The sequence below is a fragment of the Pseudomonas sp. ES3-33 genome (genome assembly GCF_000952175.1).
In the GTDB taxonomy this organism is placed as follows: domain Bacteria; phylum Pseudomonadota; class Gammaproteobacteria; order Pseudomonadales; family Pseudomonadaceae; genus Aquipseudomonas; species Aquipseudomonas gregormendelii.
This window is the reverse complement of record NZ_JZRI01000044.1, coordinates 115,343-230,265: the sequence shown is the minus strand read 5'-3', so window position 1 is coordinate 230,265 and position 114,923 is coordinate 115,343. Positions and strand designations below refer to the sequence as shown.

The following is a 114,923-nucleotide window of genomic DNA, read 5'->3' as shown; positions in this document are numbered from 1 at the left end:
CAATGGTACTGCGCAGGCCTTGCGTGATCTGGGGTGCCGGGTGCTCGTCGTGCCGATGGATTTGCTCGACAGCGCCTCGGCCCTGGCCGCCTGCCAGGCGGTGCTGGCCGAGTACGGGCGCATCGACGTGCTGATCAATAACGCGATCTACCAGGGCAGTGACCTTAATGCCGGATTCATGGACCTGCAGGCCCAGACCCTGGAACGGATGTTCCAGGGCTACATTCTCACCCCGTTCCTGCTGACCAAGGCGGTTGCCGAGCACATGGTGGCGCGCGGGGGCGGGGTGGTGATCAACGTCACTTCCGGTGCCGGCGAAAGCGACCCACCGGTAGCTGCGGGCAAGGGCGGCTGGGGTTATGCGTACGGGGCCGGCAAGGCGGCAGTGTCGCGATTGTCCGGGGTGTTGACCACTGAACTGGGGGAGGCTGGCGTGCGCGCCTATACGCTCAATCCTGGCGTAGTCACCACAGAGGCACTCAAGGCGACCATCGGCGACAAAGGCCTGATCGCCCTGCGTGCCGGCAGCGCTCCACCCCACGTGCCGGCGGCGGTGATGCTGTGGCTGGCCACGGCGGAACAGGCATCCGGGTTTCAACGGCGGACCATTGCTGCGCAGCCGTTTGCGCTGGAGCACGGCATCGTCGCCGATTGGCGTTGACAGAAACTGCTTGTGAAAGCGGTGGGCCAGTTGGCATAGAGGGCGACGGGCATGGCCTCATCGCGGGCAAGCCCGCTCCCACAGTTTCGGTGTCGTACACAAAACCTGCGTACATCACTTAACCTGTGGGAGCGGGCTTGCCCGCGAAAGCGTCGGAGCGGGCTGTGGGATCTTTACGCCTGCCGCCGCTGGCGGGCGAGGGTCATGGCGGTGTCTTCGATCATGTCTTCCTGGCCGCCGACCATGCCGCGGCGACCCATTTCGACCAGGATTTCCCGGGCCGACACGCCATATTTTTTCTCGGCGCGCTTGGCGAACAACAGGAAGGAACCATAGACCCCGGCGTAGCCCATGGTCAGGGCATCACGGTCGCTGCGGATCGGGAAGTCCATGATCGGCACCACCAGGTCTTCGGCCACGTCCTGGATCCCGAATACGCTGACACCCGTGTCGATCCCCATGCGATCACACACTGCCACCAGCACCTCCATCGGCGTGTTACCTGCGCCAGCACCGAGGCCCGCGCAGGCAGCGTCGATGCGGTTGGCCCCGGCGGCAATCGCGGCAATGGAGTTGGACACACCCATCGACAGATTGTGATGGCCATGAAAACCGATCTCGGTCCCTGGCTTGAGGGCTGCCCGCATCGCCGCCACACGTGCACTGACTTCATGGGGCAGCAGGTAGCCCGCCGAGTCGGTCAGGTAGATGCAGTTGGCGCCGTAGCTTTCCATGAGCAAACCTTGCTTGACCAGGCCCTCGGGGCTGTTCATGTGAGCCATCATCAGGAAACCGACGGTGTCCATGCCCAGGCCGCGGGCGTGGGAGATGTGCTGCTCGCTGACATCGGCCTCGGTGCAATGGGTGGCCACCCGGATGGTGTTGACGCCCAGTTCATGGGCCATTTTCAGATGATCGACTGTACCGATGCCCGGTAGCAGCAGCGCAGAAACCTTGGCCTTTTTCATCAGCGGAATTACCGCCGACAGGTATTCTTCGTCGGTGTGGGCCGGGAAGCCGTAGTTCACCGAACTGCCGCCGAGCCCGTCACCGTGGGTGACTTCGATCAGCGGCACGCCGGCCGCGTCAAGGCCGCAGGCGATGTCCTTCATCTGTTGCAGGCTGATCTGGTGACGCTTGGGGTGCATGCCATCGCGCAGGCACATGTCGTGGACGGTAATGCTTTTGCCGCGAAGATCCATGGTCTTTTCCTTATGCGTTGGCGGTTAAGCCGGTGGCTTGCAGAACGAGTTCGCCCTTGAGGATTTCCTCGGCGAACATCTCGGCCGTGCGTGCCGCCGCAGCCGTCATGATGTCGAGGTTGCCGGCGTACTTGGGCAGGTAGTCGCCCAGGCCTTCGACCTCCATGAAAATCGACACCCGATTGCCGTCGAACACCGGGCCATTAACCAGCTTGTAGCCGGGCACATAGCGCTGCACTTGCTCGATCATGGCCTCGATAGCGGCCGTGATCGCCGGCTGGTCGGGCTCAGTGACTGTCAGGCAATGCACGGTATCGCGCATGATCAGCGGCGGCTCGGCGGGGTTGATGATGATGATTGCCTTGCCTTCCTTCGCGCCGCCGACTTTTTCCACTGCCCTGGAGGTGGTACGGGTGAATTCGTCGATGTTTTTTCGGGTGCCGGGCCCGACTGATTTCGAAGCGGCGGTGGCGATGATTTCGGCATATTCCACCGGCTGTACGCTGGACACCGCTGCCACCAGCGGAATGGTGGCCTGGCCGCCGCAAGTGACCATGTTGACGTTCATGACGCCCAGGCCCAGTTGAGCCTTGAGGTTGACCGGCGGTACGCAATACGGGCCGATGGCTGCTGGCGTGAGGTCGATCATCAACACGCCCAAGGCATTGAGTTTGCGCGAATTTTGCGCGTGCACGTAGGCCGAAGTGGCATCGAAGGCAATCTGGATCTGGTCTTCCAGCACATGAGGCAGCAATCCGTCGACACCCTCGGCCGTGGTCTTCAGGCCCAGCTCGCGAGCCCGCGCGAGGCCTTCGGAGGTGGCGTCGATGCCCACCATCCACACCGGTTCCAGCACGTCACTGCGCATCAATTTGTACAACAGGTCGGTTCCGATGTTGCCCGGCCCGATCAGCGCGCATTTGATCTTTTTGTTCATGGTCTTTGGCTCCAGGAAGGGAGAAAGGGAAGGGCGTGCAGGGTGATCAAGGGACAAAGCGCAGGCTGGCTTCGCCCAGGCCACTCATGGAAAGACTGATGTGGTCACCGGCGACTACGGGCACCAGCGGCGCCAGGGCACCGGAGAGAATGATCTCGCCGCGGCGGAACGGAATGCCCAGCTCGCCCAGGGTATTGGCCAGCCAGGCCACGGCTGCGCAGGGGTGGCCTTGTACCGCCGAGCCCAGTCCCGAGCCTGCCGGCTGGCCGTTTTTAAGCATTTGCATGTGCACCGCGGCAAGGTCCAGCGAGCGCGGGTCGGTGCGCTGGGCGCCAAGGGCAAACACGCCGCAGGAAGCGTTGTCGGCCACGGTGTCCTGGATACGGATCTGCCAGTCATCGATTCTTGAGTCGACAATCTCGAAACAGGGGACGACCCATTGACTGGCAGCGAGTACGTCCTCGGCGCTGATGCCGGGGCCTTGTAAATCTTCGCCGAGAATAAAGGCGATCTCGCCCTCGGCCCTCGGCTGGATCAGGTTGTAACGGGCGAGGCTGACTTCGCAGCCATCCTCGACCTGCATGGCATTGGTGAGGAAACCGAAGTCTGGCTGGTGCACGTCCAGCATTTCCTGTACGGCGCGGCTGGTCACCCCGATTTTCTTGCCAATCACCTGCTCGCCAAGTGCCTCGCGACGTTGCAGGAAGTGCAAGGAAATCCGGTAGGCCTGTTCCAGGGTGATCTGAGGGTAGCGCCGGGTCAGGGGCGCCAGGGTCTGACGGCTGCGCAAGGCGTTGAACAATTCGTCGCCCAGCGTGTTGATCAAATGAGCGTCCATGGCAGGGTTCCAGTCATGTGGAAAAAAAACCCGCCCCGGCGTCATCAGGGGCGGGCCAAAAACAGCTGCTTAGCCGGGCCAGACCGACGAGTCTGCGCCGCCATCGACGTCGATAACCTTGCCAGTCACCCAGGCCGAGGCCGGGCTGGCCAGATACAGCGCGGCGGCAGCAATATCTTGCGGGGTACCCAGGCACTTGAGTGGAGTGTTGCTTTCCATGACTTGGCGCATGGCACTCGGCATCACGCCATTGAGCGCTTCAGTGAGGGTAGGGCCGGGTGCGACAGCGTTGACCCGGACCTGCGGTGCGAAGTCCTGGGCCAGCAGGCGGGTCAGATGGCTGAGGGCAGCCTTGGCGGTGCCGTAGGCACTGAAATGGCGCTGCGCATAGCGTGCCGCTACCGAGCTGATATTGATGATGTTGCCGCCGCCTGCCTCGCGCATCAGCGGCACACACAATTGGCAGAAGGCGTAGCTGGTGGCGACGTTGAAGTTCAGCACCTGAGCGAACTGCTCGGGCGACATCGCCAGCGGATCATTCGGACCGCCACCGCCGACATTGTTCACCAGGTGAGTGATACGACCCATTTGCTCCACGCTCTGACGCACCAGCGCATGGCGTTGCTCGGCGTCGTTGACGTCACACGCGACCGCCAGGGCGCGTCGTCCAAGGCCGCGAACTTCTTCGGCCACGGCCTGAACTTCGTCCAGTGACCGCGCCGAGCACACCACATCTGCGCCGGCTTCGGCGTACGCCAAGGCAATCGCCCGACCGATTCCCCGGCCGCTGCCGGTGACGATGGCGACGCTGCCGTGCATCTGGAAACGCTGCAAAATACTCATGGCCCTTGCTCCGTGGGGTCGATGGTTGATGGGTTGACTATCGTCGCAACGACCGTAGCCAGCATCGTCTCAATGGACTATCAATCAGGGCACATACACCGTAGGAGCTGCCGCAGGCTGCGATCTTTTGATCCGGTTCTTTAGAAGCAGGATCAAAAGATCGCAGCCTGCGGCAGCTCCTACCCAGGAAGAACCCGGCTCTCGCAACCGGCGCAAGCGGTACTCCCCCTAGTCCGCTTTGACGATGAATGATCGCGCGCTCGATCCGATGATTGATCACAACTGGCGCAGTGGCGCAGTGAGATCGGGAGAGTTGAGTGATGCACAGCATGCGAGAAAAGACCCAGGACGAACGTGATCTGATTGAGCGTGCGCGCAGCATGGTGCCCGCCCTCAAGGCGCGCACGGCGCAGGCCGACAAGGACTTGAAGATACCGGTGGAGACCGTGCTCGAGTTGCAGTCCACCGGGCTGCTACGGGCCATGCAGCCCAGGGCGTTTGGTGGATATGAAGTGGACCCGCGTACCTTCTTCGAAATCCAGACCATCCTTGCCGAAGGTTGCATGTCCACTGCCTGGATATACGGCGTGATGGGGGTTCACCCCTGGCAACTGGCCCGCTACCCGATCGAAACCCAGCGCGAAGTCTGGGCGCATGACCACAACGCATTGATCTGCTCGACCTACATGCCGGCGGCCAGGGTCACGGTGGTGGAGGGCGGTTACCGCATCAGCGGGCGCTGGGGGTTCTCCAGCGGCAGTGAGCACTGCCAATGGGTGCTTCTGGGAGGAATACTGCCGCCCGATGGCGAACAGGCCGCCGAGCACGGCACCTTCCTGTTGCCGCGCAAGGACTACCAGATTGAACGCAATTGGGACGTCATGGGCCTGCGCGGCACCGGAAGCCATGACATCACGGTTGAGGATGTATTCGTCCCCGCCCATCGCGTGCAGCGCACCAATAACTGGACGCTCGATGCAACGCCCGGGCGCCAGGTCAACACCAACCCGATCTACGCGATTCCGTTTGCCCAAGTGTTCTCCCGCGCCGTCTCCACATCGGCCATTGGCGCCCTGCAGGGTGCGATCAACGAGTTCCGTGACAATGCCGCCAAACATATCGGCAAGCACGGTGCCCGTACCGCAGACGATCCTGTGGCGCAAACCGCCATTGCCGAAGCGATGATCACCGTCGACAGCCTGCGCCTGGTGCTGGAACGCAACTACGAGCACCTCATGAGCCTGGCCCGCGCCGGCGAATACCCGGATACCGAAACCCGGCTGTTGTATCGCTACCAGTCGGCCTACGTGACCAATATTTGCGCCGAACGGGCCAACGACCTGCTGCGCAGCATGGCCGCTTCAGGCTTGTACAACACCAACCCGGTGGCGCGACTGTTCCGCGACCTGCACCAGGCACGTGGACACATTGCCAACAATTACATGGCTTACGGGCGCAGTTACGGCGCGGTGATGCTGGGTTTGCCCAATCCGGACCCTTACGTCTGAAGCCATGGCGCCCGTTTTGACTCCTTGGGTCTACACCCGCCCGTAATACACGGGCAGGTGGTCATGAGTAGCTGATCTATGAACAATTATCTTGCCCTGCGTGTGGCACGAGTGATCGAGGAAACCGCCGATGCGCGCTCCCTGGTTTTCGACGTGCCGGAGCATCTGGGTGAACGCTTCCACTATCAACCCGGCCAGTTCCTGACCTTGCGAGTGCCCTTCGAGGACGGTTGGTTGCCCCGTTGCTACTCATTGTCGAGCACGCCATTGCTGGATGAGCCCTTGCGGGTAACGGTCAAACGTGTGCACGAGGGCCGCGCTTCGAACTGGCTGTGCAGCGAGTTGCAGGCCGGCCAGACCCTGGAGGTACTGCCACCTGCCGGGGTATTTGTGCCGCGTAGCCTCGACGGCGATTTACTGCTGTTCGGCGGCGGCAGTGGCGTGACCCCGGTGCTGTCGATCCTGCGTTCGGCGTTGCTCGCCGGAACCGGCCGGGTCCTGCTGATCTACGCCAACCGCGATGAATCCTCAGTGATTTTCCGCGATGAACTCCGGCACCTGGCCAGCGCCCACCCGCAACGCTTGCAAATCGTCCACTGGCTCGATTCGGTACAGGGCATCCCAAGCGTCGGACAGCTGGCCGAACTGGCGCGGCCGTTTATCGATGCGCAGGCGTTCATTTGTGGACCGGGCCCGTTCATGGACGCCGCCGTCAATGCGTTAAAGGACCTGGGCATGCCGGAGCGCCGAGTGCATGTCGAACGGTTCGTGTCGCTGCCCGGCGAAGGCGAGCTGCCACAGGTGGCAAGCATCGAGGCTGCGGTGGCCGCCCAACTCGCCGTGCGCCTGGATGGCGAGGACCACCACTTGGCCTGCGACACCGGCGAGACCTTGCTGGCTGCGATGGAACGTGCCGGTCTCAAGCCTCCCAGCGCCTGCCGCGTGGGTGGCTGCGCTTCGTGCATGTGCACGCTGGTAAGCGGCGATGTCGAGCTGCTGCACAACGATGCCCTGGATGCGGGTGACCTGGCCGAAGGCTGGATTCTTGCCTGTCAGGCAGTGCCCACCAGCGCGCAATTGCGTATCCGCTTTCCAGAGTGAAGCCTCCAATGATGCCAAGCCCGAGCCCACGATGAATCAGAGCCTGAATCTTGCCGCGCCCCTGAGCGCCGCCCCCGTCAACTTTGCCCAGTTGGTCTTCAGCAGCGCCGAACGTCACGCCGGTCGCACTGCCATTGAGGACAACGGCCACTGCATCGACTACGCCCAACTGCCCGAGCGCGTCATGAGCTTTGCCCGGGGCCTGATGGCTGTGGGTATCCAGCCCGGTGACAGGGTCGGTATCTGGGCCCCGAACAGCGGTGACTGGATCCTCGCCGCGCTGGGCATTCAGTGTGCAGGTGCGGTGCTGGTGCCGATTAACACGCGCATGAAGGGGCTTGAGGCCGCCGATGTGCTGGAACGCAGCGGCTGCCGGCTGTTGTTTGTCCAGCAGCGATTTCTCGATGTGGATTACCCGGCGCTCCTCGCACCCCATCGACCGGCCAGCCTCCAGCATCTGGTGATACTCGATGGCGATACGCCCGAATCGCCTGCGGACCTGACGCTTCAACAGTTTCTGTGTGGTGCGGTAACCGTCGATGCCGACAGCGCCAGGCAACGCGCATTAGCGGTCGACCCCCAAGCCATGTGCGACCTGTTGTTCACGTCCGGCACCACCGGCAAACCCAAAGGTGTGATGAGCGGGCATGGCCAGAACCTGCGGGCTTTTACCGAATACGTCAAGGTCATCGGCCTGGTGCCGGGTGACCGTTACCTGATCGTAAACCCGTTCTTTCATGCCTTCGGCTATAAAGCCGGCTGGCTGACTTGCCTGATTGGCGGAGCGACCATCCTGCCCCACGCGGTGTTCGACGCCGAACAAGTGTTCCAGCGCATCGCCCGCGAGCGCATCAGCGTCTTGCCCGGCGCGCCGACCCTGTACCTCTCGCTGCTTGCGCATCCGCAGCTCAAGCAGACCGACCTGTCGAGCTTGCGCATCGCGGTGACCGGTTCAGCGAGTATTCCGCCGAGCCTGATAGAACGCATGCGCAACGAGTTGGGGTTTGCCGTGGTGACCACTGCCTACGGCCTGACCGAATGCGGGGGGCTTGCGACTATCTGCGACCCACAAGACTCGGCGCAGGTGATCGCCGGCACCAGCGGACGGCCTATTGCCGGCACTGAAGCAAGTATCCGCGATCCGCATAACCAGGCGCTGGATCCAGGGCAAACCGGTGAGATCTGCCTGCGTGGCTTTCACATCATGCAGGGCTATTTCCAGGACCCCGAAGCGACCCGCGAAGTCATCGACGCCGATGGCTGGCTCCACACCGGCGATGTCGGGCGCCTGGATAAAGCGGGCAACCTGATCATCACCGACCGACTCAAGGACATGTTCATCGTCGGTGGCTTCAACTGCTACCCGGCGGAAATCGAAGCGGCATTGATCCGGCATCCGGCGATTGCCCAGGTGGCGGTGATTGGCATTGCCGATGAGCGCATGGGCGAAGTTGGCTGTGCCTGCGTTGTGCTGCGCGAGGGCGCAGAGCTCGACGAGGCACAACTGATTGCCTGGAGTCGTGAGCAAATGGCCAATTACAAGGTGCCGCGCCAGGTGCGTTTTTTCCGCGCCTTGCCGCTCAATCCGTCGAGCAAGGTTGTGAAGAGCGAACTGCGCGCGATGGTGGCCAATGGCGTGCTGGCGTAACAAACGCTCATCTCACCAAACGGACGATGTGCGCGAAAGTGGTTTTTTTCATGCTGTGAGGACACAAGCCAGAACAACAAAAAAGGAGATGAGCATGTTTACCCGAAACCTTGTTGCGCGCCGTCCGGGGAGAACGATCGATGGACGCTGCCTGTTGGCGACAGCCATCACGGTGGCCAGTGCCACGGCCAGCGCCGCGCCGACCGTCGAATTGGGGGAAAACACCACCCTGGATTCGTCGCTGACGGTCAACTACACCGCCTCCATGCGTACCGCCAAGCAGGCCAGTCAATACCTCAATGACCCGAACAACGACGACGGCACGCGAAATTTCAAGCGCGGCTCATTGATCAATAACCGCCTGAGTCTGTTCGGCGAACTGCAACTCAAACATGACAACCTCGGTGCGGTAGTGCGCGGGAGTCAGTTCTATGACGATGTCTACAACCAGAAAAACGCCAACGACTCGGCGCAGACGGTGAACAAGACCGGACACAACGACGGCTTCAGTGACGAAACCCGCCGGCTGAGCGGCAGCACCGCGCGGCTGCTCGATGCCTATGTGTATGGCAACTTCGACGTCGGCGAGACCCAGTATCTGTCGCTCAAAGCCGGGCGGCACCTGGTGGCATGGGGCGAGAGCCTGTTCTGGGCCAACATCAGCCAGGGGCAGGCCCCGGTGGATGCCACCAAATTCAATGTGCCGGGTACCGAGGCCAAGGACTCGTACCTGCCGGTGGGGCAGGTGTCCGGGTCGTGGTCGCTGAACGAAGACCTGGCGCTGGTCGGCTATTACCAGTACGAATGGGAAAAAACCCAGCTCAACCCTGTGGGCGATTATTTCGGCAGCGACACCTTCGGACCCGGTGCCGAGTTCTATCGTCTGGGCGCTGGGGTAGTCGACAGCCTGCCAAACGGCCTGGCGGTCGGTTATGCCGGTGAAAAAGACGCCAGAGACAGCGGCCAATGGGGGGTGGGGGTACGCTACCGAATCACCGAAAACACCGAAGTGGGGCTGTTCCACTACCGCTATCACGAGCGGGTGGGCTCATTATTCTTCGACTTTACGGGTAACACCCAATACTCATCGCTCAAGGGCATCGGTCATGATTCCAGCGCACCGACCTATCGCCTGGGGTACTTCGAAGACGTAGAACTGACCGGGATCAGCTTCAGCTCCAAGGTCGGCGACTCGGTGCAGTACGCCGGTGACCTGAGCTACCGTGATGGCGCCTCGGTCTACCTCAACAACGGTGCGCCGACTACCGGGCAGATCTGGCAGGGCAACCTCAACGCCTCGTACATCCTCGGCCCAAGCATGCTGGCCCAACAGACCACCGTGATGGGCGAAGTGGTGCATCAACACATCGACGGGGTGGACAGCCTGACCATCACCGGTGGCGGAGCTGGCGTTGACGGCACCTTTGACCAGTTCGAGTCGCAGACCCAGACCCGTGGCTCGACCCTGCTGGGCGTGGGCGTCTACATGGACTACCCGTCCATCGCCAACGGCCTGGACCTGAGCACCAAGGTGGTATGGACACAGAACCTCGACGGTAGCGCCTACCAGGGCCTGGGGCGCGACGAGAAGCGCCTGACTGTGGGGGGAGACTTCAAGTATCTGGGTAACTTTCAGGTTGGCATGACCTATATCGCCTACTTGAGTTCTCCGGATGTCGCCCAGGGGCGGTTCCTGGCTGACCGGGATTACCTGTCGTTGAACGCCAAATACACCTTCTGAAGATTATCGCTGCGTCGCGACGTGGCGACGCAGCGCTTCGTTTTTAGCCTGATAAAAATAAAGAGGCCTGCCATGAACCCTCGTTCAATCCCATCTGCGTTCAGCCCCGTCAAGATCGGACCGCTGATCCTGAAGAACCGCTTTATCAAGGCCGCCACCAATGAGGGCATGAGCGCCCAGGGTGTGCCTTCCAAACAACTGGTCAAGCTGCACTCGTCCCTCGCCGCTGGCGGAATCGCCCTGACCACCGTGGCTTACTGCGCAGTGAGCACTGATGGCCGCACCTTGCCCAACCAGTTGATCCTCGCTCAATCCAGCGTGCCGCACTTCAAGGCCCTGACCGACGCCGTGCACGAGTCCGGTGGCCTGGCCAGCGCGCAGATCACCCATGGTGGCTGCTTCACCTTTATTCGCGAGCGCTCAACCAAACGTCCGCTTTCAGCCAGCGGAGGCTTCAACAAGATAGGCCTGATGAGTGGCATGTTTCTCAAGCAGGCGATGAACGAAGCCGATATGCAGCAAGTGGTGCACGATTTCGTCCAAGGCGCGCGGCTGGCGCGCCAGGCAGGTTTTGACGCAGTGGAAATCCACATGGGTCATGGCTACTTGTTGAGCCAGTTCATTTCGCCAATGTACAACAAGCGCCGCGACCAGTACGGCGGCAGTCTGGAAAACCGCCTGCGCTTTCCGCGACGGGTGCTGCGCGCGGTGCTCGATGAGGTCGGCCAGGAGATGGCGGTGATCTGCAAATACAGCATCACCGAAGGCGTCCGCGCCGGTAACAGTGCCGAAGACGGAGCCCAGATCGCCCGCATGCTGGAGGATGAAGGCGCGCACTTGCTGGTGCTCAGCGCCGGGATGAACGCGGAATCGATCACCACCATGTTCGGCTCTTCCTTTCCCAAGGAAAACCGCGTGCAGCAGAAAAACAAGATCATCGCCCTGGCCATGGCCATTCAGCGCCGTAAAGAGCCGACGGTAGAGTTCCGCGAACTGTATCTGTTGGAACACGCGCGCAAAGTACGCGCGGCGGTCAAGATGCCCCTGGCTTACCTGGGCGGAGCCAAGAGCCTGTCGAGCATTGAACAGGTCATGGCCGAGGGCTTTGACCTGGTCGCCATGGGGCGGGTGTTGCTGGCCGAACAAGACTACGTCAATAAACTTGCCAGCGGCGTCAGTCGCGATTCGATTTGCACGGCCTGCAACCGCTGCGTGGCAATGATGTACACCCCCGGCGGCACGTCCTGCGTACTGGGCAAGCCCGGCGACGCCGAGTTGAACCGTCAGCCAGCAGCGGGGTAACGGATATACGTCAAGGCCCGGCTCCGGGGGAACGAGGCTTGCCGACGAAGAGAGATAACGCGGTGCAGCACGTACACCGCGCCGCCCGGATCAGCCGTGTTGCAGGAAGTCGATGCAGCTGCGGTTGAACAATTCCCGGTGTTCCACCTGGACCCAATGCCCGCAACGGTTGAGCACGATAAACCGGGCATTGGCCGCACCGTCAATGATGCGCTGGGCACCACTGACAGGGTTGAAGTGATCGTTGGTACCCCAGAAGCCCAGGATCGGGCATTGGATCTCACCCAGGCGCGCCTGCATGTTCTGAACCATCATGGTGCTGAACAGGTTTTTGGGCTGGGTCGCTGCCACCGCTACGCGTTCCTGTAGCAGGCTTTCCGGCAGAATCGAATCGTCGAACAGCTGCAGGCGCATCATGCTGCGCATCTCTTCCATTCCGATGGGACCAGCGCTGAACAGGCTGACCATGCGTACGATGCCTTCCATCTTGAAGTAGGTCTCGCGTTCTTCGACACCGCCCGGAGCCAGCAGGATCAGGCTCTGTGGCAGTTGCGGCAGGCGCAGGGCCAGGCCCAGGGCGATCGCGCCCCCCAACGAATTACCCAGCAGCGTGCAACGCCGCACGCCGATGCACTCCAGGAACGCGACCACGCAGTCGACGAAAAAATCGAGGTTGTACTGGACGTCCTCGGGCTTGTCCGATCGGCCGAAACCCGGGAGGTCAAGCACGATGTTGCGATAGCCCGCGGCTGCCAATTGCGGGTAGTTGCCTTTGAAGTTGCTGAAGCCACTGGCGCCCGGCCCGCTGCCGTGCAGCCACAGCACCACGGGGCCTGCTCCCTCATCCAGATAGTGCAGACACAGGCCGTTTGGCAGGTTTGCGTAATGGCCGACGGGCAGGGGCAAGTCTACGGATTGGTTCATGGGGTTCTCCATTGTCTGCGGATTCATGACGCGCAGCCATGCCAGGCACTGCAGCCGATTGAATGCAGCGAGTTGAAGGGGAACGCGAAGACTGACGTGGTGCGCGCAATGCTAATGCTGGGGGCTGACAGCGCTGCACACATCGTCCGTTCAGACCACTCAGGCGCTAGTCCCATCGGACGATGTATGCCCAGGCGCTTACCGCTAATCATGCAGGGGACGGCTCCATTGCAAGGGCAGCGGGCCGCAGCGTATTTGCACATTCGGAGATTGCTATGAAGTTACTCAACAAAGTGGCGTTCGTGACCGGTGCCGCCCAGGGCATGGGCCAGGCCATCGTGCGTGGTTTTGTCGCCGAAGGCGCCAAGGTGGTGGCCGTGGACCTCAATCAGGCGGCCCTGGCCGAGAGCCTGGCGGATCTGGGTGACCAGGTACTGGCCCTGGCCTGTAACGTCGGTGACGGTGCGTCCGTGGCGGACGCCATGGGCCAGGCGGAGCAGCACTTTGGCGGCCTCGACATCCTGGTCAATAATGCCGGCGTGGGCGCGCTGGACAGCTTCCTCGATACCCCGGACGAGAGCTGGGCGCGCGTGATCGGGGTCAACCTGGGTGGAACCTTCCTGTGCTGCCGTGAAGGCGCCAGGCTGATGGTCAAGGGTGGCCGCAAGGGCGCAATCATCAACCTCTCCAGCACTGCCGCGCTGACCGGTGATGGCCCAAGCCACTACTGTGCCTCGAAAGCCGGCGTGATGGGCCTGACCCGCTCAATTGCCCGTGAACTGGCAGCCAGTGGCATACGCGTCAACACCCTGGTGCCGGGCCCCACCAACACCCCAATGATGGCGGGCATCCCCGATGACTACATGCAGGCGCTGCTGAAAAACGTGCCCCTGGGCCGCATGTGCGAAACCGACGAGATCGCCAGGGTCGCGGTGTTCCTGGCCAGCGAAGACGCCAGCTTCATGACCGGGCAGAACATCGCCGTCAACGGTGGCATGGCCTTTATCTAATCAGGGAGACACTCATGAGCAAGCGTTTACAAGGAAAAATCGCCTTCGTTACCGGCGCCGGTTCCGGCATTGGCGAAGCCACCGCGCTGCGATTCGCCGAAGAAGGCGCCACTGTGGTGTTGTGCGGTCGTCGCATCGAACCGTTGCAAGGTGTGCAGGAGAAAATCCTGGCCCAGGGTGGGCAGGCCGACATCGCCGTGGCCGATGTCAGCAATGAGCAGGCCTACGTCGACGCGCTTCAAGCGACTGCACAACGACACGGGCGTCTGGACATTCTGGTCAACAACGCCATGGCTTACACGTGGGGTGGTATCGACACAATGACCACCGCAGACTGGCACGCCAACTTTGCGACCACCGTGGACGGCACCTTCTGGGGCACCCGTACCGCGATGCAGTTGATGAAAGAGCAGGGCGGTGGTTCGATCGTCAATATCGCGTCTATCTGCGGCCTGTTCGGCACCGCCTGGATGGCCGGCTACTCCGCGGCCAAGGCGGCGGTCATCAACTTCAGCCGTGCGGCGGCCAGCGAAGGCGCACCGCACAACATTCGCTGCAACGTGATTATCCCGGGCGTGGTCGATACCCCGGCCACAGCCGGCATGCTGGGTGACGCCAAGACCCGTACCAACACTGAAAAAGTGATCCCGATGAAACGGGTCGGCCTGCCGGTGGAGCTGGCCAACGCGATTCTGTTTCTGGCCAGCGACGAGGCTTCGTACGTCACCGGCGCCAGCCTGGCGGTCGACGGCGGGCGCGGTTCGGACCTGTACACGGTGCTCGACTGATGAGCCAGGACTCGAGCGCATTGCTTGCGCGCATCGATCGACTGGAGTCGCTGGACGCGATTCGCCAACTGGCCGGCAAATATGCCCTGGCGCTGGACATGCGTGATATGGATGCCATGGCCAACTGCTTCGCCCCGGACGTGCGCGTGGGGCGCGACAAGAGCGGCCGGGCGCACCTGAAGGTGTGGCTGGACGAAACCATGCGCAAGCAATTTCACGGCACTTCACATCACTTGGGCCAACACATCATTGAGTTCAGCGATGCCGATCACGCCACCGGCGTGGTGTATTCGAAGAACGAACATGAGACCGGTCCCGAGTGGGTCATCATGCAGATGCTGTACTGGGACGACTATGAGCGAATCGACGGGCGCTGGTGTTTCCGTCGCCGCTTGCCATGCTACTGGTATGCGACCGACCTGAACAAACCACCCATCGGCGGTTTGAAAATGCGCTGGCCCGGGCGCGAACCGTACGCCGGCTCCTTCCACGAACTTTTCCCTTCCTGGGAGGATTTCTGGACACAGCGCCCGGACAAGGACGCCTTGCCGCAGATCGCCGAGCCGGCACCGCTGGAAGGCTTTCTCAAAGCGCTGCGTCGCGGGGCCGATGACCCCAGGATTCGTGTGCGCTGAAGGGCCGATCGTTCCCACGCAGGGAGCGTTACCAGTGAAATCAGAAGGGGGAGCTTGCTCCCCCTTGCTGTGTCTGCATCTCACGTAAGCATCAATCTTTTCAGGCGCTGTTGTTAATGAGGGCCTCGTGGTTCACGTGGCATGCCCAATGCCCGTTCGGCAATCACGTTGCGCTGAATCTCATTGCTGCCGCCATAGATGGTGTCGGAGCGGGTAAACAGGAACAGCGACTGCAGGCGACTGAGCTGGTAAGGCGCGCCGTCGAGGATTTCCCCGTCATCGCCCAGTACGTCCATCGCCAGTTTGCCCAGGTCGCTGTGCCAGGTGGACCAGGCCAGTTTGTAGATCATCGCTTCGCGACTGAGGCTACCGTCTTGAGGGCCTGAGAGCATGCGCAAAGAGTTGTAGCGCAATACCTTGAGCCCGCTCCAGGCCTGAGCGATGCGCTGACGCAGCAGCGGGTCGCGTGCGGCGCCGTTGGCGCGGGCGATGCGGATGATCTCATCGAGTTCGTTGTGAAACTGCATCTGCTGACCCAGGGTGGATACGCCGCGCTCAAAACCCAGGAGCGCCATGGCGATCTTCCAGCCATCGCCTGGTTGTCCGATCAGGTTATCGGCATTCGTGATGGCCTGGTCGAAGAACACCTCGTTGAATTCACTGGTGCCGGTCAGTTGCTGGATCGGTTGTACGCGGATGCTGTCCTGGGCCATCGGCACCAACAGGAATGACAAGCCGTGATGCCCTTGGCTGCTAGCCTCGGTGCGCGCCAGCACGAAACACCAATCGGCTTCGTGGGCCAGGGAGGTCCAGACCTTCTGCCCGCTGATCAGCCAGTGTTCACCCGTGGCATCCAGTTTCGCCCGGGTCTGTACGTTGGCAAGGTCCGAACCGGCTCCGGGTTCCGAATAGCCCTGGCACCAGAATTGGCGGCCCTCGAGGATCCCGGGCAGCAAGCGCTTTTGCTGCGCCGGGGTACCGAAGGCGGCGAGTGTCGGGCCGACCAGGCCTTCGCCGATATGCCCCATGCGCCCGGGGCCACCGGCGCGGGCATACTCCTCATGGAAGATCACCTGCTGGCTGATGGAAAGTCCTCGTCCGCCGTGCTCCCTGGCCCAGCCGACGCCGATCCAGGCACCTGCGGCAAGCCGGCGCTCCCAGGCCTTGCGCTCCTCAGGAAAGCTGTGTTCATCCCCCGGACCGCCGCGAAAGCGCAGTGGGGCAAATTCCCCGCTCAGGTGCTCGGCCAGCCACCGGGAAACTTCTTCACGGAACATTTCGTCTGCACGACTGAATCCGATTCTCATGGTTGTTCTCCCAACAGGTGCTTGGCCAGGCGCTCGCGGTGCAACGCCGGGCTGCCTAGCAGGTGCTCGCTGGCGCGGGCTCGTTTGAAATACAGGTGTGGGTCGTATTCCCAGGTGAACCCGACGCCGCCATGCAGCTGGATCGACTCGGCGGCGCAGTTGAAAAACGCCTCGCTGGCATGGATTTTTGCCGTGGCGGCGGCCTGCTCAAGCTCCTGGGCCACGGCGGCATCGCCTTGGGGGGCCAGGCATTCCTGGGCCACGCAGGCGGCATAGTAGGCTGCCGACCGGGCGCACTCGACTTGCAGCATCATGTCGGCACAGCGGTGCTTGATTGCCTGAAAGCTGGCGATAGTGCGCTTGAATTGCCGGCGTTCAGCAATGTAGGCCAGGGTCAGGTCCAGGGCCTGCTGCGCGCCCCCGGTTTGTTCGGCGGCAAGGCCGGCAGTGGCAATCAGCAGGGTGCTACGCAGCACCGCCCAGCCTTGGTCTGGACCGCACAGTTGTTGTGACTCGCTGACCTGCACTTCATGCAGTTCAATGCGGGCAAGGCGACGGGTCTGGTCCAGGGTTGCCAGGGGGGTACGTACGACGCCAGGCGTATTGCCAGGCAAGACGAACAGGCTGATGCCTCGTTCGCCCTGAGTGCCTGGGGCGCGAGCGGCGACGATCAGCAGGTCGGCGCAGGCGCCGTCGATGACCTGTGCGTAGTGGCCGTCAAGGGTCCAACCTCCAGGGCGCGTTGCGGCCACGGCTTGCACACTGCCAGGCTCCAGTCCCGGAAGGCTGGCGAAGGCCAGGGTGGCACGTGTTTCACCGGCGGCAATCGCCCCCAGCCAGTGCTCCTTTACGGGTTCGTTGTGCCCCAGCAGCAGTGCCGGGGTGGCCAGGCAGGCAGTGGCGAACAGCGGCGAACCCAGCAGATAGCGACCGCTTTGTTCCAGCAGAATGGCCAGCTCTACAAAGCCCAGGCCCATGCCGCCAAAGCGTTCCGGCACCATCAGCGCCGGCCAGTACAGTTCCTGGCCGATCCGTTGCCAGACCTCGGGATCATGAGCGTCAGGCCGGTTCATGGCGGCGCGCACGGCATGCGAGTCGCTGGCCTGGGCGAGGAAACGCTCGGCGCTATCGCGAATCATCAGGTGTTCTTCGGTAAAAGCGAACTCCATGGGGCGGTCTCTGCAATGCGAATGGATGCGCGAGTCTGTGGCGTTGAGGGAGGTGTTCGAATCACTAAAACGGACTAGTACTGACCCGCTGCGCGTCGTTGTGCCGAGCTCTGCTTAGTCTCAACGGACGATGAAGCCTTGGGCGGCGCTTTGCACAATGCCAACCACGAAAGCCCATTCAGCCAACGAGGACCAAGGCATGATCGACATTCGCGGTTTGAGCTATTTCGTCTCGCAGATCGAAAACCTCAGTCATTGGCAGCGTTACGCCGAAGACGTGCTGGGCATGCAAGTGCAGGCGGCCCCAGGTGGTGGCCTGTACGTGAAGATGGACGAGCGTCCGTTTCGTATGCTGATCGTCGAAGGGAGCGAGGCGCGTTATCTGGCTTCCGGATGGGAGTTGGCCAACGAGTCGGCCTTCAAGTCTGCACTCGAGCACCTGAGCGCCGCCGGCATCGAATGGCAGCCGGGCTCTGCGATCGAGGTCGAGCAGCGCGGTGTACAGGCGCTGATCAAGGTCACCGACCCGTCGGGCAACTGTCATGAGCTGGGCTGGGGTCATCGCTCCGATTGCCTGCCGTTTGTGTCGCCCCAAGGGGTGCCGCGGTTCATCACCGGCGACATGGGCCTGGGTCATACCGTGCTGCCAGCACCAAACTTCGACGCCACCCTGGCGTTCGCCAAGGATGTGCTGGGTTTTGAGCTCTCGGATATTTTCAACTTTCGTCCCGACCCATCGGTGCCGGCGGTTCGCATTCACTTTCTGCATTGTCAAAACGCCCGCCACCACAGCCTGGCACTCGCCGAGTACCCGGTGCCGTCAGGTTGCGTGCATGTGATGGTCGAGGTCGATTCGATGACCGAGGTCGGCCGGGCGCACGATCGTCTGCACGCCCATGACGTGTCCCTGTCCGCGACCCTAGGCCAGCACCTCAACGATCGCATGACCAGTTTCTACATGAAGACGCCGTCCGGTTTTGATCTGGAGTACGGCTTTGGCGGTTTGCAAGTCGACTGGGCCGAGCATTCGGCGTTCGAGTTCACCCGTGTGAGCATTTGGGGGCACGACTTTTCGGTCGGCCATCAGTAAGGAATGATCCTGATGAACAAACAACTGACAGCGGCCGATGCGGTCGCTCAATTACGCGATGGCATGACCATCGGTTTCGGTGGCTGGGGCCCGCGGCGCAAGCCGATGGCTATCGTGCGCGAGATCCTGCGCTCACCGGTCAAGGATCTCACGGTGGTTGCCTATGGCGGCCCGGAAGTGGGCATGCTTTGCGCTGCCGGCAAGGTCAAGAAGCTGGTGTTCGGCTTCGCTACCCTCGATGCCATCCCGCTGGAACCCTACTACCGCAAAGCTCGCGAGGCTGGCGAGCTGGAACTGATGGAGCTGGACGAAGGTATGTTCCAGTGGGGGCTGCGCGCCGCTGGCATGCGCTTGCCATTCCTGCCGACCCGCTGCGGCCTGGCCACCGATGTCACGCGCTTGAATTCGCAGCTTAAAACGATCCAGTCGCCCTATGCCGATGGCGAGGTGTTGCTGGCGATGCCGGCGCTCAACCTCGACGTGGCGTTCCTGCACGTCAATGTCGCCGACCGCTTGGGTAACTGCCTGGTGACAGGTCCGGACCCGTATTTCGATCACCTGTTCGCCCGCGCTGCCAAGCAGTGTTTCGTGTCGTGCGAACGCTTGGAAGAGCGCTTGGAGCTGAGCGCCGATCAAGCCCGTTTTAACACCTTTGAACGTTACCTGGTGAGCGGTGTGGTGCATGCACCTCTGGGTGCGCACCCGACGCTGTGCGCACCTGATTACGGATGGGACATCAAACACCTCAAGGGTTATGTCGCCAGCAGCCAGGCGGAGAACGGCTGGCAGGACTATGTGCAGACCTACATTGCCGGTGGCGAGCTGGCTTATCAGGCACAGAACGGCGGTGCCGATTCCATGGGCGTCTTGCCCCTTCCCGTGTTCTGAGGATTAGCGACCATGTCTGCAACCTGTGATTTTACCCTCGCTGAACTGATGATCGTCGCGGCCTCCGAGGCCTGGCGCGGTAATGGCGAGGTGATTGCCTCTGGCCTTGGCGTGATTCCGCGCCTGGGCGCGAGCCTGGCCAAACTGACTCACAGCCCCGAGCTGCTGATGACCGACAGCGAGGCGTTTCTGGTAGAAGAACCGATCCCGCTGGGCCCAAGAGGTGACTACGTGCCACGGTACTCGGGTTACATGTCGTTCGAGCGGGTTTTCGAATGCGTGTGGGGTGGCCGCCGCCACGCGATGATCGGGCCGACCCAGATCGACCGCTGGGGCCAGACCAACCTGTCCTGCGTCGGCGACTATCAAAAGCCCAAGACCGCGATCCTCGGCGTGCGCGGCTTGCCAGGTAACAGCATCAACCACCTGAATTCGTTCTTCGTACCCAGTCATAACACCCGGGTGTTCGTCAGCGGCGAAGTCGACATGGTCTCCGGCGTGGGCTTCAAGGCCGAGCGCTGGCCCGAAGGTGCGCGTCGCGACTTGATGGACATTGACTGCGTAGTCAGCGACTTGTGCGTGTTGGATTTCAATGGACCGCAGCGTGCAGTGCAGGTCCGCTCGCTGCACCCCGGCGTGAGTTTCGATCAGGTCCAGGAGAACACCGGCTTCCCGTTGCTCAAGTCGGCGCAGTTGCACGAAACCGTGCATCCCACCCCTGAGCAGTTGGCCGTGATCCGTCGACTCGACCCCCACGATTACCGCGCCACGGCGATCAAGGGCAATCCGCCCGGCATCCGTACGGCCTGAGGCAAGGACACGACCATGCACAGCAGCGACAGTGAATTCATCGTCCGCCAGGACAACGCCGTTTACGAGACGGACACCCCGGTGCTGTACAGCGTGGCCGAGGGTATCGCCACGCTGACGCTGAATCGGCCGACCTTCAACAACGCGCAAAACTCGCAGATGACTTATGCCCTGGATGCCTGCTTTCGCCAGGCGGTGAACGACGACAGCGTCAAGGTCATCGTCCTGCGCGGCAACGGCAAACACTTTTCCGCAGGCCACGATATCGGCTCGCCCGGCCGGGATATCGACAAACCGTTCGAGCGCGCGCACCTGTGGTGGGACCACACCAACAAACCCGGTGGCGAGCAACTGTATGCCCGCGAGCAGGAAGTGTACCTGGGCATGTGCCGGCGCTGGCGCGAACTGCCCAAGCCAACCATCGCCATGGTCCAGGGCGCGTGCGTAGCAGGTGGGCTGATGCTGGCCTGGGTCTGCGATTTGATCGTTGCCAGCGACGACGCATTTTTCCAGGACCCGGTGGTGCGTATGGGCATTCCAGGGGTGGAGTATTTTGCTCACCCCTACGAAATGAATCCGCGTATCGCCAAGGAATTTCTCTTCACTGGTGACCGCATGAGCGCCACAAGGGCCTGGCAAGTGGGCATGGTCAATCGCCTGGTGCCGCGTGAAGAGCTTGAACAGGCGACCTACGCCCTGGCCGCAGGCATCGCCCGCCAGCCACGCATGGGCCTGGCCCTGACCAAACAGGCGGTCAACCACGTCGAAGACCTGCAAGGTAAACGCACGGCGATGGATGCGGTATTTGCCTGGCACCACTTTGCCCATGCCCATAACGAGTTGCTGTCCGGCGACAAACTGGGCGGTTTCGATGCCAAGGGGATGGCCCGCGCCAACAAGCAGGCCGAGGACGAAAACCAATGAACCGCTGGTTGGAAACACCGCTGACCGAAGCCCTCGGGTGCCGTTACCCGATCGTGCAGACCGCCATGGGCTGGGTCGCTGATGCCAACCTGGTGATCGCCACGACTCAGGCCGGGGGCTTCGGTTTCCTGGCCGGGGCGACCATCCCGGCTGATGAGCTGGAAGGCGAAATCCGCAAGGTAATCGATGCCACCGGCGGCAGCAATTTTGGGCTCAATTTCCATATGTTCCAGGACAACGCTGCGCAGTGTGTCGACCTGGCGATTCAGTACCGCTTGCGCGCCGTGAGCTACGGGCGTGGTCCGGACAAACAGACCATCGCTCGCTTCAAGGCGGCCAAGGTGCTGTGTATTCCCACCGTGGGCGCCTTGAAGCATGCGCTCAAGGCCGTGGAGCTGGGCGCCGACCTGATCACTGTCCAGGGCGGCGAGGGCGGCGGCCATACCGGCGGCGTACCCAGTTCGATCCTGCTGCCCCAGGTACTGGCGGCGGTCAGGGTGCCGGTGATCGCGGCGGGTGGGTTCGCCACTGGCCGTGGGCTGGCTTCGGTCCTGGCTGCCGGTGGCGCGGGAATCGCCATGGGCACACGGTTTCTCATGACCCGCGAATCGCCGACTCCGGCCGCGACACTAGAGCGCTACCTGAAGGTCAAGGATCCGCAGCAGGTGCGTGTGACCACTGCGGTCGATGGCATGCGCCACCGAATGATCGAAAACCGCTTCATCAATCACCTCGAACAAGCGGGCCCCTTCGGTCGCCTGCGCATCGCCCTGGGCAGTGCGTGGCAGTGGAAGCAGCAAACCGGCATGAGCCTGGCGCACATGGCCTCGGTGTTCGTCCGTGCACTACGCGAAGACCCATCGCAGCTGTCGCAGGTGGTGATGGCTGCCAACCAGCCGGTGCTGTTGCAGCGCTCCATGGTCGATGGCGCACCGGACGAGGGCATCCTGCCCAGTGGACAGGTCGCCGCTGCGATTGGTGAATTGCTCAGTTGCCGCGAGGTGATCGAAGGCATCGCCGGTGAGGCACAGCACTGCCTGGATACGCTCCTGGCACGCAGCCAGCACCTCCCATCGAATCGTCCCGCCAGTATCGGAGAACACCTGTGACCCAGGCATTTAGCACACAACTCAATCAGGGCATCGCTGAACTGGTGATCGCCAAGCCCCCGGTCAACGCCCTCGACAGCCAGGAGTGGCAGGCCCTGGCGCAGCACATCGAAGCCCTTGGGGCTAATCCCGAAGTGCGGGTGATCGTGATTCGCGCCGAGGGCCGGGGCTTTTGCGCCGGAGTCGACATCAAGGAGCTGGACAAGTACCCGGAGCGGATCGTCGAGGTCAATGCCGGTAACTACGCCACCTTCAAGGCCGTGCATCGCAACCCGGTGCCGGTGATTGTCGCGGTCCATGGTTTTGTCCTGGGCGGCGGCATTGGTATCACCGGTGCGGCGGACATTGTTGTCGCCTCCGACTGCGCGACCTTTGCCCTGCCGGAAGTCGACCGCGGTGCCATGGGCGGCGGTGCACATCTGCAGCGCCTGTTCCCGGTGCAAAAAGTCCGTTACCTGTTTTTCACCGGCGACAGCATCAGCGCCCCCGAAGCGCTGCAATACGGCTTCATCGAGCGGATTGTCAGCAAGGATCAATTACGCGAAACCGCCCTGGGCATTGCGACGAAAATTGCCGAAAAAAGCCCGGGCATGATCCGCATCGCCAAGGAAGCCTTGAACGGTATTGAAGACGGCAACCTGGAAGACAAATACCGCTGGGAACAGGGCTTCACCATGCAGGCCTATAGCAGCCCGGACTCCGCGGAAACGCGCCGGGCCTTCGTTGAAAAACGCGACGCCAAGTTCTGAGATAAACGCCATGGACCTGACTTACACCCCCAAGCAAATCGCTTTCCGCGCCGAAGTGCGGGCCTGGCTGGCAGCCAACCTGCCACGCGAGCCGCTGGCCAGCTACGACACTCGCGAAGGTTTTGAACAGCACCGCTCGTGGGAGGCCAAGCTGTTCGAGAGCCGCTGGTCGATGGTGATGTGGCCAGCCGATCTGGGCGGACGCGGTAGCGACCTGATCGAGTGGCTGATCTTCGAGGAAGAGTATTACGGCGCCGGAGCCCCCATGCGTGTCAATCAGAACGGCCAGCTGTTGCTGGGGCCGACCCTGATGGAATTCGGCACGCCGGAGCAGAAGCAGCGTTTCCTGCCGCGTATGGCCGCCAGCCTGGACATGTGGGCGCAAGGCTGGTCGGAGCCCAACGCGGGGTCCGACATGGCGGCAATCACCAGCAAGGCCCTGATCGACGGTGACCACTACGTGATCAATGGGCAGAAAACCTGGTCAACCCGGGCGACCTACGCCGACTGGCTGTTCGGGCTGTTCCGCAGCGAGCCAGGATCGAGCCGGCACCACGGGCTTTCGTTCATCATGGTGCCGCTGGACGCACCGGGAGTGAGCATTCGCCCGATCAAGGCGCTCAACGGCAAGGACGCCTTCGCCGAGGTGTTTTTCGATGACGTGCGGGTGCCGGTGGCTAACCGTATCGGTACCGAGGGGCAGGGCTGGCACGTGGCAATGGCCACCGCCGGTTTCGAGCGCGGCCTGTTGCTGCGCTCACCGGCGCGCTTCCAGGCCACGGCACGCAAGCTCGTGGCCCTGTACAAGGCACACCGCGCCAGCGCCGACCGCGACCCAAGCCTGCGCGATGCCGTGCTGGAGACCTGGATGGGCGCTGAAGCCTACGCGCTGTCGGCCTATCACACCGTGGGCCGCCTGAGCCGAGGCGAGCAGATCGGCGCTGAGTCGAGCATCAACAAAATCATCTGGTCAGAGCTGGATCTGAAGATGCACGAGACTGCCATGCGCATTCTCGGTGGGCGCGGCGAGCTGGTGGGCAAGGCCTCCCAGGCCGGCGATGCGGCCGGCTGGCTGGAGGGTTTCCTGTTCGCCCAGTCGGGGCCGATCTACGCCGGCACCAACGAAATCCAGCGCAACATCATTGCCGAGCGCATGCTCGGCTTGCCGAAATAAGGAACCGCCATGGACTTCACTTTTAACGATGACCAGTTGGCGTTTCACGAGGCCATCAGTCGTTTCCTGATGACCGAAGCCGCCCCGGAAATGCTTCGGGAAATCTGGGAAACCGATGCCGGCCGCTCGCGGGACCTGCGCAACAAGATCGCCGGCCAGGGCCTGACTGCCTTGTCAGTGCCCGAGGCCGAAGGCGGCCTGGGCATGGATGATGTGACCTGGGCACTGATGACCCAGGAACTGGGTTACTACGCCATTCCCGATTCATTGGCCGACACCGCTTATGTTGCCAGTGGCTTACTTGCCGGCCTGCCCGCAGGCCACCCGGCCCGCGCCGAACTGCTGCCCCGGATCGCCGATGGGAGCTTGCGCATGGCGATCAGTCATCCGGTCAATTTGCTGGTCAGCGATGCGCAATTGGCAGAAGTACTGCTGCTCACCCATGGCGATGAGATCCACGTGGTGCCTCGCTCTCAGGTTGAGGTAGAAAACCATCCGAGCATCGACGCTTCGCGCCGCCTGGGTGAGGTGAAGTGGATCCCAACGCCGGCGACCTGTGTGGCCAGTGGCGAGCAGGGGCGTGCTTTGCAGGACCGTCTGCTGGACCGTGGCGCGCTGTCGGTGGCCGGGCAACTGCTGGGATTGGCGCAACGCATGCTGGACCTGTCCGTGGACTACGTGGCCCAGCGTAAACAGTTCGGCAAGCCGATCGGCAGCTTCCAGGCAGTCAAGCATCACCTGGCCGATGTCGCCCGTTACATCGAACAGGCCAAACCCGTGCTGTACCGCGCCGCACATGCCCTGGCCCGGTGCGACGTCAACGCGGGCGTATGGGTCTCCCAGGCCCGCCTCGCGGCGAATGAGGCGAGCTGGATCGCTGCCCGCAAAGGCATCCAGGTTCACGGCGCAATGGGATACACCTGGGAAGTCGATTTGCAGATGTTCATGAAGCGCGCCTGGGCCCTGGATGCATCCTGGGGCGACCGCGGCTTTCACAAAAACCGCGTCAGCGACTACTTGTTCGCCGACACTACTGGCCTGGGGCCTGGACACACTTTCGAGGAATGAGTCATGGCACAGGCTTACATTGTTGATGCACTGCGCAGCCCCACCGGCAAGCGCAAGGGCTCGTTGAGCGAGATCCACGCGATTGACCTGGGCGCCCATGTGCTCAAGGCACTGGTGGAGCGTAACGTGATCCCCGCGCAAGACTACGACGACGTGATATTCGGGTGCGTCGACACCATCGGCTCCCAGGCCGGCGATATAGCGCGCACCAGCTGGCTGGCCGCAGGCCTGCCAATGACGGTCCCCGGCACCACCGTGGATCGCCAATGCGGTTCATCGCAACAGGCGCTGCATTTTGCCGCGCAGGCGGTGATGAGCGGCACCCAGGATGTGGTCGCGGTGGGCGGCGTGCAAACCATGACCCAAATCCCGATTTCCTCCGCGATGCTGGCCGGCCAGCCCCTGGGCTTTGCCGATCCATTCTCGGGCAGCGTTGGCTGGCGTGCGCGCTTTGGTCAGCAACCGGTGAACCAGTTCTACGCCGCGCAACGGATTGCCGATCATTGGCAGATCAGTCGCGAGCAAATGGAAGCCTTTGCCCTGCAAAGTCACGAACGCGCATTGGCGGCCATTGCCAACGGGCGATTTGCTCGGGAAATCGTCGCGTGCCAGGGCCTCGCGGTGGATGAAACCCCGCGGCACAGCAGCCTGGTAAAGATGGCTGAACTGCAGCCGGTGGACCCTCAGTACCCATCGATCACCGCCGCCGTGTCCAGCCAGACCTGCGACGCCTCAGCTGCGCTTTTGGTGGTGTCGGAGGCGGCACTCAAACGCTACGACTTGACGCCACGGGCGCGGATTCATCACCTGACGGTGCTGGGTGACGATCCAATCTGGCATCTCACTGCACCGATTGCGGCGACACGCCGGGCTTTGGCCAAAAGCGGGCTGAGCATGGCTGACATCGACCGGGTAGAGATCAACGAGGCCTTTGCCTCTGTGGTCATGGCCTGGGCCAAAGAGCTGGATTACGACCCGGCACGCACCAATGTCAATGGCGGGGCAATTGCCTTGGGGCACCCGCTGGGCGCAACCGGAGCAAGGCTGATGACCACGCTGCTCAACGAACTGGAATGCAGCGGTGGGCGCTATGGCTTGCAAACCATGTGTGAAGGCGGCGGCCAGGCCAACGTGACCATCATCGAACGGCTGTAATTCTTTTACGTGGGCCGCCGCTTCGGCTGCGTGTCCACCCAAATCCAGAGGAGTTAAACATGGCTATTTGTGCAGACCGCACCGTGATCATCACCGGGGCCGGAGGCGGGCTCGGTCGCGCCTATGCCCTGGCGTTCGCCGCGCAAGGGGCCAATGTCGTGGTCAACGATATTCGCGCCAATGCCGCAGAAGATGTGGCAGGTGAAATTCGCGCGAGCGGCGGCCAGGCCATTGCCAGCAGCGACGACATCACCACGCTGGCCACTGCGCAGCGCATCGTCGATGCGGCGTTGGCCGCGTTTGGTGAAGTACATGTGCTGATCAATAACGCTGGCGTCTTGCGCGACCGCATGTTCATCAGCCTCAGTGAAGAAGACTGGGACATGGTCATGCGCGTCCACCTCAAGGGTCATTACTGCCTGGCCAACATTCTCGGTCGGCGCTGGCGCGACCTTGCCAAGGCCGGCAAACCGGTCGACGCCCGGATCATCAACACCAGCTCCGGCGCCGGCCTGCAAGGCTCGGTGGGACAGTCCAATTATTCGGCGGCCAAGGGCGGCATTGCTTCGCTGACCCTGGTGCAAGCGGCGGAGCTGGCGCGCTACGGTGTCACCGCCAACGCGTTGGCCCCGGCGGCACGTACCTCGATGACCGAGAGTGCCATGCCCGACGTGGTGAAAAAGCCTGAGGACGACAGCTTCGATGCCTGGGCACCGGAAAATGTCGCGCCGCTGGTGGTGTGGCTTGGCAGCCCGGCGTCGGCTCATGTCAGCGGCCAGGTCTTCGAAAGCCAGGGCGGGCGGATCTCCCTGGGAGACGGCTGGCGCACGGGCGTCACCCGCGATAAAGGCGCGTTGTGGCAGGTCGAAGAGATTGGTGCGGCCGTGGACTCGATTCTCGCTGAAGCGCCCAAGGCACAGAACGTCTGGGGCAGCTGAAGCCCCGACCCTTTGTTCACGTCAACGTTCTCGACCTTCATACCCCATTTTGACGATGTGCTCGCTTGGCCCGCTCCGTAAAACTGCAGCGTATTGATTTCTTCGGAGGTAGACGCTGTGAAACAAGCTCCCCCTTATGTTCCCGGTCACCAATTACTGGCCGGCAAGTCGGTATTGATCACCGCCGCGGCCGGTGCCGGTATCGGTTACTCAGCGGCCCGACGCAGTGCCGAGGAAGGTTGTCGGGCGCTGATGATTTCCGACGTTCACCCGCGGCGCCTGGAAGAGGCGGTAGCGCGCCTCAAGGGCGAGACCGGCCTGCAGGCGATCTACGGCCAGCTGTGCAATGTCACGATAGAAGACGAAGTCCAGGCCTTGGTGGCGGCGGCTGAAGAGGCTCTGGGCGGGGTCGATGTGCTGATCAACAATGCGGGGCTGGGTGGCCAGAAGCGTGTGGTAGAGATGAGCGATGAAGAGTGGTTGCGGGTGCTGGACGTGACATTGACGGGCACCTTTCGCATGACTCGGGCGATGTTGCCGCACATGCAGCGCCGCGGCGCAGGAGCCATCGTCAATAACGCCTCGGTGCTCGGTTGGCGGGCCCAAAAGGAACAGGCCCATTACGCTGCGGCCAAGGCCGGCGTAATGGCCCTGACCCGCTGCAGCGCACTGGAAGCCGCTGAGTTTGGCGTGCGCATCAATGCGGTATCGCCGTCGATTGCCCTGCACGATTTTCTCAAGAAAGCCTCCAGCGAACAATTGCTCGCCAGCCTGGCAGGGCGCGAAGCGTTCGGTCGCGCCGCCGAAGTATGGGAGGTGGCCAACGTGATGATGTTCCTGGCCAGCGACTACGCCTCCTACATGGTCGGTGAAGTGCTGTCAGTCAGTTCACAACAAGCTTGAGGGCACGCTCATGAGTCACCTTTTCAGCAGCGCCCAGGCTCTGCTTGCGGCCGAAGGCCTGGACCTGGGCCACACCGCCTGGCTGACCATCAACCAGGAACGCATCGATCTGTTCGCCGAGGCCACGGGTGACCACCAGTGGATTCATGTCGATCCGATACGCGCCGCCAACGGGCCGTTCGGCACCTGCATTGCGCACGGCTACCTGACCCAGTCCCTGGCCAACCTGTTCATGCCGCAGTTGTTGACCCTTTCAAACATGACCATGGGCGTCAACTACGGGAGCGATCGGGTGCGCTTCCCGGCCCCGGTCAAGGTCGGTTCGCGGGTGCGCGGCAGCGGCCAGATTATCCGCGCCGAGCCAGTGGGCGACGCCGTGCAACTGGTGGTGCGCATCACCGTGGAAGTCGAAGGCCAGGCGCGCCCGGGCTGCGTAATCGACACCATCAGCCGCTATACCTTCAACCCAATTTGCGAGTGAGTTTCCATGGACCTGAATGAAGTCGTCATCGTCGCCACCGCCCGTACAGCGCTGGCCAAATCGTTTCGTGGATCGTTCAACGATACCGAGGCGCCAGTGCTGGGTGGGCATGTGGTACGCGCGGTGGTCGAACGTGCCGGCATTGAGCCTGGGGACGTAGAAGATGTGATCATGGGTGCGGCGGTTCAACAGGGCACCCAGGCCTATAACATCGGTCGGCTCTGTGCCTACACCGGTGGCTTGCCGGACAGTGTGCCGGGGATGGCGCTGGACCGCATGTGCGCCTCGGGGCTGATGAGTATCGGCGTAGCTGCCAAGAGCATAATGAGTGGCGAGATGAAGATTGCCATTGGCGGCGGCGTAGAGTCCTTGTCGCTGACCCAGACCAAACACAAAAACAGCTTCCGCGCCCAATCCGAAGCGGTGCTGCAAGTGATGCCCAGCGCCTACATCCCGATGATTGAAACCGCCGAGATCGTCTCCCGTCGTTATGGCATCAGTCGCGCCGCCCAGGATGAGTATTCATTGCAAAGCCAGCTGCGCACGGCTGCTGCTCAACGGGACGGGCTCTTTGATGAGGAAATCGTCGGCCTGAGCGTGGACAAGCTGCTGTTCGCCGCTGATGGCCAGCCCAATGGTCATGAGCGTGTGCAGGTTCTGCGTGACGAGTGCAACCGACCGAGTACGCGCCTTGAAGACCTGGCAAACCTGAAGCCGGTGTGGAAGGACGGTAAATGGATCGAGCAGGGGACGTTCGTCACCGCCGGCAACGCCTCGCAGTTCTCGGACGGTGCTGCGGCCAGTCTGTTGATGAGTCGTACCGAGGCCAAGCGTCGCGGATTGACGCCTTTGGGCATCTACCGTGGCATTGCCGTGGGTGGATGCGCACCCGAGGAAATGGGCATCGGTCCGGTGATCGCCATACCCAAGCTGCTCAAGCGTTTCGGCTTGGGGGTGAGGGATATTGGCCTGTGGGAGATCAACGAGGCTTTTGCCTGCCAGGTGTTGCATTGTCGCGACGCGCTGCAGATCCCGGCAGAGCGCCTGAACGTCAACGGCGGGGCGATTGCCATCGGTCACCCATTCGGTATGTCCGGCGCGCGGATGGTGGGCCATGCCTTGCTCGAAGGGCGGCGGCGCGGTGCGCGTTATGTGGTGATTGCCATGTGCATCGGTGGCGGAATGGGCGCCGCCGGCCTGTTCGAACTGCCGTGAAGCGAGCGGGACGCGGCCGCACATTCGATTAAAGCCATGGGGGCCCGCAGGTCGGGCCCGTTGCTGGGGAATGGATATGCAAAGTTGTATGCCCAATGCACAGGTCCTCGCGCAAATGGGCCTGGAGTTGGCCGAGTACGAACGGATCATTGGCAACATCTACGATTCGTCGATGAACACGGCCTCCTTGAGTGACTCGTTGCGCGACATACGCGCGCTGTTCAAGGCTAATTTCGTGACCTTGATCCTGCGGGTTCAGGATGAGCCGCTGCTGTCACCGATGGTGGTTGCCGGTGATGTCGAATTGGGCCAGGGCGGCATCAACCATTACGCCTACTACGCGAAATCTACCCTGTTCGAGGGTTTGCCCACCGACACGGTATTCACCATCGATGAGCTGATGAGCGATGCCGAATGGGCCAGTTCGGCGTTTTACCTGCTGTACTGCCAACCTTACGATTGTTACCACATGCTGGGTGCGGATATACGCATGCCGGATGGCGGCATCGTGCGTTTCCGGATCAATCGACCACAGGGCCACCCGCAATTCAGTGAGACCGAGCGGGCCTTGTGCGCCATGTTGCTGCCCCATTTGCGTCGGGCCTTGCACATGTATTCGCTGCTGGACCGCAGTGAGTCTCTGGGCAGCCTGTATTCGCAAACGATCAGCCGCCTCGCAGTGGCGACCTTCGTGCTCGACGAGAACGGCTGCGTAGTGCAACTCAACCCCGTGGCCAGGGAAATCCTTGACAGTCAGGACGGCCTTAAAGTGGTGGGAGGTCGACTGGAGGCTACCTATCCCAGTGACAATCGGGAGTTGGCGCGCCTGGTGCGCAATGCCTTCCAGCGTGCCAGGCAAGGCGCCGCCAGGGGCGTGCAGGTGGCCGAGGCGACGTCGATTTCCCGTCCTTCGGGACAGGTCAGCCTCGGCGTAGTGGTGGAACTGATTCCTTCACGGGAACTGCTCGAAGGCCACGGTAAACCCACAGTGGTGGTGTATGTGCGGGACGCGGTGAGCAAATCGCTGGTGAGCACGGTGCTGACTTCGCAGCTGTACAACCTGACCCCGGCAGAAACCGCGCTCGCCCTGGAATTGGCCAACGGCCTGTCGCTTGAGGACGCCTCGGAAATTCTGAATATCCGGCGCAATACCGCACGCGCGCACCTGCGTTCGATATTTTCCAAGACGGGTGTCCGACGCCAGACCGAGCTGGTGCGGATCATGCTCAATAGCGTGGTAGCGCTGGGTGCGCCCCAGCCGGCCGGGTCTCGGGTGTGACTTGGGGCCAGGCCAAAATGCGTTAGTCCGTGCGGACGATGCTCTCGGTTTCCTTGCCTGTCGATACTGGGCAACCGTTGTCGAACCCAAGGAGAATAAAAATGACCGGCAGTAATAAGTCCCCTGGCTGGGCCTTGACGTTGTTATTTGGATGCTGTGCCATCGGCACCGCGAACGCAGCACCGGAGGACATCCCGCGCCTTGGCAAAGACTTGACGTGCCTGGGCGCGGAACAGGCCGGCAATGCCGATGGCAGTATCCCGGCGTACAGTGGCAAGTGGCTGGGCGCGCCGCCCCATGTTGATTTCAAAGGTACGGGGCACCACCCCGTGGATCCGTACCCGGACGAAAAACCGTTGTTTGTGATCACCGCGCAGAACATCGCGCAATACAGTGACTCCCTGTCTGACGGGCAAAAAGCCCTGTTCAAATTGTACCCGGCCACCTACAAAATGCCGGTGTATCCCTCGCACAGGGATTTTCGCGTCAGTGACTCGGTATGCCAGGCCACTCGGGAAAACGCCAGCGTGGCGCGTCTGGTCGATGACGGCGAAGGGGTCGTCGGCAAGACCGGCGGCACACCATTCCCGGTGCCGCGCAGCGGGCTGGAGCTGTTGAAAAATGCCTCGACCTTCACCTTGCGGGCCTGGACCGAAGAGTACACCTCCGATAACGCCTACGTGCTCAAGGACGGCAATATCAACTGGGGCAGGGTGCATTCGCGCAACCTGGCTCCATCATTGGAACCCGGCAAGATCGGCGATACCAACGGCAACTCGTCGTTCTATCTCAACGAAACTCTGCTACCGCAACGGGACAAGGGTGAGATCAACACCGGCACCGAATTCTGGAACGACAAAACCGAACCGCGCCAGGCCTGGCGTTACGATCCAGGCACCCGGCGCGTGCGTCAATCGCCGGGTTATGGTTTCGACATGTCATTCCCCGGCAGTGGCGGCTCGATCACTGTGGATGAAGTGCGCCTGTTCAACGGGTCCGGCCAGCGCTACGACTGGAAGATCGTTGGCAAACGGGAAATGTACATTCCGTACAACACCTATCGTCTGCACGACGCCAAGCTCACCTACGCCAGCCTGTTGACTCCCGGACACATCAATCCCGATGCCATGCGTTATGAGCGTCACAGGGTCTGGGAACTGGAAGGCACGCTCAAACCTGGCTATCGCCACCTGTATGGCAAACGCAAGTTGTATGTCGACGAAGACACCTGGTTTCCGATGCTCGCCGACAACTACGACAACCGTGGCGAGTTATGGCGCACCTCGATGGTCAACTACTTTTATGCCTACGAGAGCCAGGCCCAGCAGGCGGGCGTCGGCCTGTACTACGACCTCAATGCTGGCAGCTACCTGGCGTTCAACCTGATCAACGAGCAGCGCAACGGTTACCTGTTGAACAAACCCGGTTTCAGTCCCAGGGACTTCGGCCCGGAAGCCGCTCGCCGCTTCGGCCAGTAAGCAGTCAACAGGGCGCCCGCTGTTTCAGGGGCGCACTTTGAGAGTAGCTCTCATTTGATCTAGTCCAACTGCACGATGATCTTGCTGCGCGACTGCTCAATGATATCCGCCATGGGATTACCCGGTATTTCTTGGGGGCATCGCCTGCCCCGAAGTCTGCATTTGAGGAATAATAACAATGACGAAACTCGCTGAAATCAACATCGAGAATGCCCAGCGTACCCACCGTTACGCGCGCGGCTGGCACTGCCTGGGCAATGCCAACGATTACCGTGATGGCAAGCCTCATACCCTGGAAATCTTCGGCACTCGGCTGGTGGCGTTTGCCGATAGCCAGGGCGTCATCAGTATTCTCGATGCCTACTGTCCGCACATGGGCGCCGACCTGTCACAGGGCACCATCGAGAACGACAGACTGGTATGCCCGTTCCATCACTGGAAGTACGACACCGGCGGCAAATGCGTGGAGATCCCTTACTGCAAGCGCATTCCTCCCAAGGCCAAGACGCGCAGTTGGTTGACCTGCGAGGAGAACAACCTGTTGTTCGTCTGGAACAACCCCGAAGGCCGTCCGCCCAAAGAGGGCGTGATCATTCCGCACCTCCCTGAGATGGACGACCCGGACTGGATTCATAACTGGAACATCGACACCATGCTGATCGAAACCAACCCACGGGAGTTGGTCGATAACCTGGTGGATGCCCAGCATTTTGGGCCGGTGCACGGTACGCCAACCAAGTATTTCGCCAACATTTTCGAAGGGCATATCGGCCATCAGATTTTTCATGGTGACTCCGAGCGCCTGGGCGGTGACCTGATCGCACCATCGGCCTACTACGGTCCGGCCACTCACTTCACCCATATCAGTTCCATGTTCGGCGATGCGCGGATCCACGCCATTCTGCTCAACAGCCATGTGCCAGTGACGCCAAACAGTTTTGACTTGCGCTTTGGTTGCATGGTCAAGCGCGTACCGGGCTGGACGGAAGAGCAAAACCAGGAAGTGGCCAGGGCGTATGTCCAGGGCAACCGGGACTCGTTCTACCAGGACGTGGTGATCTGGAAGCACAAAATCCGTATCGACAAGCCGGTGCTCGCAGAAACCGACGGGCCGGTCTATCAGTTGCGCGAGTGGTATGAGCAATTCTTCACCAATGAGGACGACGTGCCCGCGTCAATGGCGCTGCGTCGCGAGTTCATAACGGTCGACGAGCGCTGATAGAGGGAGCAGGGCGCCTTCGAGAAGCAAGTGAATACTCTCCAAGGCGCCGCTCCCAAGGACACAGCCACCCTTGAGTCCATGGTGATGACTCAGGTCCGATTTGAAGGCAATGAGGGAATACAAAATGAAAATAAAAAATGCCTACACCTTTCCTTTGTTAGTAGTGTTTCTCCTGGTGTTGGTTGTAAAGATGTCGGTGCCGGCGGAGTCGACCAGCGTCAAGGCGTGCAAGCGCTATGCGAGCTGCCTTTCGCTGAGTTCGGGAGTCTCAAACTGGCTGGATTTCCGTTAGGGCTGTTTCAGGGGAGGGTTGCCTCTGAACCGCCGGCAACGCTCCGCCCCTGTTTGTCGCGACAGTTGTTATCAATGGGGGCGGCCCCGTCGTAGAGGTGGGCGCCACAACGCTGCCCAGCGTTTCAGGCTGTATTAAAGTGCTCTGCTGATGGCTGTGTCAGCGTGCTAATGTCGAGGCGAAATGGCTGATCGCCTGTACGACCTGACGAGCACTGTCCTGAATATCGAGAATCACTTGACCCGCCTCACCGGCTAATTTGACGCCTTGTTCTGCCTTGTCTTTACTCGCCTCCATCCTGGCCACTGCCCCCGTGGCCAACTCACGATTGTGCTGCACCACCTCGACAATCTTCACAGTGGCTTGACTAGTACGTGCAGCCAAGTTGCGCACTTCGTCAGCAACCACGGCAAAACCTCGCCCCTGATCTCCGGCACGAGCCGCTTCGATGGCCGCATTGAGCGCCAGAAGATTCGTCTGCTCGGCAATCCCACGGATGGTCTGCACGATACTGCTGATTATCTCCGACTGCTGACTGACGGCATTGACACCTTCGGCTGCGTGATTCAATTCGTCGGCCAGGCTTTGCATGACATCCACGGTGTCCTGCACTACACGGGCTCCTTCGTGGGCTGTATCGTCAGTTTTCAGTGAAGTCTCATAAGCCATGCGCGCTGCTCGTGACTCGGTTTCCTGCTGTAGAACCTGATCCGTAATATCGCTCGCATACTTGACTATTTTGTAAAGATCGCCGTTGGCGTCGAACACCGGATTGTAAGTGGCACGTAACCAGACTGCGCGTCCCTGGTTGTTAAGGCGCTTGAAGCTGCCTGAGAAAAACTCGCCCTGATTCAGGCGCTCCCAGAACTGGCAGTAATCGGGGGATTCGATTTCGCTACGCTCACAGAACAGCCGGTGGTGCTTGCCAACAATCTCTTCCAAGCGGTAACCCATCACTGCAAGGAAGTTTTCATTGGCGCTGACGACTTCTCCCTGCCGGTTGAACTCGATGGTTGCCATGGACCGGTTAATCGCCTTGATCTGGCTCTCCTGCTCTTGTTCCTTCTGAACCTGGGCAGTTACATCCGTCGCAATCTTGACGACCTTGATCACCCGTCCGGTGGTATCGCGAACAGGGTTATAGCTGGCCTCCAGCCAGAGCTCACGCCCCTGTTTGTCCAGGCGCAGGAAGCGGTCGTTGATGAACTCGCCATTACCCAGGCGTGACCAAAAGCTTTGATAAGCAGCGCTGTTGGCGTATTTCGGCGTACAGAATAAGCGGTGATGCCGGGATTGGATTTCTTCAACGCTATAGCCCATTACCTTCAGGAAGTTGCGATTGGCACTGAGGATCGTGCCATCAGGCTGGAACTCAATCAGGGCCATGGAGCCACCTAAGGCTGCAAGGGTGGCTTCACTGTCAGCCAAGCGCCGCTGGCTGACGGCCAGTTCTTTTTTGATAGTCGAGTTGAACATGCATACCTCAGTGGATATAGGCTGCTTGGCATTTCCTTCAAGCCAACGGAAAGCTATGCAGGTCGATGTCAGATGTACGGAAACCTGTGAAATCAGATACGAATCGCGGATGCCGAACGAGCCGTAACGGCGTTAGTAAGGCAGGAGCTCCTAAATCGCCGGCAACGCTCCGAGCAATAACGCACTTCGTTCCAGCATCGCGCCCATTTCTTGCGCCAGGCGAAGGGCAATCCGCAGACCGCGCAAACTTTGACCGGGAGCTCACTCTTTTTCACAGCGACTCCCCGGCATCCAGTTTGGCGAGTAGTTTCTGGCCCCGCTCCCACAGCGCTTGCTGCTTGGGCTCGGTCATGCGGTCGAGGTTTTTGTAGACCATGCTCATGCGCTGGTTGCTGCGCAGCAGGTCGCCATGACGCATCAGGAAATGCCAGTAGAGTGAATTGAAAGGACAGGCGTCGTCCGTTGTGCTCTCACTGACTTTGTAGGCGCAGTTACGGCAGTAGTCAGACATCCGCTTTATATACTGACCACTGGCGCAATAAGGCTTGGAACCCAGGTAACCGCCGTCGGCGTGCATGACCATGCCCAGCGTATTGGGCAGTTCGACCCAGTCAAAGGCGTCCATGTAGATCGCCAGGTACCATTCGCAAATCTGGCTCGGCGCGATGCCGGCCAACAGTGCGAAGTTGCCGGTCACCATCAGCCGCTGGATATGGTGGGCATAGGCATGTTTCAAGCTCTGGCCGATCGCCTGTCCCATGCAGTTCATTCGGGTGTCGCCCGTCCAGTAGAACTCTGGAAGGAGCCGGCTGTTGCCGAATAGATTGCCATCGGCGTAATCGGGCATTTTCAGCCAATAGACGCCCCGTACATATTCGCGCCAGCCGATGAGCTGGCGAATGAAGCCTTCGGCGGCATTGAGTGGAATCCGGTGCGCCCAATATGCAGCTTCCACGTCGCTGCACAACTGACGCAGGTCCAGCAGTCCAATATTGAGCGCCGCACTGATGCGCGCATGAAATAGAAAAGGTTCATCACTGGCCATGGCGTCCTGATAGTCGCCGAATCCTGCCAGGCCATAATCCAGAAAATACGCCCACAGCGCCTGTGCGTCGGCATGGGTGACCGGATAGTCGAAGTCGTCGAGTGCGCCGTAGTGATGGTTGAAGCGCGCCCTGACCAGCGCAAGCACATCGCAGGTGATGGCGTCGTTACTGAAGTGCACCGGGTAGGGCGCTTTCACCCCTTTGGGCAGGGCCTTGCGGTTCTCGGCATCGAAATTCCACGCGCCGCCTACTGGAGAGCCGTCGCCATTGAGCAATAACCCGCTCTTGCGCCGCATCTCGCGGTAGAAGAACTCCATGCGCAACTGCTTTTTGCCTTGCGCCCAAGTGCCGAACTCAGCGCGACTGCACACAAAGCGCGTGTCGGCGTGCCAATGGATGGCCAGGCCACAGTCCTTGAGCGCCTGTTCCAGCCGCCAGTCCCCGCACTCGGTAACGTGTACTTCCTCTGCTTGCAACAGCTGTTGCCAGCGTCGCAATTCACTCGCCACCGAACCGCTGTTTTGCGGGTCATCCAGGGTCACGTACTCGACTTGCAGACCCTGTTCTTGCAGGGCCTTGGCGAAATGGCGCATGGCACTGAAAATCAGCGCGATTTTCTGCGGATGGTGGGGGACATGGCTGGCTTCTTCCATGACCTCGACCAGCAGCACCGTATCGCACTGGGCATCAAGTTTCTGCAAGGAAGCCAAGTCAAAGGACAACTGGTCACCCAGGACCAGGCACAACCGATGGCGCTTGTTCATATCTGTTCAGTCCAGCGTCTGCAGATTCATGCTTGTTCCCTGCCTACCAGGGCAGGCGCTCTCCGTTGTAGGCAAAAAAATGTCCGCTATCGGCCGGCGTCAACTGATCAATCAGGCTCAAGAGTTCAGCTGCGGCAACGTCCGCCGGACGTGCGCTGGTGGCCCCTCGAAATGGTTGCGACAACCCCGACACGACCGTGCCTGGGTGCAGACTCAGCAGTCGGCTCTGCGGACGAGTACGGGCCAATTCGATGGCGGCGGTCTTGATCAGCATATTCAGCGCGGCCTTGGAGGCGCGATAGGCGTACCAGCCACCCAAACGGTTGTCGCCGATGCTGCCGACTTTCGCCGAGAGCACCGCCATCGCGCCCCGGGCATCAAGCAACGGCAAAAAGTGCCGCAACACCAGCGCCGGCCCCAGCGCGTTCACTTGAAACACGGCCTGCAGCGCCTCATGCTCAATCGCGCTGTAGCTTTTTTCCGGCTTGATCTGGTCACGATGGAGCAGGCCGGCGGCGTGCACGATCAACTGGTAGGGCGCTTGCGCTGCCAATTCAGTGGCGGCGCTGGCGATGGTTTCGGGTTGCTCCAGATCCAGTGCGGGCACTGTATTGCGCCCCAGCTGGCGAACCCCGGCACATCGAGGGTCCTTGCCGAGCAGCTCGCAAAAAGCCGTACCCAGGGCACCACTCGCGCCGATCACCAGGGCGCGATATCCATCGCCGAGGGAGTTCATGGTGAACGCGTTCAATGGGTTTCTCCTGCACCCTGGCGCCGGAAGAACAACGTCACCTGGCCAACCTCGACGCCCAGCTTGGACATGCTGGTGCGGTTGATCAACGTGTCCTCGTCCATCAGGTACATCCAGTCGTCCATGCTCATTTCATAGGTTGTGCCGTCAACCGGCAGGTTCAGGCGATAACGCCAGCGCAAGGCATTGCCGGCGATTTCGCCTTTGGCGACACCCACTACGTCATCGGCGCGACCGCTCCAACGTCCCTGGCCCTCGGGCGTCAGGGTCCAGACGCGGCGTTGGCGGGTGCCGTCGCTGTACAGGAAGCGCTCATCGAGAATCAGGTTGTTGCCCTCACGACGGCTGACGATGTCGACCTCGAAACGCTTGGCCACCTCACCGGAACGCTTCTGAAACATCCCCCAGGCTTTGACCGGTGTGCTGAAAAAGCGCTCCAGATTTAATGCCGGTTGCTGATCCGCATAGTGGGCGACATCCACGCTGCCACAGCTCGCAATGCTGAGTACCAAAGCCAGTAAAACCAAACGTCGGGTCATTGCCGTTCTCCCTGGGTGAGCAGGTGCTGAGGGTGAATTTTGTTGCCTTACATGCTTGTACAGGTGCCTCGTGGTGTACAGGTTTCTGGTACCTGCCGAAAGATGAAGCCGCGGTTTTTGCGCAATGCAACTTGCCGGCTGCAGCGTCGTACGCGGCGTATGGAGTAGGGATCGTCAACGCGGGCTTGCCCAGTCCATTCTTTAATAGTTGTACGATAGTAACTGATCTGTATAGGTTTTAATCAAGATAGGCTGAAAAAAAACCCCTGACAATGCGTCAGCCATTTTTTTGTGTAGAAACGAGAACGTCAGATCAAGAGCGCGGGAGGGCAACGGAAGGGAGATAGGGGGAAATGCGCGCCCCCGGGGAAATGGGAGCGCGGTGCTAAACCAGGGGATTACTCGTAGGTCGGGTAATCCACATAGCCTTCGGCATTACCACCGTAGACCGTAGCCGGGTTCAGTGGGTTGAGCGGCCAGTCGTGGGCGATCCGCGCAGGCAGATCCGGATTGGCCATGAACGGGCGGCCGAAAGCGACCAGGTCTGCCAAGCCTGACTCAAGCAATTGCGCGCCGGATTCGGCGTTGTAACGTCCGGCATAAATGATCGCGCCACTGAACGTATCGCGCACCGCACGACGAAAGGCGTGCGGCATCATCGGCGCGTCGTCCCAGTCGGCTTCGGCGATGGACAGGTAGGCAATGCCCACATCTGCAAGCACCTTGATCGCTTCGATGTAGGTCGTGTGCGGGTCTTCCTCCACCATCCCCAGATAGGTCCGCGCTTCATCGGTGGTGGTGAACAGCGGCGCGAAACGCACGCCGACCTTTTCCCGGCCGATGCACTCGGCGACGCCCGCCACCACTTCACGCAGAAAACGCAGGCGATTGCCCAGAGAGCCACCGTACTGATCGGTGCGCACATTGCTGTGAGCAGAGATGAACTGGTTTACCAGATAGCCGTTGGCACAGTGCAGTTCGATGCCGTCGAAGCCGGCGTCCATCGCATTGCGCGCAGCCTGGATATACAACTGAACCAGTTCCTGGACTTCATCCGTGCTCAGCGCTCGCGGAGCGGATGGCGCAACAAGCGCACCGGCACCCGGCGCTGTTTCAATAAATACGCTGACACGCTCGGTGGCGATCGCGGAAGCTGACACCGGTGCCGCACCCTCAGGTTGCAACGCGGTGTGAGACACCCGCCCGACGTGCCAGAGCTGAGCGAAGATCACGCCGTCTTTGGCATGAACAGCCTCGGTGACCGTGCGCCATCCGGCGATTTGTTCAGGCGTGTGGATGCCGGGCGTCCAGGCATATCCCTGACCCCTAGGCTCGATCTGCGTGCCCTCAGTGACCAGTAGGCCGGCGCTGGCGCGTTGCTGGTAATACTCGGCCATCAACGGGTTGGCGATATTGCCCGGTTGCGAGCTGCGCTGGCGGGTGAGGGGGGGCAGAACGATACGGTTCTTCAGGGTATGCCGGCCGAGGGTGACGGGTGTGAAGTAAGCGCTGTTTTTCATGAGATACCTGTTCGCTGGGTATTAGACCAGTCAAATATAGATGGGGCGAAAAAAACACCGTGTGCAAACACGCGCACGGTGCCTGGGCAGTGAGTTGATATCCGTCAGGCCAGCATTTTCAGCAGTTTTTCGGCGACGGCCGCCGAGCTGGCAGGGTTCTGACCCGTTACCAACTGGCCGTCAGCGACGACATGAACCTGCCAGTCGGCCACCTTGGAAAAGCGCCCGCCCAGACGCTGGAATTCGTCTTCGATCAGGAACGGCACGACTTCCGTCAGGCCCACGGCTGCTTCTTCAGCATTGGTGAAACCGGTCACGTCCCGACCCTCAATCAACGGCTTGCCATCAGCAGCGAGGACGTGACGCAGTACGCCCGGCGCGTGGCAGACGAAGCCGTGGGGCTTGTGGCTGCGGTCGAAGGCTTCGATCAAGGCGATGGAATGTTTGTCTTCAGCCAGATCCCACAGCGGGCCATGTCCACCGGGGTAAAACACGGCATCAAAATTGTCAGCGCTGACATCGGCCAGGCGCCCGGTATGGGCCAGTGCCAATTGCGCTGCAGGGTCCTGACGGAACCGGTCGGTTTCGGCGGTCTGCGCACCGGGCTCATCGCTTTTTGGATCGAGCGGTGGCTGGCCGCCGGCCGGCGACACCAGGGTGATCTCTGCACCTGCATCCTTGAAGGCGTAGTAGGGGGCCGCGAACTCTTCGAGCCAGAAACCGGTTTTCTTGCCAGTGTTGCCAAGTTGGTCGTGGGAAGTCAGAACCATCAAGATTTTCATAGGGCGCCCTGTGTTGGTCGGGTGTCCGAGGACGGGTTCGCCTTCGACACCCGGGAAGGAGTGAGGGGCACAGCATAGTTTCCAATTAGACCAGTCGTCTAGTAAATTCTTTCAGGTGTGTTTCCGACCGCACTCTATGGCAAACTCCTGCCCATCAGAAATATACGACTGGTCTATTGTTTGGTACTTTGCGCCCCATGAAACCGACCTACGACGATACCCGCCAACACCTGCTCGATACCGGCCACCGAATGATGGCCGAAAAGGGCTTCACCAGCGTTGGCCTGAACGAAATCCTGCAGACTGCCGGTGTGCCCAAGGGCTCGTTCTATCACTACTTCAAATCCAAGGAATTCTACGGGCAGGCGCTGCTTGAGGATTACTTTGTCGGCTACCTGTCGGACATGGAAAGACGTCTGACACTGCCCGGGCTCAATGCCTTCGAGCGGCTGATGGATTACTGGCAGGGCTGGCAGAACCGCTGCACCCTGGAGGGCCATGGCGACGAATGCCTGGTGGTGAAGTTAAGTGCAGAGGTCGCCGACCTTTCCGAATCGATGCGCCTCACGCTACGCGATGGCGCTGAGCGCATCGTTGCGCGCATCACGACTTGCCTGGAACAGGGCCAGCTGGATAAAAGTCTTCCGGATGCCGACGCTCGTCAGCTGGCCGAAACCCTCTACCAACTTTGGTTGGGTGCCAGTTTGCTGAACAAGCTGCAGCGCACGGGGCAATCTTTGCAAACGTCGATGACGATGACGAAGCGGCTTCTGGAGGTTTGAATCTGACCCGTTAATGGGCCGGAGGACGGACAGCCTGATGCTCATGGAGAAGCGCCCAACCCCGGCCGGGCGCCATTTTACTCATCCAGTGTGATGACTGCTCGCCAGGCCGTAGACGGATGTGTCGATGCCTTCAAAACGCGCCTTCAGCTGCAACGCCAGGTACAGCGAATAATGCCGTGACTGATGCAGGTTGCCACCGTGGAACCAGAGGTTTTGCTGCTGCGTGGGCTTCCACATGTTGCGCAGTTCGCCCTCATACGGGCCAGGATCATTCGTGGTCCCTGAACCCAAGCCCCAGCAGCGGCCGACCTTGTCCGCGACTTCCTGGGAAATCAGCTTCGCCGCCCAGCCATTCATTGAGCCATAGCCCGTGGCGTAGACAATCAGGTCGGCCGGTAGTCGGCTGCCATCGTTGAGTACGACGGCATCTGCTTCGATGCGTTCCACACCCAGGCCCGGCGCGCTCTTGAGCTTGATCGTCCCGTTAGCGATCAGTTCCGAGGCGCCCACGTCGATGTAGTAACCAGAACCACGGCGTACGTATTTCATGAAAAGGCCAGACTCGTCGTCACCGAAATCGAGCATGAAACCGGCCTTGGTCAAGCGCTCGTAGAAGTCTTTGTCACGCTCCTTGATCGCGGCAAAGACGGGTTGATGAAAGCTTGGCATCACCTTGTAAGGGATCGAGGCGAACAGCATGTCGGCCTTGTCCGTGGTCAGGCCTGACTCCAGGGCGTCTTCAGAGTAGAGCCCACCGAAGACCAGATCCATCAAGCTATCGGAGCGCACGATGTGGGTACTGGACCGTTGCACCATGGTCACCTCGGCGCCGTTCTCCACCAGGTCGGCGCAGATATCGTGAGCCGAATTGTTGGCACCGATGACCACCGCGCGCTTGCCGCGCCAGGCGTCTCCGCCGGGATGGCGGCTGGAATGATGCTGCTGGCCGTTGAAAACCTCGGCACCCGCATAAACAGGAACGTTGGGTACGCCAGACATGCCGGTGGCGAGGATCAACTGGGCAGGCTGTAGCGTCACGCGCTCACCATCGCGTTGAACGTCCACCGTCCAGGTGCCACTTTGCTCGTCAAAGCTGGCGCTCACGCACTCGGTGCGCGGCCAATAATTGAGCTCCATGACTTTGGTGTACATCTCCAGCCAGTCGCCGATCTGGTCTTTTGGGGTGAAGACCGGCCAGTGATCGGGGAAGGGCAGGTAGGGCATATGGTCGTACCAGACCGGGTCATGCAGGCACAGCGACTTGTAACGGCCGCGCCACTGATCGCCAGGACGCTCGGCCTTGTCGACGATCAGCGTTGGCACGCCCATTCGCTTGAGCCGTGCGGCGAGCCCCAGCCCACCCTGGCCGCCACCCACGATCAGGCAGTACGGCTGGGTGGTGATGCCCAGTGATGCTTCTTCGTCACGACGGCGTTCCAGCCAGTTGCGTTTGTCGGCATGGGCGTGACCATGATTGGCACCCATCGGGCGACGGCGGCCCCTGGGTTCTTCAAAGCCTTTGAGCTCGCGCATGGTGGTCAGCAGCGTCCAGCACAGGCCCTCCTTCAGCCTGACGTAGCCTTTACCTCGCGCCGTAGCGGTCTCCAGGCTGATCCAACCTTCGAGCACACCGTTGTTGAGCGTGGCATCACCTTCGAGTGTCCATTGCTCGGGCCGAGTTTGATCAAGGCGTGTTTCGAGCATGTCGCGGATAGCAGGCTTGCCTTCCAGGGTCACCAGGTTCCAGCTGAAAAGCAGCAGGTCACGCCAGTGACACTCTTCGGCAAACAATTGCAGCGCGCCGTCCAGGTCGCGTTGGGCGAGACGCTCGCCGAGGTTGTCGACCCAGCCCGCGAGCTGGGCAGTTGGCGTGTGCAGGGGTGTTTCGACAGCGATGTTCATGGGCTTCTCCCGTTCTTGTTGTTTTTGTGACAACTTGCCCTGGAGCAAGGCTCGGGCCACCTTTATGAGAGGCCCGTTGCAGAGCGGCTGAAGCGCTGCGGCTCAGGCTTTGACTCGGGTCTATGTCACGATTTAGGGAATGGTGGATGACAGAGTGTCACGCGGTGCATGGGGCGCTCTCGGTCGGCTTTTCCTATAAGCTGGCAACAGCCCCGTGTCCTGACCGTAGCGGAGAACAAGAACAATGAAGCCGGCCTTTATCAACGCCCATGCACAACAGGTGCTGCAAGCTGTACAGGGCATCCCTGCCAGCCATGGCCATACGACTGACCTGGCTATTACCCGGTCATGGCGTCGTTGCCTGGATCAGCATCAGCTCGATCCCGCCAGCCGCCGCGCGCCGAATGTAGTTGAGCACCCACGCCTGCTGGATCACCGCGCGCCCCTGGAACACATCATCTCCGTAGCGCACTGGCAGATGACCAGCCTGCACCACCAACTGGGGGGTGACGGCCACGTGGTGCTACTCACCGATGCTCGTGGTGTGGCGATTGACAGCGTGTTCAACGAATCCGAACGAGTCGAATTCCAGCGTTCTGGACTGTGGCTTGGTTCGGTGTGGAGCGAGGATTGCGAGGGCACCAACGGTGTCGGCACCTGCCTGGTCGAGCGACAGCACGTCACCATCCGTCGTGATCAGCACTTCCGTGGCAAGCACGCCGGCTTGACGTGTTCGGCCAGCCCCATATTCGATGCGAGCGGAGAGTTGCTCGCCGTTCTTAACCTCTCATCCGTGCGCGAGGAACCGGGTCTTCAGCAGCACTTCAAAGCCATGGCGTTGACCAACCTCACAGCCAACTTGATCGAGAGCTGTTATTTCCTGGGGCATGATCCGCAACGGTACTTGCTGCGTTTTCACCCTGAAGCAGGCTTCGTCGGGCTGCTGGGCGAAGGGCTGCTCAGCTTTGACGAAAGTGCCTGTATCCATTCAGTCAATCATGCTGCGCTGAACCTGCTGGGCCTCAGCCGTGAGCAGGTGGTGGGGCAATCGCTGACGATGCTGCTGGAGACGCCTATCGATCAGGTGATGAGTCAAGCCAGCTCGCAACCGAGTGTCTGCTGGCCAATGCGCCTTCTGGACGGACGCCAGTTCTACGGACAGTTGCGAGAGCCCTTGCGCCATGCGCCTCTCGTCACGCCTGCAACTGCCCCGGTCAACGACGTGCACGTGTGCCTGGAAGACCCGCGCCTGCAACGTGGCTTTGCTCGCGCATTACGAGTTCTGGAGCGTGACGTACCGGTGTTTCTACAGGGCGAAACCGGTACCGGCAAAGAAGCCTTTGCCGCAGCGCTGCATCGCGCCAGTTCCAGAGCCAGTCAACCGTTTGTGGCGATCAATTGTGCGGCCATTCCAGAAACGCTGATCGAGAGCGAGCTGTTCGGCTATCGCGGTGGCAGCTTCACCGGCGCACGCAAGGACGGGATGATCGGCAAGCTGGAGCAGGCCCATGGCGGCATTCTGTTCCTTGATGAAATAGCCGATATGCCACTCGCGTTACAGACCCGGCTGCTGCGTGTGCTGGAGGAGCGTCAGGTGGTGCCCCTGGGCGGCGCTACGGTACGTGCGCTCGACATACGGCTTATCTGTGCCAGCCACCAGGATCTGCAAGCCTGTGTGGCCGAGGGGCGTTTTCGCGAAGATCTGTTTTATCGCGTCGCCGGCTTCGCCGTGCAGCTGCCGCCGTTGCGTGAGCGTTCGGACAAGGGCCGGTTACTCGACCTGCTGCTGCGCGAAGAGTCAAAAGGTACAAGGATTCGCCTGGAGACAGGCGTGAGAGAACGCTTGCTGACGCATCCCTGGCCGGGCAATGTCCGGCAACTGCGCACGTGCCTGCGCACACTGGTCGCATTGGCGCTGGAGGGACGTGTCACTCTGCAAGACGTGGCGGAGTTGCTGCCGGCAGCGCCTGCCGTGTTGGCCGAGAACCCACTGGGAGTGTCGGAACGGCAGACGCTGCTAACCTTGATTGAGGCGGAACACTGGCACGTCGCTCGTGTTGCCGCCCGATTGGGGATTAGCCGCAATACGCTGTATCGCAAACTGCGCCAACATGGGATTTCACGACCTGGTTGAGTGCGCAATCGCTGCTTCCTGGCCAACAACAACTGTATTGGAGTTCTGATGAGCCTCGCGCCTTTCCACCTCGCAATCCCCGTTTACGATCTCGCTGCTGCACGCACTTTTTACGGCGAAGTGTTCGGCCTCGAGGAAGGTCGTTCCAGCAACCAATGGGTCGACTTCAACTTTTATGGCCACCAACTGGTTATTCACGAACACCCGAAAACCACTTCCCAGGACAGCGTCCATAGCAACCCGGTAGACGGCCATGACGTACCTGTTCCGCACTTTGGCATCATCTTGGGCTGGGCAGAATGGGAAGTACTGGCCGAGCGCCTGAAGTCTTTTGGCACGCAGTTTGTGATCGAACCCTACATTCGTTTCAAGGGGCAGGTCGGCGAGCAAGCCACCATGTTTTTGTTTGACCCCTGCGGTAATGCCCTTGAGTTCAAGGCGTTCAAGGATATGAGTCAGCTCTTCGCGAAATGAGTCATCAACTTTGAACTTATCATTACGCCTATCCCCCTAACGCTGTGCAAATATCCCCTGGCTTGGGTCGACCCTGAGCTGGCCACTTACACGCAAAGGTTGGGTGAATCATGAAGAGTGAACAGGTCGAAGGTGTTGCGGAAAAACTCGCCGGCAAGGCGCAGAGCGCGGTCGGCAGGTTGTTGGGCGATTCGAAGATTGAAGCTGAAGGTGCTGGACACCAGGTTGCTGGTCAACTGACCAAAACCTATGGCGACACACTCGACAACGTATCGACGTTTGTTAAGGAAAAACCGGTGGCTGCACTCGCGATAGGTGCAGCAGTGGTGCTGTTAGTGAGTCGGTTCCTGCGCCGCTGAGCCAGGCGTAGAGGACTTCCAGCTGGCACGTACCCTCATGGCTTTACTCCCCCTCGTACTCGCTGGGATTGTCTGTCGGTAGGGTGCGGGGGCGGGCTTGTTGCTAGGCCCCTGCGAGCGCTATTCGACCGAAACTGGCATTGGAGTCGAGTGGTGTTATTGCCAGCAATTGGTCGAGTCGTAACTCGACCTTGCCGCCTTCATTCTCCACAACGAGAAATTCTTCCTTGCTCGGAGCGGTCCGTGTGGTCAGCGCCCTGGCCACGAAAGCCGGTCCTCGGAGCAGTTCGATATGCAAGTCGTAATGGTGCATACAGGCTATCTCCAGGTAGTCATGCAGGTCGCAGTTCAGGGGCTGATACGCTTTCATCTGATTTCTCCTAGCAACCTGTAGCTCAATGATGAAGTAACCCCGGCTGACTATTGCAGCAGCAACTTCTGGATTGGCGGCTTCGCTGTGACAAAACTGTCAACGGCGCAGTTCGATTTTAGCATCCTGAATTCGTCAAAATATCATCCATTCCTTATTTAGCGGATATCCGCTCCAGTGACGTGTTCATCATCAGAGGCGCGCTCCTCGCAATTTGCCGTTTTTACGTAGCTCGCGTGTTGGTATTTCCGGATCATCCGCTCGTTCACAAGATACCAATGGTGCCAAACGGCTGAGTGCTACCAGCAGTTACCGGACTAAATAATGCTGGCGAAACTGACGCGAAAGCCCCCGGTGCACTGATCGAATCATTTAATTCGAGGGGCGAAGCATGCGACGTTTATCGTGTTTGATTATGTGCTCAGCGGTGAGCTTGCCTTTGATGGCCCATGAACCGGGGGGCATCAACAGCGCTAAAGGCCAATCAGATGCTGCGTTTGATCTGGTCCACACGCATATTTATCGAGAAGGCGATAATCTTGTCTTTCAGCAAGTTGTCGCCGGAACAGCGGGCAGTAGCACGCCGAAATCCACCGGAAAATTCGCTGGTTCGGACGTTTACAGTTATGTCTGGCCAACCAGTCTGGGCAGCGACGCCGTAGGGTTCGAAGCCAAGTCCGGGATCCTCGCGCTGGCACTGACGTCGCACCCTGACTTCGACGATACCCCGCAGCTGGATGAGAACAACGACGGCAAAAAAGACAATGATGGTGGCTTGTGGCATTCCCATTGGGTCGTCCTGACCAAAGAAGCCAGTTGTGGGCCCAGCGGTCTGAAAGTCCGTGATATTCCCGAAGGAATGAAACCGAAGATGCCGGCGACTTGGCCTGGCGTTCCGCTGTATATCGATTCTCCAGGTTATGGACTCAATGTCGGCAAGGACACAGTGACTATCCAAGTGCCCCTGGCAGCTGTTGGATTTCCCGATAACTTCAAATACGACGGTGTGACGGCAGGGCTCAAGGTTAACGCCGACCTGCACGACCCGCTGCTGTGTGTGAGTTCGGTATGGGATGTCGCATCGGGTGATCTTTCTTTGCCGGGGACATGGAATGCCAAGGAAAAGCCCTGAGGCCTAAAGGGCCCAATAACGCCGAACGCGGCGCATGAGATCAATGGACCGACATACGCGCATGCCATCGTTACCACTAGCGATCTGGTCGAATTGCTTCGTTAGTGCCCTGAGAGGTCAACCTGATGAACGATAAAAACCTGACTCACGCCACCGGCGCCCCGGTTGTCGATAACCTCAATATCCAGACTGCCGGGCCACGCGGGCCTGCGCTGTTGCAGGATATTTGGCTGCTGGAAAAGCTGGCACATTTCGACCGGGAAGTTATTCCGGAGCGGCGCATGCATGCCAAGGGTGCCGGTGCCTACGGAACCTTCACCGTCACCGCCGATATCAGCCATTTCAGCAAAGCCAGTCTATTTGCCGAGGTCGGCAAGCAGACGCCGGCATTTGTGCGTTTTTCCACGGTGGCGGGGGAGCGCGGCGCGGCCGATGCGGAGCGAGACATTCGCGGCTTTGCGGTAAAGCTGTATACCGACGAAGGTAACTGGGACATCGTTGGCAACAACACCCCGGTGTTCTTCTTCCGCGATCCGCTAAGGTTTCCCGACCTGAACCATGTGGTCAAGCGCGACCCCCGCACCGGGCTACGCTCGCCAACCAACAACTGGGATTTTTGGACACTGCTGCCCGAAGCGCTGCATCAGGTAACAATCGTCATGAGCGATCGCGGCATACCCGCCAGTTATCGGCACATGCATGGTTTCGGCAGCCACACCTTCAGCCTGATCAATGCCCACAATGAGCGTGTATGGACCAAGTTTCACTTCGTCAGCCAGCAGACCATCACCAATCTCAGTGACGGTGAGGCGTCGGATGTCGTTGGCAGTGATCGCGAGAGTCACTTGCGCGATCTCTATGAATGCATTGAGAGCGGCGAATTTCCACGCTGGAAACTGTGCATACAAACCATGACAGAGGAACAGGCTCGTACCCATCGTCACAACCCCTTTGACTTGACCAAAGTGTGGCCACATGGCGAATTTCCACTTCAGGAGGTAGGAGTACTGGAGCTAAACCGGAACCCTGAAAACCATTTTGCCGAGGTTGAACAAGCGGCATTTTCGCCCGCTAACGTTGTGCCTGGCGTGAGTTTTTCGCCAGACAAAATGCTTCAGGCTCGCCTGTTTTCATATGGTGATGCGCAGCGCTACAGGCTGGGCGTGAACTTCAATCATATCCCGGTCAACGCGCCACGGTGTCCATTCCACAGTTACCACCGCGATGGTGCCATGCGCACTGACGGCAACCTCGGTTCAACGCTGTCCTATTTTCCCAATAGTTTTGGCGAGTGGCAGGATCACCGGCAACTCCACGAGCCGGCACTGTCGCTAGATGGCGACGCGGCCCATTGGGATCAGAGTGTGGTCGAAGATCATTACGAGCAGCCCGGTAATCTCTTTCGACTCATGACGCCGCTTCAGCAGCACCTGTTGTTTCAGAATACGGCACGGGCTATGGGTGACGCTCCGGTGATGATCAAGCATCGGCATATCGTCAATTGCTCGAAGGCCGATCCTGCTTACGGTGATGGAGTGGCGCAAGCACTTGGTCTGAGTCTTGTAGCGCAAGAACTGGAAAATGCGAAGTAAGTCCAAGGGCGTGCGGCCAACTTGAAGGAACAAGCCCTGCAGGCCACCCATTTCTATAATACGCGATTGGGAGAAAAATCATGGGCAGTACTGATTCGAACAAGAAAGCACTGGTGGTCGTTGATATCCAGAACGATTATTTTCCAGGTGGCAGATGGGCTCTTTCGCACGTCGAGGACGCGGCAGCCCAGGCGGCGCGAGTGATTGATCGGTTTCGTGAGCGCGGCGATTTGGTGGTGCATATTCGTCACGAATTCAAGGACGAAAATGCGCCTTTTTTCCGCCCCGGCAGTGAGGGGGCGCAGATACACGAAAGCGCAAAAAATCGCGAAGACGAGCCCGTGGTGCTTAAGCACTTCATCAATTCGTTCCGTGAGACCGAACTGAAAGCCATACTCGATCAGCACGGGGTCAACGAAGTGGTGGTCGTCGGTAATATGAGCCACATGTGCGTGGACGGCATGACCCGCGCAGCGATCGACTTCGGCTACACCACCACCGTACTGCACGACGCCTGTGCCACGCTCGATCTTGAGTTTAACGGGGTCAAGGTGCCCGCCGCGCACGTGCATGCCGCGTTCATGGCTGCACTGAGTTTCGGTTACGCGCCGGTCATTTCCACCAGCGAATACCTGAGCCGTTGATCCACTGCACCGGGCAGGCGGATGGGCGGCCATGGTCTTCCATCCGCCTGCCGTTTTCGTCGTCTATGCTGAGCACCTGGACTGATCTGGCACGGAGGCTGCCTTCCACTGTTTCGGGACCGGTGAGGTGCGGCGGTGCAACTGATCTGCTCGGAATTCGACGAATTCGAAGAGGCGTTGTACGGGGTGCAAGGTCGCTACGTGCTGCGCACTCGGCAACAACGCAACTGGCAACTCAACGTGGTCGATTTGAACGGCGTGGCACTGATGAGCGGGCGCGAAGGCGCGGGTACGGTTTACACAGGCATTGGGCTGCCCGGTTACTTCAACATCTTCCTGCCGCTGACGGGGCATGAGACCACCTTGGTCGACGGCCATCCGTTCAATCGCCGACGCATCGGCTGGATGGTGCCCAATGCCATGTTCCACATCAACGCGAAAAGCCCGGCCAGTTGGCTGACGGTGGCGATGTCCTGCGAGTTGGTGCTGCGCTGGGCCTCGGTGCGCGAAGATGAATTCGACTTTTGCGTACTGCATCGCAACCTGGTCAGCAATGCCCAGCGCAATCTCGGTCCGTTGCTGTGGCTGGCGCGGCGTCTGTTCCAGATCGAGGCCCAGTCACCCGAGGTTCTGCACACCGAGGGGGCAGAGGAGGCCGCGCGTCGGGAGGTGATGGATGTAGTGTTTCGCATGCTGCTGCCAGTGGACCCACTGCACGCCGCCCCACGGCACCATCGCGATCACAAGGATATCCTCAAGCGTGCGCTGGAGTTACTGGATACGCTGGAGACCCAGTCGGTTTATACCGAAGACATCTGTCAGGCGACCTGCGCCTCGGAACGTACTGTGCGCAATGTCTTCAACGAGTACCTGGGCATGAGCCCGCACCGATATCTGATGATTCGCCGCTTGCACGGGATTCGCGACGCCATCCGTCACGCTGGCCCCGAGGATACGATCACCAGTATCTGTGCGCGCTTTGGCGTCTGGGATTTTGGCCGGTTCGCCAGTTTGTACCGCCAGTACTTTGGATTGCTGCCGGCGCAATCGCTTAAAAACGCGAAGGCGTTGACCTCTGCATAGACGCCGGCGCTCACCGCAGCGTTCGCATCAGGGTTGTGCTGGGGTACTCACCGAACAGCCTGTTGTAGTCGGACGCCATGCGGCCACTGTCGGTAAAGCCGAATCGTAGAGCTATCTGACCAACAGATCCGGTATCCGGACCGGCGATCGACAGCGCTACTCGAACCAGGTGCAGGCGTCGAATGTGCAGGTAGCGATTAGGCCCGACACCGAACATCTCCTTGAAAATCGAGCGCAATGTGCGCTCGCTCACACCCGCATCGCGGCACAGCTGTGACAAACCGATCGGTCGCTCCTCATAACGTTGAAGTAGCTCCATCACCTTGGCGATGTTGCTTTGGCGCGTCAGTTGCTGCCAGCCGCCCCCTGCGGTCGGCGGCGTGGGATTGCAACTCGGGAGCGTGGCCAGGGGCTTTTCCATTTCAACCTGCTATCAAGCTCGGTCAGATTGATAAAGACTCTCGCGATCTCAATGGCGGCACTACGTAAAACAGGCAAATAGCACAAATTTTCGATGGAATCGTAAGACTCTGAAAACGACCTGCAACCTTTCAAATTGCCGAATTTACGTAGTTCATATCTGATCGATTTGCGCATGCTATGAGCGTATCGGGCTATGGGCATACGCACTTGATCGTCCACGCAGTGAGGCTTCAGTCATCGCAACAGTTCGAGGAAATCATGACAAAACAAAAAATCGACATCGATGAAGCCCGGCGCGCGCTCCTCATGGGCGGCGCAGTGCTGGCGATCGGAGCCTGGATGCCGGGCTTGAGCCTGGCGGCCTCGCAATCCGCTACACCTGCATCCACCCAGAAAACCTCCAAAGGAGTGCGTAAAACCATGAGTATTTTCACCACCCAAGAAGGCGTAGATATCTATTACAAGGATTGGGGCACAGGCCCGGTTGTGGTCTTCAGCCATGGCTGGCCGCTCGACGCGGACAGTTGGGAATCGCAGATGTTTCACCTTGCCTCCAACGGCTGTCGCTGCATCGCCCACGACCGGCGTGGTCATGGCCGCTCCAGCCAACCCTGGGACGGCAATGACATGGATCACTATGCGGATGATCTTGCGCAGTTGCTCGACCACCTGGATGTGAAGGACGCGACCCTGTTCGGTTTCTCCACGGGCGGAGGCGAGGTGGCGAGGTACATCGGTCGTCATGGCACCAAGCGCGTGAAGAAGGCCGGGCTCATTTCCGCCGTGCCGCCCCTGATGATCAAAACCGAAGCCAATCCCGGCGGTTTGCCCATCAAAGTATTCGATGACATTCGCGAAGCCTTCCTGGCCAACAGATCGCAGTTGTTCATCGACATCCCGAGCGGACCATTCTTTGGCTACAACCGCCCTGGTGCGAAGCCATCGCAAGGCGTCATCAATGCTTGGTGGATGCAAGGCATGTTGGGTGGCCACAAAAATACGTATGACAGCATCAAGGCATTTTCGGAAACCGATTTCACCCAGGATCTGAAGAAGTTCGATGTGCCAACACTGATCATCCATGGAGATGACGATCAAATCGTGCCCATCGATGCAGCTGGCCGCGCATCGGCCAAACTGATCAAGAACAGCACATTAATCGTCTACGAAGGCGCACCTCATGGCATTACGGACACCCACAAAGAGCGCCTGAATGCCGACCTCCTGGCATTTGTGAAATCCTGAGAAGCACATATCTGGCGCCGCATAGTTGGGTATGACACCTTTCGGCATGCTGCATACAGCCGGCCGGAAACTACGTTAGAGTGTTGATCAATGTCTACTCTCAAGCACCCTCCATTCGATTCGCGTAGTCGCGCCAAGCGGTTGCAGCGAACGAACCGGGCCAAAAAATCGTATATCAATCGTTGTTTGAAGAATGAATCGTCCGCTGTTTGTTTCTCTGGATGGGCCCAAGGGAGCCGGAAAAACCACATTGTTGGAGGCCGTTACGAAAGTACTGAGGGCAGACAACAAAATGGTGATCCGGCTTTGCGAAAAAAAAAGCGATCCCTACAGGGGTGAAACAATGGCCCTCGTGAACAAACTCGTCAGGCATCCCTCCCGGGATCTGGAATTGGAAGTTTGTGAGCGCCTGGCTGATAGCCGTAACTGGATTTCCCGGCATGTGCTGGCTAAACAGCCACCAGGCAGCATCGTCCTGATCGATCGCTGGTACCCGTCTGATGCCGCGTTTCGCCGGATAGTCCCGTTTGCGGAAATTCTCCAGTTGAACATTGATCGAAACGTACAAGTGCCAGACCTGCACGTCGGAGTTGTCACCACCCCTGAAATTTCATGGGCGAGGGCCGCGGCACGCCGGCGTGGGCTGAGCAGTACCGTGATCCACAAGCTGGAAGAACAGGTCGCTTGTACCCAGGCGTTCGAGCGAGCGGTTGCAGATCACGGCTGGGTGTTATGCCGTAATGAAGGAACGATCGAAGACGCAACGATGCAGGTGGTTTCCGAGATCCATAAAGTCCTTCGATGCCCGTAGGCGAAGTTCACCGGGCTGGTTTGTGTTCATGAGAATGTGAGACCTGGTCAACAGTGCTGTTCTGGACGGTTTTCTTGATTGATCATCGAGAGGCTTTGCGGAGTTGCTCGATTATCTTGCGTGCGCGGTTTGCTCCCACGTCCACATGGATGTCGACCATCGGCTTGGGGCCGAACTCGAGCATGTTCCGGTACTGAGCTTCGATAACGACCTTATCCTCATCAAAGGTCATGGCTGTCTGTTCGACGACCTTCGCCATCACTTCTTTAGAATTGCTCTTCGGATTGGATGCGATCGTCCAGAAGTAGTGGCTGGTGGTTTGCGTTTCCGGGGTCACGCCGTGGAAACCGCGCATATGGAATCCTCCGCGCTTTGGGTCATCGAGCGACACTGTGTTTGCATCAGCCGCCCCTGTCCAAATGCGCAGATGCGTCACCTGGAACTCGATTTCCTGCCAACGATCCACTTGGCCGTGGAAAGGATAGGCTGCGGTGTAGGTGGGGGGCGGTACCGAATCCGGCAGGTGACGAGTCACCTTCACAGTGGCCTCATCACTTTCGACACGCATTTGCGCATTCATGTGGATTTTCGCATTGCCGCCGATAGTGCGCAGGTGCACGTAGCCCAGATGGCTCAGATCAAGGAGGTTGTCATGGATGAGCTGGTAGGGCGCGTCATAGTGGTAAACGTCCCCTTCGAAGAGATATTCGCCCTCGGTGTGGATGTCGTATGCCGGAGGCTCACTGGCGGGCTCCTGTTGATCAGTGCTACCAAACCAGATCCAGATGATCTGATCGCGTTCCTGGACGTGATAAGCAGGAACTTTTGCTTTGGCAGGAATTTTCGCCTGACCGGGCACTTCCAGGCATTGTCCTTTACCGTCGAACAGCAGTCCGTGATAGCCACAGCGCACGCCTTGCTCTTCCAGGCTACCGTGAGAGAGAGGCAGCGCTCGATGGCAGCAGCGATCCTCCAGGGCTGCCACCTGACCATCTGCTGTGCGGAACAGAACAACGGGATGACTGAGCAAGGTTCTGCCCACTGGCTTGTCCTTGAGCTCCCAGGAAAATCCTGCGACGTACCATTGGTTAAGTGGGAACTTGGGTAGCTCGGTCAGTGCTCCAACTTCATAGGCAAGGGACTGGGTTTGCGGCGTACTCATGGCGATCTCCGATTCTCAGGTTGTTCTTGTCAGGGGTCACAGATCCAGCACAAGGCGTGGACTGTTAGAGCGGGAACAGCAAGGTGTAAAGCTGTCGTTGCGAGCATGTTCCAGAACGTTCATATACTGATCCCGATGGTCAGGTTCACCCGCCAGAACGCGAGTAATACAAGCGCCGCAGATGCCTTGCTCGCAGGAACTTTGAACCTCCACATCGTGCTCAAGCAGCACTTCAAGAACGGTCTTTTGCGCGGGAACTTCGAGTGCACGACCCGAGCGGGACAGCTCGATTTCAAACGGCCGATCGCCTTCGAGAACCTGAGGTGGGGCGCTAAAGTCTTCCCGATTGATCTGTTGGTCACGCCATCCAGACGCCTTCGCGGTGGATTGAATGTGTGACATGAACCCAGATGGGCCGCAGACGTACAGCTGATCGCCAGCGACTGGATTCGCCAGGATCCGACCAGCATCCAGGCGTTGCTCAGCCGGGCCATTATCAACATGAATCCGGAGATGATCAGCGAAAGGCGCTTCATTCAGGATTCCCAGAAATGCCAATCGCTCAATGGATCGACCACAATAGTGAAGCTCAAAGAGCTTGCCCGCTGCGATTAAGGTGTGCGCCATAGCGAGAATCGGAGTGATGCCGATACCACCGGCGAACAAGACATAGCGCCTGCCTGAAAGGTCTAGATCGAAGAGATTTCGGGGCATGCCAATGGAGAGAACCGAACCCACTGAAACATGGGCATGCATGCTTCTGGATCCGCCACGAGACGCGGGCTCGTCAAGTACCGCAATGAAGTACCTGCCGCGTTCGTGGGGAGCGTTGCACAGCGAATACTGCCGAGTAATGCCTGGAGCCACATGTACGTCGACATGTGCCCCGGCAGAGAACGCCGGCAGTTCAGCACCGTTGGTAGCCAACAGTTCGAAGCTGCAGACACCAGCAGCTTCAGATATTTTACGAGATACATAAACTTCGAGCATGAGCGTAACCCCACCGCGGATGTGCAGTGTTTGAAGGCAAACGGATGTTGTGCCGGCGTTAGCGGCTAAATGCGTTAAGCGTGCAGATCAACAAGAGGGGGATCGGAGCAGGAAAGTCATTACACGGTACCTCTGAATTTTTTATTGTTTTGTCGCGCGCTTATGATGCACACGTGCAATCGTTGTGTGATTCTTATCCTAAGCATTTTGGTTGCGGTGTCAACTAATTATATCGACTGTCAGGAACCATTCGTCATGACCCAACCCTCTCCCCTGAATCTTGATCAATACGTTCCTGCATTGCTGACCTCGCTGACCAACAAGATGGCGAGCGGTGCTTCAGCTTGCTACCGCAAGCACTTCGGGATCGGAATCGTTGAGTGGCGGGTGCTGGCAATGCTTGCTGTAGAAGACAAAATAAGCGCAAACCGGGTGGTTCAGGTCATTGGGCTGGACAAAAGTGCCGTGAGCAGAGCGCTGAAGTTGTTAGAGCTCGAGGGTCATGTGTCTACGCAAGTCGATGTGGAGGACGCTCGCCGATACACCGTATCTCTGACACCGTCAGGTCGTAAGCTGCATGACCAAGTGCTGGTGACGGCCCTTGAGAGAGAGAGGCTGCTCCTGGCAAATCTTGAGAAAGCAGAAATTGAAACGCTAATTGGTTTCTTGCATCGCATGAGCGCTCAGCTGGATGCAGTGAATGCAGTTGAGCCAGATGTTCAGGGGTAGGCCGGAAAAGCGTGCCGCAGGCTAAAGCGGGTAGAAGACAACTTCCCTGAGGATTTGGCGCAAGGGGGTGTCACACGCGGCCATGGCCGATAACTGCGACCAAAACATTGTTCGAACTGATCCATTACCTGCAGATGCGCAAAATGATTCTGCTAGGTGGATGCGCCGCAAGGCCGGTTTTGCACCTTGCGGCTGTTTCGCCGTTTCATCGTGCGAACATGCGGTGTGACAAACTAGAACACCTTGATCGGTACATTGACGATAAGCCTGAATTCATCAAGATTGCCTTCCAGTTGATATTCACTGGCACGGTGCGAAGAGTAACTGGTGATCAGACTGATGTTCTTGAAAGTGCCCGATTGCACCGTGTAGCTGGCATTGGCCCCCACTTCATAGTGACTCTCACCGCGCTGCTTGAGTACCGAGTTGTAGATGCCGTTCGGGCCACCGTCGTAATGACTGCCGTCGATGCCCATGCCCTTGATGTACCAGAGCGTTGTCTTGAGACCAGGCAGACCATAGGCCACCCAATCATTGTTGTAGAACATCCCTATCGAGCGCTCATTGGGGCCGTTGAAAAAGGACATCATGGTGTTGGGCAGGCTGATGGCATTGGACTCGAAGGGATAATCGAAATATTCGTCGCCCTTGATCTGTTGAAGGCCAATTTTCAACGAGTGGTTGCGCCATTGGGGAGTGATACTTAGACCGTAGGCCTGCTGATCGATTGTGCCGCCAATTTCGCGACCACTCGACTGGGTATTGTAGGCGTCCAATTGCACATCGACGTTAACCGATCCCCAGTTGGTTTTCGTGCCCAGGCCCAAATACTCGCGATCCCAGATATCATCGAAGCGGGAGACATAGGCGCTGCTGCGCCAGCCAGCGCTCGACACATAGTCGGCCCCGGCGTAGGCGTTAAAGTCACTGGTGACCAGGGGCGAACCGTAAGTGGGACTCAAATCCTGGCTTCCGGCCCCGGTACGCGGCGAGCCCTTGTCGAAGTAGCCAGACTTGATCGTCAAACCTTCGACGTCATGACTTTCCAGAGACACACCATTGAACGTTGAAGGCAATGTACGGGTGTCGGTGTAAGACATCATCGGTGTCCTGACTTGCTGCCTGCCAACCTTGAGCAGTGTGTCGGCGACCTTGAACTTCAGCGCCGCAATGCCAAGTTTGCTCCAGTCATCGACTACATCGCCGTCCTTGTCGACCAACAATCGATTACTGCCGCCCGCCGCCGCTATGCGGCTGCGCTCCAGCGCCACTGCCGAGAAGGTCGAAAGATCCAGCCCGAACTTGACCGGCCCTTGAGTAAAGCCGGAGACGAAGTCGAGCCTGAAGCCTTCCAGCCAGGCCGTGCGGTCACGCAGTATGCGTACCCCGTCTGGTGTTTGCAGTTTGAAATAAGTGGCCTTGTGGCCGACCTCGTGTGAGTACCACTGACGGGTATTGAGCGTCAGTGAGCTGTCATCCAGAAAACCTTGTTCCTCGGCATGGACGTTGGAAGTAAGAACTGCGGCCGCCAGCGTGCCGACGGTGAATAATGCCAAGTTACCTGTGCGATACATAGACCATGCCTGTTGTTGTTTTTAGGGCAGATAAGAAGTAAGTCGCCTAGTCATCGTTTTGGAGTTTTTGCGCGGGCAGGGCGTGGCCCGACTTGCCCATCAGGCCGCAGAGGCCTGATGGTGGTCGTTCAGCTATTGGGTGCCGGTTTAGCGGCTCGAGCACTTTGAAGTCATCAACTATCGATGAAGATGCGGACCCAAGCCTGCGACCTCAGTGGAGATAATCCTTCACAAGTTTCAACCAGCAGTCGGAGCCGATACGAATCAACTCGTCATTGAAGTCGTAGTGGGGGTTATGCACGGAGCAGCCATGAAACTCGCCTTCGCCGTTGCCCAGGAAGAAGTAGCAGCCTGGAACCTCTGTCAACATCCACGCGAAGTCTTCTGTCGCCATGATCTTCGCCGCGTGCGGCAACAAGTGTCCGGGCTTGAATAGCGGCTCCAGGTAATGGCGAAGCATCTCCGTCTCCTCAGCCGTGTTGACCAGCGCCGGCGCCAGTTGCGTGGTTTCAAGTTCAATTTCGACGCCGAACATCTGTTCATGTCCTTGGGCGATCTCCGCCAGGCGCTGATTGATTTTGCCTTCGGTCTGCGCTGTGTCGGTACGCACGCTGATCAGCATCGATGCCGTGTCAGGAATGATGTTGTAGACGGTGCCGGCTTCGACCATGCCGATGCTGATCACGGCATGTTCATCGACGCGGAGATTGCGCGATTTCACTGTCTGGATCGCGTTGATCATACTGGCCAGAACCGGTATCGGATCTATGGCGCGCTCGGGCATTGCTCCATGACCGCCGCGACCTTTGATAAACACGCGCACGCATTCCGAAGAAGCCATGGTCGGGCCTGCCTGGATCACGGCAGTACCCACCGGTATTCCCGGCAAGTTGTGCAAGGCAAAAATTGCGTCACAAGGAAAACGGTTGAAAAGACCGTCATCCATCATGGCCTTGGCGCCGCCCAGGCCTTCCTCGTCAGGCTGGAAAATTAGGTTGAGCGTGCCATTGAAATCGGGCGTCTGAGCGATGTGCCACGCTGCGGCCAGCAGGGTAGCGGTATGGCCGTCGTGGCCGCAGGCGTGCATGCGTCCCTCGATTCTGCTTGCATGGGCGAAGCGGTTTTTCTCCTGCATCGGCAGGGCATCCATGTCGGCGCGCAGGCCCAAGCGGCGAGTGCCGCTGCCTCGACGCAGTACGCCGACCACGCCATGTCCACCGATACCGCGATGAACTTCGTAGCCCCAGTCTTCGAGCTTGCTGGCCACCAAATCGGCGGTCAGCGGGGTGTTTGCGCCCAATTCAGGGTTTTGGTGGATCTCCCGACGCAGCTGGATGAACGTCTCCAGGTCCAATTCGGCCAGGGTTTGGGTTCCGGTTTGGGTCAATGCATTCATCAGGTCACTCCCGACCAGGGTTTTCGGGGAACGCAGCCAGGCACGCCAAACTGATGGCACCGCCGACAAGTAAATACAGTGCTGGCGCCTGGGGGTTATCCAGGGCCGCCGTGAGCCAAGTGGCGATCAACGGGGAGAACCCGCCGAACAAGGTAACGCCGAAGCTGTAACTGACGGCAGTGCCGAGCGCGCGGCGATTTTTTGGAAAGGCTTCCATGATCAGGGCGAAGAAGGCACCCGAACCGATACAGCCGGGCAGCACCAGAAGCGCGATGACCAACATAGCCACCCACAAATTTGTGCTCAAGCCGAGCAGGTAGAAGGCTGGCCACGCCAGTAGCACGGGCAGGGTGATCGTCCAGGCCAGCAGTTTTTTGCGCAGGCCGTGTCGATCCGCAAAGCGCCCGGCCAAAGGTGTGATAACAGCCAGACAGGCACTTGCCACACAGGCGATAGCCAAGGCGCTACGTTGCGGGTAACCCAGGGTGACAGTCAGGTAGGCGGGCATATAGAAAATGAACAGGTAGATGCCGATGGTCGCGCTGGCCATCAGGCCAGTCGCCAGCAGGGTGTGACGCAGATCGATGTGGTCGCGCAACCGACCTTCGCGCTGGGTCGGGTGGGCTTCGTGTGTCTCCGGCAGGCAGCGACGGATGTACCAGCCCAGCGGCCCGATCAGTAGCCCCAGCACAAAGGGAATGCGCCAACCCCAGCTTTCGAGGTCCTCGACGCTCAACGTGTTGTTGAGCAGCAGACCCAGACCAGCCCCCACCATGGCCGCGTAACCCTGACTGGCCGCCTGCCAACTCACATTGCGACAGCGGTTGGCCGTAGCGCTGGATTCCATCAGATACACCGACGCGGTGCCTACTTCACCTCCTGCTGAAAAACCCTGGGTGAGGCGGCCCGCCACCAGCATCAGGGTGCCGAACAAGCCGATATCCTGATAAGAAGGCGCGAAGGCAATCATCGCCGTGCCGAAGGTCATCAAGCTGATCGTGAGGCTCAACGCGGCCTTGCGGCCACGGCGGTCGGCAAAGCGACCGATCACCAGAGCACCGACCGGGCGCATGAGGAACCCGACACCAAAGGTGGCCAACGACATCAGTAGCGATGCCACTGCCGACTGTGCGGGGAAGAAGTTCTTTGCGATCACCACAGCGAAGAAGCTGTAGATCGTGAAGTCATACATTTCCAGGGCATTGCCTAGAGCGCAAGCGACTGTGGCTTTCCTGGAACCGATCACGGAGGGCGTCGCGGCGCAGCGGAGGGGAGGCGCTTGCAGAGTTGTCATCGATTTTTCCTGTGACAGTTTTGTTGTGGCCCGAATATCCGGCAAACACTGTCACTGCGCACTTGCGCTTTTCTTCGATGATTAACTGTTAGTTATGATGCATAGCAGCCTCTGGGAAAGACAGCGTCAGTTCGGTGCGATATTGTCCGTTTATCGATCACGCGCACCCTTTTACGACAGCGACACAATCGACGTGGCAAGCCGCGCAGGCTGCTGTTGTGCGGTGGAAACCAAATGACCTCCGGTTCAGGGTGTCCGGCCCCAGGAAACGGGGACAGACTTAACCGTTGGGCATATCGTTGCGTTTTTCTTAAGTTGCTCGAGTCGATTGCGCACTAGCGCGACGTATCGATTGACTGATTTTTTGAGAGTACGTTTTTGATCGCGTAGTAAAGGTCGCTGGCTGTCGTTGTCAGAGCGTTGCGGTCAATACAGACCAGGTAGATCGGGTACTCGGGGATACTTTCTTCGATCTTGACCTGTACCAGATCTTCGTTGAGCCCTTTGGGCAGTGTGTTTTCCATTCCGGCTTCACTGAGCGTCATGAAAGCATCGGCGTGGTGCAACAGATCCAGCGCCAGCAATACCGAGGAACACTCGGTTATTCGCTGCGGCGCAGGGATCTCATTGTCTTCGAACATTTGATAGAACTGGGATGAGTGATCGTCGATCGCATCGAGGCTGATCCAGTTCGCGAACTGCAGCTGGCGGAGAGAATGCGAGTGGCGCAGAGGATTATTCTTTCTACAGACCACCAGCCCCTGCATGCGGCTCAACGCTTCCCAATCCAGGTTCAGCCTTTGTGTGTGCTGCTGCGAGGTAATGGCGAAATCCAGCGTACCGTCGCGTAGTCGCTGCAGCATCTGGTTGGGACGAAGGTCCACCAGGCGAATCCGCACACGTGGATTCTTCGTCTGGAACCCGGCAATGCATTCTCCCAGCCCTTTGAGCACTGATGTCAGGGACGTGACCCCGATGCTGACCTCACCGACCTGCATATCCCTGATGTTTTCAGCCTCCAGTTGCAGTCGTCGCATGCTCTCGACCGTCAACTGTGCATGGCGAATGATGCGGCGACCTTCGTCGGTGAGCGACATTCCCCTGTGGGAACGCTGCAGCAGTGCCAAGCCCAGTTCGCTCTCCAGATCCTTGATTGATCGGCTGATGGCAGGCTGGGTGACATGCAGGATCTGCGAGGCCTCACTGATGCTTCCGGTCTGGTGGATGGCTACCAGTGCCCTGATTTGATGAAGTTTCACTTAACGACAGGTCCTTGCGGTGCGACGAAGGTGCTGCACGTTACTGCAAGGCCGAGGAGCAAAAAAGCCTGGAAACGTTTTTCTCGCGATACTGCTTGGGCGTCATGGACAGTTTTTCCTGGAACAGTCGGGTCATGTGGCTCTGGTCCGAGAACCCGCAATCCATGGCGACAGCTTTCAAAGGTACATCACGCACCGTAGAGAGGATTCGCTCAGCTTTTTTCAAGCGGCGCGACTGAACGTACTGATGGGGAGACACCCCATACACAGCCCCGAACACCCGTACAAAATACGACGGGCTCAGGTCGACTATTGCGGCCATGTCCTTGACCGAAATCGGGCAGGACAGGTGTGAGTCGATGTACTGCTGAAGCTGGTCGCGTTTAAGGTTTGTCAGGCGAGACGCTTGATCGTTGCCTCTCAGATCACAGCGCACATACTGGCGCAGCAGATGAATGCACATCTGTATTTCCAGCGTCTGGGCAAAGAGGCTGCTTCCCGGTTCACCACTCAGGCATTCCATTTCATAGGCGGCCATGAGCCTGGAGAGGGTCGCGTCGTTGACGATGGGGCAATGGTCGACAAAAACACGGTCAACATCCTGTTGAAAGACTTCATTGGCAACCTTGGCCATCATTGTTTGCGAGATGTAGATATGACTGACTTCGATATCATTCATCCAGTACCACCTGGACGATTCGCCTCGGGTCAAAATGGTCACGTCGTTATCGCCAACGGACCATTTTTGCCATTGCTTGCCATCGTGGAAACCCAGATTGGACGTTCCCGATTTCCATCTCACCAATTCGTAATCGCGCATGCACGGAATGCTGACTTCGGTTTTGTCAAAGCGGTAGCCCCGGATCGACATGCCGTTATCGGATGCAGTCTCGACGGTACCGTTGATCGTGACTTCGCCGGGGATAACGTCCAGCATTTTTTCTGGCGTTAGGAGGATGGCACTCATCACAACTCCCTTTTTATTGGCAGTGGAGTTTTTTATCAGCACTTGGCAGTTTTAGAATGTTGATCGCAGTGTCATGACATTCAAAAAGCTAACACATCCTTAGAGTTTGTACGAAAAACTGGCTTGCCATCGATCGGGGATTTCCACCCGACCGCATGGCAAGCGTTCTCTTACTTCGCCTGGATTTCGTGATCACTGGGCTCGGTCAACTCCGGTCGCCATCGGCGCAAATGAGTCTGACGCTCGTAGGCCTGCGCCGACGGGTAAGTCACCAATTCAATCGTGCTTCCCCAAGGCGTGCGGGTGTAGACGTAACGATTACCTTTCCCGGCGTCACCGCCCGGGAGCTCACCAGGACGGCTGAGCAGAGTTCCACCGGCCTTCTCCAGTTGTTCGGCCGCAGCGTCGATATCGTCAACGTAGATGCAAATGTGCTGAATACCCAAGTCGCTTGGAACTACTGGCTGCAACTGCTGCACCCCGGTGTAGGAAAATAGCTCCAGGTTGGGACCGTTGCCAAGGCGCAGCATGCGAATTGCGCTAATCACGGCTCCGGGTGCAATCCCCAGTCCCGCCTCCACTTCAGGGCCCCCCAAGGGCGCTTCAAGCATGTCGTAAAGTTTCTCGGCACCGAAGGCCTCGATGAAGAACTGCGTCGCCGCTTCCATATCGGGAACCGTAATGCCGACGTGTTCGATCGCGCGAACATTCATGACAGCTCTCCTATTTTCGCTGCCGCCCAGAAGCCAGACTGGGTCGCCTCATACATCCGACCGCCACGGAACCTCGTTCCGATGCTGTGGACGCGAATGTCATCGACGGCCGACGCCAGGACAGTCGAGGCATTGCGCGCAGTCGCCATCACCACGTAACCGTCATCCGCCGCCGCGACTGCCGTTCTGATCGATACGTCGAGACTGTTGAGAAGCCCGCTCAGATGGTCGCGCTGCATATCATTGGTATCGATTCCTACCCCATCTGCGGGGGAGACGAGGCTGACTTTTTTACCTTGCTCGGCCAGCCATAGGGCGGCAAACATTGCAGTCTCTGTTTCTCCAAATACGGTGACTTCGTCAGCCATGGGCAGAGCCCCGTTTGCCAGCATGTCGGCCACATCCGCGCCCTGATTCTGCGCAACGGTCCCGGTGGCGAGCAGTACGGTGTCCCATGGGGCCAAGTCGATGTCGGTTGCATCGGTATTGAGTTGCACGTCGACGGCCACGCGTTCGAGTTCGCTCTCGTAAAACTGGATCATGTTCCTGACCTCCATGCGAAACGGGCTCGCAGCGGCCCAGGCATGAAGCTGGCCGCCGATACGATCTGATTTCTCAACCAAGCGCACACTGTGCCCGCGCTCGGCAGCCAGGATCGCGGCTTCACAGCCGGCAGGCCCACCACCGACGATCAGAACCCGCTGCTGTATGGGAGCAGGGCGACGAGCATCACTCGCCCGGCGCTCCTGTCCGAGGGTGGGGTTTATCACGCATTGGGTACCCTTACCGTTGAACATCCACCGTGATATGCATTCATTCACCGCAAGGCAGCGGCGGACACTCTGCGGTTGCCCGCGCCGTGTCTTGTTAACCGTTTCGGGGTCCGCTAGACCCGATCGACCCAAGGCTACGAAGTCGAGTTCGCCGTCAGACACCGCTTGTGCCATCTCGTCGAACAGCCAGGTGAGACGACCGACGCCGATTACCGGGATCGAAACACGCTTTTTTACCAGCTTGGCGTAATCCACCAGCGATCCTGGCGCGACCATAGGCAGCAACGTCATCGCCGTGTCGTAGTTCCCGGCACTGACATCCAGGGCGTCGACGTAAGGTTCGAGCATTTCGCAAAAGGCCAGGCCATCTTCCAATGAGAGGCCTCCCTCGTAAGGCTCCATGACGCTCAGGCGATACAGGATCGGGAAATCCGCACCGACCTGTGCGCGAATCCCGCGCACGACGTCGAGTGCAAAACGGGCGCGGTTCTCCAGGGACCCGCCCCAGCGGTCAGTGCGTTTATTTGTAAAAGGTGAGAGAAACTGACCGAGCAGATAGCCATGTGCACCGTGCAGTTCAACGGCATCAAAGCCAGCAGCCATGGCGCGCCGGGCCCCCTGGACGTACTTGTCGATCAACCCGGGAATTTCATGTTCTTCGATGGCTCGTGGCGGAGTGCCGAACGCGCTGGTGATGCCTGCAGTCGGCGCGAGAGGCGGTTCGTTACGTTCCGTGTTGCCTTGGGAGTTCTGGCGCCCGGTGTGGTGCAACTGCACCGCGATCTTTGCGCCTTCACCGTGGACAGCGTCGACCAGATTGCTGAGTGCGCCAATGAACCTGTCGTGGTCAATTCGCATAGGGTGGCCGGCTGTGCGCCCGACTTCCCAGTCGATAGAGGTGTTCTCTGTAATGATGAGACCAACTCCTCCACGAGCGCGGGCCCGATGGTACTCGATGAGCTTATCGTCAACTTCACCGAAGGTGCTCGCGAACTGAGTGAAGATCGGTGCCTGCACAAAACGGTTGCGCAATTGCAGTGAGCCGATCCGCCCGGGCTGGTAGAGCGCCGCGGCAGGGCTGTCTGAAGCTACAAGATTTCGGATGTCTGGGTGTGCCATTGCCATCTCCTCATTATTTTTTTTGTTTTGAGCTTCGAGCATGGAGTGAGAGGCGGCCTGAGTATTGAACATTCATGCCGAGGCGTTGAAGAATCCTCCTTTAGCACCTCAGCGGTACTCGCTCAGGTGACTTAATCTGAGAACAACTCAAACATCAGCTGGCAAAGCTCTCGATCGGCCGGCCTCCTGTAATAGCGTGCGTGCCAGAACAGGTTTATTTCGATGTTGGGCAGCACCACCGGAGTCGGTAGCACCGCGAGCCCGAAGGGTTGTTCGCAACTGCTGGCGAATCGTTTAATGCTCGTCCTGAAGAGTAATATTCACAACCGTGATGGCATGTATGGGATTTACGGTATTTATCAATAGAGCTCAGGTGGCGATGATTTGGTGACTCCAATAACAATCAGCCTACTGGGTAACTTGCTATGCGTACTTCTGAATCCAAATTGCACATCGGTATTGTTGGCGGTGGTATTGCCGGCGTGGGGCTGGCCCTTGACCTGTGCCGTCATTCCCACCTGAGTGTGCAGCTGTTCGAAGCGGCACCAGCCTTTGGCGAGGTCGGAGCAGGTGTCTCTTTCGGCGCCAATGCCGTTCGAGCCATCGCGGGTCTGGGTATTGCCGAACCCTACCGCAAGATTGCCGACCAGACTCAGGATCCCTGGCAGGACATCTGGTTCGAATGGCGTCGCGGTGAAGATGCCGGTTATCTGGGCGCAAGCCTGGCCGAAGGGGTAGGGCAGTCATCGGTACACCGTGCTGACTTTCTCGATGCCCTGGCCAGCCAGTTGCCCGAAGGGATCGCCCAGTTCGGTAAACGTGCAGTCAGCGTAGAGCAGGATGGCGAACAGGCTCGCGTGGTGTTCACCGATGGCACTGAGCATCGCTGCGATCTGCTGATCGCTGCCGACGGTATCAAGTCTTCAATTCGTGATCATGTGCTCAACGGTCTTGGCTACCCCCTGGTGGCGCCGCGTTTCAGTGGTACCTGCGCCTACCGCGGGATGATCGACAGTGAACAGCTGCGCGCAGCCTACCGGGCCCGGGGGGTCGATGAGCATTTGATTGACGTGCCGCAGATGTACCTGGGACTTGACGCGCACATTCTGACCTTCCCCGTTAAACAAGGCCGGTTGATCAACGTCGTCGCCTTTATTTCCGACCGCAGTCGCCCTGATCCCACCTGGCCAAGCGATGCGCCATGGGTGCGCAATGCCAGCCAGGAAGAAATGCTGTCCGCCTTCGATCATTGGGGTGACGCTGCAAAGGTGCTGCTCGAATGCATTCCGGCACCCACTCTTTGGGCGCTGCATGAGCTCGATGAATTGCCGGGCTACGTGCATGGCCGCGTGGGGCTGATAGGCGATGCTGCGCACGCCATGTTGCCCCACCAGGGCGCTGGTGCAGGTCAGGGGCTGGAAGACGCCTGGCTGCTGGCGCGCTTGCTCGCCGATCCGCAGGTCCTGGACAGTCAGCCACAAGCAGTGCTGGCGGCTTACGACGCTATCCGTCGTCCACGTGCCTGCCGTGTGCAGCGCACCTCATGGGAAGCCGGGGAGCTTTATGAAATGCGTGATCCAGTTGTAGCCGATGACGAACAACTGCTGGGCAAAACCCTCGCCGAGCGTTTCGACTGGCTGTGGAATCACGATATGCAGTCCGACCTTCAAGAGGCGCGTGCCCAGTTAGGTTGGCGAGCATCTGCTTAACGACTTGACCGAAATGCACGGGAGGGAGCGTCCAGCGGCTCTCTTCGTGGATACCAATAAGATCAGGTGAATCAAGATGATCGTAAAAATTTCTCAACTGCCGCAATTGCAGCAATTCTTCCGACAAGCCTCGGGACTGGATAACAACCAAGGCGATCCACGCCGCAAGCAGATCGTTTTGCGTTTGCTGCAGGAAGTCGCCCGAGTAATTGAAGATTTGCAGATCAGCGACGATGAATTCTGGGGGGCGGTGGACTATGTCAACCGCTTGGGTGCCAAAAACGAAGCAGGTTTGCTGGTCGCCGGACTCGGCATCGAACATTTCCTTGATCTGCTGGCGGATGCCAGGGACGCAGAGGCGGGCCGGACCGGAGGCACGCCACGGACCATCGAAGGTCCGTTGTACGTAGCAGGCGCGCCACTGTGTGAGTACCAAACTCGCATGGATGATGGAAGCGAGGATGGCACAGCAACGGTGTTGTTTCTGGAAGGGCGCGTAACCGACTTGAACGGTGAGCCTATCGCCGGAGCCACTGTGGACTTGTGGCAAGCCAACACCCAAGGCAACTACTCATACTTCGATAAGAGCCAGACGGCGTTCAACTTGCGGCGCCGGATTCTCACGGACGCCAATGGTTGCTACCGGGCTCGCAGCATCGTGCCTTCGGGGTACGGTTGCGATCCAACCGGCCCCACTCAGGAATGCCTGGATCAATTGGGCCGTCACGGGCAGCGACCTGCGCATATCCACTTCTTCATCTGCGCCCCAGGCCACGAACATTTGACCACGCAGATCAACCTGTCGAATGACAAGTACCTGTGGGACGACTTCGCGTATGCAACACGTGACGGGCTGATTGGCGAAGTCATTTTCGTCGACGACGAGGAACAGGCTGCTGCCAATGGTGTGACGGGGCGCTTTGCCGAGATGACGTTCAATTTCAGCCTGCGTCCGGCCGCGAGCGTTGCAGCAATCCATCGTAGCCAACGCCCGCGAGCGTTGCAGTCTGCCTGACAAACCGACGTTTTCTCGACTTCGACGAACTACTCCAAGGAGACAACAATGTCCCAGACCGCTGCTCAATCGATGAGAGTCCGTGCCGCAGTGCTGCGCGCCTCAGGGGCTGCATTAGAAATTGAGGATGTCTTGCTCGAGGCGCCTCGGCCCACAGAAGTGCGCGTCCGTGTAGTCGCTACAGGCGTTTGCCACACTGACATGGTGGTGCGAGATCAGTTGTTCCCAACGCCACTGCCGATCATCCTCGGTCATGAAGGTGCGGGCGTCGTGGATGCAGTCGGTTCCGCTGTCACCACGGTTCAACCGGGCGATCACGTGGTCATGACGTACATGTCTTGCGGCCTCTGCCTGCCTTGCGAAACCGGCCACCCGGCACATTGCACGCACATGCATCCGCTGAACTTCGGTGGCGGCCGACTCGATGGCAGTACGTCCGCTTGCGCCTGTGGCAGCGACCACGCCATCCACGACCATTTCTTCGGTCAATCCTCGTTTTCCACTTACACGATTGCCAATGAGCGCAACGTGGTCAAGGTCGCGAAACAGGCGCCATTGGAATTGCTGGGGCCGCTGGGTTGTGGCATCCAGACGGGCGCAGGATCGGTTCTCAATGCACTCAAGGTCGAAGCCGGATCGAGCTTCGCCGCCTTTGGTGCGGGCGCAGTCGGACTGGCGGCGGTAATGGCCGCGAAGGTCGCCGGCGCTACGACCATCATCGCTGTGGACGTCACCCCGAGCCGGCTGGAACTGGCACTGGAACTGGGCGCAACCCACGTCATCAATAGCCGCGAAGAAGATCCGGTTCAACGCATTCAGTCCATCACCCAGGGTGGCGTCAATTACAGCCTTGAATGTTCCGGCCGTTCCGAGGTTCTTCGCCAGGCAATCGACGCACTTACCACGCTTGGCACCTGTGGCATCGTAGGCGCTACCAAAGTTGGCACCGAGGTGGCATTTAATATCAACGACGTGATGATTCCCGGAAAACGGATCATGGGCATTGTCCAAGGCGATGTCGTTGCCAATGCCTTCATCCCGAAGCTGGTTGATCTCTATCTGCAGGGCCGATTCCCCTTCGACAAGCTGTGCAGGTTTTACGAGTTTGATGAGGTGAACCAGGCGATGGCCGATAGCGAACGCGGTGTCACCATCAAGCCGATCCTGCGCATGCCAGTCCCCGCTTCGGTGTGACTTTTTCGATCTCTATAGGAACCCGCAATGACCGTTCAACTCGTAATAGACAACCAAAAACTTGCCGCCTCCACTGGCAAGACTTTTCAACGTGTCGATCCGCTCAGTTCCGCGACTGTGAGCGTAGGTGCAGCCTGCAGCGTCGAGGATGCCATCCGCGCCGCCGAATCTTCCCAGCGCGCTTTCCGGACGTGGTCCAAAACCGGCCCAACCGAGCGTCGGCGGATTCTGCTGGCGGCAGCCGACTCCCTTGAATCGAAAATGGCGCAGTTCTGCTCGGTCATGGCTGAAGAGATCGGCGCTTCGCAACTGTGGGCACAATTCAACGTGGGCGCATCGGCGAACCTGCTGCGTGAAGCCGCGGCCCTGACCACGCAAATCAAAGGTGAAACCATTCCGACTGACAAGCCAGGCGCACTGTCGATGACGTTGCGCCAACCGGTGGGCGCAGTGCTGAGCATCGTGCCCTGGAATGGCCCGGTCATTCTTGGCGCACGCGCCATTGCCTACCCTCTGGCATGTGGCAACACGGTGATCTTCAAGGGGTCTGAAAGCAGCCCACGTACGCACGCGCTGCTGGCCGAAGCGTTTTACGATGCCGGTTTGCCGGCGGGAGTATTGAACTTTCTGATCAGCGCGCCAGAGGACGCGTCTGCTGTGACTGAAGCGTTGATCGCCCATGACGTGGTGCGTCGGGTGAATTTTACGGGTTCGACCAAGGTCGGCCGCATGATTGCCCAGACCTGTGCCACTCATCTCAAACGTTGCCTGTTGGAACTGGGTGGCAAAGCCCCTTTCATCGTACTGGATGACGCGGATATCGACGGGGCAGTCAACGCTGCCGTTTTCGGCGCATTTCTTTACCAGGGACAAATCTGCATGTCGACCGAGCGCTTTGTAGTCGATGAAGCGGTTGCCGACCAATTCGTTTCCCGTTTCGCGGAACGCGTACGGTCGCTTGAAGTCGGCGTGCCAGCGACAACACCCGCCTGCGTGATCGGTCCAATGATCGGCCAGGGTTCAGTGCAACGGATCAATCATTTGCTTGACGACGCCATCGGGAAAGGCGCTGATATCGTGGCTGGCGGCTTGGCGGAAAATGCCTTGATGGGGCCGACACTGGTCGATTGGGTGACCCGTGAGATGTCGATCTATGACGAAGAGACCTTTGGCCCGGTGACAACGATCGTCCGGGTAAAAGGTGCCGAGCAGGCGCTGCAGGTGGCCAACGACACCGCCTACGGCCTTTCGTCATCCATATTCAGTCGCGATGTCACACGGGCATTGGAGTTGGCTGGCCGACTGGATGCCGGCTGCGTACACATCAATGGCGCCACCGTGCAAAACGAGCCGCAGGCCCCGTACGGTGGAATGAAGAAGAGCGGCTATGGACGCTTTGATGGCAGCGCAGTCATCGAGGAGTTTACCGAGGTCAAGTGGGTCACGGTTGAACCCTCCAACCAACCTTATCCATTCTAAATTTGAAACCGGCGCGTAATGCGCCGGTTTTTTTTGCACTCGGGTACCACGGAACAACCTTGTCTCATTAGCCGCACTACCAGACCTCCAAGGCTTACAAGCGCTACTGCTTTTGCGGGTCGAACTGCTTGTCCCTGATAAACAGCGCCGGAATCACGCCGCAGATAAAGTAGGCAGCGCCCATGACCAGAAAACCCACACCGATCGAGCCATGAGAGGCGAGGAACCCGATAGCAGCCGGAGCAATCGCTGCACCCAGACGCCCAATATTGTAGGCCCCACCCACGGCAGATCCACGAAATTTGGCTTCGAAGCTTTCGGTCATGTACGTGGCGTTCACGCCGTAGGGAATACCGTACAAAAAGCCGAACACCACCAGCATCCAGAGTATGTTTTCCTGGCTCTGGAACAGCACGATCACCGGCAGAAACACTGCCGTTCCCAGTGCGCCAAAGGCGAATACGCTTCTACGTCCCACGCGGTCTGCAGCCATGCCAGCGAGAATTTTGCCGAGGATCATGGCGGTGTAAGTGCCCACCATGTAGCCGGTCATGGACTTGAGGTTCATGCCCAGCTCACTCTCCAGGTAGGTTGGCAGCCAGTTGTTCACTCCGTAGTAGCCGAACTGTAGGAAACCGGCAGTCAGCGCCCAGCAGAAAAACATCCGGCGCGCCTGGGGATCGCTGAAAATCTGCTTGTACATGCTGTCACGTTTCACCACTGATCCCTGACGGATTCCCGCGAGTTTTTCTTTGGCTCGCTCGGCCTGGGCGTTGATCCAGGCCTGTGGTTCCGGTACGAAATGTTGCATCACCAGAGCAAGGATCACCGGGATAATCGCGATATAGAAAAGCCAGCGCCAGCCATGGACCGGCAAGATCCAGCCAGCCAGCAAGGTCGCGACAATGTAGCCCACAGACCAACCGGCCTGGAGGGTGCCAAGCACGGTGGTGCGATAACGGGTAGGGACGTACTCGGACATCAGGGTATTGCACGCCACATACAACGCGCCGATTCCTAATGAAGCCAGGAACCGGATAGTTGCGAACTGCCAGTAGGTTTGCGTCAGGCCCAGGGCGGCTGTGCCGACGGAGAACAGCAAAATACTCCAGACCACGGTTTTCACCCGGCCGAATCTGTCACACGCCCAGCCACCGTAGATTCCGCCGATCGCCATCCCGGCCAAGGTGAAACTGCCCAGGCTTCCGGCCTCTACGTTGGTGAGGCCAAACTCAGCCTTCAGACTATTGAGGCTGTAAGACAGCAACATCAAATCGGCGCCGTCGATTAACAAGCCGAGAAAACAAAAAATAAAGACCAGTACCCAAGTACTGGACTTGGCGTGCGCCGTCGCGCTTGCCTGAGCAGCAGCGTCCATAGAGTTACCTTATTGTATTTATGGGGTAGAACTGGAGCAGGAAAGGGCGTTTGCCTCAGCCTTGAGCGTCTCGAATCATGTTTCGCGCAATTACAATCTGCTGGATCTGGGTGGTGCCTTCATAAATGCGGAACAGGCGCACATCCCGGTAGAAGCGCTCTATGGCGTATTCGCTGACATAGCCGGCGCCGCCATGGATCTGCACACAGCGATCGGCAACGCGCCCGCACATTTCCGTAGAAAACATCTTGGCGCACGAGGCTTCGGTGCTCACATTGTGGCCATCGTCGCGTTTGCGGGCAGCATCCAGGACCATACAGCGGCTCGCGTAGATTTCCGCTTTGCTGTCGGCCAGCATTGCCTGGATCAGCTGGAACTCAGCGATAGGTTTACCAAATTGTTTGCGTTCCAGCGCATAGCGCAGGGCATCGTCGAGCATCCGCTCAGCCGCCCCCACACTCAAAGCCGCAATGTGCAGGCGGCCCTTGTCGAGGACTTTCATGGCGGTTTTGAAACCCACGCCTTCGAGGCCGCCGATCAATTGGCTGGTTGGCACGCGAGCGTTTTCAAAGATGACGTCACAGGTGTGGGCGCCTTTGTGGCCCATCTTGTGGTCGGGTTTGCCCAAGGACACACCGGGTGTACCGCGTTCGACGATAAACGCGCTGATACCGCCAGCACCTTTAATTTCGTTGCTTGTACGCGCCATCACGGTATAGATGCCGGCGTGTGGGGCGTTGGTGATGAAACGCTTGGTGCCATTGAGGATGTAGCTGTCGCCATCGCGCACGGCGCTGGTCTTGAGCGAGGCGGCATCAGAGCCGGCATCGGGTTCAGTCAGGCAGAAAGAGCTGAGCAACTCGCCGCTGGCAAGCTTGGGCAGGTAATGCTGTTTCTGCTCGGCGGTGCCATCCAGGAGAATACCGATGGAGCCAATGCCGTTGTTGGTGCCGATGTAGGATCGAAACGCCGGGGATGTGCGCCCTAATTCAAAGGCGATATTCACCTCTTCTTCCATCGTGACGCCCAGTCCGCCGAACTCTTCCGGCAGCGTGAGACCGAACAGCCCCATGGCCTGCATCTGTTCGACGATGTCCTGGGGGATCGAGTCGGTGTCAGCCACCTCATTTTCGCGAGGAATCAGCACCTCGCCGACAAATTGGCGAAGTGAATCCAACAGAATCTGCAGGGTTTCGGTATCACGGATCATGTGCGCTCCTAACGCTCGCAGGCGAGCGGTTCTTTTATCAGGGCGCCGTTACTCCGTTGCGTCAGCGAGCAGCGGCGCCAATGTTGTTAACCATGTTGATCAGGCGCGGCCCGATATCGTCCATCAGTCGTTCACGCGGCAGTTGAAAACTCGGTCCGCCGCAGTTGAAGGTCAGCAACCCGTACTGCGGATGCAGCAGCGGTACCGCTACGGAGTTCACGTCGCGATGCCACTCGCCGATCGACAGGCAAAAGCCATAGTCGGCGTAATCCCTGAAGGCCCGGTCCAATCCCTTGCGAATGGTTGGCCACTGCTCCGATTCACGCTGGCGGATATGGTCGAGCAAAAACTCTCGCTCGGTCTCGGGCATTGCCGCCAGGCAAGCGCGGCCTACCGAGCTCTGTGCCAGTGGCAAGTAACTGCCGGTCTGGCGGCGCATGGTCATGTTGCCCTGACCCTGAACCACATCCAGGTACACCATCTGCAGGCGATCACGGGAAGCCATGGCGACCGCCGCCTGCGCATGATTGGCCAGCTCTTCCATCAACGGATGAGCCACCGTGCGAATCGCCAGGTTCGACAGCATGGCGTAGCCAAAACCCAGCACCCCGACATCCAGCTGATACTTGCCCGAATGCACTTCACGTTTAAGGCAACCCAGACGCATCAGCGTGTTGGTCAATCGCGTAACGGTCGGTTTGGGCAGGCCGGTCAGACGTGCCAGATCCTGATTGCCCAACACGTTGTCGCGTGGGGTAAAGCACCGCATCAACTCCAGCCCGCGTGCCAGCGCCGTTACGAACTGACCGCTGTTTTCGTCATCGCTCAACGCGCTGGTGGGGTCGAGCATGCCCATCTTAAGTAACCCGATTTCGTCCGCTCCGCTTTTCGTGTCGGCGGCCTGTTGATCTGCCTTGATGCGAGCCATGGTAGAACCCCAATTTAAATAAATGCAAGAAAATAAAATGTAGTTTCGCTAGGCGAAATTATATGCGCTAGCGTTCTAAAAACCAACAGACATGTTTTATGTCGGTAAAGACCAGTAAATACTGGTCTTTACGCAGGGTTAAGCTTTTTCTGTTTACAGGACTTCGTAAGAATACCTATGATTGATGGTAAATACGGAATCCAGTTTCGCCTGGCGAAACAATAATAAGAGGTCGATATGAACTCCCACCCAGAGCACGTCGTGCATCTGCACATACAAGACAATGCAGTCGCAGTCGTGCGCATTGAGCGGCCCGAAGTCAAGAACGCCCTTAACAGCGCCGTCCGTGAGCAACTGGCCGATATCTTTCGCGCCTTGGCCGCAGATGACCGCGTGCGTTCAATCGTCCTCACGGGCGGCGAGCAGTGCTTCGTTGCCGGCGCCGACATCCGCGAGTTTGCCCAGGCCAGCCCTGTCGAGATGTATCTTCGTCACACGGAACGCTTGTGGGACGCTATCGCTCGCTGCCCCAAACCGATCATCGCTGCCGTGAATGGGTTTGCCCTGGGCGGCGGCTGCGAACTGGCGATGCACTGCGACATCATTGTTGCCGGTCAATCGGCGCGCTTCGGTCAACCCGAAGTCAAGCTTGGCCTGATGCCTGGAGCTGGCGGCACTCAACGGCTGATCCGCGCAGTCGGCAAATTCCAGGCCATGCGAATAGCGTTGACCGGATGCCTGGTGCCTGCCCCCGAAGCACTTGCGATGGGCATGGTCAGCGAAGTGGTCAGTGATGAGCTCACTCTGCCCCGATCCCTTGAACTGGCCGCGCAAATAGCCGCGTTGCCGCCTCTGGCCGTCGCACAGATCAAAGAAGTCATGCTGCTCGGTGCCGACCTGCCTCTGGAGAGCGCATTGGCCTTGGAGCGCAAGGCATTTCAGTTGCTGTTTGATTCCAGGGATCAAAAGGAAGGCGCCACTGCGTTCCTTGAAAAACGCCAAGCAACCTTTACTGGAGAATGACCCATGACACGTGAAATCAAACGGATGGCTGTCGTGGGCGTGGGTGTCATGGGCACGGGCATTGCCCAGATTGCGGCACAGGCCGGCGTTGAGGTCATGCTGTTCGATAACCGTGAAGGTGCCGCGCAGGCCGCTCGCGAAAACCTCCAACAGACCCTGGACAAGTTGGTGGCCAAAGGCAAGGTCCCGGCCAGTGATGCCCAGGCAACCCTTGAGCGCCTGCATGTCGCCGGCGCATTGACTGATCTCAGCGACGTTGACGTAGTGGTGGAAGCCATCATTGAGCGCCTCGATGCCAAGCAAGCCTTGCTCGCCGAGCTTGAGGGCGTCGTTGGCGACGACTGTATTCTTGCTACCAATACCTCTTCGCTGTCGGTCACCAGCATCGCACGCGAGTGCCGCAAGCCTGAACGTGTGGCAGGGTTTCACTTTTTCAATCCGGTGCCGCTGATGAAAGTGGTGGAGGTCATTGATGGCCTGGCCAGTGATCCTCGCGTCGGTGACAGCCTGCAGGCATTGGCCGCGCGGATGGGGCACCGAGGGATCCGCGCCAAAGACACCCCTGGCTTCATCATCAACCACGCGGGTCGCGCTTACAGCACTGAAGCCTTGCAGATACTCAAGGAAGGCGTCGCCGAGCCCGCCGAGATTGATCGCATTCTGCGCGAAGGCCTGGGTTTCCGCATGGGCCCCCTGGAGCTGTTCGACCTCACCGCGTTGGATGTCTCCCACCCAGTGATCGAGTCTATTTATAACCAGTTCTACCAGGAACCCCGTTATCGGCCCGCTGCGCTGACCCGCCAAATGCTTGAGGCTGGCTATGTAGGGCGTAAGGTGGGGCGTGGTTTTTACCGCTATGCCAACGGCCAAATGGTCGATGTTCCGCAACCCCAGCCCGTGCCTGTTGTGGAGTCTATGCCGCCTGTGTGGTTGGGTACCGAGAATGATGCTGACCGTACCAGCCTCAGCGCGCTGTTGGGGCGCCTGGGCGCCCAGGTGGAGCAGGGCAGCACGCCTTCCGACGCTGCGCTTTGCCTACTGGCGCCCTATGGCGTGGACGCGACACGCGCAGCGCAGCGTTTTGGCGTAGACCCGACGCGCACGATCTGTATTGACCCGCTGCTCGATTGCACGCGCTACCGCACACTCATGCTCACACCGGCAACCGGCATCGATATGCGCCAAGCGGCTCATGCGCTGCTGTCTCGCGACGGTGTGGGCGTCAGCGTGATCAATGACAGTGTCGGCTTCGTCGCTCAGCGGGTGCTGGCGATGATCGTCAACCTGGCGGGCGATATCGTCCAACAACGCATAGCCAGCGTCGAAGACCTTAATGAAGGCGTGCGTCGTGGGTTGGGTTACCCGCAGGGCCCGCTGGCCTGGGGCGACAGTGTCGGCGCGCAGCGCTTGCTGACCATCCTCGAACGCATGACCGAACTGACCGGGGACCCGCGTTATCGGCCTGGCCCCTGGCTGCGCCGTCGTGCGGCCCTGGGCTTATCGCTGTGCCATCCAGAACCGACACTGACCTGATCTATCAACGCTTAGGAAACTGCCATGCTTGATGCTTATATTTTTGCGGGGTTACGTACGCCTTTCGGTCGCCATGCGGGCGCCCTCGCGCCAGTACGGCCTGACGACCTTGCGGCCCACGTGATTCGGGAACTGCTCGCGCGCAACGCCATCCCTGGCGAAGCTATCGAGGACGTCATTCTCGGCAATACCAATCAGGCCGGTGAGGACAGTCGCAATATTGCGCGTCACGCGGCACTGCTTGCCGGGATGCCCGTTACTGTGCCTGGGCAGACGGTCAACCGATTGTGCGCCAGCGGGCTGGCAGCCGTGATTGATGCCGCGCGCGCAGTCACTTGCCAGGAAGGTGAATTGTATGTGGCCGGTGGGGTGGAGAGCATGTCGCGCGCACCCTTCGTCATGGCCAAAGCCGAGGCTGCCTACAGTCGGGATTTTACGGTGTACGACAGCACCATCGGCGCGCGTTTTCCAAACCCCAAAATCTTGGCGGAGTTTGGTAATGACACCATGCCGCAGACTGGCGACAACGTGGCGCAGGAATACGGCATCGACCGTGAACAGGCCGACGTTTTTGCGGCCCGCTCGCAAGCCAATTACGAAGCCGCGCGGGAAAGCGGTTTCTTTGACGATGAAATTCTGGCCGTCAGCGTGCCCACTGGCCGTAAAACACCGCCCAACCTTGTGGAACACGACGAACACCCGCGCCCGCAATCTGACCTCGCGGCGTTGAGCCGGCTGCGACCTCTGCACGAGGGCGGGGTGGTCACCGCCGGCAATGCATCCGGTGTCAACGACGGCGCTGCCGCGCTATTGATCGGCTCGCGTGCGGCAGGCGAACACCATGGTCTGGTGCCCATGGTGCGCATCCTGTCGAGCGCAGTTGCAGGTATCGCACCTCGCATCATGGGTGTGGGGCCTGTGGAGGCAATCAATAGAGCGCTGGCGCGGGCAGGCCTGACGTTGGCGGACATGGACATCATCGAAATCAACGAAGCATTTGCCAGCCAGGTTCTGGGTTGCCTCAAAGGGCTCGGCGTGGCGTTCGACGATCCTCGCGTCAACCCCAATGGCGGCGCGATTGCGGTGGGCCACCCCTTGGGCGCCTCCGGTGCGCGTCTGGCCCTCACTGCGGCGCGCACGTTGCAACGCAGCGGTAAGCGCTATGCCGTGGTGAGTCTGTGTATCGGTGTCGGCCAAGGGCTGGCGATGGTGATCGAGCGTGTGTAACCGCTCAAGCAAAGGTGAAATGACATGGGTGCTTTGACTGGATACCGCGTACTCGACTTGAGCCGTGTGCTTGCCGGCCCCTGGTGCGGACAGACACTGGCCGATCTGGGCGCAGAAGTGATCAAGGTTGAACGGCCGGGTGTGGGCGACGATACCCGGGGTTGGGGCCCGCCCTGGATGAAAGGCCAGAGCGATGAGTTGACCTCTGAAGCGTCGTATTACCAATCAACCAATCGCGGCAAGTTATCGGTAGCGCTGAACCTGGCTAGCCCGCAAGGGCAGGAGTTGGTGCGTGCACTGGCGACCGGCTGTGATGTGCTGATCGAAAACTACAAGGCTGGCTCCCTGGCCAAGTACGGATTGGATTACGCCTCGTTGTCGCAGTTGAACCCTCGGCTGGTGTACTGCTCCGTCACAGGATTCGGGCAGACCGGCCCGCGTGCGGCCGAACCCGGTTACGACTTCATCGTGCAGGGCATCGGCGGGCTGATGAGCATTACCGGCGAGCGCGATGACTTGCCCGGTGGCGGTCCGCAGAAGGTTGGCGTGGCTTTTTCCGACCTGATGACCGGCCTTTATTCCACGGTTGCCATCCAGGCGGCGCTGCTCAGCCGGGAAAAAACCGGTGCAGGGCAGCACATCGATATGGCGCTGCTGGACGTGCAGGTCGCAACCTTGTGCAATCAGAGCCAGAACTACCTGGCCTCGGGCAAACCGCCGGGGCGTTATGGCAATGCTCACGCCAATATCGTGCCGTATCAGGTGTTCCGTGCCAGCGACCAGGACTTCATCATCGCCTGCGGCAACGACTCGCAGTTTGTCGCGCTGTGCGACGCCATTGGCCTGGGCCACCTGCCGGCAGACCCTCGATTTACGCGTAACGCCGACCGTGTGGCCAATCGCGAAGCGATCATCGAGATCTTGTCACGGCACTTCCTGGATGGTCGGGCACAGGAGTGGATTGACCGAGTCCATCCGCGTGGCGTGCCCATCGGTGCGATCAACAGCATTGCCCAGGCCCTGGATGAACCTCAGGTCAAGGCGCGCAACATGCTGGTGACCATTCCACACCCGCTCAAGGCAGACTTCGTGACGGTTGGCAGCCCGATCAAGATGTCGGGCACACCGGTGGAATACCTGCGTCCGGCGCCGATGCTGGGCGAGCACACGGATGAGGTGCTCAAGCGTCAGCTGGGGTTGGACGACGAGCGTCTGGCGCAGTTGAAGGCCAGCGGTGTGATCGAGCAACTGGGCGAGCACTGATCTTTTTTCCCGGTATGCCGGTGGCGTATCGGGTTCACTATGTTGCTATGGAGTTATCCATGAAAGTTCTGGTAGCCATCAAGCGGGTGGTCGACTACAACGTGAAAGTTCGCGTCAAGGCGGACAATTCCGGCGTTGACCTTGCTAACGTCAAGATGTCGATGAACCCTTTCTGCGAAATCGCCGTGGAAGAAGCCGTACGCCTGAAAGAGCTCTCTATAAAAGAAGGGCGCGTTGCGACTGAAATCGTCGTCGTGTCCGTCGGCCCGTCCACCGCTCAGGAGCAACTGCGCACTGCGCTGGCCCTGGGTGCCGACCGCGCCATCCTCGTCGAATCCACTGAAGATCTGACTTCCCTGGCCGTTGCCAAACTGCTCAAGGCTGTTGTCGACAAGGAACAGCCACAGCTGGTGATCCTTGGCAAACAAGCGATCGACAGCGACAACAACCAGACTGGCCAGATGCTCGCGGCATTGAGCGGTTATGGCCAGGGCACGTTCGCGTCGAAAGTTGAAATCAGCGGTGACAGCGTTGCCGTTACCCGCGAAATCGACGGCGGCGCGCAGACGGTTTCCCTGAAACTGCCGGCCATCGTCACCACCGACCTGCGTTTGAACGAGCCGCGTTATGCGTCCCTGCCAAACATCATGAAAGCCAAGAAGAAGCCTCTCGAAGTAGTGACTGCGGATGCTTTGGGCGTTTCCACCGCCTCCACCAACAAGACTGTGAAAGTCGAAGCGCCTGCTGCACGCAGCGCGGGTATCAAGGTCAAGTCGGTGGCTGAACTGGTCGAGAAACTGAAAAACGAAGCAAAGGTGCTTTGAGCTTAGGAGCCTAATCATGACTATCTTGGTAATCGCTGAACACGACAACAAATTAGTGGCTCCAGCCACCCTGAATACCGTAGCTGCTGCTGCCAAAATCGGTGGCGACATCCACGTTCTGGTTGCCGGCCTTGACGCTGGCGCCGTGGCTGAAGCCGCTGCGAAAATCGCTGGCGTGGCTAAAGTGCTGGTGGCCGACAACGCCGCCTATGCGCATCAGTTGCCGGAAAATGTTGCGCCTCTGATCGCTGCTCTTGTCCAAGAAGCAGGTGGCAAGAGCTACAGTCACATCCTGGCTGCCGCCACTTCCAACGGCAAAAACATCCTGCCGCGCGTTGCTGCTGCGCTGGACGTTGACCAGATCTCCGAGATCATCTCGGTAGAAAGCGCCGACACCTTCAAGCGCCCGATCTACGCCGGTAATGCCATTGCCACCGTTCAGTCGAACGCGTCGGTGAAAGTGATCACCGTGCGTGCTACCGGTTTTGACCCGGTGGCGGCGGAAGGCGGTTCGGCATCGATTGAAACCGTTGCTGCTGCTCACGACGCTGGCACTTCCAGCTTCGTTGGCGAAGAACTCGCCAAATCGGATCGTCCGGAACTGACCGCTGCCAAGATCGTCGTTTCCGGCGGCCGTGGCATGCAGAACGGCGATAACTTCAAACACCTGTACGCCCTGGCTGACAAGCTGGGCGCTGCCGTGGGTGCTTCCCGCGCCGCGGTCGACGCAGGTTTTGTCCCTAACGACATGCAGGTCGGTCAGACCGGCAAGATCGTTGCGCCACAGCTGTACTTCGCCGTCGGTATCTCCGGCGCGATCCAGCACCTGGCCGGCATGAAAGACTCCAAGGTGATCGTCGCGATCAACAAGGACGAAGAAGCGCCGATCTTCCAGGTGGCCGATTACGGCCTGGTGGCGGACTTGTTCGAAGCCATCCCTGAGCTGCAGCAGGCTCTGTAAGCACCGCACGCCAGGCGAGCGAAAAGCTCGCCTGGCACAGACTCAATCGTACGAGCCCTTGCCGGGCATTTTGATGCCATGCGCGTTCACTTTGCGGTACAGCGTTGCACGGGAGACCCCCAGTTCGCGCGCGGCCAACAGAGGTTTCCAGCGGTTGCGCACAAGCGTGTCGATCAACGCCTGGCGTTCCGGGCTGCCGCTGGCCGTATCCTGGCCTTTTACCGGCGCACTCGCGCCGAGCGTCGCTGGCAGATCGTCCACGCCGATCACCTGGCTTTTACACACAGCACAGGCGTATCGCAGCACGTGATGCAGTTGGCGCATATTGCCCGGCCAGCTGTAATTCAAGAGCATTTCCAGCGCAGACTCGCTCAGTTCAACACGCTCGCCCGAGCGCTCGCACTCATCGTCCAGGAGTCTGTTGATCAACGCCAGTTTGTCTTTGCGTTCGCGTAGCGGCGGAATATCGAAGCGTGCGCCGCTCAGGCGGAAAAACAGGTCTTCACGAAAGCTGCCAGCTTCAACCAGCGTGGCAATATCACGGTGGCTGGCACACACCACCTGAATATCGATGGACTGGGTGCGTGCACCGCCCAGGGGGGCCACTTCGCCTTCGCTGAGTACTCGTAACAGGCGGGTTTGCAGGGCCAGGGGCATGTCGCCGATTTCATCGAGAAACAATGTGCCGCCGTCAGCCTGCTGCAACAGTCCTCGCATGCCTTTGGTCGAAGCGCCGGTAAAGGCGCCAGCGGCATAACCGAACAACTCACTCTCTATCAGGCTTTCGGGAATCGCTGCACAGTTCACTGCGACAAAGGGCTTGTCTCGACGCTTGCTGGCGGCATGCAGTTGCAGGGCAAAAAACTCTTTGCCCGCACCGGTCTCACCATGGATCAGCACGGGCAAACCGCGATCCTTGACACGTACCGCCAGCTCCAGCGCCTGCGCAACCTTGGGGTCCAGCGCTGATGCCGGGCTGCTGGCCAGTGGGGCGCTAATGGGGCGGCGGGGCGCCTTGAGGCGCACGTGCAACCCCATCGACGGCAGAAAGTGGATGTTGTCGTCCCCAGCGGCGGGCAGCTTTGCTGAGGCAAAGGCTTCGTCGACATGTGCGGGGATTCGGCCACAACGCTGTAGCAGCAGGCGCCGCGCAGCGGGGTTGAGCGCCTCTATGAGGCCATCCCGGTCCCAGGCGAACAGGCATTGCGGTTGGCTGTCGACATAACCGGGCAGAGGGTGTGCCCTTAGTACCCATAGGTCTTGGGTGCTGTACATGAAGTACGCGTTTTCGAGTTCGGTAGCACTTTGAATGACCATTTGCCGAATCAAATGCTGACTGCGCCGGTCATCGGGAGCACGCACTGAAGAAACGTCCAATACCGCCAGGATCTCGCCGCCAGGTGAAAATATCGGCGCCGCAGAGCAGGTATTGCCGATAAACGCTGCACGGAAATGATCGAGTTTGTGCACGGTGACCGGCAGCTTGTCGATTAACACCGCGCTGACCGCTGTCGTGCCTTCTTCCTTCTCCGACCAGCACGTGCCGACGTCCATGCCGGAGCGCCGGTACTCGCCGCGCAGGGCTGAGTCGATCCGGTAGTCGACGGTACATCCCAGCGTATCGGTGAGCATCACGCAGTAATCGGCGTCGCGTACGCGGCTGTGAAGCCGTGACATTTCATCACCTGCTAGATGCAGGAAGTCGTCGACACGCTGGCGGTGCTCATTGATCTGGTGAGCCTCCAGCACCCTTGGCCCCTGCAGGGACCCAGGGTCGAGCTTGTAATGCTGCACCGAGCGACGCCAGGAATCGAGGATGGCGTTGGGCACTGGCAGGGTCGGGGCATTCTGGGCAGTGCGCAGTACGCGACTCACGTGTTCCACATGAGTCTTCGAAAAACCAGAGGACATGGTACCTCCGAAGGTTGGATCTTATTTTTCTGTTGATGGCCATTAAAGGCGGCTTGGCCAATCTCTTCAAGCTGAATCAGTCGGCCGGTGCCGGTGAGACATAACCGCTCAGTATTCGCAGCGCCTCACGGGAGACACGAGCGGTTATGTCTTGCGGCGGCCGGTCGGGCAGCAGCGATCCATCATGCGTCTAGCGCTCTATTCCGGGCGTTATAGCCCGACAGCAAGAGGTTGGCACCCGACTTGCTCTGTCAGTCTCAGCAGGCCGCGTCGAACGGTCGCATCTCAACAACAATAACGACAGAGGCAATACATGAGCGAATTCAACGCTGTGAATTTCTCCCTGAACGGCAAGGTTGCCCTGGTGACCGGCGCTGGCCGTGGCATTGGCCAGGGTATTGCGCTGAGCCTGGCCCGGGCCGGTGCAGAACTGGTGCTGGCCGATTACGACCTGGGCATCGCGCAAGAGGCTGCCGCCTTGGTCCAGGCCCTGGGTCGTCGGGCTGTGGCCCTGCAAGTTGATGTCAGCAAACCCGAGAGTGTCGTCAGTTTGATTGAGCAGGTCAGAGCGCAATTTGGCCGCCTGGATGTGGCGGTCAACAACGCGGGCGTGGTCAGCCTCGGTCGGGTCGATGAACTGGCCGTCAGCGAGTGGGACCGCATCATGAATATCAACGCCCGTGGCGTATTCCTCTGCTGCCAAGCCGAACTCAAGCTGATGCGTGAGCATAACTTCGGCCGCATCATCAACCTTGCCTCAATTGCCGGCAAAGTCGGTTTCCCGGACCTCTCTCACTACAGCGCCTCCAAATTCGCCGTGATTGGTTTTACCAATGCCTTCGCCAAGGAAGTTGCCCGCGAAGGCATCACGGTTAACGCCCTCTGCCCCGGTGTGGTGGGCACCGGAATGTGGCGCGGTGATGAGGGGCTTTCTGCGCGTTGGGCGCAACCCGGCGAAACCGAAGTGCAATCCTGGGAGCGGCATCAGTCCAGCCTGCTGCCTCAGGGGGAAGCGCAAACCGTGGAAGACATGGGCCAATTGGCGGTTTACCTGGCGTGCGCTCCCCACGTTACCGGGCAGGCGATCGCTGTTGATGGCGGCTTCTCGCTCTAACTGCCCCCCGTTCACTTACCAGGTTCATGTCCGCTGAATCCTTATTCAGGGAGCGGATACGGCTTGCCTGCAGCTTTGTTGTTGAGTGAAGCCTGCAGGCGCACTGATCGAAACAGGAGAACATAATGACAACTACAGTTCTGGCCAAACGTTCCGTTGGCACCGACGTTATCAACTACGACGCCATCGTGATCGGCGCAGGTTTCGGCGGCATTTACATGCTCAAGAAATTGCGTGATGAATTAGGCTTGAAGGTGCGCGCCTTCGACAAGGCCGGTGGTATAGGCGGTACCTGGTTCTGGAACCGCTACCCCGGCGCCTTATCCGACAGTGAATCGTTTGTCTATTGCTTCTCCTGGGACCGTGAGCTGTGCCAGGCGTGGGACATCACCACGCGCTACCTGACCCAGCCCCAGATCCTGTCCTACCTGAACCACGCCGTGGATCGCCACGATCTGCGGCGCGATATCCAGCTTGAGACAGGCATCACTGCCGCCGTGTTCGACGAGCAGAGCAGCCGCTGGCTGGTCACGGCCGATGACGGTCGTCAATACAGCGCCAAATACCTGGTGACGGCGCTAGGCCTGTTGTCCGCAACGAATGTGCCCAAGATCAAAGGCCTCGATCAGTTCAAGGGGAGCATGTATCACACCGCCAACTGGCCGGCCGATGCCGTACTGGAAGGCAAGCGCGTAGGTGTGATCGGTACGGGTTCGACAGGTTGCCAGGTCATCACCGCGATCGCACCGACCGTTGGCCACCTGACCGTTTTCCAACGCTCTGCCCAGTACACCGTGCCGGTGGGCAACGGTCCGGTCAGTCGCGAATACGTCGACGATATCAAACGTAACTACGACGCCATCTGGCAGGAGGTGCGGTCCTCGCGCCTGGCATTCGGCTTCCCCGAAAGCGACATTCCGACCATGAGTGTGGACGCAGCTGAACGCAAAGCCATCTTCCAGCGCGCCTGGGATGGCGGCGGCGGCTTCCGCTATATGTTCCAAACCTTCAACGATATCGCCACCAGTGAAGAGGCCAATATCGAGGCGCAAAATTTCGTTCGCGAGAAAATCGCCGAGATCGTCAAGGATCCGGAAATCGCCCGCAAGTTGATGCCCCGCGATCTCTACGCCAAGCGCCCGCTGTGCGACAGCGGTTACTACGCGACCTTCAATCGTCCCAATGTGTCTCTGGTTGACGTCAAGGCCAACCCGATCGAAGAAATTACCGCCAAGGGCATTCGGACGGCCGATGGCATAGAACACGAGCTTGATGTGCTGGTGTTTGCCACCGGTTTTGACGCCGTGGACGGTAACTACAAACGCATCGATATTCGCGGCCGCGATAACGTCTTGATGAAGGATCACTGGGCGGACGGACCGTCCAGCTACTTGTCGGTGGCCACCGCCAAATTCCCGAATATGTTCATGATCCTGGGGCCTAACGGTCCGTTTACCAATCTGCCACCAACAATTGAGACCGAAGTGGAGTGGGTCTCCGATCTGATTGGTTTCATGGAGCAGAACGAGTTGGCCTGTGTGGAACCGTCTGCGCAAAGCGAGCAGGAATGGGGCAAGACCTGCCAGGACATTGCCGATCAGACGCTGTTTGCCAAGACTGACTCATGGATCTTCGGCGCCAATATCCCCGGCAAAAGCAACAAGGTGTATTTCTACATGGGGGGGTTGGGCGCGTTCAGCGAGCAATTGGCAGCGGTCAAGAACGATGACTACCGGGGCTTCAAGTTCAAGGCCGTGAGTGTCGAAGGGGCGCCCAAACGTCGCGTAACGGAGAACCTGCAATGAGCTTGAACAACCCCGAACTCTTGCGTCATCGAGCCTTTATCGACGGTGAATGGCTGGCTGCAGACAACGAAGCCACGATCACGGTGAACAACCCGTCGACGGGCGCCACCATTGGCCAAGTACCGCGCATGGGCAAGGCTGAAACCCGCCGCGCCATCGAAGCGGCCGAGCGCGCTCTGCCGGCGTGGCGTGAGCTTTCTGCCAAGGCCCGCGCCAATGCGTTGCGGCGTTGGTACGACTTGATTATCGAAAACCAGCGCGACCTGGCTCACATCATGACCTTGGAACAGGGCAAGCCGCTGCCTGAGGCGCTGGGTGAAATCGTCTTCGGTGCCTCCTATATCGAGTGGTATGCGGAGGAGGCGAAGCGGGTCTACGGCGATATTATTCCGGGCGCAACGGACAAACGCTTGCTGGTCATCAAACAGCCCGTGGGCGTGTGCGCCGCCATCACGCCGTGGAATTTTCCCAGCGCAATGATCACCCGCAAAGCCGGTCCGGCGCTGGCCGCTGGTTGCACAATGGTCATCAAGCCGGCATCCCAGACGCCGTTCTCGGCATTGGCGCTGGTTTACCTCGCCGAACAGGCGGGCATTCCCAAGGGGGTGCTGTCGGTGGTGACGGGCGCAGCGGCAGAGATTGCCGAGGAGCTGACCAGCAACCCGGTGGTGCGCAAGATTTCCTTCACGGGGTCCACTGAGATCGGTCGCCAGATCATGGAAAAATGTGCCCACGACATCAAGAAAGTCTCTCTGGAACTGGGCGGCAACGCGCCCTTTATTGTGTTCGACGATGCCGATCTGGACGCTGCCGTTGAAGGCGCACTCGCGTCGAAGTTTCGCAATGCAGGGCAGACCTGCGTCTGCGCGAATCGACTGTATGTGCAAGACAAGGTGTATGACGCCTTTGTCGACAAACTTGCCTCAGCCGTGGCCGCTCTGAAGATTGGCGATGGTTTTACCGAGGGCGTCACGCTTGGGCCGCTGATTGATGGCAAGGCCGTCGCCAAGGTGCGCGAGCATATCGAGGATGCTTTGGCTAAAGGGGCCAAGGTTGTCCAGGGCGGTGGTGCGCACCCCCAGGGCGCCAATTTCTTTGAGCCCACGATCTTGGTGGATGTGCCGGGCACCGCTCGTGTCGCCAAGGAAGAAACTTTCGGTCCGCTTGCACCGGTCTTTCGCTTCTTCGATGACGCCGAAGTTATCGCTAAAGCCAACGACACCGAGTTCGGCCTGGCGGCGTATTTCTACACCGCGAACCTCAGCCGGGTGTTTCGTTTGGGCGAGGCGCTGGAGTACGGCATCGTTGGCGTCAACACCGGGATTATCAGTTCCGAAGCCGCACCGTTTGGTGGGGTCAAGGCGTCGGGTGTCGGCCGGGAAGGCTCCAAATACGGGCTGGAGGATTACCTGGAGATCAAATACCTGTGCCTGGCCGGCATTTGATCTGTATCGACCCATTTTCAACTGATTGCTTTCTTGAGTGACCGCAAGGGCGCTGCCCTGCGGTCCGGTCAACGCTGTGTCGTAAACATAAAAACAATAGGGTAAATCGACATGAACATCGCTTGGACATTGCCGCTGGGGCTCGGGCTCCTGTCATGCATCGCTGTGCCTGCCTCTGCCGACGACGCTTACTCGAAATGGGGGACCGGAGATTGGGGAGGGGTACGCAGTGAGCTGCTGGAGCAGGGCGTTGACGTGATCGTCGGTTATGTCGGCGAAGCCGCCACCAATGTGCACGGGGGCTATAACCATGACCGCACGGCGCGCTACACCGCGCAATGGGCACTGGGCACGCACCTGGATCTGCAAAAATTACTGGGCTGGAATGAGGCCGAGTTCCAACTGCTGGTGACGGAGCGCAATGGCAACAACCTCTCCAACGATCGCGTTTCTGACCCCCGCGCACCGCAACTCAGCTCGGTGCAGGAAGTGTGGGGCAGGGGACAAACCTGGCGCCTGACCCAGATGTGGTACCGCCAGAAATTTTTCAACAGCGCCTTGGACCTCAAATTCGGCCGCGTGGGCGTCAACGATGACTTCGCCAGCTTCCCATGCGACTTTCAAAGTCTGTCGTTTTGCAGTGCCCCCATCGGCAACGTCGCCGGCGATATCTGGTACAGCGGGCCGGTGAGCCAGTGGGGCGGGCGTGTGCGCTATAACCTCGATGAACACTGGGCGGTGCAGGTCGGGGTGTATGAGCAGAATCCGTCGTATCTGGAGACAGGCAACGGTTTCAAGCTCAGCGGCAGTGGTACCAAAGGCGCGTTGGTACCGGTGGAGATTATCTGGAAGCCAACCCTCGGCGAAGAAGCCTTACCCGGTGAATACCGCCTGGGTTACTACCACAGCAGTGCCAGCGCCAACGACCTGTACGACGACGTCAACGGTAACCCGCAGGTGTTGACCGGGCAGGCGCCAAAGTCGCGCAGCAGCAAACACGGCGCATGGATCATTGGCCAACAGCAGCTCACTGCCCATAACGGCGATGCCTCACGCGGTCTGAGCGTATTTGCCAGCTTGACCGTGCACGACAAGGCCACCAGTGGCATCGAAAGCTTCCAGAATATCGGCGCGGTCTACAAAGGCCCGTTTGATGCGCGGCCCAAAGATGACCTCGGCGTGGGCATCGCCCGCCTCAAGGTCAATGACGACGTCACTAAGCGCCAGCGCCTGATCAATGACAGCACCGGCATCAGTGACTACAACGACCCGCAGTACGTTCCCGTGCAGCACAGCGAATACAACATCGAACTCAATTACGGCGTGCACGTCACCGATTGGCTGACCGTGCGCCCGAACGTGCAGTACGTGCGCAATCCAGGTGGCGTTTACGAGGTGGACAATGCCTGGGTCGCCGGTGTGAAGCTGCAGGCGAGTTTCTGAGCCTGGGCAGATGTGTGAGCAGTCTTTAACCCCCCATCACGAATAAGAAGGAACACCAGCATGAGTAAGTCCTTGGGAAAAGTTGCTTTTGTAACCGGTGCCGGTCAAGGGATCGGAGAAGCCATTGCCGTGCGCTTGGCGGCGGATGGTTTCGCCGTAGCCTGCGCCGATATGAATCTTGAAACGGCCGATCAAGTGGCTGAAAACATCAGGAAAACGGGCGGCAAAGCCCTGGCGATAACGGTCGATGTGGCCGATCGGGAGGATGTTTTCAAGGCCGTCCAGGCAGCGGTGGATGGCCTGGGTGACCTGCATGTGCTCATCAATAACGCAGGCATTGCGCCCATTGCTCCCATCGAGGCGATTACGCCAGAGATCTATCGGCGAACGTTCGACATCAACGTGGGCGGTGTGCTCTGGGGCATACAGGCGGCAGTCAACGCGTTCAAGGCGTTGGGACATGGCGGCAAAATCATCAGTGCTTCGTCGCAGGCGGGCCATATCGGCAATCCGAATCTGGCGGTGTACGGCGGAACCAAATTTGCCGTGCGTGGCATCACCCAGACAGCGGCGCGGGAATTGGCGCACCTGGGTATCACCGTGAATGCCTACTGCCCTGGCATCGTCAATACACCGATGATGCGCAAGGTTGCCCAGGATGTGGCTGATAACGCCAGTCAAAGCATTGAGTGGGGGATGGAACAGTTTGCCCAGCACATCACCTTGAAGCGGCTTTCCCAGCCCGAAGACGTGGCAGCCTGCGTGTCGTTCCTGTCCGGCCCTGACTCCGACTACATGACCGGTCAGGCCGTGATCATTGATGGCGGAATGGTATTTAACTGATTCGTCATCAGCGCAGAAGATCGCTCAAGCGTGCACACGTTGAGCGTTCTGCCCAGGCGACATGAGGGAATGAGATGACTATTACCAAAGGCATTGCATCGCCGGCCAAATTTCTGGTCCAGGCCGATGCGCTGGTGGATTTAGCGATACATGGCAAAGCGTTCGGGGCCAATGGCTATTTGATCTGCGATCAATTTATCGTCGGCCGGGTTCATGAGAAAGCGATGCCGGGGTTCAAGAACGAACAACGCGCGGAGTTGGCCGTGTTTGGCGGGCAGTGTTCCGACAGCGAAATCAACAGGCACGTGGAAGCGGCACGTGGGGGTGATGACGTGGTTCTAGGCGACACGCGCATTCTGGCCGAATCGAGGAAGTGGTAGACATTGCGATAGCCGTCGGTTTGCCACTGACGCTCGAAGACTTGGGTCTCAAACACTTCAAGGAAGCGGAGTGGAGAAAATTGGCGGAGTTGGCCTGCGATAAAAACGACACGATGCACAACATGCCGTTCACGGTGACGCCGGACCTGGTGTATGACGCGATCGTGGCGACGGACGCACTGATGCAGGCGTTCAAGCGACAAAAGGCTGTGCACTAGCGATTTGATTGAGTACCCGTTTTGAGGCGTCCATAGCGCTGAAACGGTTTGGCGCCGTCAATCGTTCAACCGGATTGCCGGCGCCTTTTTTGATCACGAAACTCAGACCGGCTCAAGCCATTACATCGGCAAGGGATTCGGCGATCAGTTGATAGGAGCGGCAACGCGCCTTGGCGTCATAAATGCGCGCATCAATGATCACTTCATCGACTTGGGTCGTTGTAATGAACTGGCGTAGCCAACTGCTGACGTCGTCCTGGTCACCTGTTGCGGTGCATAGCATCGCCTGATTGAGCGTGTGCCGATCACTATTTGTAAGCTTATCCATGAAGCCCTCCGAGGGACGGGGCAGCGGGCCTGCTTTACCTGTGTACAGGTTGCACACCCACTGCCGGTGAGAGCTGGCGATGTAATCGGCTTCGGCCCGCGACGGGGCTGCAAAAACATTGACGCCTGCGATCACATAGGGCTGCTCGAGCGTCGCCGATGGGCGAAACGACGTACGGTAGTGCGTGATCGCATCCATCAAAAAGCGCGGTGCGAAGTGTGACGCGAAGGCATAGGGCAGCCCGAGCTTGGCGGCAAGGTCTGCGCTGGCCATGCTTGAGCCCAGGAGCCAAAGTGGCACGTCGTGGGCTCCGGGAATCGCCCGCACCGGCTGATGCCCGTTGTCTGCCAGGTAATCCTGCAAGTGTTGAATATCCTGAGTGAAGTCACGCTCAGAAGCGTCACCACGCAAGGCGCGGATGGCTGCCCCTGCAGAACCTGGTGCTCGACCGATACCCAGGTCGATGCGGCCAGGGAACAAGGTGGCCAATGTTCCGAACTGCTCGGCCACCATCAACGGGGAGTGGTTGGGTAGCATGATGCCGCCGGAGCCCACCCGCAGGGTGCGTGTGGCCGCTGCCAGATGCTGGATGAGCAGGGTGGTGGCCGAAGAGGCGATGCCCGGCAGGTCATGATGCTCGGCAACCCAGTAACGTTTGTAACCATGGGCTTCCACTTGTCGCGCCAGTGCGACCGCGTCATCCAGGGTGTCAGTGAAGGTTTTACCTTCGCCTATCATCATCAGGTCAAGCACAGAGAGGGCAGTCATTGCAGACTCCTTTTTCATACCAGGTGGAGAGGGCGTTACAGCGATGAAAAGTCCGACCAATGCGGATGACGTTCCAGGCGACTATCAATGTCCCTAAGGGTTACCAGGCAGCGTTGCAGCTTCAGGTAAATATCGCCGCCGTAGTCCCAGCCGAGCACGCCAATGCTGCCTGTGTATCCCACGCTGTTCAGCGCTGCGACCACGGCGAAGTTGTCCAGCTCTCCACGGTCAACCGGCTCCATGGTGGCCACGCCGCCCCAGCCCAGTTCGCTGAGCGCGCTCCCTGAAAGTACGACTTGCATCAACCAGGGTTGCATGGCTTCAAGACGCTGCTGAAGTCCGCCTTCCTGGCTGGCGTACCAGTGATAACCATTGAACGATGCACCCAGGCGCGGATGAGCGAAGTATTCACAGATCTGAATCACCTGAGCCGTGGTCTGGGTGACGTGATGAAGATGGGGGTACAGCGCGATTCTCAAGCCTCGACGTTCTGCAATAGGCAGCACCGACTCGATGAACCGCATAATGGCCGGGCTGCCGTTGACCGAGGTCTGGACCGCCAGTTCGATGAGTTCCACCCCTTCGACGCTTTCGATGATTCGCCTTATGAGGTGATCATTGCGACCTTCGTGCAGCACCAGGTAGAGGCCTTCGACGCGCAGGCCATACAGTTCACCCACGCGCGGCAGCAGGCGCAGGTCGGTCAGCGGCGTGCCGCCCCAGGCCGAAACGGTGAGGCCGTCATAACCGAGTTCGGCGAGCATTTCGCACTGCGACTGGAAGGCGTAAACGCCCATTGAAGAGTAAAAAAATGAATCGAGTGCATGGACGCGATGGGCCACGGTCTGTCTCCTCGCCTAGCGTGGCGTTTCGGTCAATAAGGCCCATTCAGGGTGTGCGGCCAGGCGTTGCTCCATGGAGCGAAATGCCGCGGCTGAGCGGCGCAGGTTGCCGTAGACGTCGCCACCCATGCTTTGCCACCCCAGCACGCCAACACGCCCGGTAAAACCGCGGCGCTCAAGGGCGCCCAGCAGAACGAAATTATCCATCTCGCCTTCATCAAGCGGTTCGATGGTCGCCAGACCACCCCAACCCAATGGAGAGCGACGTGTGCCGGCAATATTCACGTGTTGGAGCCAAGGCCATATCGCATCAAGGCGTTCTTCCAACGCTTGTTCTTCAGTGGCGTACCAGTGATAACCGTTGAACACGATATTGAGCAGGGGATGGTTGAACTCCCGGCACAGTGCGACGGCTTCCGAGGTCGTTTGCATACCGTAGCGTGCGTGGGGATAAAGGTTGATGTTCAGGCCTCTGCGCTCACAAATAGGCAACAGGCGCTCAAGCATGCGGCGGTCAAAATTCGTGACTTCATCACCTGAATGCAGCGCCAGTTCAATCGTGGTGCAACCTTCAATGCTCTCGAAAACCTGGGTCACGAATGATTCCAGGCCCTTGCGGTAGATCAAGTAGACCGCGCCTACGTCCAGGCCCCAGGTCGGTTTGACGCGAGGAATCGACTTCAGGTCTTGGCTCCACGCAGACATCGTCAAGCCTTGATAGCCATGCTCGGCGAGCATTTCGCACTGTGCGGCCAGAGGATAGGTGCCCATGGCGGTCTGGAAGATAAAATCCATGTGGTGAAGGGGGTGTTTCATCGGGCGGCCTGCGTAGGTTGAGGGGCAACGGGGAGGGCGATGCTTGGAAAATGCGGAAGGAGGTATTCAGCCAGTTCGTCGATGACTTCAGCGGCAGGGCGGCGCTGTGGTTTGAAGTGCAGGGCGACATGACCCACGCCCTGATCCTGCTGGCGTTTCCAATGCTCTATCAGGGTATTACGCCCGGCGCGCAGCACGCGTCCCGCCTCAACGGGATGGTTCGGATCGCGATCCAGATCAAACAACGTGCCGTAGCCATAGGGTTTGTGCACCTCGTTGCCGCAGACGGCACGCCAGCGCTCGATCACCTGGGGAATCAACGCGGGGTTGGAGGTGTAGGAAAGAATCCCGTCAGTGTGTTCACCGATCCATTCCAGCGACTGGCCCGCGTGGCCGACGATAAGGGTGGGCAAGCGCGCCCCGACGGGTTTGGGGATCAAGTCAATTTCACCGTTCAACTGGCCATAGAAACGCGACGTATGCGTGGCCCAATGGCTTTGCGTGGTCGCGCAGATGATGCCCAGTGCGTCCCGGAAGCGTTCGGCGCGGTTGTCAAAATTCAGTCCGAACGCCGGGTATTCGATCGCCGGTCGCCGGTGGCCAGCCCCAGGATGAACCGCCCGCCCAGCAGTTGGTCCACGCTCGCGGCCTGTTTGGCAACAATCAATGGATCACGCAACGGCAGGACGATACCCGCGGTGCCAATCGCAATTTGCTCGGTAACGGCAGCCAGGTAGCCCGCATAGACCAGTGGATCGAGAATCTGGCCAACGTCCCCAAAATTAGGGTCATAGAACGGCACATCGCGCAGCCAGATCGCGGAAAATCCAGCTTCGTCTACGCGTTGAGCCATCTGCGCGTGATCCTGCAAGGTGGGGCCTGGGCTGTTGGGGTAGCTTTCCAGCGGAGCAATGAAACCGAAGGTCAAATGCCCCGGTTTGAATACACGGGCATAGCCGGGGTGCTGCTGAAGGTCCTGGGCGATTGCGCGCGCGCGAGTCTGAGAGGTCATCGGGGTAGGCTCGTATTAGCGGATGGCCGCGACGTTGAAGGCAAGAAACACTCCCTAAAGTCACGATGGAGGGGACTATAAACGGTATAGTTAGAAAGAAAAACAGGATGCAATTCCGATCATTTATGAAAATAAAGCTCAAATAGGCGAGGCTGTTTATGGATCATTTCGGCGCGCTCAGCGCATTCGTTCAGGCGGCGCATACCCGCAGTTTTACTGAGGCCGGACGCAGGATCGGGGTGTCTTCGTCGGCCGTTGGCAAGGCCGTCGCGCGGCTTGAGGAAGAGTTGGGAGTGCGCCTATTCCATCGCTCCACGCGGGCGATTACCTTGACGGCGGAGGGCAGTCTTTTTCTGGAGCGTTGCCAACGGATTTTTGCTGAGTATGAAGTCGCCAAGCGAGAGCTCACGCAGGCTGCAGGCAATCCCCAGGGCAAGTTACGCCTCGGTTTGCCACAGCTCGGCATGCGGTTGATGCCTCATTTGATTGCGTTTCAGCAAGCGTATCCCGAAGTGGAATTGGAGCTGGAGTTCAGTGATCGCTTGGTCAATGTGATCGAGGAGGGCTTCGATGCGGTGATGCGCATCGGCGAAGTCGACGACTCCCGACTGATGATGCGTAAGCTCAATGGCTACAGCCATCGGTTGGTTGCATCGCCAGACTACCTTTCGCGTAGGGGGGTCCCTTCGCGGCCAGCGGACCTTACGAACCATGCTTGCCTGCGATACCGCTATCCCACCAGCGGTAAGCTTGATCCCTGGCCATTGGTGATGAAGAAAGGGCAAGACACGCTGGAGCTGGGGCAATCGGCGACATCCAACGCGATTGAAGCCTTACTGGCTATGGCGGAGGCGGGGCAGGGCGTTGCCTGCCTGCCCGATTTTTTTATCGAGGACGCCATCGCGGTTGGGCGCTTGGTGCCGGTGTTGGACCGCTACATCAGTGATCACCGTACGTTCAGCATCCTGTGGCCATCCAGCCGGCAGCCCCTGCCCAAGATCAAGGCGTTTGTCAGCTTCATGGCCTCACGCTTGACGTGAACCCCGCTGTGCCACAAGCGCAAATGCCGGCGCACTGGGCGCCGGCAGCTGTTATATGGGGCTCAATCAAGCATTGTTGGATGGCTTGGCCGCAAAGGCGCCTTCACCCAGCAATGCAACGACCAGTGCCGTGACGCTCAGGTAGATCGGATATTCCCAGCCGCCGTTGGCGTTGGTGAAGCTCCAGCCATTGCCGAAGTGCACGGTCGCCGCGACGAACAACTGGACCACGGCCAGAGCGGCAACCCAGCGGGCATAGACCCCGAGTACCAGCATCAAACCGCCGATCACTTCGAACGCCATGACCGGATAGGCCAGGAAGCCCGGAAAACCAATGGACTCGAAAAAGCCTGCGGTACCCGCTGGCGTGAACACCAGCACTTTGGTCAAACCGTGGGCGATGAACATGACGCCGAGTGCCAGACGCATCACGACTGCGGCGTAGGGTGCAGTGCGAGAATCAATCATGGTGTAGCTCCTTTTGTTTAGTTGGCAAGGGACAGCGTGTGGCTTAGCCATTGAGAAAAGTCGGCCAGTTCTTCACCGATAATCTCGTGGGCCATGTTGTAGAAATGGGTTTCGTGCTTGACGCCGATACGATCCAGCCAGGCATCTGCCTCGTTTGCCCAGTCCACCGGCAGGACGGCGTCCTGGTGGCCGTGGGCGATGAACGCCGTGACTGACTTGAGACGCTCGGTTGAGGCGATCCGAGGCGCAATCTCGCGCAGCATGCGGCCGCTCAATATCGCAAAGCCCACCACCAGTTCGGGTTCAGTGACACCCAGGCTCGCGCTCATGATGCCGCCCTGGCTGAAACCTGCGATGACCGTCGGCAGGGCGGGTAGCGCTTCGATAAAGCGCTGCAACAGCAAGCGACTGGCTTCAGCCTGTTCCTGGTTGAAGGATGGGCCGTTGTTGGTGAAGTTCACTGGGTACCAGGCGAAGCCTTGGGGGCCCACATGCAAGGGCGCGCGCACCAGAATGACCTCCAACTCTTCGGGAAGTGATTCGGCCAGGGAAGCAAGATTGCCTTCGTTCGAACCCACACCATGCAGCAGAATCAAGCGGCCTTTCGGGGTGAAGGTACTGCAGCCTTTGCGGAAAAACAGACCGGTTTGTGGTTCACGGGCTGCGTCGGAAAATGTAGTGTCACGCATGGTCGAGAGTGCCTTGAGTCAGTTGAATAGGTTCGTGTCCATTGGACGGGGCCGAGGTAAACAAGTAACTGTCCATTGCCAGCACGCCGTAGGTCACGCCGCCCTCCAATACCTGTGTCTTGTAGCCTTCCCCGGCCGCGCCCAGGGCGATCAGCAAGGGCAGAAAGTGCTCGTCGGTGGGGTGAGCCCGCTGAGCAGCCGGGGCATAGTGCATGAAGTCCAGCAATTGCCCGGTGTTACCGTCCTGCAGGGTTTGGGCTGTCCACGCGGCAAACGCATCGACGTAGGCAGCGCTCTCGCGGGTTGCGCCGCGGAACTCGTACAAGTTGTGGGTCAGGCTGCCTGACGCGACGATCAGTACATTCATATCCCGCAGTGGCTTCAGCGCGTCGCCCAGCTTCCACGCCTGATGGGTGTCAAGACTGGCCGGCATGGAGACCTGGACCACCGGGATGTCCGCCTCGGGTGCCAGGTACAACAGCGGTACCCACGCGCCATGGTCCAGCCCGCGTTGAGCTTCCAGTCGCGACTGCCAGCCGGCGACCTGCAACAGGTCTACGATGTGCCCAGCCAAGGCTGGAGCGCCCGGTGCGGGATAGGTCAGTTGATACAGTGCGTCGGGAAAACCGCCAAAATCATGGATGGTCGCAGGCGCGGTGCTCGCCGTGACAAGGACTTCGCCGCGCGTCATCCAATGCGGAGAGAGGACGACGATGGCGTCAGGTCGCGGCAGGTCGCGACCGACCTGAGCCAGGCGGGGACCTGCAAGTCCAGGCTCGATGGCGAACATGGGAGCACCATGAGACACAAACAGCAGAGGGAACGGGGTGTTCATGGTGGAATGCTCTAAAGGAGTAACGGGTCAAGGCAGGCAGGACGACGGAAATGCCGCGCTGATGCTTGTTTCGATGGGCTCAGTTTATAGGTTGTGAATTTGAGATAAATAAGGCCACATGTGATAGATAGTTCCACTAAGTGAGACAGTTATGGATAGGGCGTTGGAGATGCAGGTGTTCTGCACGGTGGTCGATAAAGGTACTTTTGTAGGCGCAGCCGACGCCCTCGAAATGTCCAAGGCGGCTATCTCGCGGTATGTAAGTGCCCTTGAGGAGCGGTTGGGGGCTCGGTTGCTGCATCGCACCACGCGCAAGCTCTCGCTGACCGAGGAAGGCCGGCAGTTCTACCATCAGGCGCGAGAGGTGCTGGCCCTGATGGATCAGGCCGAGGAGGCTGTCTCGTCCGCCGCGCCGGAACCAAGCGGTGTACTACGAGTGAATGCGCCGGTCAGTTTCGGCGTTCTGCACCTTGCGCCGCTGTGGGGAGCGTTCATGAACGCCCACCCGAATGTCGAGTTGGATATCAGCCTGAATGATCGTTTGGTGGATCTGGTGGATGAGGGCTTTGATGCGGCCATACGCATTGCGCGCATGGAGAATTCGTCCCTGGTGGGGCGACGGCTGGCTGGCACGCGTATGTGCCTGTGTGCAGCCCCCGATTATCTGGCCAGTCATCCGCCGCTCCGCACTCTGGCGGACCTGGCTGACCATGGCGTCATTGCCTATACCAACTTTGCGACTGGCAATGAATGGTTGTTCGACGGGCCCGATGGTCGCGTCAGCGTGCGCACCCGTTCCAGCGTGCGTTGCAACAATGGCGATACGTGCCGCAGCATCGCCCTGGCGGGTGGCGGCATTGCCCTGCAGCCAAGCTTTATGGTCGGTGAGGATTTACGCAGCGGAGCCCTGGTGGAAATCCTGCCGGAGTACCGCTCCATCGAGTTGGGCATTTACGTGGTTTACCCCACGCGCAAGCACTTGGCGAGCAAGGTGAGGGCGCTGATCAGCTTTCTGACTGAACGTTTCGCACATCCCGAGTGGGAGCGCTAAAGGGTTTAATTGGCACGCATCAGGGCTGCGAAAAGCTGTGCAGGTCAGCGGCGAACTCCAGCGAATTCTTGAATGCCAGGAAGTAGTCGCCCTGTTCAGCCTTCTCATACAGATACAGAGAGTTGAAGCATGGGTTGCTTTAATGCCAACCGGTCAAAAATACCCGCGCATGCCCGGATAATCCGAACATGCGGGGCGGCAGATTAAACGAACTGCAAGACGTCGTTCACGGCTTTACGCGGCTTTTGTGGCCAGTTGGCCGCGCCCGGGTAGCCAACCGTGACCAACATCACCGGCACTTCTTCATCTGACAGGCCAAATTCCTTGGCCACTGCAGCTTGATCGAACCCGATCATCGGCGTCGAAACCAGGCCCTGGCCCTTGGCGGCCAACATCAGGGTCATTGCCGCGAGTGAGCCAGAGCGAATGGCCTCGTCGCGCTGCAATTGAGCATTTTCCTGGTACATGCCTTGAGCCGCACCCACCCACATGTCGTAGATGGACTGGTCAATGATTCCGGCATCCAGGGTCGGCTTCAATGCAGCAGGCAAGGTTACATGTGGGTTAAGGGTGCCGCAGACAATAAACGTCACGGCGGCATCCATGACCTTTTGCTGGCCGAACGCTAATGGCAACAAGCGCGCTTTGGCTTCGGTGCTGCGCACGGCCAGAAACTTCCAGTTTTGCAGGTTGAAAGCGGAGGGGGCGTGGGTCGCCAGATTGACCAGCTCGGCGACCTGGGCGTCCGTCAATGAACGTTCAGTGTCGTAGCTATTGGCGGAGATGCGGGACTTAATAACTTCAGCGATAGCGGACATGGTGACCTCTGTGCGGGATAGGGATGCGCAGGACACGGTTGTCACTCTTGAGCCTGCGCCTCGTTTCAACTCAGCGGCTGAAACCGTCGAACGGGGTCATGTAAACGGCGCCGAACGGGTCCAGGCGCTTGCGGATTTCAGCATCGGGGGTGCCATAGACCACCAGGCTAGTGATGGTGCACAGCTTCAGGAAGCGCTGGCCGAAAGGCGCGAACGTGGTGTCTACGTGGCTCACCACGGTATCGACGTTGTAACGCTCAAGGATGTGAACGGTGCTGTTGTCTTCATTGACGCTGTACTCGTAAACCAGTGTGCCCGGCTCAGCACGAGTTGCAGCGACGATGGTGGCTATCAATGCCTTGAACTCAGTGAACTCTGCGGGTTTGACCGCGAGAGAGAACAGGCAGGAAATATGCGGCTGCATGGTGGTTTTCTCCGGCAGATTTATCACAAATACCTGCACGGCAGCATTGCAGGTGTAGCCGATGCATGCAGTGCAGGTCGGGGGCGTCAGGACTTGGCGGGTGCTTCCCCGAAAAGCTTGCCAGCGCCAGCCCAATCCGAAGCCGCAACGTCCTCGAAGATGACGTAGATGTAATTAGCATCTGTACCGGTGTGTTTAACGATGCTTTCAGTGATGTCGGCGGCAACCGCGGCTTTTTGCGCGTGTTCTTTACCTTCGAACCAGCTCACACGTACGACGGGCATGGTGATGTCCTTTTTGGGCTTTGATGATCGGGAGAGCGGTGCGCGGCGTGCGAACACGATCTGCGCCGTTGCATTGCTGGAGCCCATCTTACTGTCGAGTATGCTGGCGATAAATAGCCTAAAACTATAGTCTGGGTAGATCTAAACTCTACAATTACCGGGCCTCTGCATGGTACCTATCGATTCGTTTCAAGGCGTCATCACGTTCGTCGTGGCGGCGCGCTCGACCAGCTTCACCCAGGCTGGCGAACGCCTCGGCGTGTCAAAATCCGCCGTTGGCAAAGCCATTGCGCGCCTGGAAGAACGCTTGGGCACACAGTTGTTTCATCGCACGACGCGTCGTATCTCCCTGACCGCAGATGGTGAGGCCTATTTTGTGGCGTGCTCTACTGCCCTGGAAGAAATCGGTGCCGCAGAGAGCGGGTTGGGGCCCGGTGGTGGTGAGCCCTCGGGACGCCTGCGAGTCGACATTCCTGTGGCATTCGGGCGTCGGGTCGTGGCCCCATTGCTGTTTGAGATCGCCAACAAGTACCCGGCTTTGCAACTCAGCCTGACGTTCTCCGACCACTTGGTTGATCCGATTGAGGAGGGCATCGATTTGCTGGTCAGGTTCGGAGAACTCCAGGACACCAGCGGCTTGGTGGCTCGGCGATTGACCCGGCAACGCTGGGCCATTTGTGCCGCCCCCGACTATCTGACACGCTTTGGCATTCCGCAGACCCTGGAAGACTTGAGCCAGCACCGTTGCATTGTCGGGCATCGACGCGGCCAGCCGCTGTCGTGGCGGATCATGCAGGCGGGGCAAACCGTACGATACGCACCACCGTCGACCCATCAGATTGGCGACGGGGAAGCCATGATTCTCGCGGCGGTCGCCGGCACCGGTTTGTGCCAGATGCCACGCAGCCTGTTCCAGGATGATATCCAGGCGGGCAGGCTGGTGGAGGTTCTGCAAGGTTATGAACCCGAAGCTGTCGATGTGCATGCCGTATGGCCGAAGGTGTCGCATCTGCGGCCGAAGGTCAGGTATGTGGTCGATGAACTGGTCAGGCTGTGTGCGCATTGGCAGTGATTCAGGCTGACAGGTGCAGCAGGTCTCAATTGAAAGTCTTCCGGGTCACGGAAATCACCAGCGCAACACTAGCGACAACGACGACCACCCAGAAATACTCCATGCTCGCGACCAGAGCACTGGCTAGCTAATTATCAGGATCATCGCCAATAGAGGGCAGCCGCCAACCGTAGTGAAGTGACGCCATGCGCAGCGTGGTACATCCCGCGGCGGTCAGCCACGAGGTCACCACCGAATTGGCGCCGCTGTAGCTGAACAAAACCTCTACAGCTGCGCCTGCCAACGCGGCTGACGCGTAGATTTCCCGCTGCAGGATGCCTGGCACGCGTGACAGCAAAACATCCCTGAGTACGCCGCCGCCGACAGCGCTGACCATCCCCAGAACTATCGCGACCTCGGCGCCGGCCTGCACGGCCAGCGCCTTTTTCGCGCCTGCCACTGCAAACAGTCCAAGCCCAATGGAGCCGAACAGCTGCACCGGTGATTTCATTCGACACACCATCGGGTAAGCACACACCACCCACGCTGCAGCGAACAGCGACACCACCAGATAGCGCCAACTCGACAGCCCGGCCGGCGGAAGTGTGCCTAGACATAGATCCCGAAGAATTCCGCCACCGCATGCGACGATGAACGTGATGGTAGCGATGCCGAACAGGTCCAATCGTTGCTGGCGTGCGGCAACTGCACCGCTTACACCAAAGGCAAACGTGCCGAGCAGATCGATGACGGTGTAAATCAGGTGGGTGTCCATGACTGTGTTACTCGGCGTTGCCGAACCAGGCGAGTGCGGCGCAAATCATCGTTTCCAGCCCGGTGCGCAATGTAGGGTGCAGTAAAGGCGCGAACTGGGGTGAGTGATTGCTCGGGATGCTGTTTATTTTTCCCTGAGCCTTGGCCTGTTCGTACACGTGTGGGTCCGTACAGCCGACAAACCAGAACACGTAGGGCACCTTCCATGCGCGGCCGAACACACTGAAATCCTCACTCGCGGCGGCCGGTGCCGTTTCATAGGCTCTGTCGCCAAACCAGGCGCCAAATGCACCAGCCAAACGGGCAGAGGCGCGCTCATCATTAACCGTCAACGGGTAGCGGTTGATGGTGGTGATCTCGGGATCGCGTGGTGCGTTGGATGCGGAGCATTCAGCGCAGCAGATGCGTTTGATGGCGCCCAGCATGTGCTTGCGCACGCCCTCGTCGTAGGTGCGCATGTTGAGTTTCAGCGTCGCATTGTCCGGGATGATGTTTTCCTTGGTGCCAGCCTGTAACGAACCAACCGTAAGGACTGCCTGATCCAGCGGGGAAATCTCCCTCGACACAATGGTCTGCAGGCGCAGCACCGTCGATGCCGCCATGATCACCGGATCTACTGACGTTTGTGGCTGTGAGCCATGAGCCCCACGGCCGAACATCTTGATTTTCAGGCTGTCACCTGCCGAAAGGATGGTGCCGCTGCGGTGACCCACCGTACCGGCTGGCCCCACCATTACATGCTGCCCCAGAATGATGTCTGGCTTGGGAAAGCGATCGAGCATGCCGTCGTCGATCATGTTCTGCGCGCCCACACCCACTTCTTCACCCGGTTGGAAAACAGCCAGGAGAGTACCCCGCCACGTGCTGCGGTTTTCGGACAATACCCGAGCAACCCCCATCAACCAGGTGACATGCATGTCATGCCCACAGGAGTGGCAGACAGAAACCTCAACACCGTCTTCGTCACGGGTGACTACGTCGCTGGCATAGGGCAGGCCTGTCGCTTCGGCCATCGGCAACGCGTCCATGTCGGCGCGCAGCATCACCACCGGGCCGTCACCGTTGCGCAGCACGCCGACAACACCGGTGACACCGATTTCGCGTGTCACCTCGTATCCGTAGCGCACCAGGTATTCGGCGGCGATTTCTGCGGTGCGATACTCATACATCGACAGTTCAGGATGACGGTGCAAGTCCTTGTAGACCTCTTCCAGCTCAGGTAACAAGGCATCAAGATCGGGAATCAACTTTTCTAGGGACGACATGGGGTACTCCTTTATGTAAAAGAGGGCGCAAAAAGTGGGAGAGAGACGGTGTCAGGAAGGCGGAAGCAGACTTTCCATCAGCTTTGAAAGCAGGCCATCAAGTGCCACGCGTTCCTTGGGCGAGAGCGCGCAAACCAGTTGGTCTTCCAGTTGAGAACCGACGACAGAGGACTCGTCAGCGATCCGCGAGCCCTCGGCGGTTGTGCGCAAACCAACGCTGCGGCGGTCGACAGGGTGAGGGGCGCGCGAGATGAGCTCACGCGACTCCAGCTGCGCCAACGTCTTGGAGAGCAGTGTTTTTTCGAGAAAGGCGCGTGATGAAACTTCTTTTGGAGTGATGTCCGGGCAGGCCTGAATCAGACGCAAAACCCGCAATCCGCGGACATCCAGATCCCAGTGCTGACGGTACACGGCGTTCGCGTGCTCCATCAGCAGGGCACTGGTCATATCCAGCTTGAAATTCAGAAAGTCGGAATACATGGCAGGCTCCAGTCGAATGGCTGAAGTATAGCTATATAGTTGAAACATTCAACTATATTCTGATGACTGGTCGCTCTCTGTGTTGAGCCCTGGAGCCGTGAACCCCCGTTGCCGGACAAGCTTGAATCCGTCCGGCACATTGCTGCGTGACCCGTTCAGAGCGCAGCTTTCACCTGCAAACCGAACACCAGCGCATTGTCGATGTCCTGCCCGGAAAACGCGCCTGGTTCGATGATGTATTGCACATTCGGGCGCAGCGTCAGCCAGGGAGTGGCCTGGTAGCCGTAGCCAAGCTCGATCAATTGTTCGGCACTGTCCAGATTCGGAAACGATGCGCCATTGGCGAGCGCGGCGTCCTGCTGCACATCCCGGCTGCGTGGATTGGGCACCGCCCGGCCATAGCCCAGGGCGACGGTGTCACGCGGGCGATTTTCGAACGGTTTGTAAAGAACCACGCCGGTGCCGTACCACTTGCTGAAAGGTGAAGCCGCTTCGCTGGCCGCCGAGTATTGGCCGAAGGCGTGCAGACTGCGGCCCTCGGACGATTGCGAACGCCACACGGCCTGATCAACCAGCAGGTAATGACCGCCGCGGCCGGACACTTTTTTATCGCTGCCGATGCGTTTCACATCGGAACTGTCGTAGTAGTAGCCAACCTTGTACTCGCCGGGCAACTCACCGGCATGCTTGTACACCAGTTCGATCGGCACCACGGTGCCGGTCGTATTTTTCGGGCCCGGATGCCAGGCACGGCTGGAATTGCCGTTGCTCTCGGGATCGACATTAAAGGCCGCCACGCGCAGTTGCCAGGCCGACGACAGGTCGTACTTCACGCGCACGCCCAAGTGGGCGTTGGGGTAGTTGGTCCAGCCACTCCCGCCGGACATGTTCAGCGGATGGCCGCAGAAACCGGCGTTCATGAAGTTGCAGAGAATGCCACTGTCCAGGCCCCCGAGGTCGTTGCCCATGGCCATGTAGCCCAGTTTCACGTTGAGCGCCGGGGTGAACAGGCTGCGCTCGTAACTCAGTTCGGTCAGGCGAGTGTAGAGACCGCCGTAGTTTTCCTGGATGGGCAGACGGTTGCCGACCAGATCCTCGGAGGCGCTATTGCCGCGTCGGTCGTTGATGGTCAGTTGAATCTTGCCGGCGTTATCCACGCCATATAGTTTGCTCAGGTCGAACTGCGCGCCGAGCTTGATGTTCTGCGAGTAACGGGCCGAACGGTGCAGGCCGCCATCGGCGTTGTAGGCGGTTTCGCCGCTGTAATCGCCGGTGAATTTGATGCCGTCCTGATCCATTTGTTGGCGCAGACCACCCCAATCACCGGTCAGGGTATTGCGGGTCAGAAGGTTAGAATCGGTGTCGGCGAAGGCGGGCAGGGTGGCGCTGCAGGTCAGGCCCAGCAGCAAGCCGTTGAGCCAGCCTGCATGGGAAAAGCGAACAGCCAAAAACATGGGAGACTTCCTGGTGCAATCTTGAATGATTTCGTAAAGCGGCGCGGCACCCGCAGGCGCCGCGCACAGAGAGATTGCCCGCCAGCGAGGCGGGCACAGCGGCTTACGGCAAGGCGTAAGCCATCACGTAGTCGCCGCGATCGGTCGACTGGCGCGCACCACCGGCGGTGATGACGATGTACTGCTTGCCGGTCTTAGGGGAAACGTAGGTCATCGGGCCGCCCTGACTGCCGACTGGCAGGCGGGCTTTCCACACCTCTTCACCGTTGGCGCTGTTGAAGGCGCGCAGGTAGAAGTCCTGGGTGCCGGCAATGAAGATCAAGCCACCTTGAGTCGACAGGGTGCCGCCCAGGGTTGGCAGACCGATCTTGATCGGCAGGTGCATGCGAATACCCAGGGGACCGGTGTCTTCTACGGTGCCGACCGGAACCTGCCAGGCAACTTTCTGCGTCTTCATGTCGATGGCGGTCAGCGTGCCGAACGGCGGAGCCTGACAAGGAATACCGGCAACCGACAGGAAGCGGTTTTTGTTCACGGCATATGGCGTGCCCTTGAGCGGCACGGCGCCCATCCCAGTGTTCAACGATTCGCCACCGGAAGCGGCTTGGGCCTTGTTCTGCGACGGGATCATCTGAATCCACAGGCCCAGGCGCATGTCGTTGACGAAGATGAAGCCGTGCACAGGGTCGGTGGAGATGCTGCCCCAGTTCATGCCACCCAGCGAACCTGGGAAACTCAGCGATTTGTCGGTACCTGGCGCGGTGTACAGCCCGTCATAACGCATCGATTTGAAATCGATTCGGCACAATAGCTGGTCGTACGGCGTTGCACCCCACATGTCGGATTCGGTCAGGTGCTGAGCACCAATCTGCGGCATGCCCACCGATTTCGGCTGGGTAGGTGAGTAGGGTTCGTTAGGGATATTTGCCGCCTTGACCGGTACTTCTTCAACGTCGGTCAACGGCTTGCCGGTGGCGCGATCAAGCACGTAGATCTGCCCGGCCTTGGTGCCGATGACCAGCGCCGGTACGGTTTTGCCGTCCTTGGTGAAGTCGATCAGGCTTGGCTGCATCGGCAGGTCGAAATCCCAGAGGTCGTTGTGAACGGTCTGGTAGACCCAGCGTTCTTCACCGCTGGTGGCGTCCAGCGCCAGGATCGAGGCGCCGTAGGTGTGATCGAGCTTGCTGCGCTCCACGCCATAGATATCGGTGGAGGAACTGCCCATCGGCAGGAATACGGTATTGGTTGCCGCGTCGTAAGACATTGGCGCCCAACTGTTCGGGGTGCTGCGCACATAGGTACTGCCGTCTGCCGGTGCCTGTTTATCCTGCGGATTGCCCGGGTCGAAGGCCCAACGCATGGCGCCGGTCATCACGTCGAAACCACGGATCACGCCACCGGGCATGTCGGTTTGCACGTTGTCGGCCACGCGACCGCCAACCACCACGGTGGTGCCGGCCATCAACGGGGCCGAGGACAGCTGATAGTAGCTGTCCGGCACATCACCCAGGCCTGCCTTCAGATCGACCTGACCGTTGTTGCCGAAACCCTGGCAGAACTCACCGGTGTCGGCATCGACCGCGATCAGGCGGGAATCAATGGTGTTGGTCAGCAAACGCCGCTGGCAATTGGCTGCCGGGGCAGGTGTGGCTTCGATGATGCTTGAGTTGCCTGGTTGAGCAATTGCCTTGGTGGCATCGAAATACGCCATGCCACGGCAACGCTGCCAGACTTTTGACTGCGCGTTGATCGGGTTTTTCCAGAGTTCCTTGCCGGTATCGGCGTCCAGCGCGATCAGGTTGTTGTGCGGGGTGCAGATGAACACCTTGTTGCCTATCTGCAGCGGGGTGAGCTGGTCTTCAGCGCCGTTGCCATCACTTTGGGCGACGTCACCGGTGTGATAAGTCCACGCCACTTTCAGCTTGTCGACGTTGGTGCGATTGATTTGATCCAGTGCGGCGAAGCGGCTGCCACCTTCGGTATTGCCGTAGTGGGCCCAGTCCTTTTGCGCTTTATCCGGCTCGACCGGCGTCAGTCCCGGGCCTGTGCCGGTAGCGACCACTGTCGGATGTGCAACGAACATATTGCCGGCGGCCACCGCCAGTCCGACTGCCAGTACCGCAGCGATGCCATAAGCGCCACGGCCCGGAATGCCACCGTTTGCCCGCTTGAGCAGCGGATACACCAAGGTCACGGCCAAACCGATCGCGCTGAACATGAACAGGCGCGAAAACACCGGCCAGAACACCAGGCCCGCGTCGCTGATGGCCCAGATGGCGGTACCCGCCAAAAATGCAGCAAACAGCCAGGCACCCGCCAGTTTGAAACGAGCGATCAGCAGACCGGAAGTGGCCATCACCAGCCCACCCACCAGGAAGTACCAGGAACCTCCAAGGCTGACCAGTTTCACGCCGCCTGCCGCCAGTGCCAAGCCGAGCAGGGCGATGATCACTCCCAGCCCGACCAGAATGAATTTTGATATGCCCGAGAGGCGTTGACTCTGCTTCACGTTGAGTATCCCGCTGAAATGATGTGAGCATTATATGGATAGGTAACTATCTAGTTAAACCATAATTTCAGGGAAAGCGCATTTCGTTGCGCTGCCGCGCCCGATCAAAGACGGGCGCGAAGCAGAGATTTTGCAAATGTTGCTGAAACGTCCGCGAAAGTCTGAAATTTGTCAGGCCACAGACGAATATCGACAGGTTTAGACCACTGCGTACTGGTGCGAATTTCAGACTCTGACGTTAACCATCGATAATTAACCGACGTATGGCGGGTGGCACGTCGGCGTATTCAGTCGTTGCACTCACGTCGCACCACTGCATCATGGCTGCACAATCCATTGTCGAATTTGTGCCAGTGTTGCGGTCGCACCCCCGCAAGCAACAATCAGCACCTTCCTGTACGGCACCAGGGAGTGGTGATTGTAGGCTAGGGACAGCGCAGCGCCGCAGGCAGGCTCGACGAGTACGCGATGATCAAACAGAAATCGCTCGCAGGCATCCACGGCTGCCTGGTCGGTCACTACGACGCTGTGGATTTGATGAGTGTTGGTGTATTGGAAGGCCTGATCGCAAATTCGCTTTGCTCCCAACGATGTCGCAATCGATTCGATCCGCTCTAACTCAACCGGTTTACCAGCAACCACTGCAGCATGGAACGACGCGGCTCCTTCAGTTTCAACGGCGATGACCGGAACGTCATGCCAGCCGTTTCGCTGCAAGCCTTCAACAATGCCGCACAGCAGGCCGCCACCACCGACTGAAAGGACTACCACATCAGGTTTCTGGCCAGCTTGCGCCACTTCATCAATCAGAGAGGCATGTCCAGACCATAGCAGCGGATCATTGAAGGGGTGAATGAATGCTTTTTCTGGTGACATCAGCGTCAACGCCAGCTCATTCGCTTCTTGCCACGAGTCTCCGTGGACGATGACCTCCGCTCCTTCCAGGTTCAGCAATTCCTTCGCGCGCTCACTCGTCGTTTTGGGAACCACCACTGTTACGGGTATACCTAGTTGGCGTCCCGCGTAAGCGACTGCAAGACCAGCGTTACCTCCGGAAGAGGACACAAAATGCGTGGCCCCATGACGGTGGTGCGTTTCGCAAGCGTGGCCGACGCCACGGATCTTGAAGGATCCGCACGGCTGTAAAGCATCCATCTTCAGCCAAACGGAACGCTCTGCAACAGCGCTGAGTGGTCGGGATTCGATGAGGGGAGTATTGATATGCAGAGGCATGGTCACAATTCCAGTATACGAGGAAGGTTGGTGGTTGAAGCTGTCGTCTCAGCCGCGGTTCGGGGCCAATGCTTGGACTTCGATTTCTCGAATATCCTAAAGGTTGAATCTGATCCGCGCCCCCTGGAAAAAGTTTGGCAGCCTGCGCTGCAACCGCGCTTGAAAAAGCTGGGACCCATTAACCGACCTGGCGAAGCTGTTACCTGGATTTTCAGGCAAAAAAAAGCTGCCTGGAGTGGCAGCGGAAAAACAGCAGGCGTTGAACAGCCTGAGTATTACTGCTGGAAAGTGACAAAGCGATGACGTTTTTTGACATTGCAGCGATGGCTAAACACAGTTCAACCTCACGCCTGCCAGCCAGGCCTGTCTTAATAGACCTGAGGCACAATGAGCTCCGATGGCGTCGGGTTGCGGGAGTAGTCCTCCTGCCGCACGCGTTGAGGCAGTTCGATCACAGGTAGCTCCACTTCCTCATAGGGCATTTGCCCAAGCAGATGATGGATGCAGTTGAGTCGGGCTTTTTTCTTGTCGTCGGCTTGCACCACCCACCACGGTGCTTCGGCGATGTGGGTGCGTTCGAGCATGATTTCCTTGGCCTTGGTGTAGTCTTCCCAGCGCCGCCGGGACTCCAGATCCATGGGGCTGAGTTTCCACTGCTTGAGCGGGTCATGAATGCGACTGAGAAAACGCAAATTCTGTTCCTGGTCGGAAATGGAGAACCAGTATTTGATCAACTGAATGCCGGAGCGTGCGAGCATCCGCTCAAACTCTGGCACTGTGCGGAAAAACTCTTCGTACTGATCGTCATTGCAAAATCCCATGACCTTTTCGACCCCGGCGCGGTTGTACCAACTACGGTCGAACAGCACAATTTCACCTGCTGCCGGCAAGTGCGAGACGTAACGCTGGAAGTACCATTGAGTACGTTCGCGGTCGTTGGGTGCAGGCAGGGCAGCGACGCGGCATACCCGAGGATTGAGTCGCTGGGTGATGCGCTTGATGACACCACCTTTGCCGGCAGCGTCACGTCCTTCGAACAGGATCACCACTTTGTGGCCGGTCTTGACCACCCAGCTTTGCAATTTCACCAGTTCGCCCTGCAAGCGGAACAGTTCGCTGAAGTAAATCCTGCGGGCGGCTTTTTCGCTGCTTTCGCCGACGTGCTCATCAAACAGCGCGTTCAGGTCATGGCCGTCTTCGGATAATTCCAGTTCCAGCTCTTCATCGCTGTGATCCAGCAATTCACGGTGGATGCGCTGCATCAAGGCGTCTTCTACAGAGGACATGGGCGGAACTCGCGTGGTGGGGGATGGCAAAGTCTTAGTCGCATTTTGTTACTGACAAATGACACCAGAAGGCGTGATTGCGACAGGAGAGGGGGACAAACGGGCGTTTTGCCACTGCACTTTCATAAAACCGTAACAAGTTTGTTGCAGAGTTGCCGAGCCCGAAATCACAAGGATTTTCCTGAATGAAACGTCTGATGAAGTCTGCTGCACTCGCCGTTGCGGTTTCTCTCAGTGCCACGTCGGTGTTTGCTGCCGAGAGCGTCCGCCTGACTGGTTCCGGTGCGAGTTTCCCTGCCCCGATTTACCTCACCTGGTTCAAGGATTTCAGCAAGAAAACCGAAGGCGTCACGGTTGACTACCAGTCCAAGGGGAGCGGTGCGGGTGTACAGGACTTCCTGAACAAGACCGTCGACTTCGCCGCCAGCGACTCGGCGATGAAAGGCGAAGACATCGCCAAGGTTGCCGAAGGCGTGCAATTGCTGCCGATGACGGCCGGTGAAATTGTTCTGGCGTTCAACCTGCCGGGCAATCCTAAAGAGCTCAAGCTGCCTCGCGATGTTTACTCCAACATCTTCCTGGGCAAGATCACCAAGTGGAACGATCCGAAGATCGCCGCCGCCAACCCGGGCCTGAAACTGCCTGACATGCCGATCACCGTAGTGGTGCGTGCAGACTCCAGCGGTACCACGGCTGTATTCACCAAGCACTTGGCAGCGATCAACGCTGAGTTCCAGAAAGACTTGGGCGAAGGCAACACCGTCAACTGGCCTGCCAGCGACAAATTCATCAAATCGCCGAAAAACGATGGCGTGACCGCCACTGTTCGCCAAACCCCGGGCGCGATTGGCTACATTGAGTACGGCTTCGCCAAACTGGCCAAGGTTGACTTTGCCCAACTGCAGAACAAGGCCGGCAAGTACGTGGTTCCAAATGCCGAAAGCGGCGCCGAAGCCCTGGCTGCGGTGAAAATGCCGGAAAGCCTGGTGGCCTGGTTGCCGGATCCGGATGGCGCGAATTCCTACCCGATCACTTCCTACACCTGGATGATCTTCCGCAAGGACAACGGCAACCCGGCTAAAGCAAAGGCCATGCGCGAGATGGTTGAGTACAGCCTGACTGAAGGTCAGAAGATCGCCGATTCGATGGGCTACATCCCATTGCCTCAGTCGGTTGTCGATCAAGTTCGCAAAGCTTCCGCCAACATCCAGTAAGGCTCGCCAGGTCGCTCTCGGCATGGGTTGTCAGCCATGCCGGGAGCGTTCCCCCCTTGTTCCGGAATTAGCCAATGAACACACCTTTTGTCGTACCGGTTAACCCGGGTTCCGCCTGTCAGCCGCCCTCTACGAAGGATTTCCTGGTTGATCGCACCTTCCGTGCGCTTGCGCGAATAGGGGTGGTTCTGATTCTGGCGTTGGTCTTCGCCTTGGTGTTCGAGGTGGGACGCAAGGCCCTTCCAGGCATGGAGAAGCACGGTTTTGACGTCATCTTCGGCAGCGTCTGGGACGTTAACCAAGGCAAGTACGGCATTCTGCCGGCCATTTGGGGCACGCTCTACAGCGCCCTGATCGCGTTGCTGATCGCAGGCGTTTTCGGCGTCAGCATGGCGATTTTCCTCACTCAGGATTTCCTGCCGGCGAAATTGGCGGCCGTGTTTCGCACTATCGTCGAGTTACTCGCGGCCATCCCCAGCGTCGTTTATGGCTTGTGGGGGATTTACGTGGTGATACCGGCGATCCGCCCTCTTACGGCGTGGTTGAACAGCGAACTGGGTTGGATTCCTTTTTTCGGCACGTCCTTGAGTGGGCCGGGGCTGCTGCCTGCGGCGTTGGTACTGGCCATCATGATTCTGCCGACCATCGCTGCGGTTTCGCAGGACGCCCTCACCGGCGTACCGATGAAAACCAAACAGGCCGCCTACGGCATGGGGACCACCCATTGGGAAGCAATTCTTAAAGTGATGGTGCCCTCCGCGGCGACCGGTATTTTCGGCTCCCTGGTCCTCGGCCTGGGTCGTGCGCTGGGTGAAACCATGGCGCTCGCCATGCTGGTGGGCAACGCGAACAATATTTCGCTTTCTCTGTTTGCTCCAGCTAATACCCTGGCAGCCTTGTTGGCGCTGAACTTCCCCGAAGCCGGGCCCAACGAGATTGAGGTGTTGATGTATGCCGCTCTGGTGCTGATGTTCATCACGCTGCTGGTGAACGTCCTCGGTTCCATGATCATGCTCTACGCCCAGCGGGGTAACAAATGATGACTGACCTCACGTCAGCTATAACCGCAGTGCCCAGCCTGCAGCGCAAGTTCGAAGGCCGCGCCCTGCGCAGCCTGGTGTTGACCACGCTGGTTTGGACCGGTGCGTTGCTGGCCAGCGTCCCGCTGATTTCCGTGCTTTATATGCTGATCATGCGGGGCGGGGCACGCCTGAGCCTGGAAGTCTTCACCGAATTGCCGCCCACCGGTTTCGAGACGGGCGGTGGCTTCGGTAACGCGATGGCAGGCACCTTCGTGATGGTCGGTATAGCGGCCGCCATCGCGGTTCCGGTCGGCATCATGGCCGCCATTTTCCTGGCTGAACTCGGGCCCGATAGCAAGCTGGCAAATGCCGCGCGCTTTGCCGCCAAGATGCTCACGGGGCTGCCTTCCATCCTGGCCGGGGTGTTTGCCTACGCCCTGGTGGTGATGACCACCGGTACCTACTCGGCGCCGGCAGGTGGCGTGGCACTGGCGGTACTGATGCTGCCCATTGTCGTGCTGACGGCTGAAGAGTCGATGAGGATGGTGCCCAAGATCATGAAGGATGCCGCCTACGGCATGGGCTGCACCCGCTCGCAAGTGATCTGGAAAATAATCTTGCCGACCGGCATGCCGGCAATCCTCACAGGCGTGATGCTGGCCGTGGCACGCGCTGCGGGCGAAACCGCGCCGTTGTTGTTTACCGCGCTGTTCAGCAACTACTGGATCTACCACGACGGCAGCCTGGCGGTGATGAATCCGACGGCATCGCTTGCCGTGCTGATTTACAACTTCTCCGGCATGCCCTTCGACAACCAGTTGGAGCTCGCATGGGCAGCCTCGCTGGTGCTGGTGATGATCGTGCTGGTCGTGAATATTTTCAGCCGCATTTTCGGCAAGCCCAAGTACTGAGAACGGGAGCATCTGAATTTTGAACGTATCAACTGCGCAAATAGCCGCTCCGTTTGTTACCCAGACACCGGTGGTCATGGACTGCAAGCTCGACAAGATTTTCTACGGCAATTTCATGGCGGTGCGTGACAGCCATGTGCCAATTGAGAAAAACAAGATCACCGGCTTCATCGGTCCTTCCGGCTGCGGTAAAAGCACCGTGCTGCGTAGCCTCAACCGGATGAACGACCTGGTGAAAGGGTTCCGCTTTGAGGGCCATGTGCATTTTCTCGGGCAGGACGTTTATGGCAAGGGTGTTGATCCAGTGGTCGTGCGCCGCTATATCGGCATGGTGTTTCAGCAGCCGAATCCGTTCTCCATGAGCATCTTCGACAACGTTGCCTTCGGCCTGCGCCTGAATCGCTATAAAGGTGACCTGGGCGACCGTGTCAAGCATGCGCTGCAGGGCGCCGCGTTGTGGGATGAGGTCAAGGACAAGCTCAAGGTCAGCGGCCTGTCACTCTCTGGCGGTCAGCAGCAACGGCTGTGCATCGCCCGCGCCATTGCCACCGAGCCGGAAGTGCTGTTGCTGGACGAGCCCTGTTCAGCGCTTGATCCGATCGCCACTCGCCGTGTTGAAGAGTTGATGGTCGAGTTGAAGAAGGACTACACCATCGCCCTGGTGACCCACAACATGCAGCAGGCCATACGCGTGGCTGATACGACTGCCTTTTTCTCGGTGGATATTTCCCAGGGAACGCGCACCGGCTACCTGGTTGAAATGGGCCCGACCACCCAGATTTTCGGCAGCCCGCGCGAACAAATGACCGAGGATTACATCAGCGGCAAATTCAGCTAGGCAGCACACATTTGATCAAGGCCGCATGCCTCTCCAGCGCCGAGAAAGCGCTTTTGGCTGGTATGCGCTCGTTTTAGTTTCTTATCTACCGTTTCGCAGGATCGCCAATGTCTGCAATGCGTCGTCTTGATTTACCCGCGATTGAACGCGCGTTACGTAAGGTGCAGGGCCGTTTTTCCGAGCTCAGCCGGCACTTTACCGAGCCGCGTGATCCCTTGACCGACGAGGTGTTGCAGAATGTGCTCGAAGGCTATGCGCTGATCGATGACTATGTCGCACGTGGCGTGGACCTGTTCGACCTGCAGCAACTGAACCTGATGCTGGAGATCAATGCCACCGTTTTGTGCGGCCGAAACCCGGCGCGCCGGCATGAATACGCTCAGCACCTTGCGGCGACCGAGGAACACTTCT

Annotated in this window: 107 protein-coding genes and 4 pseudogenes (2 of these 111 running past the window's edge); 62 read left to right on the top strand and 49 right to left on the bottom strand. The window is 59.3% G+C overall.

Translation table 11 applies throughout. The features are described 5' to 3' along the window. A protein-coding gene (locus UB23_RS06675; RefSeq protein ID WP_045058531.1) for an SDR family NAD(P)-dependent oxidoreductase crosses the window boundary here: on the top strand, positions 1-661 show its 3' portion. The gene continues 173 nt to the left of window position 1, outside the view; 661 of the gene's 834 nt are visible here — the last part of the coding sequence; its start codon lies beyond the left edge, outside the window; its stop codon occupies positions 659-661. Between the two features lie 173 nt (positions 662-834). On the opposite strand, the gene dmpG is transcribed toward UB23_RS06675, so the two are convergent. From dmpG to UB23_RS06655, 4 genes are all read right to left on the bottom strand, one after another. After that, positions 835-1,863 (bottom strand): 4-hydroxy-2-oxovalerate aldolase, encoded by a 1,029-nt coding sequence (gene dmpG, locus UB23_RS06670; RefSeq protein ID WP_045058530.1) that lies wholly within the window; start codon positions 1,861-1,863, stop codon positions 835-837. A 10-nt stretch (positions 1,864-1,873) separates the two neighbouring features. Further along, entirely contained in the window at positions 1,874-2,800 is a 927-nt protein-coding gene (locus UB23_RS06665; RefSeq protein WP_045058529.1) for an acetaldehyde dehydrogenase (acetylating), read from the bottom strand. 46 nt (positions 2,801-2,846) lie between these two features. Continuing rightward, positions 2,847-3,638, bottom strand: coding sequence for a fumarylacetoacetate hydrolase family protein (locus UB23_RS06660; RefSeq protein ID WP_045058528.1), 792 nt, complete (start codon positions 3,636-3,638; stop codon positions 2,847-2,849). Between the two features lie 69 nt (positions 3,639-3,707). Then, entirely contained in the window at positions 3,708-4,481 is a 774-nt protein-coding gene (locus UB23_RS06655; protein WP_045058527.1) for a glucose 1-dehydrogenase, read from the bottom strand. A gap of 320 nt (positions 4,482-4,801) precedes the next feature. Between UB23_RS06655 and UB23_RS06650 the strand changes: the two genes are divergently transcribed. The 5 genes from UB23_RS06650 to UB23_RS06630 all read left to right on the top strand — a co-directional run bounded on the left by UB23_RS06650 (position 4,802) and on the right by UB23_RS06630 (position 11,781). Further along, positions 4,802-5,989, top strand: coding sequence for an acyl-CoA dehydrogenase family protein (locus tag UB23_RS06650; RefSeq protein ID WP_045058526.1), 1,188 nt, complete (start codon positions 4,802-4,804; stop codon positions 5,987-5,989). A gap of 78 nt (positions 5,990-6,067) precedes the next feature. Beyond that, entirely contained in the window at positions 6,068-7,090 is a 1,023-nt protein-coding gene (locus UB23_RS06645) for a ferredoxin--NADP reductase (protein ID WP_045058525.1), read from the top strand. A 31-nt stretch (positions 7,091-7,121) separates the two neighbouring features. Beyond that, positions 7,122-8,738 carry a FadD3 family acyl-CoA ligase gene (locus UB23_RS06640; protein ID WP_045058524.1) on the top strand — a complete coding sequence of 539 codons (1,617 nt, stop codon included), beginning with the start codon at positions 7,122-7,124 and terminating at the stop codon, positions 8,736-8,738. 94 nt (positions 8,739-8,832) lie between these two features. Beyond that, entirely contained in the window at positions 8,833-10,479 is a 1,647-nt protein-coding gene (locus UB23_RS06635) for a DUF1302 domain-containing protein (protein WP_052672974.1), read from the top strand. Positions 10,480-10,551: 72 nt separating this feature from the next. Beyond that, entirely contained in the window at positions 10,552-11,781 is a 1,230-nt protein-coding gene (locus UB23_RS06630; RefSeq protein WP_045058523.1) for an NADH:flavin oxidoreductase, read from the top strand. 90 nt (positions 11,782-11,871) lie between these two features. On the opposite strand, the gene UB23_RS06625 is transcribed toward UB23_RS06630, so the two are convergent. Beyond that, entirely contained in the window at positions 11,872-12,705 is an 834-nt protein-coding gene (locus tag UB23_RS06625; RefSeq protein WP_045058522.1) for an alpha/beta fold hydrolase, read from the bottom strand. A 275-nt stretch (positions 12,706-12,980) separates the two neighbouring features. Between UB23_RS06625 and UB23_RS06620 the strand changes: the two genes are divergently transcribed. Genes UB23_RS06620 through UB23_RS06610 form a run of 3 tightly spaced genes read left to right on the top strand, consistent with a single transcriptional unit; the run spans position 12,981 to position 15,138 of the window. Further along, on the top strand, positions 12,981-13,715 hold the full coding sequence (locus UB23_RS06620; RefSeq protein ID WP_045058521.1) for an SDR family NAD(P)-dependent oxidoreductase: 735 nt from the start codon (positions 12,981-12,983) through the stop codon (positions 13,713-13,715). Positions 13,716-13,729: 14 nt separating this feature from the next. Beyond that, the gene (locus UB23_RS06615) at positions 13,730-14,503 is read left to right on the top strand and encodes an SDR family NAD(P)-dependent oxidoreductase (protein WP_045058520.1); all 774 of its coding nucleotides are present in this window, start codon (positions 13,730-13,732) and stop codon (positions 14,501-14,503) included. Continuing rightward, a complete protein-coding gene (locus UB23_RS06610; protein WP_045058519.1) occupies positions 14,503-15,138 on the top strand; it encodes a nuclear transport factor 2 family protein in 636 nt (211 codons plus the stop codon). Before UB23_RS06615 ends, UB23_RS06610 begins: the two co-directional genes overlap by 1 nt. A 113-nt stretch (positions 15,139-15,251) precedes the next feature. Here the strand turns inward: UB23_RS06610 and UB23_RS06605 are convergent, their stop codons facing one another. Continuing rightward, positions 15,252-16,445 (bottom strand): acyl-CoA dehydrogenase family protein, encoded by a 1,194-nt coding sequence (locus tag UB23_RS06605; RefSeq protein ID WP_045058518.1) that lies wholly within the window; start codon positions 16,443-16,445, stop codon positions 15,252-15,254. After that, positions 16,442-17,614, bottom strand: coding sequence for an acyl-CoA dehydrogenase family protein (locus UB23_RS06600; protein WP_045058517.1), 1,173 nt, complete (start codon positions 17,612-17,614; stop codon positions 16,442-16,444). The genes UB23_RS06605 and UB23_RS06600 overlap by 4 nt, the downstream gene beginning before the upstream one ends. Before the next feature lie 199 nt (positions 17,615-17,813). Between UB23_RS06600 and UB23_RS06595 the strand changes: the two genes are divergently transcribed. The 16 genes from UB23_RS06595 (at position 17,814) to UB23_RS06520 (ending at position 34,094) form a co-directional block, all read left to right on the top strand. Next, complete coding sequence (locus tag UB23_RS06595) at positions 17,814-18,704, top strand: VOC family protein (RefSeq protein WP_045058516.1); 891 nt, start codon at positions 17,814-17,816, stop codon at positions 18,702-18,704. Positions 18,705-18,716: 12 nt separating this feature from the next. Continuing rightward, positions 18,717-19,592: a CoA transferase subunit A gene (locus UB23_RS06590; protein ID WP_045058515.1), complete on the top strand. Its 876-nt coding sequence runs from the start codon at positions 18,717-18,719 to the stop codon at positions 19,590-19,592. Positions 19,593-19,604: 12 nt separating this feature from the next. Then, entirely contained in the window at positions 19,605-20,402 is a 798-nt protein-coding gene (locus UB23_RS06585) for a CoA-transferase subunit beta (RefSeq protein WP_045058514.1), read from the top strand. Positions 20,403-20,417: 15 nt separating this feature from the next. Next, entirely contained in the window at positions 20,418-21,326 is a 909-nt protein-coding gene (locus tag UB23_RS06580; protein WP_045058513.1) for an enoyl-CoA hydratase, read from the top strand. Continuing rightward, positions 21,323-22,435, top strand: coding sequence for an NAD(P)H-dependent flavin oxidoreductase (locus UB23_RS06575; RefSeq protein ID WP_045058512.1), 1,113 nt, complete (start codon positions 21,323-21,325; stop codon positions 22,433-22,435). Before UB23_RS06580 ends, UB23_RS06575 begins: the two co-directional genes overlap by 4 nt. Next, positions 22,432-23,184 (top strand): enoyl-CoA hydratase family protein, encoded by a 753-nt coding sequence (locus UB23_RS06570; RefSeq protein ID WP_045058511.1) that lies wholly within the window; start codon positions 22,432-22,434, stop codon positions 23,182-23,184. The genes UB23_RS06575 and UB23_RS06570 overlap by 4 nt, the downstream gene beginning before the upstream one ends. A gap of 10 nt (positions 23,185-23,194) precedes the next feature. Further along, positions 23,195-24,358, top strand: coding sequence for an acyl-CoA dehydrogenase family protein (locus UB23_RS06565; RefSeq protein ID WP_045058510.1), 1,164 nt, complete (start codon positions 23,195-23,197; stop codon positions 24,356-24,358). Between the two features lie 9 nt (positions 24,359-24,367). After that, entirely contained in the window at positions 24,368-25,426 is a 1,059-nt protein-coding gene (locus UB23_RS06560; RefSeq protein ID WP_045058509.1) for an acyl-CoA dehydrogenase family protein, read from the top strand. Between the two features lie 3 nt (positions 25,427-25,429). Further along, entirely contained in the window at positions 25,430-26,581 is a 1,152-nt protein-coding gene (locus UB23_RS06555) for an acetyl-CoA C-acetyltransferase (protein WP_045058508.1), read from the top strand. Between the two features lie 59 nt (positions 26,582-26,640). Then, on the top strand, positions 26,641-27,519 hold the full coding sequence (locus tag UB23_RS06550) for an SDR family oxidoreductase (protein WP_045058507.1): 879 nt from the start codon (positions 26,641-26,643) through the stop codon (positions 27,517-27,519). A 117-nt stretch (positions 27,520-27,636) separates the two neighbouring features. Continuing rightward, positions 27,637-28,422, top strand: a complete 786-nt coding sequence (locus tag UB23_RS06545) for an SDR family oxidoreductase (protein WP_152644248.1) — start codon at positions 27,637-27,639, stop codon at positions 28,420-28,422. A gap of 10 nt (positions 28,423-28,432) precedes the next feature. Continuing rightward, a complete protein-coding gene (locus tag UB23_RS06540; RefSeq protein ID WP_045058505.1) occupies positions 28,433-28,903 on the top strand; it encodes a MaoC family dehydratase in 471 nt (156 codons plus the stop codon). 6 nt (positions 28,904-28,909) lie between these two features. Next, positions 28,910-30,118, top strand: a complete 1,209-nt coding sequence (locus tag UB23_RS06535) for an acetyl-CoA C-acyltransferase (RefSeq protein ID WP_082069140.1) — start codon at positions 28,910-28,912, stop codon at positions 30,116-30,118. Between the two features lie 76 nt (positions 30,119-30,194). Further along, on the top strand, positions 30,195-31,397 hold the full coding sequence (locus tag UB23_RS06530) for a helix-turn-helix transcriptional regulator (RefSeq protein ID WP_045058504.1): 1,203 nt from the start codon (positions 30,195-30,197) through the stop codon (positions 31,395-31,397). Between the two features lie 101 nt (positions 31,398-31,498). Next, positions 31,499-32,875, top strand: coding sequence for a DUF1329 domain-containing protein (locus UB23_RS06525; RefSeq protein ID WP_152644247.1), 1,377 nt, complete (start codon positions 31,499-31,501; stop codon positions 32,873-32,875). A gap of 178 nt (positions 32,876-33,053) precedes the next feature. Next, a complete protein-coding gene (locus UB23_RS06520; RefSeq protein ID WP_045058503.1) occupies positions 33,054-34,094 on the top strand; it encodes a Rieske 2Fe-2S domain-containing protein in 1,041 nt (346 codons plus the stop codon). Between the two features lie 454 nt (positions 34,095-34,548). Here the strand turns inward: UB23_RS06520 and UB23_RS30675 are convergent. From UB23_RS30675 to UB23_RS06490, 8 genes and pseudogenes are all read right to left on the bottom strand, one after another. Next, positions 34,549-34,983, bottom strand: a pseudogene (locus UB23_RS30675) (methyl-accepting chemotaxis protein); the annotation flags it as partial. 108 nt (positions 34,984-35,091) lie between these two features. Further along, positions 35,092-35,775: pseudogene (locus UB23_RS30670) on the bottom strand (PAS domain-containing protein); the annotation flags it as partial. Positions 35,776-35,957: 182 nt separating this feature from the next. After that, positions 35,958-36,140: a DUF2256 domain-containing protein gene (locus UB23_RS28325; RefSeq protein WP_082069139.1), complete on the bottom strand. Its 183-nt coding sequence runs from the start codon at positions 36,138-36,140 to the stop codon at positions 35,958-35,960. Next, positions 36,137-37,675, bottom strand: a complete 1,539-nt coding sequence (locus tag UB23_RS06510; protein ID WP_045058501.1) for a cryptochrome/photolyase family protein — start codon at positions 37,673-37,675, stop codon at positions 36,137-36,139. The genes UB23_RS28325 and UB23_RS06510 overlap by 4 nt, the downstream gene beginning before the upstream one ends. A gap of 43 nt (positions 37,676-37,718) precedes the next feature. Then, positions 37,719-38,411 (bottom strand): SDR family NAD(P)-dependent oxidoreductase, encoded by a 693-nt coding sequence (locus UB23_RS06505; protein ID WP_045058665.1) that lies wholly within the window; start codon positions 38,409-38,411, stop codon positions 37,719-37,721. Between the two features lie 11 nt (positions 38,412-38,422). Then, positions 38,423-38,965, bottom strand: coding sequence for a DUF3833 domain-containing protein (locus tag UB23_RS06500; protein ID WP_045058500.1), 543 nt, complete (start codon positions 38,963-38,965; stop codon positions 38,423-38,425). A gap of 398 nt (positions 38,966-39,363) precedes the next feature. Next, a complete protein-coding gene (locus UB23_RS06495) occupies positions 39,364-40,485 on the bottom strand; it encodes an alkene reductase (RefSeq protein WP_045058499.1) in 1,122 nt (373 codons plus the stop codon). A 104-nt stretch (positions 40,486-40,589) separates the two neighbouring features. Then, positions 40,590-41,267, bottom strand: coding sequence for a type 1 glutamine amidotransferase domain-containing protein (locus tag UB23_RS06490; RefSeq protein ID WP_045058498.1), 678 nt, complete (start codon positions 41,265-41,267; stop codon positions 40,590-40,592). A 197-nt stretch (positions 41,268-41,464) separates the two neighbouring features. Between UB23_RS06490 and UB23_RS06485 the strand changes: the two genes are divergently transcribed. Continuing rightward, the gene (locus tag UB23_RS06485; RefSeq protein ID WP_045058497.1) at positions 41,465-42,049 is read left to right on the top strand and encodes a TetR/AcrR family transcriptional regulator; all 585 of its coding nucleotides are present in this window, start codon (positions 41,465-41,467) and stop codon (positions 42,047-42,049) included. Between the two features lie 81 nt (positions 42,050-42,130). Here the strand turns inward: UB23_RS06485 and UB23_RS06480 are convergent, their stop codons facing one another. Next, positions 42,131-43,954: an NAD(P)/FAD-dependent oxidoreductase gene (locus UB23_RS06480; protein WP_045058496.1), complete on the bottom strand. Its 1,824-nt coding sequence runs from the start codon at positions 43,952-43,954 to the stop codon at positions 42,131-42,133. Between the two features lie 244 nt (positions 43,955-44,198). Between UB23_RS06480 and UB23_RS06475 the strand changes: the two genes are divergently transcribed. The 3 genes from UB23_RS06475 (at position 44,199) to UB23_RS06465 (ending at position 46,921) form a co-directional block, all read left to right on the top strand. Next, complete coding sequence (locus UB23_RS06475) at positions 44,199-46,088, top strand: sigma-54-dependent Fis family transcriptional regulator (protein WP_045058495.1); 1,890 nt, start codon at positions 44,199-44,201, stop codon at positions 46,086-46,088. 48 nt (positions 46,089-46,136) lie between these two features. Then, positions 46,137-46,562: a VOC family protein gene (locus UB23_RS06470; protein WP_045058494.1), complete on the top strand. Its 426-nt coding sequence runs from the start codon at positions 46,137-46,139 to the stop codon at positions 46,560-46,562. A gap of 110 nt (positions 46,563-46,672) precedes the next feature. Next, entirely contained in the window at positions 46,673-46,921 is a 249-nt protein-coding gene (locus UB23_RS06465; protein WP_045058493.1) for a CsbD family protein, read from the top strand. Between the two features lie 103 nt (positions 46,922-47,024). Here the strand turns inward: UB23_RS06465 and UB23_RS06460 are convergent, their stop codons facing one another. After that, positions 47,025-47,291, bottom strand: coding sequence for a Rho-binding antiterminator (locus UB23_RS06460; protein WP_045058492.1), 267 nt, complete (start codon positions 47,289-47,291; stop codon positions 47,025-47,027). Between the two features lie 391 nt (positions 47,292-47,682). Here UB23_RS06460 and UB23_RS06455 point away from each other — a divergent pair, with 391 nt between their 5' ends. The 4 genes from UB23_RS06455 to UB23_RS06440 all read left to right on the top strand — a co-directional run bounded on the left by UB23_RS06455 (position 47,683) and on the right by UB23_RS06440 (position 51,742). After that, entirely contained in the window at positions 47,683-48,423 is a 741-nt protein-coding gene (locus UB23_RS06455; protein ID WP_045058491.1) for a hypothetical protein, read from the top strand. Between the two features lie 125 nt (positions 48,424-48,548). Further along, positions 48,549-50,015, top strand: a complete 1,467-nt coding sequence (locus tag UB23_RS06450; RefSeq protein ID WP_045058490.1) for a catalase — start codon at positions 48,549-48,551, stop codon at positions 50,013-50,015. An 80-nt stretch (positions 50,016-50,095) separates the two neighbouring features. Further along, positions 50,096-50,659 (top strand): cysteine hydrolase family protein, encoded by a 564-nt coding sequence (locus UB23_RS06445; RefSeq protein WP_045058489.1) that lies wholly within the window; start codon positions 50,096-50,098, stop codon positions 50,657-50,659. 135 nt (positions 50,660-50,794) lie between these two features. Continuing rightward, the gene (locus UB23_RS06440) at positions 50,795-51,742 is read left to right on the top strand and encodes a helix-turn-helix domain-containing protein (RefSeq protein ID WP_045058488.1); all 948 of its coding nucleotides are present in this window, start codon (positions 50,795-50,797) and stop codon (positions 51,740-51,742) included. 10 nt (positions 51,743-51,752) lie between these two features. Here the strand turns inward: UB23_RS06440 and UB23_RS06435 are convergent, their stop codons facing one another. Continuing rightward, complete coding sequence (locus UB23_RS06435) at positions 51,753-52,163, bottom strand: helix-turn-helix transcriptional regulator (protein WP_052672973.1); 411 nt, start codon at positions 52,161-52,163, stop codon at positions 51,753-51,755. 422 nt (positions 52,164-52,585) lie between these two features. On the opposite strand from UB23_RS06435, the gene UB23_RS06430 reads away from it, so the two are divergent. Both UB23_RS06430 and UB23_RS06425 read left to right on the top strand, forming a co-directional pair. Then, complete coding sequence (locus tag UB23_RS06430; RefSeq protein ID WP_045058663.1) at positions 52,586-53,410, top strand: alpha/beta fold hydrolase; 825 nt, start codon at positions 52,586-52,588, stop codon at positions 53,408-53,410. A gap of 193 nt (positions 53,411-53,603) precedes the next feature. Further along, positions 53,604-54,221, top strand: a complete 618-nt coding sequence (locus UB23_RS06425) for a dTMP kinase (protein WP_045058487.1) — start codon at positions 53,604-53,606, stop codon at positions 54,219-54,221. An 82-nt stretch (positions 54,222-54,303) separates the two neighbouring features. Here the strand turns inward: UB23_RS06425 and UB23_RS06420 are convergent, their stop codons facing one another. Both UB23_RS06420 and UB23_RS28320 read right to left on the bottom strand, forming a co-directional pair. Next, positions 54,304-55,383 (bottom strand): aromatic ring-hydroxylating dioxygenase subunit alpha, encoded by a 1,080-nt coding sequence (locus UB23_RS06420; protein WP_045058486.1) that lies wholly within the window; start codon positions 55,381-55,383, stop codon positions 54,304-54,306. 36 nt (positions 55,384-55,419) lie between these two features. Beyond that, a complete protein-coding gene (locus tag UB23_RS28320) occupies positions 55,420-56,373 on the bottom strand; it encodes a PDR/VanB family oxidoreductase (protein ID WP_082069137.1) in 954 nt (317 codons plus the stop codon). 255 nt (positions 56,374-56,628) lie between these two features. Here UB23_RS28320 and UB23_RS06405 point away from each other — a divergent pair, with 255 nt between their 5' ends. After that, the gene (locus tag UB23_RS06405; RefSeq protein WP_045058483.1) at positions 56,629-57,102 is read left to right on the top strand and encodes a MarR family winged helix-turn-helix transcriptional regulator; all 474 of its coding nucleotides are present in this window, start codon (positions 56,629-56,631) and stop codon (positions 57,100-57,102) included. 233 nt (positions 57,103-57,335) lie between these two features. On the opposite strand, the gene UB23_RS06400 is transcribed toward UB23_RS06405, so the two are convergent. The 8 genes and pseudogenes from UB23_RS06400 to UB23_RS30190 all read right to left on the bottom strand — a co-directional run. Further along, positions 57,336-58,676 (bottom strand): OprD family outer membrane porin, encoded by a 1,341-nt coding sequence (locus UB23_RS06400; protein WP_045058482.1) that lies wholly within the window; start codon positions 58,674-58,676, stop codon positions 57,336-57,338. A gap of 211 nt (positions 58,677-58,887) precedes the next feature. Continuing rightward, on the bottom strand, positions 58,888-60,072 hold the full coding sequence (locus tag UB23_RS06395) for a M20 aminoacylase family protein (protein WP_045058481.1): 1,185 nt from the start codon (positions 60,070-60,072) through the stop codon (positions 58,888-58,890). A gap of 4 nt (positions 60,073-60,076) precedes the next feature. Continuing rightward, positions 60,077-61,366: an MFS transporter gene (locus UB23_RS06390; protein ID WP_045058480.1), complete on the bottom strand. Its 1,290-nt coding sequence runs from the start codon at positions 61,364-61,366 to the stop codon at positions 60,077-60,079. Positions 61,367-61,701: 335 nt separating this feature from the next. Next, positions 61,702-62,625 (bottom strand): LysR family transcriptional regulator, encoded by a 924-nt coding sequence (locus tag UB23_RS06385; RefSeq protein WP_045058479.1) that lies wholly within the window; start codon positions 62,623-62,625, stop codon positions 61,702-61,704. A 40-nt stretch (positions 62,626-62,665) separates the two neighbouring features. Beyond that, positions 62,666-63,592: a helix-turn-helix domain-containing protein gene (locus UB23_RS06380; RefSeq protein ID WP_045058478.1), complete on the bottom strand. Its 927-nt coding sequence runs from the start codon at positions 63,590-63,592 to the stop codon at positions 62,666-62,668. Between the two features lie 170 nt (positions 63,593-63,762). Continuing rightward, positions 63,763-64,305: a VOC family protein gene (locus UB23_RS06375; protein WP_045058477.1), complete on the bottom strand. Its 543-nt coding sequence runs from the start codon at positions 64,303-64,305 to the stop codon at positions 63,763-63,765. Continuing rightward, positions 64,302-66,269 (bottom strand): oxidoreductase, encoded by a 1,968-nt coding sequence (locus UB23_RS06370; protein WP_236695843.1) that lies wholly within the window; start codon positions 66,267-66,269, stop codon positions 64,302-64,304. The genes UB23_RS06375 and UB23_RS06370 overlap by 4 nt, the downstream gene beginning before the upstream one ends. A 59-nt stretch (positions 66,270-66,328) precedes the next feature. Further along, positions 66,329-66,496 (bottom strand): annotated as a pseudogene (locus UB23_RS30190) (LysR family transcriptional regulator); the annotation flags it as partial. 126 nt (positions 66,497-66,622) lie between these two features. Here UB23_RS30190 and salA point away from each other — a divergent pair. From salA to UB23_RS06350, 4 genes are all read left to right on the top strand, one after another. Further along, positions 66,623-67,906 carry a salicylate 1-monooxygenase gene (gene salA, locus UB23_RS06365; RefSeq protein WP_045058476.1) on the top strand — a complete coding sequence of 428 codons (1,284 nt, stop codon included), beginning with the start codon at positions 66,623-66,625 and terminating at the stop codon, positions 67,904-67,906. Between the two features lie 76 nt (positions 67,907-67,982). After that, the gene (catA, locus tag UB23_RS06360; protein ID WP_045058475.1) at positions 67,983-68,921 is read left to right on the top strand and encodes a catechol 1,2-dioxygenase; all 939 of its coding nucleotides are present in this window, start codon (positions 67,983-67,985) and stop codon (positions 68,919-68,921) included. A 48-nt stretch (positions 68,922-68,969) separates the two neighbouring features. After that, positions 68,970-70,115, top strand: a complete 1,146-nt coding sequence (locus UB23_RS06355) for an NAD(P)-dependent alcohol dehydrogenase (protein WP_045058474.1) — start codon at positions 68,970-68,972, stop codon at positions 70,113-70,115. Positions 70,116-70,142: 27 nt separating this feature from the next. Continuing rightward, a complete protein-coding gene (locus UB23_RS06350; RefSeq protein ID WP_045058473.1) occupies positions 70,143-71,594 on the top strand; it encodes an aldehyde dehydrogenase in 1,452 nt (483 codons plus the stop codon). Between the two features lie 103 nt (positions 71,595-71,697). On the opposite strand, the gene UB23_RS06345 is transcribed toward UB23_RS06350, so the two are convergent. The 3 genes from UB23_RS06345 to UB23_RS06335 form a co-directional block, all read right to left on the bottom strand. After that, the gene (locus UB23_RS06345) at positions 71,698-72,972 is read right to left on the bottom strand and encodes an MFS transporter (RefSeq protein WP_045058472.1); all 1,275 of its coding nucleotides are present in this window, start codon (positions 72,970-72,972) and stop codon (positions 71,698-71,700) included. Positions 72,973-73,027: 55 nt separating this feature from the next. Next, positions 73,028-74,182, bottom strand: a complete 1,155-nt coding sequence (locus tag UB23_RS06340; protein WP_045058471.1) for an acyl-CoA dehydrogenase family protein — start codon at positions 74,180-74,182, stop codon at positions 73,028-73,030. A gap of 61 nt (positions 74,183-74,243) precedes the next feature. After that, positions 74,244-75,110, bottom strand: coding sequence for an IclR family transcriptional regulator (locus tag UB23_RS06335; protein ID WP_045058470.1), 867 nt, complete (start codon positions 75,108-75,110; stop codon positions 74,244-74,246). A gap of 237 nt (positions 75,111-75,347) precedes the next feature. Here UB23_RS06335 and UB23_RS06330 point away from each other — a divergent pair, with 237 nt between their 5' ends. The 6 genes from UB23_RS06330 to UB23_RS06305 are packed head-to-tail and all read left to right on the top strand — an operon-like array spanning position 75,348 to position 81,941. After that, entirely contained in the window at positions 75,348-76,133 is a 786-nt protein-coding gene (locus tag UB23_RS06330) for an enoyl-CoA hydratase (RefSeq protein WP_045058469.1), read from the top strand. Positions 76,134-76,136: 3 nt separating this feature from the next. Beyond that, the gene (locus tag UB23_RS06325; RefSeq protein WP_045058468.1) at positions 76,137-77,666 is read left to right on the top strand and encodes a 3-hydroxyacyl-CoA dehydrogenase; all 1,530 of its coding nucleotides are present in this window, start codon (positions 76,137-76,139) and stop codon (positions 77,664-77,666) included. A gap of 24 nt (positions 77,667-77,690) precedes the next feature. After that, complete coding sequence (locus UB23_RS06320; protein ID WP_045058467.1) at positions 77,691-78,893, top strand: 3-oxoadipyl-CoA thiolase; 1,203 nt, start codon at positions 77,691-77,693, stop codon at positions 78,891-78,893. A 24-nt stretch (positions 78,894-78,917) separates the two neighbouring features. Further along, positions 78,918-80,156, top strand: a complete 1,239-nt coding sequence (locus tag UB23_RS06315) for a CaiB/BaiF CoA transferase family protein (protein ID WP_045058466.1) — start codon at positions 78,918-78,920, stop codon at positions 80,154-80,156. A gap of 59 nt (positions 80,157-80,215) precedes the next feature. Beyond that, a complete protein-coding gene (locus tag UB23_RS06310) occupies positions 80,216-80,980 on the top strand; it encodes an electron transfer flavoprotein subunit beta/FixA family protein (RefSeq protein WP_045058465.1) in 765 nt (254 codons plus the stop codon). Between the two features lie 16 nt (positions 80,981-80,996). Beyond that, entirely contained in the window at positions 80,997-81,941 is a 945-nt protein-coding gene (locus tag UB23_RS06305; RefSeq protein WP_045058464.1) for an electron transfer flavoprotein subunit alpha/FixB family protein, read from the top strand. Positions 81,942-81,983: 42 nt separating this feature from the next. On the opposite strand, the gene UB23_RS06300 is transcribed toward UB23_RS06305, so the two are convergent. Further along, complete coding sequence (locus tag UB23_RS06300) at positions 81,984-83,852, bottom strand: sigma-54-dependent Fis family transcriptional regulator (protein WP_045058463.1); 1,869 nt, start codon at positions 83,850-83,852, stop codon at positions 81,984-81,986. Between the two features lie 313 nt (positions 83,853-84,165). Here UB23_RS06300 and UB23_RS06295 point away from each other — a divergent pair, with 313 nt between their 5' ends. From UB23_RS06295 to UB23_RS30180, 7 genes are all read left to right on the top strand, one after another. Continuing rightward, positions 84,166-84,966 carry an SDR family NAD(P)-dependent oxidoreductase gene (locus UB23_RS06295; protein WP_045058462.1) on the top strand — a complete coding sequence of 267 codons (801 nt, stop codon included), beginning with the start codon at positions 84,166-84,168 and terminating at the stop codon, positions 84,964-84,966. 125 nt (positions 84,967-85,091) lie between these two features. Further along, positions 85,092-86,771 carry a flavin-containing monooxygenase gene (locus UB23_RS06290; protein WP_045058461.1) on the top strand — a complete coding sequence of 560 codons (1,680 nt, stop codon included), beginning with the start codon at positions 85,092-85,094 and terminating at the stop codon, positions 86,769-86,771. After that, complete coding sequence (gene gabD, locus UB23_RS06285) at positions 86,768-88,216, top strand: NADP-dependent succinate-semialdehyde dehydrogenase (protein WP_045058460.1); 1,449 nt, start codon at positions 86,768-86,770, stop codon at positions 88,214-88,216. Before UB23_RS06290 ends, gabD begins: the two co-directional genes overlap by 4 nt. Before the next feature lie 111 nt (positions 88,217-88,327). Next, the gene (locus tag UB23_RS06280) at positions 88,328-89,659 is read left to right on the top strand and encodes a carbohydrate porin (protein ID WP_045058459.1); all 1,332 of its coding nucleotides are present in this window, start codon (positions 88,328-88,330) and stop codon (positions 89,657-89,659) included. Positions 89,660-89,719: 60 nt separating this feature from the next. Next, a complete protein-coding gene (locus UB23_RS06275; RefSeq protein ID WP_045058458.1) occupies positions 89,720-90,502 on the top strand; it encodes a (S)-acetoin forming diacetyl reductase in 783 nt (260 codons plus the stop codon). A 74-nt stretch (positions 90,503-90,576) separates the two neighbouring features. Then, the gene (locus UB23_RS30185) at positions 90,577-90,882 is read left to right on the top strand and encodes a hypothetical protein (RefSeq protein WP_052672972.1); all 306 of its coding nucleotides are present in this window, start codon (positions 90,577-90,579) and stop codon (positions 90,880-90,882) included. After that, a complete protein-coding gene (locus UB23_RS30180; protein WP_052672971.1) occupies positions 90,876-91,100 on the top strand; it encodes a hypothetical protein in 225 nt (74 codons plus the stop codon). Before UB23_RS30185 ends, UB23_RS30180 begins: the two co-directional genes overlap by 7 nt. Before the next feature lie 112 nt (positions 91,101-91,212). On the opposite strand, the gene UB23_RS06265 is transcribed toward UB23_RS30180, so the two are convergent. The 4 genes and pseudogenes from UB23_RS06265 to UB23_RS06250 form a co-directional block, all read right to left on the bottom strand. Next, on the bottom strand, positions 91,213-92,196 hold the full coding sequence (locus UB23_RS06265; protein WP_045058457.1) for an LLM class flavin-dependent oxidoreductase: 984 nt from the start codon (positions 92,194-92,196) through the stop codon (positions 91,213-91,215). Between the two features lie 35 nt (positions 92,197-92,231). Continuing rightward, positions 92,232-93,038: a TIM barrel protein gene (locus UB23_RS06260; RefSeq protein WP_045058456.1), complete on the bottom strand. Its 807-nt coding sequence runs from the start codon at positions 93,036-93,038 to the stop codon at positions 92,232-92,234. Positions 93,039-93,053: 15 nt separating this feature from the next. Beyond that, positions 93,054-93,854 (bottom strand): sugar phosphate isomerase/epimerase family protein, encoded by an 801-nt coding sequence (locus tag UB23_RS06255; RefSeq protein WP_045058455.1) that lies wholly within the window; start codon positions 93,852-93,854, stop codon positions 93,054-93,056. Continuing rightward, a pseudogene (locus UB23_RS06250) lies at positions 93,851-94,866 on the bottom strand (LLM class oxidoreductase). Before UB23_RS06250 ends, UB23_RS06255 begins: the two are co-directional and overlap by 4 nt. Positions 94,867-95,024: 158 nt before the next feature. Between UB23_RS06250 and UB23_RS06245 the strand changes: the two are divergent. Then, positions 95,025-95,906, top strand: a complete 882-nt coding sequence (locus UB23_RS06245; RefSeq protein ID WP_045058454.1) for a LysR family transcriptional regulator — start codon at positions 95,025-95,027, stop codon at positions 95,904-95,906. Between the two features lie 66 nt (positions 95,907-95,972). Here the strand turns inward: UB23_RS06245 and UB23_RS06240 are convergent, their stop codons facing one another. From UB23_RS06240 to UB23_RS06230, 3 genes are read right to left on the bottom strand one after another with little or no spacing between them, the layout of a single operon-like run. Next, positions 95,973-96,374 carry a DoxX family protein gene (locus tag UB23_RS06240; RefSeq protein WP_045058453.1) on the bottom strand — a complete coding sequence of 134 codons (402 nt, stop codon included), beginning with the start codon at positions 96,372-96,374 and terminating at the stop codon, positions 95,973-95,975. Positions 96,375-96,391: 17 nt separating this feature from the next. Beyond that, a complete protein-coding gene (locus UB23_RS06235) occupies positions 96,392-97,063 on the bottom strand; it encodes an alpha/beta hydrolase (RefSeq protein ID WP_045058452.1) in 672 nt (223 codons plus the stop codon). Beyond that, entirely contained in the window at positions 97,056-97,898 is an 843-nt protein-coding gene (locus UB23_RS06230) for a DODA-type extradiol aromatic ring-opening family dioxygenase (RefSeq protein WP_045058451.1), read from the bottom strand. Before UB23_RS06230 ends, UB23_RS06235 begins: the two co-directional genes overlap by 8 nt. Before the next feature lie 151 nt (positions 97,899-98,049). Here UB23_RS06230 and UB23_RS06225 point away from each other — a divergent pair, with 151 nt between their 5' ends. After that, complete coding sequence (locus UB23_RS06225; RefSeq protein ID WP_045058450.1) at positions 98,050-98,949, top strand: LysR family transcriptional regulator; 900 nt, start codon at positions 98,050-98,052, stop codon at positions 98,947-98,949. A 203-nt stretch (positions 98,950-99,152) separates the two neighbouring features. On the opposite strand, the gene UB23_RS06220 is transcribed toward UB23_RS06225, so the two are convergent. The 3 genes from UB23_RS06220 to UB23_RS06210 form a co-directional block, all read right to left on the bottom strand. After that, positions 99,153-99,767, bottom strand: a complete 615-nt coding sequence (locus UB23_RS06220) for a nitroreductase family protein (RefSeq protein WP_045058449.1) — start codon at positions 99,765-99,767, stop codon at positions 99,153-99,155. A 70-nt stretch (positions 99,768-99,837) separates the two neighbouring features. Continuing rightward, positions 99,838-100,191, bottom strand: coding sequence for a putative quinol monooxygenase (locus tag UB23_RS06215; RefSeq protein ID WP_045058448.1), 354 nt, complete (start codon positions 100,189-100,191; stop codon positions 99,838-99,840). Between the two features lie 86 nt (positions 100,192-100,277). After that, the gene (locus UB23_RS06210; protein ID WP_045058447.1) at positions 100,278-100,475 is read right to left on the bottom strand and encodes a tautomerase family protein; all 198 of its coding nucleotides are present in this window, start codon (positions 100,473-100,475) and stop codon (positions 100,278-100,280) included. Positions 100,476-100,644: 169 nt separating this feature from the next. Here UB23_RS06210 and UB23_RS06205 point away from each other — a divergent pair, with 169 nt between their 5' ends. Then, a complete protein-coding gene (locus tag UB23_RS06205; protein ID WP_045058446.1) occupies positions 100,645-101,547 on the top strand; it encodes a LysR family transcriptional regulator in 903 nt (300 codons plus the stop codon). A gap of 127 nt (positions 101,548-101,674) precedes the next feature. On the opposite strand, the gene UB23_RS06200 is transcribed toward UB23_RS06205, so the two are convergent. From UB23_RS06200 to UB23_RS06175, 6 genes are all read right to left on the bottom strand, one after another. Then, a complete protein-coding gene (locus UB23_RS06200; RefSeq protein WP_045058445.1) occupies positions 101,675-102,301 on the bottom strand; it encodes a trimeric intracellular cation channel family protein in 627 nt (208 codons plus the stop codon). Between the two features lie 7 nt (positions 102,302-102,308). Continuing rightward, a complete protein-coding gene (locus UB23_RS06195; RefSeq protein WP_045058444.1) occupies positions 102,309-103,565 on the bottom strand; it encodes a M20 family metallopeptidase in 1,257 nt (418 codons plus the stop codon). A gap of 51 nt (positions 103,566-103,616) precedes the next feature. Continuing rightward, the gene (locus UB23_RS06190) at positions 103,617-104,045 is read right to left on the bottom strand and encodes a MarR family winged helix-turn-helix transcriptional regulator (protein ID WP_045058443.1); all 429 of its coding nucleotides are present in this window, start codon (positions 104,043-104,045) and stop codon (positions 103,617-103,619) included. A gap of 155 nt (positions 104,046-104,200) precedes the next feature. After that, on the bottom strand, positions 104,201-105,499 hold the full coding sequence (locus UB23_RS06185; protein WP_045058442.1) for a carbohydrate porin: 1,299 nt from the start codon (positions 105,497-105,499) through the stop codon (positions 104,201-104,203). 103 nt (positions 105,500-105,602) lie between these two features. Next, positions 105,603-108,008, bottom strand: coding sequence for a glucose/quinate/shikimate family membrane-bound PQQ-dependent dehydrogenase (locus UB23_RS06180; RefSeq protein ID WP_045058441.1), 2,406 nt, complete (start codon positions 108,006-108,008; stop codon positions 105,603-105,605). Positions 108,009-108,326: 318 nt separating this feature from the next. Next, complete coding sequence (locus UB23_RS06175; protein ID WP_045058440.1) at positions 108,327-109,241, bottom strand: pyridoxal-phosphate dependent enzyme; 915 nt, start codon at positions 109,239-109,241, stop codon at positions 108,327-108,329. 72 nt (positions 109,242-109,313) lie between these two features. Between UB23_RS06175 and UB23_RS29175 the strand changes: the two genes are divergently transcribed. Beyond that, positions 109,314-109,544 carry a hypothetical protein gene (locus UB23_RS29175; RefSeq protein WP_152644246.1) on the top strand — a complete coding sequence of 77 codons (231 nt, stop codon included), beginning with the start codon at positions 109,314-109,316 and terminating at the stop codon, positions 109,542-109,544. 65 nt (positions 109,545-109,609) lie between these two features. On the opposite strand, the gene ppk2 is transcribed toward UB23_RS29175, so the two are convergent. Further along, on the bottom strand, positions 109,610-110,527 hold the full coding sequence (gene ppk2 / locus UB23_RS06170; protein ID WP_045058439.1) for a polyphosphate kinase 2: 918 nt from the start codon (positions 110,525-110,527) through the stop codon (positions 109,610-109,612). 185 nt (positions 110,528-110,712) lie between these two features. Here ppk2 and pstS point away from each other — a divergent pair, with 185 nt between their 5' ends. From pstS to UB23_RS06145, 5 genes are all read left to right on the top strand, one after another. Then, on the top strand, positions 110,713-111,741 hold the full coding sequence (gene pstS / locus UB23_RS06165) for a phosphate ABC transporter substrate-binding protein PstS (protein WP_045058438.1): 1,029 nt from the start codon (positions 110,713-110,715) through the stop codon (positions 111,739-111,741). 74 nt (positions 111,742-111,815) lie between these two features. After that, a complete protein-coding gene (pstC, locus tag UB23_RS06160) occupies positions 111,816-112,781 on the top strand; it encodes a phosphate ABC transporter permease subunit PstC (protein WP_045058437.1) in 966 nt (321 codons plus the stop codon). Next, positions 112,781-113,674, top strand: a complete 894-nt coding sequence (gene pstA / locus UB23_RS06155; RefSeq protein ID WP_045058661.1) for a phosphate ABC transporter permease PstA — start codon at positions 112,781-112,783, stop codon at positions 113,672-113,674. Before pstC ends, pstA begins: the two co-directional genes overlap by 1 nt. A gap of 76 nt (positions 113,675-113,750) precedes the next feature. Continuing rightward, complete coding sequence (pstB, locus tag UB23_RS06150; RefSeq protein ID WP_045058436.1) at positions 113,751-114,512, top strand: phosphate ABC transporter ATP-binding protein PstB; 762 nt, start codon at positions 113,751-113,753, stop codon at positions 114,510-114,512. Between the two features lie 107 nt (positions 114,513-114,619). Next, on the top strand, positions 114,620-114,923 hold the 5' end (the start) of the coding sequence (locus UB23_RS06145; protein ID WP_045058435.1) for a hypothetical protein. 395 nt of this gene lie beyond the right edge of the window; 304 of the gene's 699 nt are visible here — the first part of the coding sequence; the start codon lies at positions 114,620-114,622; the stop codon falls past the right edge of the window.

Coding starts and splice junctions, on each gene's coding strand:
- dmpG (WP_045058530.1), bottom strand. CDS start 1,863: ATGGATCTTCGCGGCAAAAGCATTACCGTCCACGACATGTGCCTGCGC.
- UB23_RS06665 (WP_045058529.1), bottom strand. CDS start 2,800: ATGAACAAAAAGATCAAATGCGCGCTGATCGGGCCGGGCAACATCGGA.
- UB23_RS06660 (WP_045058528.1), bottom strand. CDS start 3,638: ATGGACGCTCATTTGATCAACACGCTGGGCGACGAATTGTTCAACGCC.
- UB23_RS06655 (WP_045058527.1), bottom strand. CDS start 4,481: ATGAGTATTTTGCAGCGTTTCCAGATGCACGGCAGCGTCGCCATCGTC.
- UB23_RS06650 (WP_045058526.1), top strand. CDS start 4,802: ATGCACAGCATGCGAGAAAAGACCCAGGACGAACGTGATCTGATTGAG.
- UB23_RS06645 (WP_045058525.1), top strand. CDS start 6,068: ATGAACAATTATCTTGCCCTGCGTGTGGCACGAGTGATCGAGGAAACC.
- UB23_RS06640 (WP_045058524.1), top strand. CDS start 7,122: ATGAATCAGAGCCTGAATCTTGCCGCGCCCCTGAGCGCCGCCCCCGTC.
- UB23_RS06635 (WP_052672974.1), top strand. CDS start 8,833: ATGTTTACCCGAAACCTTGTTGCGCGCCGTCCGGGGAGAACGATCGAT.
- UB23_RS06630 (WP_045058523.1), top strand. CDS start 10,552: ATGAACCCTCGTTCAATCCCATCTGCGTTCAGCCCCGTCAAGATCGGA.
- UB23_RS06625 (WP_045058522.1), bottom strand. CDS start 12,705: ATGAACCAATCCGTAGACTTGCCCCTGCCCGTCGGCCATTACGCAAAC.
- UB23_RS06620 (WP_045058521.1), top strand. CDS start 12,981: ATGAAGTTACTCAACAAAGTGGCGTTCGTGACCGGTGCCGCCCAGGGC.
- UB23_RS06615 (WP_045058520.1), top strand. CDS start 13,730: ATGAGCAAGCGTTTACAAGGAAAAATCGCCTTCGTTACCGGCGCCGGT.
- UB23_RS06610 (WP_045058519.1), top strand. CDS start 14,503: ATGAGCCAGGACTCGAGCGCATTGCTTGCGCGCATCGATCGACTGGAG.
- UB23_RS06605 (WP_045058518.1), bottom strand. CDS start 16,445: ATGAGAATCGGATTCAGTCGTGCAGACGAAATGTTCCGTGAAGAAGTT.
- UB23_RS06600 (WP_045058517.1), bottom strand. CDS start 17,614: ATGGAGTTCGCTTTTACCGAAGAACACCTGATGATTCGCGATAGCGCC.
- UB23_RS06595 (WP_045058516.1), top strand. CDS start 17,814: ATGATCGACATTCGCGGTTTGAGCTATTTCGTCTCGCAGATCGAAAAC.
- UB23_RS06590 (WP_045058515.1), top strand. CDS start 18,717: ATGAACAAACAACTGACAGCGGCCGATGCGGTCGCTCAATTACGCGAT.
- UB23_RS06585 (WP_045058514.1), top strand. CDS start 19,605: ATGTCTGCAACCTGTGATTTTACCCTCGCTGAACTGATGATCGTCGCG.
- UB23_RS06580 (WP_045058513.1), top strand. CDS start 20,418: ATGCACAGCAGCGACAGTGAATTCATCGTCCGCCAGGACAACGCCGTT.
- UB23_RS06575 (WP_045058512.1), top strand. CDS start 21,323: ATGAACCGCTGGTTGGAAACACCGCTGACCGAAGCCCTCGGGTGCCGT.
- UB23_RS06565 (WP_045058510.1), top strand. CDS start 23,195: ATGGACCTGACTTACACCCCCAAGCAAATCGCTTTCCGCGCCGAAGTG.
- UB23_RS06560 (WP_045058509.1), top strand. CDS start 24,368: ATGGACTTCACTTTTAACGATGACCAGTTGGCGTTTCACGAGGCCATC.
- UB23_RS06555 (WP_045058508.1), top strand. CDS start 25,430: ATGGCACAGGCTTACATTGTTGATGCACTGCGCAGCCCCACCGGCAAG.
- UB23_RS06550 (WP_045058507.1), top strand. CDS start 26,641: ATGGCTATTTGTGCAGACCGCACCGTGATCATCACCGGGGCCGGAGGC.
- UB23_RS06540 (WP_045058505.1), top strand. CDS start 28,433: ATGAGTCACCTTTTCAGCAGCGCCCAGGCTCTGCTTGCGGCCGAAGGC.
- UB23_RS06535 (WP_082069140.1), top strand. CDS start 28,910: ATGGACCTGAATGAAGTCGTCATCGTCGCCACCGCCCGTACAGCGCTG.
- UB23_RS06530 (WP_045058504.1), top strand. CDS start 30,195: ATGCAAAGTTGTATGCCCAATGCACAGGTCCTCGCGCAAATGGGCCTG.
- UB23_RS06525 (WP_152644247.1), top strand. CDS start 31,499: ATGACCGGCAGTAATAAGTCCCCTGGCTGGGCCTTGACGTTGTTATTT.
- UB23_RS06520 (WP_045058503.1), top strand. CDS start 33,054: ATGACGAAACTCGCTGAAATCAACATCGAGAATGCCCAGCGTACCCAC.
- UB23_RS06510 (WP_045058501.1), bottom strand. CDS start 37,675: ATGAACAAGCGCCATCGGTTGTGCCTGGTCCTGGGTGACCAGTTGTCC.
- UB23_RS06505 (WP_045058665.1), bottom strand. CDS start 38,411: ATGAACTCCCTCGGCGATGGATATCGCGCCCTGGTGATCGGCGCGAGT.
- UB23_RS06500 (WP_045058500.1), bottom strand. CDS start 38,965: ATGACCCGACGTTTGGTTTTACTGGCTTTGGTACTCAGCATTGCGAGC.
- UB23_RS06495 (WP_045058499.1), bottom strand. CDS start 40,485: ATGAAAAACAGCGCTTACTTCACACCCGTCACCCTCGGCCGGCATACC.
- UB23_RS06490 (WP_045058498.1), bottom strand. CDS start 41,267: ATGAAAATCTTGATGGTTCTGACTTCCCACGACCAACTTGGCAACACT.
- UB23_RS06485 (WP_045058497.1), top strand. CDS start 41,465: ATGAAACCGACCTACGACGATACCCGCCAACACCTGCTCGATACCGGC.
- UB23_RS06480 (WP_045058496.1), bottom strand. CDS start 43,954: ATGAACATCGCTGTCGAAACACCCCTGCACACGCCAACTGCCCAGCTC.
- UB23_RS06475 (WP_045058495.1), top strand. CDS start 44,199: ATGAAGCCGGCCTTTATCAACGCCCATGCACAACAGGTGCTGCAAGCT.
- UB23_RS06470 (WP_045058494.1), top strand. CDS start 46,137: ATGAGCCTCGCGCCTTTCCACCTCGCAATCCCCGTTTACGATCTCGCT.
- UB23_RS06465 (WP_045058493.1), top strand. CDS start 46,673: ATGAAGAGTGAACAGGTCGAAGGTGTTGCGGAAAAACTCGCCGGCAAG.
- UB23_RS06460 (WP_045058492.1), bottom strand. CDS start 47,291: ATGAAAGCGTATCAGCCCCTGAACTGCGACCTGCATGACTACCTGGAG.
- UB23_RS06455 (WP_045058491.1), top strand. CDS start 47,683: ATGCGACGTTTATCGTGTTTGATTATGTGCTCAGCGGTGAGCTTGCCT.
- UB23_RS06450 (WP_045058490.1), top strand. CDS start 48,549: ATGAACGATAAAAACCTGACTCACGCCACCGGCGCCCCGGTTGTCGAT.
- UB23_RS06445 (WP_045058489.1), top strand. CDS start 50,096: ATGGGCAGTACTGATTCGAACAAGAAAGCACTGGTGGTCGTTGATATC.
- UB23_RS06435 (WP_052672973.1), bottom strand. CDS start 52,163: ATGGAAAAGCCCCTGGCCACGCTCCCGAGTTGCAATCCCACGCCGCCG.
- UB23_RS06430 (WP_045058663.1), top strand. CDS start 52,586: ATGAGTATTTTCACCACCCAAGAAGGCGTAGATATCTATTACAAGGAT.
- UB23_RS06425 (WP_045058487.1), top strand. CDS start 53,604: ATGAATCGTCCGCTGTTTGTTTCTCTGGATGGGCCCAAGGGAGCCGGA.
- UB23_RS06420 (WP_045058486.1), bottom strand. CDS start 55,383: ATGAGTACGCCGCAAACCCAGTCCCTTGCCTATGAAGTTGGAGCACTG.
- UB23_RS28320 (WP_082069137.1), bottom strand. CDS start 56,373: ATGCTCGAAGTTTATGTATCTCGTAAAATATCTGAAGCTGCTGGTGTC.
- UB23_RS06405 (WP_045058483.1), top strand. CDS start 56,629: ATGACCCAACCCTCTCCCCTGAATCTTGATCAATACGTTCCTGCATTG.
- UB23_RS06400 (WP_045058482.1), bottom strand. CDS start 58,676: ATGTATCGCACAGGTAACTTGGCATTATTCACCGTCGGCACGCTGGCG.
- UB23_RS06395 (WP_045058481.1), bottom strand. CDS start 60,072: ATGAATGCATTGACCCAAACCGGAACCCAAACCCTGGCCGAATTGGAC.
- UB23_RS06390 (WP_045058480.1), bottom strand. CDS start 61,366: ATGACAACTCTGCAAGCGCCTCCCCTCCGCTGCGCCGCGACGCCCTCC.
- UB23_RS06380 (WP_045058478.1), bottom strand. CDS start 63,592: ATGAGTGCCATCCTCCTAACGCCAGAAAAAATGCTGGACGTTATCCCC.
- UB23_RS06375 (WP_045058477.1), bottom strand. CDS start 64,305: ATGAATGTTCGCGCGATCGAACACGTCGGCATTACGGTTCCCGATATG.
- UB23_RS06370 (WP_236695843.1), bottom strand. CDS start 66,269: ATGTTCAATACTCAGGCCGCCTCTCACTCCATGCTCGAAGCTCAAAAC.
- salA (WP_045058476.1), top strand. CDS start 66,623: ATGCGTACTTCTGAATCCAAATTGCACATCGGTATTGTTGGCGGTGGT.
- catA (WP_045058475.1), top strand. CDS start 67,983: ATGATCGTAAAAATTTCTCAACTGCCGCAATTGCAGCAATTCTTCCGA.
- UB23_RS06355 (WP_045058474.1), top strand. CDS start 68,970: ATGTCCCAGACCGCTGCTCAATCGATGAGAGTCCGTGCCGCAGTGCTG.
- UB23_RS06350 (WP_045058473.1), top strand. CDS start 70,143: ATGACCGTTCAACTCGTAATAGACAACCAAAAACTTGCCGCCTCCACT.
- UB23_RS06345 (WP_045058472.1), bottom strand. CDS start 72,972: ATGGACGCTGCTGCTCAGGCAAGCGCGACGGCGCACGCCAAGTCCAGT.
- UB23_RS06340 (WP_045058471.1), bottom strand. CDS start 74,182: ATGATCCGTGATACCGAAACCCTGCAGATTCTGTTGGATTCACTTCGC.
- UB23_RS06335 (WP_045058470.1), bottom strand. CDS start 75,110: ATGGCTCGCATCAAGGCAGATCAACAGGCCGCCGACACGAAAAGCGGA.
- UB23_RS06330 (WP_045058469.1), top strand. CDS start 75,348: ATGAACTCCCACCCAGAGCACGTCGTGCATCTGCACATACAAGACAAT.
- UB23_RS06325 (WP_045058468.1), top strand. CDS start 76,137: ATGACACGTGAAATCAAACGGATGGCTGTCGTGGGCGTGGGTGTCATG.
- UB23_RS06320 (WP_045058467.1), top strand. CDS start 77,691: ATGCTTGATGCTTATATTTTTGCGGGGTTACGTACGCCTTTCGGTCGC.
- UB23_RS06315 (WP_045058466.1), top strand. CDS start 78,918: ATGGGTGCTTTGACTGGATACCGCGTACTCGACTTGAGCCGTGTGCTT.
- UB23_RS06310 (WP_045058465.1), top strand. CDS start 80,216: ATGAAAGTTCTGGTAGCCATCAAGCGGGTGGTCGACTACAACGTGAAA.
- UB23_RS06305 (WP_045058464.1), top strand. CDS start 80,997: ATGACTATCTTGGTAATCGCTGAACACGACAACAAATTAGTGGCTCCA.
- UB23_RS06300 (WP_045058463.1), bottom strand. CDS start 83,852: ATGTCCTCTGGTTTTTCGAAGACTCATGTGGAACACGTGAGTCGCGTA.
- UB23_RS06295 (WP_045058462.1), top strand. CDS start 84,166: ATGAGCGAATTCAACGCTGTGAATTTCTCCCTGAACGGCAAGGTTGCC.
- UB23_RS06290 (WP_045058461.1), top strand. CDS start 85,092: ATGACAACTACAGTTCTGGCCAAACGTTCCGTTGGCACCGACGTTATC.
- gabD (WP_045058460.1), top strand. CDS start 86,768: ATGAGCTTGAACAACCCCGAACTCTTGCGTCATCGAGCCTTTATCGAC.
- UB23_RS06280 (WP_045058459.1), top strand. CDS start 88,328: ATGAACATCGCTTGGACATTGCCGCTGGGGCTCGGGCTCCTGTCATGC.
- UB23_RS06275 (WP_045058458.1), top strand. CDS start 89,720: ATGAGTAAGTCCTTGGGAAAAGTTGCTTTTGTAACCGGTGCCGGTCAA.
- UB23_RS30185 (WP_052672972.1), top strand. CDS start 90,577: ATGACTATTACCAAAGGCATTGCATCGCCGGCCAAATTTCTGGTCCAG.
- UB23_RS06265 (WP_045058457.1), bottom strand. CDS start 92,196: ATGACTGCCCTCTCTGTGCTTGACCTGATGATGATAGGCGAAGGTAAA.
- UB23_RS06255 (WP_045058455.1), bottom strand. CDS start 93,854: ATGAAACACCCCCTTCACCACATGGATTTTATCTTCCAGACCGCCATG.
- UB23_RS06245 (WP_045058454.1), top strand. CDS start 95,025: ATGGATCATTTCGGCGCGCTCAGCGCATTCGTTCAGGCGGCGCATACC.
- UB23_RS06240 (WP_045058453.1), bottom strand. CDS start 96,374: ATGATTGATTCTCGCACTGCACCCTACGCCGCAGTCGTGATGCGTCTG.
- UB23_RS06235 (WP_045058452.1), bottom strand. CDS start 97,063: ATGCGTGACACTACATTTTCCGACGCAGCCCGTGAACCACAAACCGGT.
- UB23_RS06230 (WP_045058451.1), bottom strand. CDS start 97,898: ATGAACACCCCGTTCCCTCTGCTGTTTGTGTCTCATGGTGCTCCCATG.
- UB23_RS06225 (WP_045058450.1), top strand. CDS start 98,050: ATGGATAGGGCGTTGGAGATGCAGGTGTTCTGCACGGTGGTCGATAAA.
- UB23_RS06220 (WP_045058449.1), bottom strand. CDS start 99,767: ATGTCCGCTATCGCTGAAGTTATTAAGTCCCGCATCTCCGCCAATAGC.
- UB23_RS06215 (WP_045058448.1), bottom strand. CDS start 100,191: ATGCAGCCGCATATTTCCTGCCTGTTCTCTCTCGCGGTCAAACCCGCA.
- UB23_RS06210 (WP_045058447.1), bottom strand. CDS start 100,475: ATGCCCGTCGTACGTGTGAGCTGGTTCGAAGGTAAAGAACACGCGCAA.
- UB23_RS06205 (WP_045058446.1), top strand. CDS start 100,645: ATGGTACCTATCGATTCGTTTCAAGGCGTCATCACGTTCGTCGTGGCG.
- UB23_RS06200 (WP_045058445.1), bottom strand. CDS start 102,301: ATGGACACCCACCTGATTTACACCGTCATCGATCTGCTCGGCACGTTT.
- UB23_RS06195 (WP_045058444.1), bottom strand. CDS start 103,565: ATGTCGTCCCTAGAAAAGTTGATTCCCGATCTTGATGCCTTGTTACCT.
- UB23_RS06190 (WP_045058443.1), bottom strand. CDS start 104,045: ATGTATTCCGACTTTCTGAATTTCAAGCTGGATATGACCAGTGCCCTG.
- UB23_RS06185 (WP_045058442.1), bottom strand. CDS start 105,499: ATGTTTTTGGCTGTTCGCTTTTCCCATGCAGGCTGGCTCAACGGCTTG.
- UB23_RS06175 (WP_045058440.1), bottom strand. CDS start 109,241: ATGCCTCTGCATATCAATACTCCCCTCATCGAATCCCGACCACTCAGC.
- ppk2 (WP_045058439.1), bottom strand. CDS start 110,527: ATGTCCTCTGTAGAAGACGCCTTGATGCAGCGCATCCACCGTGAATTG.
- pstS (WP_045058438.1), top strand. CDS start 110,713: ATGAAACGTCTGATGAAGTCTGCTGCACTCGCCGTTGCGGTTTCTCTC.
- pstC (WP_045058437.1), top strand. CDS start 111,816: ATGAACACACCTTTTGTCGTACCGGTTAACCCGGGTTCCGCCTGTCAG.
- pstA (WP_045058661.1), top strand. CDS start 112,781: ATGACTGACCTCACGTCAGCTATAACCGCAGTGCCCAGCCTGCAGCGC.
- pstB (WP_045058436.1), top strand. CDS start 113,751: ATGGACTGCAAGCTCGACAAGATTTTCTACGGCAATTTCATGGCGGTG.